Here is a 110,224-nt window from a genome sequence, read left to right as displayed (position 1 = left end):
ACATCTGCGAGCTGTCGCTCTCCAGTTCCACCGTCAAGGCGGCCGCCGGCACTCTGCCCTACGTCGGCGTGCCGGTGTTCCTGTCGCGCGCCTTCCGCCACACCGCGATCTACGTGCGCACCGACCGCATCAAGCGCCCCGAGGACCTGCGCGGCTGCCGCATCGGCCTGCCCGAGTACCAGCTCACCGCCAACGTTTGGGTGCGCTCGATCCTGGAGGACGACTACGGCATCCTGCCGTCCGACGTGACCTGGGTGCGCGGCGGCATCTCGCATGCCGGCCGCCCGGAGAAGATCAAGCTGGCGCTGCCGCCGGACGTGCGCCTGGAAGACGCACCCGAGGGCGAGACCATCTCCAGCCTGCTGGCCAGGGGCGAGATCGACGCCTACGTGGCGCCGCGCGCGCCCGACGTGGAGCCAGGCACGCCGAACATCGGCTGGCTGTTCCCTGACCCGGTGGCCGCCGCCAAGGATTACTTCCGCCGCACCCGCATCTTCCCGATCATGCACATCCTGGGTGTGCGCCGCTCGCTGGCCGAGCAGCATCCGTGGCTGCCGGGCGCCGTGTTCAAGGCCTTCAACCAGTCCAAGCACCTGGCGCTGGAACACCTGGGCGAAACCTCGGCCACCAAGATCACCCTGCCGTTCGCCGAGGAGCGCCTGAAGGAAGCGCGCGAGCTGATGGGCGAGGACTTCTGGTCCTACGGCATCGACGAGAACCGCCACGTGCTGGACAAGTTCTTCGACCACCACCATCGCCAGGGCCTGTCCTCGCGCCGCGTGACGCCGGAGGACCTGTTCCACCCCGGCACCTTCGAATCCTTCAAACTGTGAGGAGCCAGGCATGAGCGAATCCGCCCGCCACCCCTACCCGATCTGGCACGCGGCCCACCTGGCGCCGTTGTGGGACAGCCCGAACGCCCACAAGCCGCCGCCGCCGCCGGCCAGCGCCCATATCTGGCGCTGGAACGAGACCCGTCCGCTGGTCGACCTGGCTTTCCAGGAAACCTCGCCGGCGGCGGTGCAGCGGCGCGTGCTGCAGATGCTCAGCCCGCACGCCGCCTCGCTGGCCGACGAATTCACCTGCGGCAGCGTGCTGGCCGCGCTGCAGTGCCTGCTGCCGGGAGAAACCGCCCGTCCGCACCGCCACACCATGAACGCGCTGCGCTTCCTGCTCGAAGGCGCGGGCGCCGTGACCCTGGTCGACGGCAAGGAATGCCCGATGGCCTTCGGCGACCTGGTGCTCACCCCCGGCATGTGCTGGCACGAGCACCGCCACGACGGCGACGTGCCGGTGGTCTGGCTCGACGTGCTCGACGTGCCGCTGCACCAGCACCTGGGCACCGTGGTGTTCCAGCCCGGCCCGATCGGCGAGGCACCCATCACCATGGTTGACGCCTCCTTCGCCGCGCCCGGCATCGTCCCGGAACAGATCCAGGGACGGCGCGACCACTCGCCGCTGTTCCGCTATCCGTATGCCGACACGGTGCGCGCCCTGCAGCATGCGCCGCGCTCGCCCGACGGCGCGCGCCGGGTGCGCTACGTCAACCCGCTGGACGGCCAGGGGGCCATGCCGATGCTCGACACCGCCATGCTGCAGCTCGACGCCGGCGTGCCGACCCTGCCGGCACGCAGCAACGCCAACCTGGTGTGCACCGTGGTCGAAGGCCATGGCGAGACCCGCATCGGCGAACAGCGCATCGCCTGGGGCCCGCGCGACACCTTCACCCTGCCCCAGCACAACTGGGCGTCGCACCACAGCGAGGGGGGAGCGCGGCTGTTCGTCGTCTCCGACGCCGACGTGCTGCGCCGCCTCGGCCTGCTGAAGGAAGAAATCCAGGCAGCCGCCTGACACGTTTCACTGAAAAGAGATCACCATGAAAATCTGCTGGTACACACAAGAACAACGCGCACAAGCGCAGCTGGGCGCCGTCGTCGACGGCCGTGTCTACGACGTCAGCGCGGCCCTGCAGGCCCTGCCGCCGGCGCGCTACCCGGCGCGACCTGGCGACCTGCTGCTGGCCAACCTCGACCTGGTGCGCGTCGCCATCAACCAGCTGCTCCCTGGCGCCGCCTCGATCCCGGTCGAGCGCGCGCGTTTCCTGAGCCCGGTGGCAAACCCGGGCAAGATCATCGGCGTGCCGGTCAATTATGCCGACCACGTGGCCGAGGCGAACGCCGACCAGGCCACCTTCACCGACCGCTACAAGGGCGAGGTGCGCGAACAGGGCCTGTTCCTGAAGGCGGCCAGCAGCCTGGTCGGTCCCAGCGAGGGCGTGGCCCTGCGCTTCCCGCAGCGCCTGTCGCACCACGAGATGGAGCTCGGGGTCGTGATCGGCAAGACCGCCGCCAATGTCTCCGTCGACGAGGCCCTGGACTACGTGGCCGGCTACGCGATCGCGCTCGACATGACCGTGCGCGGCCCGGAAGACCGCTCGCTGCGCAAGTCGGTCGACAGCTACGCGGTGCTGGGCCCCTGGCTGGTGACCGCCGACGCGGTGGGCGACGCCCAGAAGCTCGACATCCGCCTGGCGGTCAACGGCGAAGTGCGCCAGCAGGCCAACACCGCGGAGATGATCATCGGGATCGCGGAGCAGATCGCCTGGGCGTCCAGCTACTACACCCTGCACCCGGGCGACATCATCATGAGCGGCACCTGCGCCGGCGTCGGCCAGGTCCTGCCGGGCGACGTGATGGAGTGCGAGATCGCCGGCATCGGCGCGATGCGGGTCGACGTACGCGCCGCGCAGGACTGAGCCATGAACGCGGCCCTTCCTTCTTCCGCCGCGACGGGCGCCCGCCTGCAGGTGCGCCTGCAGTCGGTCAGCTACGTCACCCGCGACATCCAGGTGTTCGAGTTCGTATCAACAAGCGGCGCGCTGCCGGCGACCACGCCGGGCGCCCACGTCGACGTCCACCTGGGCAACGGCATCACCCGTTCCTACTCGCTGCTGCAAGCGGATGCTTCTCCCGAGCGCTACCTGGTCGGCGTCAAGCGCGACCCCAACAGCCGCGGCGGCTCGCGCTACATGCACGAGCAGCTGCGCGTCGGCGCCTTGCTGGAACTGTCCGGGCCGCGCAACCACTTCCCGCTGGTGGAGGATGCCGCGCACACGGTCTTGATCGCCGGCGGCATCGGCATCACCCCGATCCTGTGCATGGCCGAGCGCCTGGAAGCACTCGGCGCGTCGTTCGAACTGTGGTACGCCAGCCGCTCGCGCGCCGACCTGGGCTTCCTGCCGGCGCTGGCGCGCTTCGGCGAGCGCGTGCGTCTGCACGTGGACGAGGAAGCGGGCACGGTGCTCGACCTGGTCCCCGTGGTGGCGGCCGCACCGGAGGGCAGCCACTTCTACTGCTGCGGCCCGGCGCCGATGCTGGCCGCCTATGAAGCCGCCACCGCGGACCGTGCGCCGGAAACCGTGCACCTGGAGCGCTTCGGCGCCAGCCAGCCGGTCGCCACTGGCGGTGACGGCTTCGTGGTGCAGCTGGCCAGGAGCGGCGTCGAGCTGCGCGTGCCGGCCGGCGCCACCATCCTGCAGGTGCTGCAGGAGAACGGCGTCGCGGTCGATTCGTCCTGCGAGGCTGGCATCTGCGGCTGCTGCGAGGTCGCCGTGCTGGAAGGCGAAGTGGACCACCGCGACGAAGTCCTGACCGCCTCCCAGCGCGCGTCCAACACCTCGATGATGGTGTGCTGCTCGCGCGCCAGGTGCGAGCGCCTGGTGCTCGACCTGTAGCTCTGCCCGGCCGCAAGCGCGGCCACCAAACTTGCAATTCCTCCTTTACGCCGGGTTCGCCCGGCGTTTTTTTTGGCGTACGCTTCACTTCGCGGCCCGCCACGCTGGCCGCATTCGTAGGGTGGGCGGCTCCACCAAGGACGGCTGCGGCTTGGCACCGCCAGCGCCGCCCACGCGTTCAACCAGCCCATGATCGGCCGCTCCGTCGATTCGCAGCGGCTCGACCGCGTGGGCGGCATCCGCATCGCCACGGAGCCGCGTTCCGGGTGGAGCCGCCCACCCTACGAGCGGCAAGATGATCGGTACAAAAAAAAGGCCCGCTGCAAGCAGCGGGCCATCGTTGACTACACTTCCTTCAGGACGTTCAGCGCACCCCGACCTTGCCGGCCTCGACCGCGGCCAGCGTCGCACGCGCTTCGCGCTCGGCCTCGTTGGCCTCGTCGGTGCCGGCGGTGTACACCGGCAGCTCCTGGTCGAAGCGCTCGGCGCTGAAGAAGTAGGCGATCGCGCTCACCACGCACAGGCCGCCGAAGAACATGGCCACCAGCACCGGATCGGTGCCGCCGCGCATGGCCAGCAGGCCGGAAGCGATCATCGGCGCCAGGCCCGAGCCCAGGGTCGAGGCGATCTGGAAGGTCACCGCGATGCCGCTGTAGCGCACGTCGGCGGCGAACTTCTCGCCCATCCAGGTGTTCACCGGACCGCCCAGCATCGCCTGCACCACCGGCAGCGCCAGCACCAGGGCCAGGGTCAGGGCGCCCAGGCTGCCCTGGTTCACCAAGAGGAAGATCGGCCAGGTCAGCACCGCGCCCAGGATCGCGCCGGTGATCAGGAGCGGACGGCGGCCCAGGCGGTCCGACAGCGCGCCGAAGCACGGCATGGTGAAGATGTGCAGGAAGTTCGCGATCGTCATGGCCAGCAGCGCATCGGTGCGGCTATGGCCCGCCGTGACCGCGTAGTTCAGCAGGAAGGCGGCGCCGAAGGTGGCGAAAGCCAGCGGCGCCAGGCCGCCGATCACCCCCGACAGCACCTGGGCGCGGTTGTGGCGGAACACCGTCACCACCGGCAGCACGCTGACCTTCTTGCCGGAGGCCAGGCGCTTCTTGCGCGCTTCCTCGAACTCCGGGGTTTCGTCCAGCTTCATGCGGATCACGATGCCCAGCACCAGCAGCAGCGCGCTGAGCAGGAATGGAACGCGCCAGCCCCAGGCCAGGAAGTCCTCGTTCGGCAGCTTGGAGAAGCCCATCATCACCATGGTGCCCAGCAGCGCGCCGCTGGGACCGCCCGAGGCGACGATCGAGACCGCCAGACCGCGTCCCTTGGGCTTGGCGTGCTCCATCGACATCAGGGTCGCGCCACCCCACTCGCCGCCGATGGCGAAGCCCTGCACCAGGCGCAGCACCACCAGCAGGATCGGCGCCATCACGCCGATCTGCTGGTAGCTCGGCAGCAGGCCGATGAGCACGCTGGCGCCGCCCATCATCATGAGGGTGATCATCAGGATCTTCTTGCGTCCCAGGCGGTCTCCGTAGTGGCCGAACACCACCGCGCCGAGCGGGCGCGCGAAGTAGCCGGCAGCCAGGGTGGCGAAGGCCGACATCGTGCCCAGCATCGGGTCCATGCTCACGAAGAAGATGTGCGGGAAGACCAGCGCCGCGGCCACGCCGTACAGCAGGAAGTCGTAGTACTCGAGCGTGGTGCCGAGATAGCTCGCGATAACGGCGCGGCGCCGGCTCTTGGCCATGTCGGCCTGGTTGGTGTGGTCAGCCATGATGTATCCGCCTCAGAATGAATCGTATATGAATCGTGCGTTGATCGATGTTGCCGGTAGTCGGGCCACGGCCCGGTTCAGCGGCGGTCCTTGCCGGCTTCCTGTTCCGGCGCCTCGAAGATCGAGGGCAGCATCCGGAAGTCGGACAGCTTGCCCATCGGGGCGCGCATCCTGAGCATCGGCAGGTAGTAGCGGATGTGGGCCAGCAGCAGGATCACGTTCATGTACAGGCACCACACCGCCATGTAGGTGCTGACGATGCGGTCATAGCGCATGTTCAGCGCGATCGAGTTGTGGAACACCATGTACGAGACCGGCAGGGCCACCGCCAGCGCCAGCGGCACGAAGACGTTGAACACCAGGCACAGCCCGACCAGCAGTTCGACCGTCTTGACGAGGTCGAACAGGCCGACCTCGAGCAGCGAGGCGAGCATTACGTTGGAGGGGTGCAGGTTGCCCAGCGGCTGCGGGAAGATCGGCGGATAGCCGAACAGCGACAGCAGGTGGCTGGCGCCGCTGACGATCATCCAGGCGCCGAGCATGATGCGGAAGAAGGTCAATACGAGCTTGCCGACGAACCAGATGTCGAGCTTGTTGGTGGTAGCGGTGTCGGTAGGGACACGGGTTGTGACTGCCATGATGCTTGTCTCCGTTGCGGTTGTTATGGCCGGGCTCAGCCCGGAATCGGCTTGAGCCCGAGGTCGACCTGTTTCGCCAGCGCGCTCGAGGCGCACGACGCGGCGCCGGCGTCCTGGGCGATGGTCTTGCGCCAGACGATGCGCCCGTTCGAGGTGCGGAACATGTCGACCACCTCGCGCGCACCGCCGGCAGCTGCGCCGCCCTCGACGCAGTGGTGCACCACCACGTTCAGGCCCTCGGCCACCACCTGGCGCACGGTCGAGCGCAAGGGCGCCGAGTCGCTGCGGTAAGGCGCTTCCGGCGTCACGTCGACCGTCTTCTTGGTGTAGTACAGCCGCGCCGCTTCGCTCACTTGTCCCTTGCCGTAGGCGGTGTCGAGGTAGCCGGCGACGATTTCGCGCGGCATCTTGCCCACGCCGGGGCCCTTGTCGCCGTACCAGCGCGGATTGAAATGCAGGTCCTGCGCCACGTAGGCGGTCAGGAAGAGTCCGGCCACGATCGAGAGCCGGTTCAGGGTCTTGTCGGTGATCATGCGCCCTGCCTCCCGCGCACGGGCGCCGTCTGTTGGTACATCTGCTGCTTGTTCATGCGTCTGTCTCCTGTCTTGAACATCTTGTTATGGTGGCAAAAATGGGGGACGGCTTGCCGCCAGCACCTAGCGGTCGGCGGCATGCTGCCGGTAAAGCGTCCACAGCGCCGGGCTGTGCTGGCCGAAGCGGCTGCTGCGCAGCGGCGCGGTAAGATCGCGCAGCCGCTCGCGCTCGGCCGGATCCAGCACGTGGACCGCGATGCCCTCGCGCGCCAGCCGGGCCTGGGCCTGGCGTGACTGTTCGCGCACGGCGCGGCGCTGCACGCGCGCGGCCTCGCGCGCCGCTGCCGCCACGATGGCCTGCTGCGCCGGCGTCAGGCTGCGCCAGGCGGCGGGCTTGGCCACCAGCACCAGCGCGCCGTAGGAATGATTGGTCAGGGTGAGCGAGGACTGCAGCTCGTGCAGGCCGCCGGCGAGGATCTGGGACATGAAGTTCTCCTGGGCCGTGACGCGGCCGATGCGCAGGGCTGCGTGCAGTTCCGGGTAGGCCAGCGGCACCGGCTCGGCGCCCATGGCGCGCGCACTCTCGATGAAGACCGGTTCATCGATCACCCGCATCCTCAGGCCGCGTAGCTCGTCGGCCCGCTGGATCGGGGCGCCGGCGCTGGTGATCTGGCGAAAGCCGTTTTCCCACCAGCTTAGTGCGACCAGGCCGGCACTTGGCGCCTGCGCCAGCAGGGCGTCGCCGAAGGGGCCGTCGAGCAGGGCGTCGGCCTCGGCCTCGTCGCGCACCAGGTAGGGCAAGTCGAGCAGCCCGAAGTCGGGCGCCAGCGGCGCCAGGCCGGTCGCGGCAACCAGCATCAGGTCCGGGGTGCCGGGCGCGCCGGCGCGCAGCGCCGCGATCTGCTGCGCCGGGGTGCCGGACACGGCGTCGCTACGCACCGTTACGCGCAGGGCGCCGCCGGCAGCGCTCCCTACCTGCTGCGCGAAATGGCGCATACCCTGGCGCACCGGGTGGTCGTCAGGCAGGTAGTCGCGGTAATCGGCGATCGCCAGTTCGCGCACTGGAGCTGGCGCGCCCTCTTCCGCCGCGGCGGCGGCCGGCGCTGCGAGCAGGGCCGACAGCGCGGCCGCTCCCAGCAGGCGGCCGGCACGCTGTTCCAGCGCCCGCGCCGCCGTGGCGGCGCGCTTGAAATGTGTCCCCAGCATGAGTCTTGCCTTAATACTGTTTCTGGAGATTATCATACCTACCCATCCTGCATTCAATGCCGCCGACGAAATGTCAGCTATGTGTCTGACGCATAAAGGCGCGCTGGGCAGGTGCCCGGCGCGCGCCAGCAGCGGCGCTAGCCGATCGCCAGCGCCGCGTTGAGGGCCGCGACGCTCGGTTCCGCTTCCAGCTTCAGGTAGCGTGCCATCAGGCGCTCGGCCTGCGGGCGCGGCATGCGCGCCGCGTCGGTACACTCGAACACCTTCTTCCGGTACTCGCCCGGCGTCATCGGGTTCTTCGGGTCGCCCTTGGCGAACTTGACCAGCTTCTGGTGCGTCTGCCCGGCGCGGGTCGTCAGTTCCAGGCGCACGAAACCGGGGCCGCCGTCGGGCCGCACCAGGCTCTTGTCCTCCACCGTGGTCATGCGCGCCGCCAGCGCCAGCAGGTCGGCGCGCCGCAAGGCGGCCTCGCTGAAGTGGCGCAGGCCGACGTCGCCGTCCTGGATCGCCGCCGCCACCATCCACGGATTGCTGAACTGGGCTTCGACGATGGTCCGCGGCTTGCGCTTCTTCTCGATCGGCGCGCCCAGCAGCATCATCTCGGCCGGCGGGCTGTAGATCGTGACCGCCTCCACGTCACCGGGACGGATGCCGTGGGCCTTGACCAGCTCCAGCGTCCCGTCGATGGCGACGTGGCCGCCGCGGCAGGACGGATAGGGCTTGGGCGCGATGTCGGTTCCTGCAAAACGGGTGCCGAGGCCGCCCAGCAGCGCCTCTTCCGAATACTTGCCGCCGTGGTACTGCTTGAACAGGCCCTTGACGCCCTGCAGCACCCGGTCCGAGCCGATCACGCCTGCCTTCGCCAGGCGCGCCGACATGATCCCCCCATAGGCCGCGAACCCGGAACCGAGGCGCTTGGCATGGGTGCCGTCGACGCTGGCCTGGGCATTGCCCGACAGCTGGTGGTAGGCCAGGCCCACCGCCGACACGGCCTGCGCGTGGTTTGACCCCAGCAGGCGCGCGGCCACCATCGCGGCGGCCAGGTAGCCGTACATCGGGGTCGGGTCCCAGCCCACGATGAAGGGCGAGACGCCGGGCGAGCCGGCGCGCGACAGGCGGCAGGCCGCATCGGTGCCGGCCGCCACCGCGGCGATCAGCTCGCGGCCGTCGATCCGGCGCCCGCCGGCGGCGGCCAGGTCGGCCACCGCCAGCGCCACCGGAATGGTGACGCAGGAGGCATGGAGCAGCGAGGGTTCATAGGTATCGTCGAATTCCAGCGCCGCGGCCATGGCCGCGTTCAGGCGCGCCGCCGCTTCCGCCGGCAAGCGGGTGCGGGTGCCCAGCACCAGGCTCTCGCCCTTGCCGCCGCTGTCGCGGCTCCAGGCGTGCAGCTGGCGGATGCCGTCGGCGTCGAGCGCCGGCAGGGTCACCGCCACGGTGTCCAGGATCTGGGTGCGGGTGGCCGCCACCACCTCCGGCGGCAGCGCCTCGAAGCGCGTGTCCAGGCAGTGCGCGACCAGGGCGTGGATCGCGTCAAGCCCCGGCATCGGGACCGGCGCGGCGCCGGCGCCGGGCGCGCCCGCGGCCTGCCCGGCCTCGAGGAAGGCCCAGGCCGGGGCGGACGCCATCAGGGCCGACAGCCCCACGAATTTCCTGCGGCTCGTTTGCATCATCGTCTCCTTTGTTGTGCTTGTCGATGAAACGGCCGGCTCAGTGCCCGCGCTTGCGGTCACGGATCAGCATCCAGATCAGGCCGCCCCACGAAGTCGCGAAGGCCACCAGGTCATAGTTGCGGATCGGGCGGAACTCGGCGTAGAACAGGCCGGTCGAGCCGATGTAGGCGGCGGCCGTCAGCAGCACGCAGGCGAGGACGGCGATCCATTGGGACTTGTTCATCAGTGCACCTCCTGGGCGATGGGAGCGGAACGGAGTTTCGGTTCGTCGGCGATGCGGCCGCCGACGATCGGACGATAGGCGCGCGCACCGTCCCACAGCCACAGCGGCTCGAGCTTCGGTCGCAGCACGGCGGCCATCCAGCCGCTGTAGGCCAGCAGCAGCACGCCATTCAGGAACAGCTCCTGCGGGCCGGTGAACAGCTGGCGCGGGGTGGCGACGATGAAGGTGTTCAGCCAGAAGATGTTGACCGAGGCCGGCATCTCCAGGATCAGGCCGAGCAGCGTGAAGCGATTCGTCAGGATCAGGGCGCCGGTGATGATCTCCAGATACTTGATCATCTGGTAGAGGTAGATGTTGGCGTTGGCCTGCACCCATTCGCCGCCGACGCCGGGAATCTCGGGTACGTAGCCGGTCACCGCATAGCGGATGCCGGAGAACAGCAAATGGGCGCCGAAATACAGGCGCAGCCAGTGGACGATGTAATACCAGGGGGACTGCTTGGACATGTCGACTCCTCGGTTGTGAACCACGATGGTCCAGGCGCGCGCGGCGCCCGGTGCTGCACTGCGATCAGAAGCGCCAGGTCAGGCCGGCCGTGACGGCATCGACCGACTCGCCGGCGCGCGGGCGCGGGCTCTGGAACACCGGGAAGCGCGCCGCGCCGTCCTGCGACAGGTGGGTCACGGCGGCCATCAGCATCAGGCGGCGGCTCACCTCATAGGTGTAGGCCACGCCGTAGTTCTTGGCGTCGCTGTCGGCGGCGCCGCTCGAGTACAGTCCATAGGTCATGCGCACGGTGCCGCGCGCCGAAACCGGAATCGCCACGCCGAACAGGCGCGCGGTTTCGCTGTTGCCGTTCATGATCCCGCCGCCGGCGCGCCGGGTCGGGTCGGTGGCGTCGCGCCGGATGTAGCTGAAATAAGGGTGCACCGGGCCGGCCTGGTACTTGGCGCCGAAGGCGAGCTCCTGGTTCGACTCGGTGGCCAGCACCGCGCCGCTGCCGCTGGTGGCGCCCGCCTTCACGTACAGCAGGCCGAGCTGCAGCGGGCCGGCGACGTAGTCGAGTCCGGCCTCGACCAGGCTGGCCTGGGTGGCCACACCTTCGTTCGGGCTGTACGACAGGCGCCCCTGCACGCCGGACACGCGCGGCGAGGTGTAGCCGATGGTGTTCTCGGTGCGCGCGGTCGGGTTGATCAGGAAGCCGGTCGGCGCGCCGGTGCCGGAAGCGACGCCCGGCGCCGCCGAGCCGAGGGTGGTGATCACGCCCCAGGCATCCATGGCCGGCAGCAGCATCGGGTCGTAACTCGGGAAGAAGTCATAGGTCGGGCCCTGCTGGCGGCCCAGGCGCAGCGAACCGAAGTCGCGGTGCTCGATCTCGACATAGGCCTGGCGGCCGAACACGCGGTTCGGATTGCCGTTGGTCGAGCTCGGGGTGCCGGTGTCCAGGTTGACGCCGGCCTCGAGGCGGCCGTTCACGGTCCAGCCCCCGCCCAGACTTTCGCTGGCCAGGAAGCCCAGGCGCGAACCGGAACCGCCGGCATGCATCGCGGTCTTCGACTCGCCCGAGGTGCGGTAGCGCGCCAGCGAGATGTCGGCCACGCCGTAGATTTTCAGGCTGCTTCCGGCTGCCTGCGGTTGCGCCGCCGGGGCTTCCTGCGCCAGGGATACGGCCGATGCGCACAGGGCGGTCATGCCGGCTACAAACTTCTTCATACTGTCTCCATTCTTGTCATGTCGGGGCGGCGTTCCGGCGGCGCAATGCCGGCCGGGGTGCCGCCCCTGCGGGTTGTCGCGCCCATCGGCGTGGGCTTTCGGGTGCGACCAAACGTGAAGCGAAAGCGGGTAGGTCGAAAGCTGCACGATGCGGACAGCCTGGCGCCGCATCGGTATTTACCAGAAATTAATTCTGGAAGTTACGTTCTAGAGTTTTCCATATTGTACTGCCGTGACGCAAGTTGAAACCCTGCATCGCTGCTATACGCTTTTTGCATCGTTCGCCGCGCGGGCGCCCTGCCCCGGCGCGGCGAACGAATTCAGGCCGCGGCCTGCGCCGGAGCGCGCGCCTTGAGCATGTCGAGCGCGACGTCCACGATCATGTCTTCCTGGCCACCCACCATGCGGCGCTTGCCCAGTTCGACCAGGATGTCGAAGGCCGGGATGCCGTACTTGTTCGAGGCCGCTTCCGCATGGCGCAGGAAGCTCGAGTACACGCCGGCATAGCCCAGCGCCAGGGTTTCGCGGTCGACCCGCACCGGACGCTCCTGCAGCGGACGCACGATGTCCTCGGCGGCGTCGATCAGGCCCTTGACGTCGCAGCCGTGCTTCAGGCCCATGCGGTCGGCGGCGGCGATGAACACTTCCAGCGGCGCATTGCCGGCGCCGGCGCCCATGCCGGTCAGGCTGGCGTCGATGCGGTCGCAGCCGTTCTCCAGCGCCACCAGCGAGTTGGCCACGCCCAGGCTCAGGTTGTGGTGGGCGTGCATGCCGGTCTGGGTTTCGGGCTTGAGCACCTCCTTGAAGGCCCTGAAGCGCGCCGCGATGTCCCACATGTTCATCGCCCCGCCCGAATCCACCACGTAGACGCACTGGGCGCCGTAGCTTTCCATCAGCTTGGCCTGCTGTGCCAGTCCTTCGGGGCTGTTCATGTGGCTCATCATCAGGAAGCCCACCGTGTCCATGCCCAGTTCGCGCGCATACTCGATGTGCTGGCGCGAGATGTCGGCCTCGGTGCAGTGGGTGGCCACGCGCACCACGCGCGCGCCGGCGTCGTAGGCGTTCTTCAGGTCGTGGATGGTGCCGATGCCCGGCAACAGCAGGGTGGCCACCTTGGCGTGGCTGAGGTTTTCCGCCACCGCGGCGATCCATTCCAGGTCGGTATGGGCGCCGAAGCCGTAGTTGAAGCTGGAGCCGCGCAGGCCGTCGCCGTGCGCGACCTCGATCGAATCCACCTTGGCGGCGTCGAGGGCGCGCGCGATGCGCACCGCATCTTCGATCGAATACTGGTGGCGCACCGCATGCATGCCGTCGCGCAGGGTGACGTCGGAGACGTAGATTTTCTTGTCGTGCTCAAACATGGTGATCTCCTTCAGGCTGCCAGCGCGGGCGCCGACATGCCGGCGGCGATGCGCTCGGCGGTCGCCATCGCGGCGCTGGTCATGATGTCGAGGTTGCCCGCATAGGCCGGCAGGTAGTGGGCGGCGCCTTCGACCTCGAGGAAGATCGAGACCTTCAGGCCGGCCTGGCGGCCGATGCCCGGCACGTTCGGCGCATTCTCCGGGCCGAAGCGCTCGAACTGCACCTCCTGCTTGAGGCGGTAGCCGGGCACGTAGGCGGCGACGTCGTCCGCCATCCGGCGCACCGAGGCGCGGATCGCTTCCTGGTCGGCGTCCAGCGCCGCCAGGCAGTACACGGTGTCGCGCATGATCAGCGGCGGCTCAGCCGGGTTCATGATGATGATCGCCTTGCCCTGGCCTGCGCCACCCACTTCGACGATGGCGCGCGAGGTGGTCTCGGTGAACTCGTCGATGTTGGCGCGGGTGCCGGGGCCGGCCGACTTGCTGGCGATCGAGGCGACGATCTCGGCATAGTGAACCGGGGCGACGCGGGCCACCGCCGCCACCATCGGGATGGTGGCCTGGCCGCCGCAGGTGACCATGTTGACGTTCGGCGCCGCCAGGCAGTTTTCCGCGTTCACCACCGGGATGCAGTACGGCCCGATCGCGGCCGGGGTCAGGTCGACCATGCGCAGGCCGGGTTTCAGGCCGCGCAGGAAGGCGTCGTTCTTCACGTGGGCGCCGGCCGAGGTGGCGTCGAACACGATGTCGATCTCGCCGAACACCGGCAGGCGCGCCAGGCCCTCCACGCCTTCGTGGGTGACCGCCACGCCCATGCGCGCGGCGCGCGCCAGGCCGTCCGAGGCCGGGTCGATGCCGACCATGGCGCCCATCTCGATGTGCTTGCCGTGGCGCAGGATCTTGATCATCAGGTCGGTGCCGATGTTGCCGGGGCCGATGATGGCTACCTTTTTCTTCGCTTGTGTCATGCTGCTTTCCTTATTGTCCGAACACCGCGCGCACCTCGCCGAGGCCGCCGATCTGGGCGACGAAGCGGTCGCCCGGGCTGACTGCCACCATCGGGCCGAGCGCGCCCGTGAGCAGCACTTCGCCGGCGCGCAGCGGCGTGCCGACCCGTACCATCATGTCGGCCAGCCACACGGCCGCGTTGAGCGGATTGGCCAGGCAGGCCGCGCCGCTGCCGCTCGACACCATCTCGCCGCGCCGTTCCATGGTCATGGCGCAGCCGGCCAGGTCGAACTGGCCCAGGGTCACCGGACGCGAGCCGAGCACGAACAGGCTCGAGGACGCGTTGTCGGCCACCGTGTCGAGCAGGCGGATGTTCCAGTTCTCGATGCGGCTGCCCACCACCTCGATCGCCGGCAAGGCATAGGCCACCGCCGAAATCAGGTCGGCGAAGGTATGGCGCTCGTGGGTCAGGTCGCGCTCGAGCACCAGCGCGATTTCCGCCTCCACCTTGGGCTGCAGGGTGCGCGCCAGGGGAATCTCCTCGCCGTCGCCGTAGGCCATGTCGGCGAACAGCATGCCGAAGTCGGGCGAATCGACGCCGAGCTGCTGCTGCACGGCGTGCGAGGTCAGGCCGATCTTGCGGCCGACGATGCGCGCGCCCTGGTTGATCCGGCGCTGGGCATTGAGTTGCTGGATGGCGTAGGCGCAGGCCACCGGGTCGGCGTCGCCCGCGGCTTCCAGGATGCGCTCGCGCAGCGGTGCGATAGGCGCGCCCTGCTCTTCGGCCGTGCGCAGCAGGCCGGCGATCTCGCTGATGTGTTGCTGGTTCATGCTGTGTCTCCAGTTGTAGGGTGGGCGGGTTTCCCGCCCACGCGGTGATAGTTAGAAGCAAGATCATCCGGAACGAAGCCGGAGCCGATAACGATCACCGCGTGGGCGGACAAGCCGCCCACCCTACGGGTTAAAGTGGCAGGCCGCACTGTCGGTCCCTCGGTGTCTAGCCGAGGCCGAATTCGGCGCGGATCGCCGCATCGTGCTCGCCGAGGACCGGCGCCGGGCGCGTGGTCGGCCCGCGCGCGCCGTCGATGGTGAGCGGACGGTGGATCGCCGTCAGGGGCCCGTGCTCGGGATGCGCCGTCTGGTAGAAGGTGCCGGCCTGACGCACCTGGGGATCCTCCATCACTTCGGGAATGGTGTTGACCGGCGCGAAGGGCACGTCGCTCCCCTGCAGTCGCGCGCACCACTCGTCCCGGGTGCGGGTGCGGAAGGTGGCGGCCACCTCGCCGTTCAGCGCCGCGTAATTACGGGTGCGCAGCTCCGGGCTCGCGAAGCGCGCGTCATCCAGCAGGTCGGGGCGCTCGATGACGGCCACGAAGGCCTGCCAGAACTTCTCGACCGAGGACAGGTGCACCGTCACCAGGCGCTCGTCGGCGCAGGCAAAGGCGTGCGACTGCGAGATCGCGACCCGGGTCTGCGGGCCGGGCGCCGCGCCCAGGCGGGTGTACTGGGCGAAGCCCTCGGGCGAGAACGCGATCGAGGCTTCCAGCATGCTGACTTCCACGCGCGCGCCCTTGCCGCTCTTTTCCCGCCCCATCAGGGCGCCCAGGATGCCGTAGGCGGCGTACATGCCGGTGACATTGTCGGAGATGGTTGGGCCGTTCATGCCTGGCTGGGCCGGGTCCAGCATCAGGCTGGCCAGGCCCGACAGGCCGAGCGCCACCGCGTCGTAGCAGGGCCGGTCGCGGTAGGGTCCCTCGGCGCCGAAGCCGGTGATCGAGCACCACACCAGGCGCGGGTTGATCTCGTCCAGCGCCGCTTGGGTGAGGCCCAGGCGCGCCATCACGCCGGGACGGTAGTTTTCCAGCAGCACGTCGGCGCGCGCCAGCAGCAGCTGCAGGTCGGTTTTGCCCGCCTCGGTCTGCAGGTCGAGCTGGATGCTTTCCTTGTTGCGGTTGTAGGAGGCGAAGTGGGGGCTGTACAGCTTGCCCGCGTGGCGGCGGAACGGGTCGCCGCCGTTCGGGTGCTCGACCTTGATGACGCGCGCGCCGAGGTCGGCCAGCATCATGCCTGCCAGCGGCGCGGTCAGGACCGTGCCCAGTTCGATGACGAGGATGCCCTCGAGTGGATGCTTCATGGGGGCTCCTTCAGGCGTATTGTTTCAGGATCTGGCGCGCCAGCGTGGTGCGCAGCACCTCGGTCGGGCCTTCGGTGATGCGGTAGCTGCGCAGGTCGCGCCAGAAGCGCTCGATCGGGGTGTCCTCGGTCAGGCCCATGCCGCCGTGCAGCTGCATGCAGGCGTCGATGATGCGCCAGCCGGCCTCCACGCCGAAGGTCTTGATCATGAAGGTCTCCATGCGGGCATCGATGCCGGCGTCGGTCTTGCGCGCCGCGTCGTACACCAGCATGCGGGTGCAATACAGCTCGGTGAAGGCGTCGGCGATCATCCACTGCACGCCCTGGCGCTCGGCCAGCACCTGGCCGAAGGTCTTGCGCTGGTGCGCGTATTCGGCGGTCAGGTCGAGGCAGCGCGCCGCGGCGCCGCAGGCGTGCGCGCCCTGGCGCACGCGCCCGTAGTTGATGTAGCCCTGGGCCAGCGCGAAGCCGCGCCCCTCCTCGCCCACCAGGTTCTCGAACGGCACCAGCACGTCTTCGAAACTGAGTTCGCTGGGCGCGTCGCCCATGAGGGTCTTCTCGGAACTGGCCAGGGTCACGCCGGGAGCGTCGAGGTCGACCAGGAAGCAGGAAATGCCGCCGCGCGCGCCCTTCTCCGGATCGGTCACCGCCATCACGATGGCGAAGTCGGCCACCGCCGCGCGCGTGATGTAGCGCTTGACGCCGTTCAGGCGCCAGCCTGACTCAAGGCGCACGGCGCGGGTGCGCATCATCGACGGGTCGGAGCCGGCGTCCGGCTCGGTCTGGGCGAAGCAGGACCGCTTGCTGCCATCGAGCACCGGGTCGAGGTAGCGCTTGCGCTGCTCCGGGTCCAGGCCGAGCAGGATCGGGCCGACCATCGGGCCGAAGATGCCGTGGTCGCGCACCCAGGAGGCGACCGTGCTGCGGCCGACCTCTTCCCAGAACACCGCCAGCGCCAGCAGCGGCAGGCCCTGGCCGCCGAATTCCTCGGGGATGTCCATCAGCCAGAAGCCGGCCTGCCTGGCGCGTTCGCGCAGGCTTGCTGCCTGCTCCGGCGGCAGCATGCCGTTGGCGCCGACGGCGTGTTCGAGCGGGATCAGTTCGCGCTCGACGAAACGGCGGATCGAGTCGCGGAACTGGAGCAGCTCCTCGGGGAGCGATTCGTGAGGGATCAGGTCGAGCATATCAGGCCGCTTCCTGTCCCGGCTGCACCGGCAGCGCGTCAGCGTCCTGCAGCGAACGCCAGGCCTTGGTCGGCTGGCCGGCTTCGATCAGTTCCAGCTCGCGGAAGAACAGCTTGCGCAGGGTGACGATGCCGAGGTCCGAACGGCCCAGGATCTCGTCCTCGCGCGCGGTGACGCGGGCCTGGCCGCGGATCGACAGGTAGTCCTGGGCGGCGGTCAGGCCGACAAAGATGTCGTCCGGGTTCTTCCATTCGCGCGAGGCGAACAGCTCGTCGTGGTGCTCGGCCGGGTCGTACTTGCCGTACTTGGCAAAGTAATCGGTGAAGCGCTGGCGCGCTTCTTCGCTGGCGCCCGGCGCCTGGCCGTAGATCATGAAGCGGGTGGTGTTCAGGTCGTCGTTCGGGATCATCCACACGAACACGTCGATCCACGGGTCGTCCGGGGTCAGGCCGGGCACCGTCACGTGGTTGTTGTTCGGGAAGGTCCAGTCGCTGACGCGCACGTTGCTCTCGGAGCGCTTGGCGGTCTGGCGGATGCCGGCCGAGGTCTCCTCGTAGGACAGCTCGGGGATCGCGCCGGTGACGGCCGCGCCGAAGGGGCCGACGGTGAGCGCCATGTGGACGAAGCTCACGTGCACGGCGTCGAGCGAGTTCTCGACCTGCTGGAACCAGTTATTGTCCCAGCGCTCGCGGCCGTTGGCAACCAGGGTGCCTTCGCGCTCGAGGCGCAGTTTGCGCGGCAGGTCGAATTCGGGCGCCTCTCCCTCGCCCATGTAGGCGAACACCAGGCCCATGTACTCGCGCACCGGGTAGCCGGGAATTTTCGTGCGCGGCATGCCGTTGTTGGCTTCGGCCGGACGCTTGGTGCAGCCGCCGCTGCCGTCGAACTGCCAGCCGTGGTAGATGCAGCGGATTTCCTCGCCGACCACCCAGCCGGTGTGCAGCAGGGTGCGGCGGTGCGCGCAGCGTCCTCCCACCAGGTGCAGGGCGCCGCTCTCGCCGCGGTACAGGGTCAGTTCCTCGCCCATGATCAGGAGCGGAATGGCGGCGCCGGCGGCGACGTCCTCGGCCAGCGCGACCGGCTGCCAGAACTGGCGCAGCAGGCGGCCCATCGGCTTGCAGCGGCTGGTTTCGGTGAGTTTCCTGAATTGTTGGGCGCGCTCTTCGCGACGCTGGTCCTGGATGGTGTCCATGTGGGTCTCCGGAGGTTTTCTTAAGAACGGTCGATCGGTTGGCCGAGCAGCTCGGTCAGGAGTTCCTGCTCTTCGCCATAGCGGGTCACGCGGGTGGCGCGGGCGTAGTCGTTGATGTCGAGCGGGTCGTGTTTGCCCGGGGTCCAGGTCGGGTACTTGTGGCGCAGGCCGGCGTCCACCGCCATGTCGGAACCGGTCATGCAGGACGATTCGTCCGAGGCCAGGAACACGGCGGCCCAGGCCAGGTCGGCCGCGCGCGGGAAGCGCCGCAGCGGCAGCTGGTCCAGGTATTCCTGGCGCGAGTAGAAGCCGCGCCGCTCGGGCTGGACCCAGTTCGGGTCGAACATCTCGTCGCGCATGGTGGTCCAGAGCTGGTGCTCCATCGAGCACGGCGTGATGGTATTGACGCGGATGCCGTGGTGGGCCAGGTCCATCGCCGCGGAACGGGCGAAGTTCAGGAGGCCCGCCTTGGCCGCGCAGTACGAGGCGCCGTCGGCCTCGCCGAAATGGGCGGCGGTAGACATCACGTGGATGATGCTGCCGCGGGCGCCGCAGGCCAGCATGGCGCGCGCGCCGTGCTGGGTGGCGAGCAGGCCGGCGGTGGCGAAGCTGGCGACCGAGTCGTCCCAGTCGTCGCGCTTCATGTTCAGCACGTCGTCCCAGTGCACCCGGCCGGCCATGTTGACCACGATGTCGAGGCGCCCGTAGCGTTCGACGGTGGCGGCGACGATGCGCCCGACGTCTTCGTCGCGGCGCGCGTCGCCGGCCATGCCGAAGGCTTCCCAGCCGCGTTCGCGGATGAAGTCGGCAGCCGCGGCGGCCGCTTCTTCCTTGACGTCGGTGACGCAGACCCGGGCGCCTTCGCGCGCCAGGAAGTGGGCGATGGTGCCGCCGATGTTCGGCCCGGCGCCGAACACGATCGCGACCTTGTTCTTCAATCTGTCCATGGTTTCTACTTGTCTCCAGGTGGTGCGCAGCATTTTTCCGGCTGCCAACGTCGACCATTGTTAGCCCTGCGCCAGCCCGGTACAAGTCGAAACCCTTCAAGGCTACTATGCAGAATCTGCAACGCTCGCTGGCTGCCGCGCACATCGTGCAATTAATTTCTTGAATAATCGTTCTAGAACGATATAATCAGGAAAACGGTCGACCGTCCCGCATGGGCGGCGCCGGCAGAATCTTCCACAAAGACAGCGAGACATTTATGCAAGCCCCAACTTCCGCACGGCAGATCGACGGCGCCCGCTTCCGCGAGGTGCTCGGCAGCTATCCGACCGGCGTCGCCATCGTCACCTGCATCGACGACACCGGCGTCCCCGCCGCCATGGTGATCGGCACCTTCACCTCGGTGTCGCTCGAGCCGCCGCTGATCGGCTACCTGCCGATGAAGACCTCGCGCACCTTCGCGCGCATGCGCGGCGCGGCCACCTTCTGCGTGAATATCCTGGCGGCCGACCAGGAAGCCGTGTGCCAGCACTTCGCTTCCAGCGCGGAAGACAAGTTCGCCGGCCTGGCCTGGCACTCGAGCCCGGCCGGCAATCCGGTGATCGACGGCGTGGTGGCCTGGATCGACTGCGACTACGCCAGCGTGACCGAGGTGGGCGACCATTACATGGTGCTGGGCGGGGTGCTCGACATGGCCCTGGTGCGCGACACCGCCCCGCTGCTGTTCTTCCAGCGCGGCTACGGGCGCTTTTCGCCGGGACCGCTGGTGGCGCAGGCCGAGCGCGAGACCATCGAGGCGGTGCAGTTGGCCGAGATCGGCCGCGACGAGATGGAGGCGGTGGCCGCCGAGCTGGGCGCCGAATGCAGCCTGGTGGCGGCGGTCGGCGGCGACGTCGTCTACGTCGCGACCGAGAACCGCTCGCCGCAGTTCCGCCTGCGCAGTCGGCTCGGCCTGCGGGTGCCCTGCGCGCCGCCGCTCGGGCCGCTGTTCGTGGGCAGCCACGGCGCGCCCGGCGAAGGCGAGTGGATCCGCCGCCTCGGACGTCCGGACCAGGAAACGGTGGACGCCGCCCTGAGCCAGCTGGAGCGGGTGCGCGCGCGCGGCTGGTCGATCGCCCTACAGGGACCCGACGACGGCGACAGCCTGGAAGAACTGGTGGCCCTGTACTCGGACCGCCACCGCACCCCCGGTCAGGAGCGGCGCCTGCTGGCTGCGGCCAAGGCGCGCGCCGGCCTGCACGAGCCGGCCGAACTGCCGCCGGACGCCAGCTATGACCTGCGCCACCTGTCGGTGCCGGTGCGCGACGGCGCCGGTCAGGTGCTCCTGGTGCTGCGCCTGAGCGCCCTGCCGCCCGGCGCCAGCCTGCAGCAGGTACAGGGCTGGCTCGGACGCCTGCAGGAATCGGCGGCGCGCCTCGAGCAGTCCATCGCCGCGCGCCGCGCCCGCTGCGCATTCGACCGCGCGGCCTGAGTCCACCCACATCGAGACTGCCGAGACAGCATGGAAATCACGCAAATACGCCATTTCGTCCGCATCGCGGAAACCGGCAGCTACATCAAGGCCGCCGACCTGCTCGACATGGGCCAGTCGACCCTGAGCCGCCAGGTGCGCGCGCTCGAGGTCGAGCTGCGCGCCAGCCTGTTCTACCGGCACGGGCGCGGCGTCATGCTCACCGAGGCCGGCAAGAAGTTCCTGGAGTACGCGCGCGGCGTGCTGCACCTGATGGACTCGGCCGCGATCGCGGTGCGCGATTCGGAGTCGGCGTTTTCGGGCCAGCTCACGATCGGCATGACGCCCAGCATCGGGCGGGCCTGCATCCCCACTCTGCTGCCGCGCCTGGCCGAGCTGTACCCGCGCGCGGCGATCAGCGTGGTCGAAGGCCTGTCCGGCGCGCTCTACGATGCCGTGCTGCTGGGGCAGCTCGACTTCGCCCTGCTGTACAACCCGGCCGCCTCGCCCAACATCCGGATCTCGCCGATCGTGTCCGAGCCCCTGTACCTGATCGGCGCGGCGCCGGTGGGCGAGGCCCAGGACCAGGTCACCCTGGCCGCCGTCGCGGCGCTGCCGCTGATCCTGCCGCACGGGAACCACTCGGTGCGGGTGGCGGTCGAATCGGCCGCCGCGCGCCTGGGCCTCGGCGTGAACCTGGCCCTGCAGGTCGACTCCACCTATTCGACAATGGAGCTGGTGGCGCAGGGCATGGGGTATTCGATCATGCCGCGCCTGGTGGGACGGGGCGCCGGCCTGCCGGCCCTGTCCTGGCAGAAGATCGAGCAGCCGGCCCTGGACACCACGCTGTGCATGGTGCAGCTGGCGCAGCAGCCGAGCAATCCGCTGGTGAGCGCGGCGGCCGAGGTGGTGCGCGGCAGCCTGGGAGGGCTGCTCGCCACCTGAACGTCCGGCGCGGGCCGCTAGCCGGCCCAGTCGGAAAACAGCGAGGCGATGGTCTGGCGCAGCCAGCGGTTCGAAACGTCGGCATGGTAGCGCTCATGCCAGTGCTGCTTGACCTGGAAGCGCGGCAGCTCGACCGGCACCGGCAGCGCGCGCACCGCTTCGCTTCCCGCCACCTCGGCCGCGTAGCGGTAAGGCACGATCGCCAGCAGCTCGGTCTGCGCCACGATGCGCGCCACCCCCAGGAAGCTGGGCAGCTTGAGCGCGATGCGGCGCTCGATCCCCTCCTCCGCCAGCACCTTGTCGACGATCGCATGGCCGGTGCCCGAGGTCAGCACGCGCACGTGCGCTTCCTCGCGTAGTGCATCACGGGTGAGCGCCTCCTTGACGCGCGGGTGCGCGGCCGCCGCCAGGCACACGAAATGCTGGTCGAACAGCACCTGCTGGTAGAAGCCGGCCTCCAGGTGCGGCATGAAGCCGACCGCCAGGTCGACGCTGCCGTCGGCCAGCTCGGCCGGGCTGTCCGGTGAAATCTTGGCGATCTGCAGGCGGATGCCGGGGCCGACTTCGCGCAGGTGGTTCAGCAGGCGCGGCAACAGCACCACCTCGCTGATGTCGGTCATGCAGATGCGGAACTCGCGCGTGCTGGCGGCCGGGTCGAAGGCCGGCTGGTCGGCCAGCGCATGCTGCAGCGCCTGCAGCGCCTGGCGCACGTCGGCAATCGCGTTCTGCGCGCGCGGCGTGGGCAGCATGCCTTTCGCAGTCCGGCTGAACAGACGGTCGTTGAAATGCTCGCGCAGGCGCGCCAGCCCGACGCTGACCGTCGACTGCGGCAGGCCGAGGTTGCTTGCTGCCCGGGTCACGTTGCCGGTCTTGTAGATCTCGTCGAAGATCGACAGCAGGTCGAGATCGAATCCCATTCCAACTCCTTCTATTAGAAAACATGATCATCATAATTAAGCTCCATCAGTTTCTCAAATAAAGATCGCAAGGCACACTGGCGGCATCGAAAAAAACACAGGAGACCGCCATGAATCGCAGCGATTCACCCCTGCCTTCCGTCATCGTCGCCGGCGCCGGCATCGGCGGCATCGCCGCCGCGCTGGCACTGTCGCAGCTCGGCCTGCGCGTGACCGTGCTGGAGCAGGCCCCCGAACTGGGCGAGATCGGTGCCGGGCTGCAGCTCGGGCCCAACGCCTTTGCCGCCCTCGACGCCCTCGGCGCCGGCGAAGGCGTGCGCCGCCGCGCCGTGTTCACCGAGCGCCTTGTGATGATGGATGCCGTGGACTGCAGCACCGTCGCCAGCTTCGAAGTCGGCGAAGCCTTCCGCGCCCGCTTCAAGAACCCCTACGCGGTGATCCACCGCGCCGATATCCACACCGCCATCCTGGAACAGGTGCGCACCATCCCCAACATCGAGCTGGTCACCTCGTGCCGGATCGAATCGATCGCCCAGGACGTCGGCGGCGTGAGCGTGAGCGCCGAAAGCGGGCGCGAATTCCGCGCCGACTACCTGATCGGCTGCGACGGCGTGAAGTCGGTGGCACGCGAGGCGGTGGTAGGCGACGGCGTGCGCGTCTCCGGCCACGTGGTCTACCGCGCCGTGGTGCCGGTGGCCGACATGCCCGAGGAGCTGCGCATGAACGCCCCGGTGGTCTGGGCCGGCCCCAACTGTCACCTGGTGCACTACCCGCTGCGCGGCGGCGACCAGTACAACCTGGTGGTCACCTTCCACAGCCGCGAGCAGGAAAGCTGGGGCGTGAGCGACGGCAGCAAGGAGGAAGTGCTGTCCTACTTCACCGGCATCGACGCGCTGCCGCGCAAGCTGCTGCACCTGCCCTCGAGCTGGCGCCGCTGGAGCACCGCCGACCGCGACCCGGTGGACAACTGGACCGACGGCCGCATCACCCTGCTGGGCGACGCCGCCCATCCGATGATGCAGTACCTGGCCCAGGGCGCCTGCATGGCGCTGGAAGACGCGGTCACGCTCGCCGCGGCGGTGCGCCACTGCGACTACGACATGGCGGCCGCGTTCGCCCTCTACCAGCGCTCGCGCATCGCCCGCACCGCGCGGGTGGTGCTGTCGGTGCGCGAGATGGGGCGCCTGTACCACGCCGCCGGCGTCGAACGCCTGGTGCGCAACGAACTGTGGAAGGGCCGCAGCGCCGCCGGCTTCTACGAGGCCCTGGCCTGGCTGTACGACTGGAACGCCGAGAACTGCCTGGCGCCGGACGCTTGACGACATCCCGAGGAGAACAAGACATGAACAAGGAACTGGCCCAGCACGAGCTGCTGGCAGCGCGCCGCGCGCTCTACCAGGACATGCAGGCCCTGCACCTGTCCCCGCTGTGGGAATCCCTGCACACGCTGGTGCCGCGCCAGCCCACGCCCGACTACGAAGCCGCGCTGTGGCGCTATGAAGACGTGCTGCCGCACCTGACCCGCGCCGGAGAAGTGATCTCGGCCGAGGAAGCCGTGCGCCGCGTGCTGATCCTGGAGAACCCGGGCCTGAAGGGAAGCGCCTCGATCACCCGCTCGCTGTACGCCGGCCTGCAGCTGATCCTGCCGGGCGAGATCGCGCCGGCCCACCGCCACACCCAGTCGGCCCTGCGCTTCATCGTCCAGGGCAAGGGCGCCTACACCGCGGTCGACGGCGAGCGCACCATGATGCAGCCGGGCGACTTCATCCTGACCCCGGCCTGGGCCTGGCACGACCACGGCAACCCGGGCATCGATGGAAGCAGCGAACCGGTGGTCTGGCTCGACGGCCTGGACATCCCGACCATCCGCTTCTTCAGCAGCGGCTTCGCCGAAAACGGCGACAGCGCCAGCCAGCCGATCGCGCGCCCCGAGGGACGCAGCTTCGCGGCCTACGGCAACAACATGGCGCCGGTGCGCCACCCGCACAGCGGCGGCAGCTCGCCGATCTTCAACTATCCCTACGAGCGCTCGCGCGAGGCGCTCGAGACCCTGCGCCGCCAGCAGGAGATCGACGCCTGGCTGGGCGTCAAGCTGCGCTACGTGAATCCGCTCAATGGCGGCGCCCCGATGCCCACCATCGGCGCCTGCATGCAGCTGCTGCCGGCGGGCTTTCGCGGCCTGCCCCACCGCAGCACCGACGGCACCGTCTACAGCGTGGTGGAAGGCCGCGGCACCGCCGTCATCGGCGGCCGCCGCTTCGACTTCGCGCCGCGCGACACCTTCGTGGTGCCTTCCTGGGCCACGCTGGCGCTGGAAGCGCTCGAAGACGCGGTGCTGTTCAGCTTCTCGGACCGCCCGGTACTCGAGGCGATCGGCCAGCTGCGCGAAGAATTCCTGCCCGAATAAACCATCAATACGGACTTAAGCACCATGAGCGACAACTTCATCTTCCCTGCACAGGCCATCGTCGGCCTTCCCGTCAACGGCAGCGACGCTGCTTTCCCGGTGCGCCGCATCTACTGCGTCGGCCGCAACTATGCGGCCCATGCGCGCGAGATGGGCTTCGACCCGGACCGCGAGCCGCCTTTCTTCTTCTGCAAGCCGAACGACGCCGAATCGGTGGTGCCGGTTGCGGCCGGCGCCACGGTGGCCCTGCCCTACCCGCCGCGCACCGAGAACTACCATTACGAGATCGAACTGGTGGTGGCGATCGGCAGAAGCGGCCGCGACATCGCCGTCGAGGACGCAGCTGGCCACATCTTCGGCTATGCCGTCGGCCTGGACATGACCCGGCGCGACCTGCAGATGCGCATGCGCGAGCAGGGCCGCCCCTGGGAGATCGGCAAGGCCTTCGACTACTCGGCGCCGATCGGCCCGATCACGCGCATCGCCGACAGCGGCGCGCTCGACGCCGGCGCCATCGCCCTGACGGTGGACGGCAAGACCGTACAGAGCAGCGACCTGGCCAAGCTGATCTGGAACGTGAACGAAACCATCGCCCAGCTCTCGACCCTGTTCGAGCTGCGTCCCGGCGACCTGATCATGACCGGCACACCCGAAGGCGTCGGCGCGGTGACCCCGGGCCAGCGCATGGTCGGCTCAATCGACGGCCTCACGCCGATCACGGTCGACATCGTCAAGAGCGCGTGATGAAGCTGCATACCTTCTTTCGCAGCTCCGCGTCCTACCGGGTGCGCATCGCCCTGAACCTGAAGGGCCTGGCGGCCGAGCAGCTGCACGTGCACCTGTCGAAGAACGGCGGCGAGCAGTTCGCCCCCGCCTTCGATGTCTTGAATCCCCAGCACCTGCTGCCGGTGCTCGAGATTGATGACCTGGTGCTGGCGCAATCGCTGGCCATCATCGAGTACCTCGACGAGACCCGCCCGCAAGCGCCGCTGCTGCCGCTTGATGCGGCCGGGCGCGCGCGCGTGCGCGCCCTGTCGCAGATGATCGCCTGCGACATCCACCCGCTGAACAACCTGCGCGTGCTGAAGTACCTCGGCGGCGAGCTGGGCCTGCCTGAGGAGCGCCGCAACGCCTGGTACCGCCACTGGGTCGCGCTGGGCCTGACGGCCCTCGAACGCGAGCTGGTGCGCAGCCCCGCGACCGGGCTGTTCTGCCATGGCGACACCCCGACCATGGCCGACTGCTGCCTGATCCCGCAGCTGTACAACGCGCGCCGCTTCGAGTGCGATCTGTCGACCTACCCGACCATCGCCGCGATTGCCGCGCGCTGCGAAGCGCTGGAGGCCTTCGCCCAGGCCCGTCCCGAGGCACAGCCCGACGCGCAGTAGCACATTGAGGAGACGCACATGAAAGTCCTGGTACCCGTCAAGCGCGTGGTTGACTACAACGTCAAGATCCGTGTCAAATCCGATGGCAGCGGCGTGGATATCGCCAACGTCAAAATGTCGATGAACCCGTTCGACGAGATCGCGCTGGAAGAAGCGGTGCGCCTGAAGGAAGCCGGGGAGGTTCTAGAGGTGGTGGCGATATCGGTAGGTAGCGCCCAGTGCCAGGAAACCCTGCGTACCGGCATGGCGATCGGCGCCGACCGCGGCATCCTGGTCGAGACGGGCGTCGAGACCGAGCCGCTGGCCGTGGCCAAGATCATGAAGGCGCTGGCCGACAAGGAACAGCCACAGCTGATCATCCTGGGCAAGCAGGCGATCGACGACGATTCAAACCAGACCGGCCAGATGCTGGCTGCGCTGCTGGGCTGGCCGCAAGCCACCTTCGCATCGAAAGTGGTGCTGGAAGACGGCAAGGTTACCGTGACCCGCGAAGTCGACGGCGGCCTGGAAACCGTGGCCTTGACCCTGCCGGCCATTGTCACCACCGACCTGCGCCTGAACGAGCCGCGCTACGTGACACTGCCGAACATCATGAAGGCCAAGAAGAAGCCTTTGGAAACCGTCAAGCCGGAAGACCTGGGCGTCGACGTGAGCCCGCGCCTGAAGACCCTGAAAGTGGTCGAGCCGGCCAAGCGCTCGGCCGGCGTGAAAGTGCCGGACGTGGCGACCCTGGTAAGCAAGCTGCGCATTGAAGCCAAAGTCATCTAGGAGGTAGCGAACATGGTCGCACTCGTCATTGCAGAACACGACAACGGCTCCCTCAAGGGCGCCACCCACCACACCGTGACCGCGGCGCTTCAATGCGGCGAAGGAGGTGCAAATGAGGTCCACATCCTGGTCGCCGGCTCGGGCTGCGGCGCCGCCGCCGAAGCGGCCGCTGGCATCGCGGGCGTCGCCAAGGTGCTGGTCGCCGACGCGCCGCATCTGCTGGCTGGCCTGGCCGAGAACGTCGCCGAGCAGATCCTGGCGATCGCCGGCAGCTATTCGCACATCCTGGCCCCGGCCACCGCCTACGGCAAGAACATCCTGCCGCGCGTCGCCGCCAGGCTGGACGTGGCCCAGATCTCGGAAATCACCAAGGTCGCGTCCCCGGACACCTTCGAGCGGCCGATCTATGCCGGTAACGCCATCGCCACCGTCCAGTCGGGCGACGCGGTGAAGGTCATCACCGTGCGCGGCACCGCCTTCGACGCCGCCGCAAGCGGTGGTTCGGCTGCCGTCGAGCAGATCGCGGCCGTCGGCGACGTGGGCAAGTCGGCTTTCGTCGGCCGCGAGCTGGCCACCTCAAGCCGTCCGGAACTGACCGCCGCCAAGATCATCGTGTCGGGCGGCCGCGGGATCGGCTCGGCCGAGAACTTCACCCTGCTGGAGCCCCTGGCCGACAAGTTGAAAGCCGCGATCGGCGCCTCGCGCGCCGCGGTCGACGCCGGCTTCGTGCCGAACGACTGGCAGGTCGGCCAGACCGGCAAGATCGTCGCCCCGACCCTGTACATCGCGGTCGGCATCTCGGGCGCGATCCAGCACCTGGCCGGCATGAAGGACTCGAAGACAATCGTCGCCATCAACAAGGATCCGGAAGCGCCGATCTTCTCGGTGGCCGACTACGGCCTGGTGGGCGACCTGTTCGAGGTCGTGCCGCAGCTGGTGGAGGAACTGGGCTAGTTGCTAGACCCCGGCTCGCCGTGCGGCGGCGGCAGGATCCGAACCAATAGCTGGTCGATCCGGTAGTGGTCGACGTCCAGCACCTCGAACTTGACCCCCATGTATTCGACGCTGTCGGTCCGCTTGGGGACCTTGCGCAGCATGTACATCATGAAGCCGGCCGCGGTCTCGTAGTTTTCCTCGTCCGGCAGGCTTTCCAGGCCGACGGTGCGCTTGACGTCGCCCACCGGCGTGCTGCCGTCGATCAGCCATGAGCCATCCTCGCGCTGCATGATCTGGTCATCCTGGTCCAGCGGACTGCCCCAGCTGCCCATCACGGTCAGCATGATGTCGCTCAGCGTGATCACGCCCATGACCAGGGCGTATTCGTTGATCACCACCGCGAAGGTTTCCTTGGTGGCGCGGAACTTGTCGAGCAGCTCGGACAGGGTCAGCGTGTCCGGGATGATCAGGACGGTGCGCACGCTCGATTCGTTCAGCTGGAACACCGACTGCTTGTTCAGGAGCCGCACCAGGATGTCGCGCGTATCTACGTAGCCGATCACCCGGTCGATGGTGCCGTCGCAGACCGGGAACTTCGAATGCCCCGCCACCTTCTGGCGGATGCTGGTCTCGTTTTCCGTCAGGGTGAAATACACCACGCTGTCGCGGTTGGTCATGGCCGAGGCCACCGAGCGCGACTCCAGCTCGAACACGTTCTCGATGAAATGCTGTTCCTGCTTCTGCAGCACGCCGGCCTGGGCGCCCGCTTCCACCGCGGCGGAGATCTCGTCGAAGGTGATGCTGTCCTCACGCGTGGTCTCGATCTTGAAGATGCGGAAGATCAGGTTGGCGACCAGGTTCAGCGCCCATGCGAAAGGTTTGCAGATCCGGATGTATAGCTGGACCGGCTTGATCACCGCGATGGCGATGCGCTCGGGTGCGATCATCGCCAGGCGCTTGGGCATCAGGTCCGCGAACAGGATGAACAGGCAGGTGACGAACAGGAAGGACAGCGCGAAGCCGATGTTGTCCAGCGCCGGGCCGACGTACACCGTCGACACCCAGTCGATGAAGAAGGGCCGCAGCGCGCCCTCGCCCAGGATGCCGCCCAGGATCGCGATCGCGTTCAGGCCGATCTGGGAAGCGGCGAAGAACTCCGCCGAGTGCATCTGCAGCGCCATCACCTGCACGGCACGCTCGTCGCCGGCCTCGGCAAGCAGCTTGAGCTTGATCTTGCGCGCGCCGGCAAAGGCGATCTCCGTGAGCGAAAGGAAGCCGGCGGCCAGCACCAGGAGGATCATCAAGACGATATGTTGAAACAAGCTCACGGGACACCTGATTGGAAGACGAGCGAAACGCCGCTACGGTGTCCAGTATACGTTTGACAATTACTTGTGGCAACGCGACCAAGACAAGCACGGGGCGGACGCACAGCCGGAGCGCCGGTGCGCTCTCAGGCGCGCAGGCGCCGACGGATCGCCTGCAATGCCGCGCGCTGGTGGGCGTCCGCCCGTGGATAGCGTAGCTTGAGTTCACGCAGCGCATCGAGGACGATCCTGGAAACGATCAGCCTGGCGTTCTTCTTGTCGTCGGCGGGCACCACGTGCCAGGGCGCGGCAACGGTGCTGGTCCGGTTGATGCATTCCTCGTAGGCCGCCATGTAGGCCGGCCAGAACGCGCGCTCCTGGACATCCGCCAGGCTGAATTTCCAGTTCTTTCTCGGATCGTCGATCCGCTTGAGCAGGCGCTTGCGCTGTTCTTCCTGCGAGATGTGCAGGAAGAACTTGATGATCCGGGTGCCGTTGGAGACCAGGTGTCGCTCCAGGTTGCGGATCGAGCGGTAGCGCTCGCGCCAGACTGCCTCCTCGTCGGCGGCCGCCGCCACCCCTTCGCTGCGCAGGATCTCCGGATGCACGCGCGCGATCAAGACCTCTTCATAATAGGAGCGGTTGAAGATGCCGATGCGCCCGCGCTCTGGCAGGTCGACCGTGGTACGCCAAAGGAAATCGTGCTGCAGTTCCCGCGGGGCCGGATGCTGGTAGCTGTGCACCTGGCAGCCTTGCGGATTCACGCCAGACATCACGTGCCTGATGGCGCCGTCCTTTCCCGCCGCATCCATCGCCTGGAAGATCAGCAGGATCGCGTGGCTGTTCGACGCGAACAGGACCTGCTGCCGGGCGCTGAGCCTGGCAACGTGCCTGGCGAGGATCTCGCGGTAGTGCTGCTTCGAGCGGTACACGGGCGCGACCTGGGTCGGCAGCTCGGCCAGGCGGACCCTGCGTTCGCCGTCGATGCGAAAACGCTGCGCGTCGATGTTCATGGTGCTACCAATCCGCCCCGGGCCGTGCGGCGGCAGCGCTCGGAGCAGTACTTGACCTGGACCCAGTCCCGCGCCCATTTCTTGCGCCACGCAAACGGACGCCCGCACTGCAGGCAATCCTTCACCGGCAATTCCGCTTTCTTGCGCATCCTCATGGCGTGATTCTAGCGCAGCCGTGCGCCCGGCCGGCGCCCGGCAAACGGACTAGAATACTGCTTTGTTTGCATGACGGGGCTGGCAAGGGCAATGGCAACTGGATCAGTGAGGGATTTCGTCGCGTCTTCCGCCTGGGGGCAGTTATTGACCAGAGAGCAGCTGGAGCGGGTCCTGCGGGATGTCTCCGAGTCCGGCGCCGGCCCCGGCGAAGCCATCTGCAGGAACGGGCAGCGCTCCGACTACTGGTACGGCGTGGTCGAAGGCCTGGTCAAGGTGTCCAATGTGGGCCCCGACGGCAAGCCGACCACCCTGATCGGCATCCCGCGCGGCGGCTGGTTCGGCGAGGGCTCGGTGTTCAAGCACGAACGCCGCCCCTACGATGTGGTGGCGCTGCGCGAATGCCGGGTGGCCCAGGTGCCCGCCGATACCTTCCACTGGCTGCTGGCCGAGAGCATCGCGTTCAACCACTACCTGATCGGCCAGCTGAATACCCGGCTGGCGCAGTTCGTGATCCGCTGCGAGCACCTGCGCTCGTATGCGCCGGAGCGCCACGTGGCCCTGTGCCTGGCCGAACTGTTCAATCCGGTGCTGTATCCCGGCACCACCATGACGCTCCAGCTTTCGCAGGAAGAGCTCTCTTTCCTGGCCGGGGTCTCGCGCGGCATCGTCAACCGCGCCCTGCGCCACCTCGAACAGGACGGCATCGTCGAAGCGCGCTACGGCAGCATCGACATTCGCGACCTGGCCGCCTTGCGCGCCTCCGCCTTTCGCTGAGGCCGGCCGTCTCCCTGGATGCAAATCTTTCAGGCAATTGTTGTTGCGTGAACAGTCAGCGCGCCCGATGGCGGCTAAGCTAGAGCGAGCAAGCACATACAATCAGGAGACAACTATGCAGCAATGGAGCTATGTTCATGGGCCCAGCAATATTCCCTTGATCGGCGCATCGATCGGCGCCCACCTGGCGGAGATCGCAGCCCGTCACGGCGGGCGCGAGGCCCTGGTGGTGCCTTTCCAGGGCATCCGCTGGACCTACGCCGAATTCGACGAGCGGGTCTCGCGCGTGGCCGCCAACCTGCTGGCGCTGGGGCTGGCGCCGGGCCAGCGGGTCGGCATCTGGGCGCCGAATTGCGCGGAATGGGTGCTGGTGCAGTTCGCCACCGCGCGCGCCGGGCTGGTCATGGTCAATATCAACCCGGCCTACCGCCGCTCCGAACTCGCCTACGCACTGGACAAGGTCCAGTGCAGCGCCCTGATCCTTGCTCCTGGCTTCAAGACCAGCGACTACCTCGCGATGGTGCGCGACGTCGTGCCCGCGCTGGCCCGCGGCGGCGCCACGCCACTGCAGGACGACAGCCTGCCCCACCTGCGTCACGTGATCCGCCTCGGTTCCGAGGCCACGGCCGGGATGCTGAATTTCGACATGCTGCTGGCCCCGCCGGGCGCCGAGGCGCTGGCGCGTCTGCGCCAGGTGGCGGACGCGGTGCAGTTCGACGATCCGGTGAACATCCAGTTCACCTCGGGCACTACCGGCGCACCCAAAGGGGCGACACTGAGCCACCACAACATCCTGAACAACGGTTTCTTCGTCGGCGAGGCGATGCGCCTGACAAGCGCGGACCGCCTGTGCATCCCGGTGCCGCTCTACCACTGCTTCGGCATGGTGCTCGGGAACATGGCCTGCGTGACGCACGGCGCCACCATGGTATTCCCGAGCGCCGGCTTCGACCCGGAGGCCGTGCTGGAGACCGTCCAGGCCGAGCGCTGCACTGGCCTGCACGGCGTGCCCACCATGTTCATCGCCCTGCTCGAACACCCCGGCTTCGCGCGCTACGACCTGTCGACGCTGCGCACCGGGATCATGGCAGGCTCGCCCTGCCCGGCCGAGGTGATGAACCGGGTCATGCAGACCATGCACATGGCGGAGATCACGATCGCCTACGGCATGACCGAGACCTCGCCGGTGTCGTTCCAGAGTTCGGTGGACGATCCGGTGACGCTGCGCGTGACCACCATTGGCCGCGTCCATCCGCACATCGAGTGCAAGGTGGTGGACGCGAACGGCGCGATCGTCCCGCGCGGCGTCAAGGGCGAACTGCTGACGCGCGGCTATTCGGTCATGCTCGGCTACTGGGACGACGAAGAGAGGACCCGGGCCACCATCGACAGCGCCCGCTGGCTGCATACCGGCGACCTGGCGGTGATCGACGAACACGGCTTCGCCTCGATCGTCGGGCGCTGCAAGGACATGGTGATCCGCGGCGGCGAGAACATCTATCCGCGCGAGATCGAGGAGTTCCTGTACCGCCATCCGAAGGTCCAGGACGTCCAGTGCATCGGCGTGCCCGACACGAAGTACGGCGAGGAACTGTGCGCCTGCATCATCCTGCGTCCCGGCATGCAGGCCAGCGCTGAGGACATCCAGGCTTTCTGCCGCGGCCAGATCGCCCACTACAAGATTCCCCGCTACGTGCGTTTCATGGAGGCCTTCCCGATGACGGTGACCGGCAAGATCCAGAAGTTCGTGCTGCGCGAGCAGATCAGTACCGACCTGGGACTGGGACAGGACACCTGAGGCCGCAAACCGCTCCGCGCGGGATCGATTGATTTCTACTGGGAACTGACTCTTTCTCCTGGATACATGGCTGATGTGCATACGTCAGCCATGCTTCCTTTCGGCGTGCACGCGTTATTACAAATGCTTGCGTTTGAAACGTTTTCGAACTTTCGCGTGCGCACCCTTTGCAAGTAGTCTTATGGGCTCTGCAGTCGACGGCGCCAGTCGCGGCGCATGGAGCGGCATGCCGGCTTTATCTTTTCCTACGGAGTGTTTCTTGTCCGAATCAAATTTCCCCCAACCTGAAACGGTCATCAAGGTGATCGGCGTGGGTGGCGCCGGCGGCAATGCCGTCAGCCACATGGCCTCGTCCGGCCTGGCCTCCTTCGAATTCATCTGCGCCAACACCGACGCCCAGGCGCTGTCCAACACCAGGGTCGAAAAACGGATCCAGCTCGGCGAGGGCGGCCTCGGCGCCGGCAGTGACCCGATCGTCGGGCGCGAAAGCGCGGTGCGCGAGCGCGCCGTCATCGCCGAGGCGCTCAAGGGCGCCGACATGGTCTTCCTCACCGCCGGCATGGGCGGCGGCACCGGCACCGGCGCAGCCCCCGTGGTCGCCGAAGTGGCGCGCGAGCTGGGCATCCTGACCGTCGGCGTGGTGTCCAAACCCTTCGACTTCGAGGGCCCGCGACGCATGCGCGTGGCCGAGGAAGGCATCGCCACCCTGGCGCGCTGCGTAGATTCGCTGGTGATCGTCCTCAACAGCCGTCTCGAGGAAGTCCTGGGCGACGACATCACCCAGAAAAGCGCCTTTGCCGCTGCCGACGAGGTATTGAGCAAGGCGGTCACTGGCATCGCCGAGATCATCACCGTGCCCGGCATGGTCAACGTCGATTTCGAGGACGTGCGCACGGTGATGCGCCAGACCGGCATGGCGATGATGGGCTCGGCCCAGCACGCCGGCGAGGACCGCGCCGTCAAGGCGGCCGAGGAGGCGATCGCCTGCCCCCTACTCGATGGCAACAACCTGCGCGCCGCGCGCGGGGTCCTGGTCAACATCGCCGCCTCCGAAGAGACCTTGCGGCTGCGCGAAACCAAGCTGGTGATGAACACCATCTGCGCCCAGACGGGCGACGATGCGATCATCAAGTTCGGTGCGGTATTCGACGACAGCCTGGGCGACGCCATGCGCGTCACGGTGGTGGCCACCGGCCTGAACCGGCCCGCCGACTTCGCCGCGGGCCGCCGCACCCCGGGGACGCGCGCGACGGCCATGGCGCAGCCGGTCCTGCGCCAGGGCGGGCTCGCCGCGGTGGCCCGGCCCACGCCGTCCCAGCAAGAAGCGCGCACGGGTCCGGCGCCGCGGCAGTCGGCCTCCTAGCGGCGCCCCGGCGGTCCTGCCCTGCCTCAGGCCAGGCCGCCGATCTCCTGCTTCGCGGCGAGCACGCGTGCCAGCGCGGTTTCGGGATCCAGTCCGGCCATCATCTGGTTGATGATCTCCTGCTTGTCCTCGGGGCCAAGCTTCTCGCAGGCTTCCCGGTGCGAACAGTAATAGGCGTACCAGGCCACGTCCGCCGGCCGTTCCTTGCGCGGCTTGAAGCGCGACGGGACCTTGGCGCGCATCGCTTCCACATAGGCCGGCAACTGCGCATCGATAGCGCTCCAGTCGACGCCGGCGACAGCGCGCCGGTCGGATTCCCAGTCCCCCTGGTAGCCGGACCGCGGCCTTGCGCTTTCCCGTTCCACCGCAAGACTCGCCAGGTTCGGATAGCCGTGCGCAGCGCAGAAGCCTTCCACGAACAGCAGCTTGGGCCCGATACCCACCGTTACCGCGCGGCCGAGCACCTCGTCTTTCGGATGCAGGGAGCGCGCCAGCGTGAGCAGGTCGCCATGGGTGATCGGCATGCCCCGCAAGCTGCTCGCCTGGCGCGCCAGCGCCTCGACCAGGCGCGCGCCCACCTCGATGTCGTTGAAGGTGAATGGAATCATGCGGATACGGCGTCCGGTGCGCCGGCTGAGAGCGTATTCGCCATAGAAACGTTTTCCTTGTGTCAATGCCGCATCTTAGCAAAACCTTGAACCAGGCACGCGGTCTCTGTCGGAGCTACCGCTCTCGGGATCGCTGGCAAGGATGCCGCCCGCCCCTCCTGGAGGCCTTGGTGGCGTCGCGTCGGTTCGATCGAAGTCGTTAGCGCTGAACTGATCTTGCTGGCTGAAATGCCTAGTGGGTTAGTTACATTTTTGTGGCGATAAGGTGCTCGGTTGGCCAGGCTGGTGCGCCCGACTGCAAGCGGATTAGACGTGCTCCATTTGCTTTCGGGTCGTCGGGAAAGAAATCCGCCGAATCCTGTCTTCATGACGCCCGGCGTCTGATTGCGCAATCATTTGATTGGTTAAAGATGTTACGCGGCCTCATTTTGCTGCTAGGATCGTGGTAACTTGTTAATTACCAAAGGTTTTGCCCGGTGGAGGTCGCCGAGCAGCATACCTTCCAAACCTCGAGGCCATCCTGTCAAACATGAAACCCATTGCTCTTCTACTCGCCCTCTTCGGCGCCCTGCCCGGCGCCTACGCTGCCAATCCGATCGTGACCGACATCTTCACTACCGACCCGACCGTCCTGGTCGACGGCGGACGCCTGTACATGGTCACCGGCCGCGACGAGACGAAAAAAGGTGGCAAGGGCTACACCATGAACGAGTGGCGCCTCTACTCGACCTGCGATATGCAATCCTGGGTCGACCACGGCGTGGTGGGCGGCTGGCGCACCTTCGCCTGGGCCAAGAGCGACGCCTATGCCCCGGACATCGTCAAGCGCAACGGAAAGTACTACCTGTACGGGCCGGTCCAGCATGATGCGACGAAACCCGGGTTCGCTATCGGGGTGGCGGTGGCCGATTCGCCGCTGGGGCCGTTCAAGGATGCCCGCGGCTCCGCCCTCATCACCGACGACATGACGCGCGAGACGCCCAACGGCTGGGACGATATCGACCCGGGCGTGTTCGTCGACGACGATGGGCAGGCGTACATGTACTTCGGTAACAAGGTGCTCAAGTACGTCAAGCTCAAGCCCAACATGATCGAGCTGGACGGGCCGATCCACACGGTGGGCCTGTTTGAATTCGAGGAAGCGCCTTATCTGCACAAGCGCAATGGCGTGTATTACCTCAGCTACGCGAGCCGCCTGCCGGAGGTGATCGCCTACGCGACCGCGCCCAGCCCGACCGGGCCGTGGACCTACCGCGGGGTGATCATGGAGAAGAACAAGTTCACGCACACGATCCACCAATCGTTTGCCGAGTTCAACGGCAAGTCCTACTTCTTCTATCACAATGACGCGCTGTCTAACGCGGACTTCCGCCGCTCGGCTGCGGTGGAGGAGTTCAGTTATGGGAAGAATGGGGAGATTCCTCTGATTGCCCAGACCAGGAGCGGGCCGAAACCGAATCCGGGACTGGGGTGTGCCAAAGCATCGCCTTGAGTGGAACCCGGGCAGTAAAAAGCCCCTGAGGTCAGGGGCTTGGGCTTACTTCGTGAAATTCACCGCTGAGCTGTGAATTATTCCCACTCAATCGTCGCCGGCGGCTTCCCCGAAATGTCATACACAACGCGATTGAGGCCGCGTACTTCATTGATGATCCGATTCGACACCTTCCCCAACAACGCATGCGGCAAATGCGCCCACTGCGCCGTCATGAAGTCCAGCGTCTGCACCGCGCGCAGCGCCACCACGTATTCGTAGGTGCGGCCGTCGCCCATCACCCCCACCGACTTCACCGGCAGGAACACGGCAAACGCCTGGCTGGTCGCCTCGTACCAGTTGGTCGGCGCCTTGCCCGGATCGATGCCCGCCACTGCCGGCAGCTCGAACGGCGTATTGCGCAGCTCTTCGATGAAGATCGCATCCGCCTCGCGCAGCAGGTCGGCGTACTCCTTCTTCACCTCGCCCAGGATGCGCACACCCAGGCCCGGACCCGGGAACGGGTGACGATACACCATGTCATGCGGCAGACCGAGCGCGACTCCGAGTTTACGCACTTCATCCTTGAACAGCTCGCGCAGCGGCTCGAGCAGTTTCAGATTCAGGGTCTCCGGCAGGCCGCCCACGTTGTGGTGGCTCTTGATGGTCTGGCCTTTCTTGCCTTTACCCGCCGATTCGATCACATCCGGGTAGATGGTGCCTTGCGCCAGCCACTTCGCATTGGTCAGCTTGCCGGCTTCCTGCTGGAACACCTCGACGAATTCGCGTCCAATGATTTTGCGTTTCTGTTCGGGGTCGGTGACGCCGGCCAGGTGACCCATGAACTGGTCTTCGGCATCGATGCGCAGCACCTTCACGCCGAGGTTTTTCGAGAACATGTCCATGACCATCTTGCCCTCGTCCTTGCGCAGCAGGCCGTGGTCGACGAACACGCAGGTCAGTTGGTCGCCGATGGCGCGGTGGATCAGGGCTGCGGCCACGCTCGAGTCGACGCCGCCCGACAGGCCGAGGATGACCTCATCGTTGCCGACCTGTTCGCGGATCTTCTGGACCGCTTCGCCGATGTAGTCCGGCATGTTCCAGTCCGACTTGCAGCCGCAGATCTCGTGCACGAAGCGGCCGATGATGGCTTCGCCTTGCGTGGTGTGGGTGACTTCCGGGTGGAACTGCAGCGCGTAGAAGCGGCGGTCTTCGTCGGCCATCGCGGCGATCGGGCAGCTGTCGGTGGAACCCATCAGCTTGAAGCCCGGCGGCATGTCCAGCACCTTGTCGCCGTGGCTCATCCAGACGCGCAGCATGCCGTGGCCTTCGCTTGTTACGAAATCGTTGATGCCGTTCAGGAGGGCCGTATGGCCGCGCGCGCGCACTTCGGCGTAGCCGAATTCGCGCAGCTTGCCGTTCTCGACCTTGCCGCCGAGCTGGGCGGCCATGGTCTGCATGCCGTAGCAGATGCCCAACACCGGCACGCCGGCTTCGAACACGGCCTGCGGGGCGCGCGGCGAATCGCCCTCTAACGTGGAGTTGTGGCTGCCCGAGAGGATGATGCCGGATGCGCCGTAGTTGCGCACGAACTCGTCGCTGACGTCATACGGGAAGACTTCGGAGAACACGCCGGCATCGCGCACGCGGCGCGCGATCAGCTGGGTAACCTGGGAACCGAAATCGAGGATGAGGATTTTCGAATGCATGTAGAGGGCAACGATAGAAGATGAATGGGTAATGCAAAAACGCGGCCCTCGGGCCGCGTCTCATGGATGTTCATTCCGAACGGTAGTTCGGCGCTTCCTTGGTGATCTGCACGTCGTGCACGTGCGATTCGCGCATGCCGGCCGAGGTGATCTCGACGAACTCCGCTTTCTCGCGCAGTTCGTCGATGGTGGCGCAGCCGCAGTAGCCCATCGACTGGCGAATGCCGCCGACCAGCTGGAAGATGATCGCCAGCACGCTGCCCTTGTAGGCGACGCGGCCCTCGATGCCTTCCGGGACGAACTTGTCGGCCTTGCTCGAGGCTTCCTGGAAGTAGCGGTCGGCCGAACCTTCGGCCATCGCGCCCAGGCTGCCCATGCCGCGGTAGGACTTGTAGCTGCGGCCCTGGTACAGGATGGTCTCGCCCGGCGCTTCATCGGTGCCGGCAAACATGCTGCCCATCATGACGGTGTGCGCGCCTGCTGCCAGTGCCTTGGAGATGTCGCCCGAGAAGCGGATGCCGCCGTCGGCGATGCAGGGCACGCCGGTGCCTTCCAGCGCCTTGGCCACGTTCGAGATCGCGGTGATCTGCGGCACGCCGACGCCGGCCACGATGCGGGTGGTGCAGATCGAGCCGGGGCCGATGCCGACCTTGACCGCGTCCGCGCCGTACTCGACCAGCGCTTTCGCCGCGGCCGCGGTGGCGATGTTGCCGCCGATGACGTCCACGTGCGGGAAGCGGTCCTTGATCCACTTGACGCGGTCCAGGATGCCCTGCGAGTGGCCGTGCGCGGTGTCGACCACCAGCACGTCCACGCCGGCGGCGACCAGCAGTTCGATGCGCTCTTCGTCGCGCGCGCCCACGCCCACGGCCGCGCCGACCAGCAGCTTGCCCTGCGAGTCTTTCGATGCCAGCGGGTGTTCGTGCGACTTCTGGATGTCCTTGACGGTAATGAGGCCGCGCAGCTCGAAGGCTTCGTTGACGACCAGCACGCGCTCGAGGCGGTGCTTGTTCATCAGGCGCTTGGCTTCTTCGGTGTCGGCGTCTTCGTTGACGTAGACGAGCTTTTCGCGCGGGGTCATCTTGGCGCGCGCTTCCGCGTCCAGGTCTTCCTCGAAACGCAGGTCGCGGTTGGTGATGATGCCGACCACCTGCTTGCCCTCGACCACCGGGAAGCCGCTAATGCCGTGCTGTTGCGACAGCGCCAGCACTTCACGGATCTTCATGGTGGGAGGAATGGTGATCGGGTCGCGCAGCACGCCGGATTCGTAGCGCTTGACGCGCGTCACTTCACGGGCCTGGTCGGCCGGGCGCAGGTTCTTGTGAATGATACCGATGCCCCCCTCCTGTGCCATCGCAATCGCCAGGCGCGCTTCGGTCACGGTGTCCATCGCAGCCGACAGCAGCGGGATATTCAGCGTGATATTCCTGGTCAGTTTGGTGCGAAGGCAAGTGTTGGCCGGAAGAACGTTGGAGTAGGCCGGGACGAGCAGCACGTCATCGAAGGTGAGTGCTTTTTGGAGGAGACGCATAACGATTTTCCTATAGGCGCAAAAGTGAATTATACAGAAACGGCGAAAAACTGTCGCAGCCATGCCTAAATTTGCCGGGGAAATCGCGCTATCGCGCACCTGCGATTGACAGCGCCAAGGAAGCATGGCGAAATCGCTTTGTTACCCAAGGAAAACTTTTATGCCGTTTCCGTCCTCCCCCCTCCGCCTGCTTGCCGCCTGCGCCCTGCTGCTGGGCAGCAACTTGGCACACGCCCAGTATTCCTGGATCGACGCGAACGGCGTACGCCATTTCTCCGACCGCCCTCCTCCGCCATCGACACCGCCGCACAAGATCCTGAAGGCGCCGGGCCGGGCGGCAGCGGCCGTGCCGCCGGCGCCTGCCGAGCCTGCGTCGCCCGCAGAGGCCCCCACCCCGGCCAAAGGTCCAAAGACCCTGGCACAGCGCGAGGAGGAATTCCTTGCACGCAGCAAGCTACGCGAAGAACAGGAAAAGAAGGATGCCGCGGCAGCGCAGCGCCGCCGTGACCTGGCCGAGCATTGCCAGGATGCGCGCCAGATGCGCGCGCAGGTGGAATCGGGTGTGCGCATCGCGAAGTTCGATGCGAAAGGCGAGCGCAGCTTCATGACGGACGAGGAACGGGCCGCCCAGCTGGCGCGGGTCAACAAGGCACTGGCGCAGTGCCGTCAGTAGGCATTCAAGGCCGCAGTCGAATGACCTTAGCGCTGCCCGGCTGGCGCGCCGGCTCGGGGTTGATGCGCGGCGCCACCTCGACCCGGTTGCGTCCGCCGGCCTTGGCCGCATACAGGGCCGCATCCGCACGGCGCATCAGGCCGGCGAAATCCTCGCCCTTCTCCAGCATCGCCAGGCCGATACTGACCGTATAGGCAGGCCCGGGCGCCGCCGGCGCGCCCGTCGCCGGGCGGTCGAGGGCGGCGCGCAGGCGCTCGGCGACGGCGCGGGTGGTGTCGAAGGACGCGTCCGGCAACAGCACCCCGAACTCCTCGCCGCCGAGACGGGCGAAATAGTCGATCTTGCGGATTTCCTCGCGGGTGCGCGCCACCAGGTCGCGCAGGACCTCGTCGCCGACCCCGTGCCCATAGGTATCGTTGATGCGCTTGAAATGGTCGGCATCCAGCAGCAGCAGGCCCAGTCCGCTGCCATGGCGCCGCGCCCGCGCCAGCTCGCGTTCGGCCATGTCGAAAAAGGCGCGGCGCGAGGGTGCGCCGGTCAGGTGGTCATGCTCGGCCGCGTAGGCGGTGTCGGTCAGCACCCGAGCATTGGCCAGCATGACCGCGCCCAGGCTCAGGGCCGGCAGCGCCAGCGTACCGATCGCAAAGAACACCAGGTTGGCGATGGCCGGGTCGAGCAGCGAGGGCTGTGCGTAGGCCTCGAAGGCATAGAAGGCGCCGCGGCCGAAATGCCCCAGCCCCAGCAGCAAAGCCGCGGTCCGGCTGAAGGCGTTCGGGTAGCGCAGGCGGCCATCCGCAACCCTGGGCAGGCTGGCGTAGATGCCGAAACAGATGGCCATGTGGAAGGCCGACATCGCCACTACCCGTAGCGGCAGCGAATTGTGGACATAGTGGAATACGACGACGCCGGCGAAGGCGGCAAGGCCGCCGCCTGCCAGCAGGCGCCAGGGCACCGGCAGGCCGAGGTAGCGCCGGTAGCCGGCCAGCATCAGGCTGGCGGTCAGCAGCAGCAGTGCGTTGGCGACTTCGATGCTGAGGACGTCGGGAATCACGTCGCGCGCCGCGAACAGCAGCAGCGCGATCACCGCCACGCCATTGGCCTGCGCCCATTCGCGAATGCCTGCCACCCTGCTGTCGGCGAGCGACGTCAGGACGAGCAACATCACGGCGGACATCGCGGTGGTGACCAACAACAGGCTTACGGTAATCAGCATGGGCGGAACGGGCAACGGAGGACGGCTTCGAGGCGGGCTCTATGATACCCTGAAGAATGCCCAAGAATTTGCCCGGTCGGAATTTTACAACTGAGCAAAACGCCAAGGCGGACCTGCCCCCTACCTCAGGCGGCCGGCGCTGCGGCGTCCCCCAGCTTCTTGGCCGCGCGCTTGCGCCGCGAATCCTTGGGATCGGCCACCAGCGGCCGGTAGATTTCGATGCGGTCGCGCTCGCGCAGCACGGTGTCGAGCGTCTTCTTCTTGGCGTAGATGCCTACCGCTTGCGTGGTCAGGTTAATGTCGGGATACGCTTCCAGCACACCGCTCATCTCGATGGCCTGGCCGATCGTGGTGCCGGGCGCGACCGTCATGGGGCGCAGGAATTCCTCGCGCGCGGTCGCGTAGCAGACAACCACCTGTACACCCTCATCCATAGACGGCCTCGGCGCGCTTGCTGAAGGAATCGACCATGGTATTGGCGATCATGCCGAACACCGGGCCGATGATCTGTTCCAGGATGATGCTCGAGAACTCGTAATGCATGTCGAGCTCGACCTTGCAGGCGTCGGCGCGCAGCGGCTTGAAGGTCCAGGTGCCTTCCAGCATCTTGAACGGGCCGTCGACCAGGTGCATCTTCATCTGGGTCGGGCGGTTGTTGTGGTTCGAGGTGGTGAAGCTTTGCTTAACGCCATGGAAATTGATTTGGAGGCTGGCCACCAGCTTGTCCTCGCTCCGCTCCAGCACTTTCACGCCACCGCACCAGGGGAGGAATTTCGGATAGTCTTCGACCTTGGCCACCAGGTCGAACATTTGCTCGGTGCTGTAGCCGAGAAAAACTGATTTGTGCACTACTGCCATTGGTCAACCGTTTGTTATGATGTTGGACGAGTTGCATTTTGCGCCATGCAATCTTTGCATTGGCGCCACAGCAGTAGTTTAACCGAGACGCGGATTTTCGCTATTTCATGAGTATTGTTGACAATAAAAAAGCTTTTTTCGACTACTTCATCGAGGACCGGTATGAAGCCGGCATCGTACTGGAGGGGTGGGAAGTCAAGGCCATCCGCGAAGGCAAGGTACAGATCAAGGAGGCCTATGTCGTCGTGCGCAACGGCGAACTGTTCCTGTTCGGCGCCCACATCAGCGCGCTGACCACGGCATCCGCCTTCAGCCATCCCGAGGCCTTGCGCACCCGCAAGCTGCTGCTGCACCGCGCCGAGCTGGACAAGCTGGTCGGCAAGGTCGAGCGCGCCGGCTATACCCTGGTGCCGCTGAACCTGCACTTCAAGGGCGGGCGCGTGAAGTGCGAGATCGGCCTGGCCAAGGGCAAGAAGCAGCACGACAAGCGCGCCACCGAGAAGGACCGCGACGCCAAGCGCGAAGTCGCCTCGGCGATGAAGCAGCACAAGCGCTAGGCCCGCCTCTTACGGCGCCGCGAAACGCCGGCTCAGGCGCCACATCAGGAAGCTCAGCAGCACGCCGACGGCCGCGCCGCAGGCCAGCTTGAACGCGCTGCCGAACAGCAGCGGCGCCACCAGGCCGGACACCAGCGCGAAGGACATCATCTGGATGAAGCCGACCATCGAGGCCGCCAGGCCGCGGTTGTGCGGGAACAGTCCCATCGCGGTCAGCTGGATGCCCGGCATGGCCACGGCCAGGCCGAAGGTGAACACGGCCAGCGGCAGCACCGCCCAGGGCACGCTGGCCGGGAACAGCGCGTTGTAGCCGACGTTCAGGATTGATGCCACCGCCATCACGGCGTAACCGGTCCACAGCAGTCGTCCCGGCGGCGCCTTGTGGGCGCGCTTGCCGCCCCAGGCCGAACCCACCACCATGCCGCCGATCAGCGGGATGAACATCCAGGCGAAGGCCGTCTCCGGCAGGCCCAGGATCTCCATCACGAAGTTGGCCGCCGCGCCGATGTACAGCGACAGGCCGCCGAACACCAGGCCGAGCGCCAGCGACAGCATCACGAACTGCGGGTTGCGCAGCACCATGAAATAGTTGCGCGAGATCGTCACCGGATGGAAGACCTGGCGTTTCTCACGCGGCAGGCTTTCCGGCAGCATGCGCAGCACCAGCAGGATCATCGCGGCGCCGAACAGCGCCAGGAAGATGAAGCTCGAGCGCCAGCCGAAGCTCACGTGCAGCCAGCCGCCCAGCACCGGCGCAATGGCCGGCGCCAGGCCGAACACCATCATGATGTGCGACATCATCTTCTGCGCCTGCGCGCCTTCGAAGCGGTCCTGCACGATGGCCTGGCCGATCACCGAACCGGCGCCGGCCGACAGGCCCTGCAGCGCGCGGAAGGCCAGCAGCCAGCCGAAGGTCGGGGCAAACGCCGCGCCGACCGAGGCCAGCGTGTACACCGCCAGCGCACCCAGGATCACCGGGCGGCGCCCGAAGGAATCCGACAGCGTCCCGTAGAACAGCATCATCAGCGCAAAGGTGAACAGGAACACGCTCAGGGTCTGCTGCACCGCCACCGGCCCGACGCCGAAATCGACCCCGATGGCGGGCATCGAAGGCAGATAGGTGTCGATCGCGAGGGCCCCCGTCATGCCGAGGCAGGCGAGGATGGTGGTGAGGAGTCGTTGCATGGGAGTGCCTTGTGAAAGACCGGCACTGCGGGAGCAAGCGTCCGGAGGGGACGCAATTGTACTGGGTTTCTATAAAACAAATCGGCGCCCCTCCAAAACTGGAAGAGGCGCCGACGACAGCACCAGGGGTCAGGTCTGACATCGAGACACGGACTCGTGCGTAGCACTGTGGTAGCGCTCAGTCCGTGTCCGAGTGTCAGACCTGACCCCGGTTTGTTGACCCCGGTTTGTTGGGCGATCAGCGCAGCGACTGGCCGAAGCGCTCGGTGCGCGGCATCCAGTTGCCCTGGTAGTCGGCCGAGACCAGGATGCGCTCGGCGCGCCCGATCAGCAGGTGGCGCGGGACGAAGCCGATGTAGCGCGAATCGGCGCTGTTGTCGCGGTTATCGCCCAGCATCAGGTAGGCGTCCTGCGGCACGGTGACCGGCCCGAAATCGCGCATCACCATGCGCTGCGGCAGCACCTGGATGCGGTGGCGGCGCCCGTCGACCACTTCCTCCATGCGCAGCGCATCCATGACGCGGCCCTCGTCAGTCGTTTCCTGCACCACTTCCTCGAGCGCGTACTGCGACTGGACGCCGTTGATGACCAGGCGCTCGTTGCGCATCTCGACGCGGTCGCCCGGCAGCGCCAGGACGCGCTTGATCAGGCGGGTGCCGTCCGCCGGCGATGAGAAAGTGACCACGTCGCCGCGCTGCGGCTCGCCGGTGCGCGCGATCACGAGGTCGGTCAGCGGGAGCTTGACGTTATAGGCCAGCCGGTTCACGAACACCACGTCCCCTTCCAGCAGGTTGGGCCGCATGGAAGCGGAGGGAATCGGGTTCCAGTCGGCCACCGCGGTGCGGAACACGCCGAACAAAAGCATGAACAACAGGAAACCCTTGTTGGCGCGCACGAACGCTTTCATCTCGCAATGCTCCTCTTGTTATGATGAACGATGAGAAGCTTTATACGCGCTCAGCCTTTAAGCATGCTTAAACGTCAAGCGCCGCCAGGCCGAGGTGCGCGTGTAACAACATTGTCATATTCGCCAACTACACTGCCTGCGCCGAGACTACGACGCAGACCCATGGATATGAAACACAAGGCCCAGGAAGCCGAGGCCAGGAGCATTCCCGAAGGCGGCGCCTTCCTGAACCGCGAACTGTCGCTGCTCGAGTTCAACCGTCGGGTATTGGCCCAGGCCGAGGACCCCACCATTCCGCTGCTCGAGCGGCTGCGCTTTCTGACCATTGTGTCGGGCAACCTCGACGAATTCTTCGAGGTGCGCGTGGCCAGTCTGCTGGCCCAGCACCAGATGGAGGCCGGCCACAACGGCATTCCCCATGCGCTGGCCAGCACCCTGGAGCGCGCCAGCCTCGAGTGCCGTTCGTTGATCGAGCGCCAGTACAAGCTGTTCAACCACGAGATCCTGCCGCTCCTGTCCGAGAACGGCATCCACATGCTGCGGCGGGGCGAGCGCAATGCCGCCCAGCGCGCCTGGGTCAAGCAATTCTTCGACCGCGAGGTGCGCCCGCTGCTGACCCCGATCGGGCTCGACCCGGCCCACCCTTTCCCGCGCGTGGTCAATAAGAGCCTGAACTTCATCGTCGAACTGGCGGGCAAGGACGCGTTCGGGCGCGGCACCGGCATCGCCATCATGAAGGCGCCGCGCGTGCTGCCGCGCGTGATCCGCCTGCCGGCCGAACTGTCGGACAAGAAGGGCGAGTCCTACTGCCTGCTGTCCTCGGTGATCCAGGCCCACCTGGCCGACCTGTTCACCGGCCGCGAGGTGCTCTCGTATTCGCAGTTCCGCGTGACCCGCAACAGCGACCTGTGGGTCGACGAGGACGAGGTCAAGAACCTGCGCCAGGCCTTGCAGAGCGAACTGCACAGCCGCAACTACGGCTTCGCGGTGCGCCTGGAAGTGGGCCGCGCCTGCCCGCCGCACCTGTCGAACTTCCTGCTGGACCAGTTCGGGATCGACCCCTCGCGCCTGTTCGCGGTGGACGGCCCGGTGAACCTCGGGCGCATGCTGGAAATCGCCAACACGCACGACAAGTCGGAACTGAAGTTCACCCCCTTCACGCCGGGTTTTCCGGCCAAGCTGGTGGGTCCCGACATCTTCGCCGTGCTGCGCAAGGGAGACGTGCTGCTGCACCATCCCTTCGAATCCTTCCAGCCGGTGATCGAATTCATCCAGTCGGCCGCGAACGACCCCTGCGTGGCGGCGATCAAGCAGACCATCTACCGCGCCGGCATGAATTCCGACCTGATGGAAGCCCTGATCGCCGCCGCGCGGCGCGGCAAGGAAGTCACCGTCATCGTCGAACTGATGGCGCGCTTCGACGAGGAGGCCAACATCAACTGGGCCGAGCGCCTGGAGCAGGCCGGCGCCCAGGTGGTGTACGGCGTGGTCGGCCTGAAGACCCACGCCAAACTGGCGCTGGTGCTGCGCCGCGAAGACAATAGCCTGCGGCGCTACGCCCACCTGGGCACCGGCAACTACAACTCGACCACCGCCAAGTTCTACACCGACTTCGGCCTGCTCACCTGCGACGACGAGATCACCGCCGACGTCAACGAGGTCTTCATCCACCTCACCAGCCTGACGCGCCCGAAGCAGCTCACCAGCCTGTGGCTGGCGCCCTTCTCGCTGCAGAAGGAAATCGTGCGCGCCATCCGCGACGAGGCCGCGATCGCACGCGCCGGCAAGCCGGCGCGCATCATCGCCAAGATGAACTCGCTCACCGACGAGTCGGTCATCCGGGCGCTGTACGAAGCCTCGCAGGCCGGCGTGCGCATCGACCTGATCGTGCGCGGCGCGTGCTCGCTGCGGCCCGGCGTGAAGGGCTTGAGCGAGACCATCCGGGTGCGCTCGATCGTCGGCCGCTTCCTCGAGCACACGCGCATCTTCTACTTCCGCAACAACCTCAAGCACGACATCTACCTGTCGAGCGCCGACTGGATGAACCGCAACCTGTTCCGGCGCGTGGAAGTGGCCTTCCCGATCCGTTCGCCCGCGCTCAAGCGCCGCGTGCTGCGCGAAGGCCTGCATCCCTACCTGAAGGACAATGTCAACGCCTGGGAACTGGGCAGCGACGGGCGTTATCGCCGCAAGAAGGCACGCGGCGGCCAGAAGGCGCTCAGCGCACAGCAAGACCTGATGGAGACGCTCGGCGCGGGCCTTCATTCCAACAAGGAGAACGAGCATGGACCTGATCCTGTGGCGCCACGCCGAGGCTGAAGCGCACGTCGCCGAGGGCGATGCCGAGGGCGACTTGCGGCGCGCACTGACGCCGAAGGGCAAGCGCCACGCCGCGCGCGTCGGCGCCTGGCTGCACCGCCAGCTGCCGGAGGACCTGCGGGTGCTGAGCAGCCCGGCCAGGCGCTGCGTGCAGACGGTGGAAGCGCTGGGGCGCAACTACAAGCTGGTGGATACCCTCGCGCCGGATTCGGACGCGGAAGCGATCATCGAAGCGGCCGGCTGGCCCGAGCACCGCCAGCCAGTGCTGATCGTCGGCCACCAGCCGCTGCTGGGACAGGTGGCCTCATTGGTGCTGTGCGGCGGGAAGCAGGACTGGCGCATCCGCAAGGCGGGGGTGTTCTGGATCACCCACAAGAACAGCGATGGGATTCCTTACGTGAAGCTGGTCGTCGGACCGGATTTCATAGGCCAGCTGCGCTGACCACGGTTTTTCGTAGGGTGGGCGGGTCTCCCGCCCACGCGTTCAAATCACGGTACCGCAGCCTGCGCGACTATTCAAATTTCAGCTATCGCCGCGTGGGCGGGGAACCCGCCCACCCTACGGTGTCAGGTAACAGTCAAACTACCCTTGCCTGGAACGGGATTCCGACCTCGTTCCACGCCCCCTCTTCCTTCTGCAGCCACGGCCCCAGCGTCGGATGCTTCTCCAGCAGCGCAGCCGGCAGTTCCAGCTCGATGCGCTGCCGCATGCGCATGTTCAGGCCCGCCAGGTCCTCGTCCGCGCGCGCATGCATGAATACCACCGCCATGCGCAGCGCCAGCACCGCCTTGGCCACGTCGGCCTCGCCCAGGGCCTCGCGGATCTTGCGCAGGTTGCCCTTCTGCCCCAGGATCAGCCTGGCCATCAGGCGCTGCTCGCGCGTGGTAAAGCCCGGCAGGTCGGCGTGTTCGACGATGTAGGCGCCGTGCTTGTGCGCCCCCGTCATCGAGATCTGCAGGCCGACTTCGTGCAGCATGGCGCTCCAGCACAGGTAGTGCTGCGCGTCCGTGGGGCTCAGCTTTTCGTACAGTAGCGAGGCGATCTTCGCGGTGCGCAGCGCGCGCTGGCTGTCCACGCCGAAGCGGCGCATGCAGGCGCGGATGGCGGCGTCGCGGCGGTCGCGCCGGTTGGCGCGCAGCTCCAGGTCGGACAGCACGCCCAGGCGCAGGCCGGCGTTGATCGCGGTGAGCTGCTGCACGCCGAGTTCCTGCATCACCCCGATCAGGACCGTGAGGCCGCCCACCATCACCGGCACCCTCTCCTTCTTGACGCCCGGCAAAGTGAAATCGTCGACGTGGCCCAGCGCTAGCAGGATGTCACGCAGCGCGTGCAGGCTGGCCTGCGACATGGATCCGTCGCCGATGCCGTTCCTGCTGATGACCTCGTTGATGGCGCGCATGGTGCCGGACGAGCCATAGGCCGCATCCCAGCCCTGCGCCTTGTACAGGTCGGCGGCATCCTCGAAGCGGGCGCGCGCCTCGGTGACGGCGGCGTCGAAGGCCTGCGGCGTGATGCGGCCGTCCGCGAAGAAGGCGGCGGTCTGCGGGTGGGTGCCGATGCCGAAGGATTCGACCAGGCTGATCTCGGGGCCGATGGCGGCGATGACTTCGGTCGAGCCGCCGCCGATGTCGATCACCAGCCGGCGCTCGTCCGGCTTGTCGATGGCGCGCGCCACGCCCATGTAGATCAGGCGCCCTTCTTCCTCGCCCGAAATCACTTCGATCGGATAACCGATGGCCGCCTCCAGCTGGGGCAGCAGCTGCTCGGCGTTGCGCGCCACGCGCAGGGTGTTGGTGGCGACCACGCGCACCGCGTCCAGCGTGTATTCGTCCAGGATGGCGCGAAAGTCCTGCAGGGTCTTCACCGCGCTGCGGATGGCGGGTTCAAGGAGCATGTTGTCCTGGTCCAGGCCCGCGGCCAGGCGGATCGGGTCGCGCGCGGTGCGCACGATGTGCATGCGCCCGCCCGCGGGCTCGCCGATGTGGAGCCGGAAGCTGTTGGACCCCAGGTCCACTGCTGCAAACATAGGCGCTCTTTCGCTGTGGTTGTTGGCGAAGTATACAGCCTTGGCGCGCTTGAGGCAGCCCTAGCGGCGCGCGCGCGGGCGGCGCAGCGCGTACCAGGCGCCCACTGCGACCGGCGTGCCCAGGCTCACTGCCGAAACCAGGTCCCAGATGCCGTCGCCCAGCAGGGCCGGGACCAGGCCGATGACGGTCAGGATGGCCAGCAGGACCGGCATGGCCCAGATCTGGGTACGGGTACGGATCATGACGCCTCCGTCGAGCGCGCCAGTGCCGGCTCGGCCACGCTGGCCTTGCCCGCTTGGGCGACCCGGGTCTTGCGGCTGCGCTTGAGCCACAGGTAGAGGCCACTGCCCAGGATGATGATGGTGGCGATGTCGAGCAAGGCCCACAGCAGCTTCATGGCCTGGCCGCCGTAGTCGCCGAAGTGCAGCGGCTGCGACAGCAGCAGCGCCGTCAGGTACCAGGGCAGCTCGCGGCGGTCGGTGATCTCGCCGGTGGCGGCGTCGATCAGCACCGGCTTGTACAGGCGCGAGCTGAAGGCCTCTTCGCCACGCATGAAGATACCGTAGTGGTGCGGGCTGCTGAAGGGCGTACCCGGGAAGGCCACGAACGCGACCTTCATGCCCGGCTCGGCGGTTTCCGCACGCACGATGGCCTCGTGGATCGAGGACATCTTCGTGACCTGCGGCTGGCCCTCGTAGGGCTTGAGCATCACGGCCAGTTCGTTGTTCTGCCAGTACTTGAGCAGCAGGTCGGCCCAGGTGTTGACCATGCCGGTGGCGCCCACCACGAAGACCCAGACCATGGTGACGATGCCGAGCAGGTTGTGCAGGTCGAGCCACTTGATGACGCGGCTGCGCTCGCGGCGCACCTCGCCGAAATCGAGCTTGCGCATGAAGGGCGCGTACAGCACCACGCCGCTGACGACGGCGACGATCAGGAGGAAGCCCATGAAACCGAGGAACAGCTGGCCATACAGGCCGGCGAACAGGTCGACGTGCAGGCGCAGCATGGTCGACATGAAGGCGCCGCCTTCGAAGGCCGGTTCGGTAATGACCTTGGTGGTACGGGCGTCGACCGCGATCGGCTTGTAGTGCTCGTCGTTCGGATGGTCGCCCAGGGTGACGTTCCAAATCGCCGGTTCGTCGATTTCCTGCGACATGTACATCGCAATCTTGTTGGGGTAGAGCTCCTTGGCCGAGGCCAGTACGGCGTCGATGTTGCCGCGTGGGGTGTCGACGGGCATGGCGGGCGCCTCGACGTCGGTGCCGAGCAGGTGGCCGATCTCGTGGTGGTAGATCAGCGGCAGGCCCGTCAGGCAGAGCAGCAGCATGAAGACGGTACAAACCAGGCTGCTCCATTTATGGATCCAGCTCCAGAGGCGCAGCTTATTTGGCGACATAGGTGGGTGATATCGGACGTCGGAATCGACAAGTTCGGCAAATAATAATCGTTCTCATTTACACGCGCAAGCCAAAACGGATAGAATGACAATCATTCTCATTAAGAAAACCGAGCCCCACCGATGAAACTGTTCCGCCTGACTCCGATCGCCCTCGCCGCTGCGGCCTTTGCCGCGCAAGCACAAGACACCAGCTCCGAACCTGTCGCCACCGTCGTCGTCACCGCCTCGGCCGACGCATCCAGCCAGGGCTTGAGCTCCGCCTACGCCGGCGGCCAGGTCGCGCGCGGGGGGCGCCTGGGCCTGCTGGGCAACGTCGACATCATGGACACCCCCTTCAATTCCATGAACTACACCCAGGCGCTGATCCAGGACCAGCAGGCGCGCAGCGTGGCCGACGTGGTGCAGAACGACCCCTCGGTGCGGGTGGCGCGCGGCTTCGGCAACTACCAGGAGCTGTACGTGATCCGCGGCTTCGCCGTCAACTCGGACGACCTGGCCTACAACGGCCTGTACGGCCTGCTGCCGCGCCAGTTCGTGGCCTCGGAACTGCTCGAACGCGTCGAAGTGCTGCGCGGCGCGAACAGCTTCGTGAACGGCGCCGCGCCGGGCGGCGGCGGCATCGGCGGCGCCATCAACCTGCTGCCCAAGCGCGCGCCGAACGCGCCGCTGACCCAGCTGACGGTGGGCGTCGAGACCGGCGGCCAGGCCTATGTGGCGACCGACTTCGCGAACCGCTTCGGCCTTGACGGCCGCCTGGGCGTGCGCGTGAATGCGGTGCGCCGCGAGGGCGACACCGCGATCGACCGCGAGAACCGCGAACTGAGCCTGTACTCGGTGGGCGTGGATTACCGCGGACGCGGCTACCGCCTGTCGGCCGACGTCGGCCACCAGGACCACCAGCTGCGCGGCGCGCGCCCGAGCGTGACGATGGCGGCCGGCGTGCCGATCATCGCGGCGCCAAGCAGCGACAGCAACTACGCCCAGCCCTGGACCTATTCCGGGGAACGCGACACCTTCGGCACCCTGCGCGGCGAAGTCGACCTGCCGGGCGGCGCGGTGGCCTGGGCCGCGCTCGGCATGCGCAGCGGCATTGAGTCCAACATCATCTCCTCGCCGACCGTCACCAACGCGGGCGGCGACGCCACCATGACCCGCTTCGACAACGCGCGCGAAGACAAGGTGCGTACCGGCGAAATCGGCGCGCGCACCGAGCTGAAAACCGGTGCGGTCTCGCACAAGCTGAGCGCCTCGCTGTCGGGCTTCCATTCGGAGTCGAAGAACGCCTACGGCATGAGCGACTTCGCGGGCTTCGCCTCGAACATCTATCGTCCGCTCGACGCGCAAGCACCGTCGAGCGGCTTCTTCACCGGCGGGAACATGAACAACCCGCTCCTGACCAGCAAGGCGATCCTGTCGAGCTTTGCCGTGGCCGATACCCTGGGCTTCATGGACGAGCGCCTGCTCGTGACCGTGGGTGCGCGCCACCAGACCATCAAGTCCTTCGGCTACGACTACGACACCGGCGCACCGAACGCGCGCTACGACGAAAGCGACGTGACGCCGGTGGCGGGCATCGTCTACAAGCCCATGAAAGGCGTGTCGGTCTACGCCAACTACAGCGAGGCGCTGCAGCAGGGCCCGGTGGCGGCGGGCACCGACATCGTCAACCAGGGCGAGGTGTTCGCTCCCTTCGTCTCGCGCCAGAAGGAAGTCGGCGTCAAATACGACAGCGGCAAATTCGGCATGACGGCGGCCGTGTTCGCAACCTCCCAGCCGAGCGCCTACGTCCAGGACCGCCGCTTCGGCGTGTTCGGCGAGCAGCGCAACCGCGGCCTGGAGCTGAGCGTGTTCGGCACCCCGGCACGCGGCCTGCGCCTGCTGGGCGGTCTCACCCTGCTGGAAGCCGAGCAGCGCCAGACCGCCGGCGGCGTCAACGAGGGCAAGGATGCGATCGGCGTGCCGGGCACCCAGCTGAACCTCGGCGCCGAATGGGAAGTGCCTGGCGTGCAGGGCCTGTCGCTCAATGCGCGCGCCCTGTACACCGCGACCCAGTACGCGGATGCGGCCAACACCCAGAAGCTGCCTTCGTGGTCGCGCCTGGACATCGGGGCGAACTACCTGATGCGCTTCATGGACCGCGACGTGACCCTGCGTGCGCGCATCGACAACGTCACGGACAAGAACTACTGGGCGTCGGCGGGCGGCTATCCGGGCTTCGGCTACTTGGTGCAGGGCGCGCCGCGCAGCGTGGTGGTGTCGGCGACGGTCGATTTCTGAGCGCCGCCGAACGGCCCGTCAGAAGCGGACCTTGAGGTAGGCGGAAGGTCCGGTCAGTTTCAGGTCGAGGTCGGCGCTGCGTTCGCCGTTGCGATGCAGGTCGATCTTCTGGATGCCGTAGTCGAGCACCAGGCCGACGTTCTTCGCCGCCATCCATTCGATGCCCGCGGCAGCGTTGACCACATGGCCCTCGACGCTGCCGCCATTGCGCTTGACCCCGCCCGCCTCGGCATACAGGCGCACCCTGTCGTTCAGTGCGTGGCGCCATGCCAGCTCGATGGTCGGCGCCCACACGCTGTCGCTGGCGGAACCGGACCCGCTCCAGCTGTAGGTTTCGAGCGGCGCTTCGGCGCGCAGGTCGGCCTCGGCCGTCGCCGAGATCTTGGCGCGCAGGTGGGCGGCGCCCAGGCCGATCCCGAAGGCATTCCTGTCCGAACCGAACCAGTATTTGTAGGCCAGGCGCGCCATCTCGATGCGCAGCTTGGCATCCGCGCGGATGCTGCCGCTGACCGGGCGGCCTTCGTAGACCGTGGCGCCGCTCGGCGCGGCCGCGTAGTCCTCGTTGAAGCGCCAGTAGTCGAACGATGCGCCATGGCGCTCGCCAAACAGCAGTTCGGCTTTCACGCGCGGCAGGGTGCCGTCGCCGAGCTTCTCGTCAGGCGTGTCGACGCGGCCGTAGCGGGTGTCGCCGCCGAGGCGGATCTCGGGTTCGGCATGGAAGGCGCCGACCGACAGGCTCATGCGATCGAGCGCCGGCGACTGCTGCGCCTGGGCCATGCCGGCGGCGGCCGCGCCGAGCAGGATGGCGCCTTTCAGGAAGTTGACGGATACGACGGACGTGCGTAATGCAGGGCGAGACATGGATACTCCGATCATCAAGGGTGTGTTCAGAAATGTCCGCCAGACCATGTCTAGCGCGACAACACCTTGATTATCGCAGTTATCAAAATATTATCCCGCACGATTGACGAATCTTGATTCTATAAATACACGGCGCCGCTAGTGCGGCAGCTTCCGGCCACGGGCAGCGAGACCTCGGCGACGGTGCCCTGCCCGTCAGGCTTGCGATGCAGGCTGATCGACGCGCCATGCTGGCCGGCGATTTCCTTGACGATCGCGAGACCCAGCCCATGTCCACCGGGCGCCGCTCCTGGCGAACGGTAGTATGGCGTGAACAGTTTGTTCATTTCCCCGGCCGGAATCGGGCGTCCGTCGTTCGCCACCGAGACCAGCGCGCGGTCGGCCCGCCGCGCCAGCCGCACCTCGATCTCGCCGTCCGGCGCGCCGTGGACCGAGGCGTTGTCGATCAGGTTCTGCAGCAGGCGCCGCAGCTGCGAGGGCTCGCCCCACACATGCACGTCCTGCTCCGCGTCCAGGCTGATGCCCTGCCCGCGTCGCTCGAGCAGCGGATCGAGCGTTCCGATCACATCATGGCAGACCTCCAGCAGGGAGACCTGCTGCGGCGCGTAGTCGTCGCTGCGGGCGCTGATGCGGCTCAGGGTCAGGAGCTGCTCGGCCAGCTTGCTGGTGCGGCGCGCCGCGGCAAGGGCCTGATCGAGCGCTTCGGCGCGCTCGGAATCGGCGGGCGCTCGCACGGCATTCTCGACGTGCAGCTGGACCGCCGCGATCGGCGTGCGGATCTCGTGCGCCGCGGCGTCGATGAACCGTTGTTCGCGTTCGAAAGCGGCCTTGATTCGGTCGAGCAGGCTGTTGAGCTCCTCGATGATCGGCGCCAGCTCGGTCGGCGTCTCCGGCAGGCGCACAGGGTCGAGCGAATCGGGGGTGCGCGCCGCGATGCGCGCGGCGAGCTCCTTGAGGGGGCGCATGCTGCGCACCAGGATCAGGTTCACCGCAATTAGCAACAACAGGCCGCCGCCGATCAGCGGCGCGGTGATCGACATGCCGATGTACTCGGCCAGCTCGCCGCGCACCTCCTCCTTCTCCGCCGTCATCACCCAGATCGCTCCGGAGCGCAGGGCGAAGACTTCCCACAGGGTGTCACCGACCTGGTGAACGCTGAAACCGGCAGCCAGCGGCGCCAGTGCGTCATTCGGCGCCGAGGCGGATTTTGCGAGCAGCACGCCATCGGCGCGCCACACCTGGAAGGCGATCTTGGTCTCGTAGCGGTGTCCGGCGGCCCCGGGGGCGTTGCTGATCGAGGTTTCCAGTTCGGGAGGCAGCGGGATGACGAGCGGCTGCGACAGGGTCGCCGTCGACAATTGCTGCGCCACCAGCGCCTCCAGCACCCGCGCCGAGGTGGCCAGGCGCGCGCTGAACAGCTCTTCGGATTCGTGTCGCGCCACCAGCTGGGCGGCCACGCCGATGCCGCCGAACACCAGCACGATGCAGACCAGCGTGGCGACGACCAGGCGGCGCCGGCCGGAATAGGTGCGCGTCCTCATGCGCCGACGTCGCCCAGGCGGTAGCCCACCCCGCGGATGGTCTTGATCGCCGCCGGGGCGAGCTTCTTGCGCAGGTGGTGGACGTGCACGTCGATGGTGTTGCTCTCGGCGCCCTCACCCCAGCCATACAGGGACTCTTCCAGCTGCGCCCGATTGAATACGCGCAGCGGGTTCTCGGCGAGCTGCTTGAGCAGCATGAACTCGAGGCGCTGCAGCTCGACCGGCTGGCCGTGCCATGACGCGCGCAGGCTGTCCTCTTCCAGCACCAGGGCGCCGCGCTCGATCCGGTTCACCGGTCGTCCGCCGTGGCGTCGCAGCAGCACGCGCAGGCGCGCCAGCAGCTCGTCCAGCTCGAAGGGCTTGACCAGGTAGTCGTCGGCCCCGAGGTCCAGGCCATGGACCCGGTCGCGCATCGCGTCGCGCGCCGACAGGATCAGGACCGGCACGCCGTTGCCGCTGGCACGCACCCGCTCCAGCACCCGGGTGCCGTCGAGGTCGGGCAGGCCGAGGTCGAGCACCGCCAGGTCGAAGGCATTGTCGCGCAGCGCCGCCACCGCGGAAGCGCCGTCGCGCACGTGTTCGACCGTGTAATGCGCGCGGCGCAGCGCCACCAGCAGCCCGTTGGCGAGCAGCGCATCGTCTTCGACCAGCAGCAACCTCAAGATAGCCGTCCTTCCCGTGTATCAGTCACTTCTTCCCTTCCGCAATCTTGTTCAACAACTCCCTGATTTCCCCGCGCCGGCCCTCGTCGGCCACCTTGCGGCCCGGGCGCGCCGGCGCCTGCAAGGCCTTGCGTAGGTACCGCTCGGCGCCGCTGTAGTCGCCCTGGCGCAGCAGGTAGTCGCCGTAAAAATAGTTCGGATCGATCCCGTCCGGATTCACCGCCAGGCCTTTCTTGAGGAACTCCTCCGCCTTGGTCTTGTCGCCGAAGCCGATCGGCCAGCCCGGCACCTGGTAATACAGCGAACCGAGGCTGGTGTAGGCCGAGCCGTTGAGCGCGTTCGGATCGAGCGCCAGCGCCTGTTCCAGCGACTTCCTCGCGTTCTTGACGTACTTTAACGCGCCGAGGCCGCCCTTGGCGCCGGCATAGGTGGACTCGACGATCGCGTACCAGATCAGCACGTCGGCATTGCCGAGATTGCGCGCCGCCATCTGCTCGCTGTCGGCCAGCAGGCGCGCGAACTCGGCTTCCTGGCGCGTTGCGGGCGTTCCATACTTGATCTGTTCCCAGCCCTGCTGCATGCGCGCGACATCCTCGGCCGGTCCGGCCCAGGCACTGCCGGCCAGCAGCGCGGCGGCCGCGAAGGCCGCGATCCATCGATATACGGTGTTCATCATCTTCTCCTTTGTACTTCGCTTATGTTATCGGGGCAAGTATTTTCGAATCTGGACCAGCTGCTTGCGGATCGCCTTGTCGGGTATGCCGGGCAGCAGCTTGTTAACCAGGACGAAGAAGCGTTCCGCCGCGCCCAGGGTACGGGTCGCGGCACTGCCCGCGAGGAAGGCCATGAAGGCATCCGCCACCGCTTCGGGCGAATCCTGCGCGGTGCGCAAGGCCTGGTTCATGTCGTTGACAGCGGCGCTGTTGATCGCGGTGCGGGTGGCGCGCGGCGAGAAATGGCGCACCGTGACCGTCGAATCGGCGTACTCGCGCCGCAGCGCTTGCGAAAAGCCGGCCAGGCCGGCCTTGGCGGCGCCGTAGGCGGCGAAGCCCGGAAAGCCGAGCGCGCCGAACACCGAACCGATGTTGATCACCTGGGCCCGCGGCGCCGCACCCAGCAGCGGCAACAGTTCGCGCGTGAGCAGCATCGGCGCCAGCAGGTTGGTCTCGACCTGGGCGCGGATGGCGGCGGGATCCTGGGTCTCGAAGGCGTGGAAGCCGCTCACGCCGGCGTTGTTGATCAACAGGTCGATCCCGCCGCTGGCGCGCGCGGTGGCGACGATGGCGCTCGCGGTATGGGGATCGCACAGGTCGCCGCAGACGATCTGGACGTCGCAGCCGCGCAGCTGCGCCGCCAGGGTCTCGAGCGCCTGGCGCTGGCGTCCCACCAGGATCAGGAGCGCGCACTGCGGTGCCAGGCGGGCAGCGATCGCGGCGCCGATGCCGCCGCTGGCGCCGGTGAGGACGGCGCGGTAGCGCCCGGGTTGCGGTGACCGCGCCATCTCAGGCCGCCTTCCCGAACAGCGCCTCGCCGCGCGGCAGGCTGCGGAACACGTTGCCGTACAGCGCGTACATCATGCGCGCCATGTGGACCACCGCCGCACGGTCGGCCTTGTCCTCGAGCCGGTTCATCAACGTTTCGAAGAAGGCCACGTGCTCGAGGTCCAGGCTACCGTGCGAACTCAGGTAACTGAAGGCTTCCGGCGGCAGCGACAGCGCGGTCTGGATCGTGCCCGCTGCGTGGGTGGCCAGCGCGGTGCTGGTTCCTTCCAGCACGTGCACCATCCCGAAGAAGCCGACCGGGTTGCCGCGGTCCACCTGGTGGTAGGCATAGGCCACCATCAGCTCGGTGCTCGGGTGCGGACGGGCGCGGCGCACCGCCTCGGCGTCGCCGCCGCAGGCGCGGATGTCGGACAGGATCCATTCCTGGTGGCCGACTTCCTCCTCGATATATTCGGCGATTGCCTCGCGCAGCCATTCATGGCGCTCGCCGAGGCGGCTGCCGCAGGCCATCAGGAGCGGCACCGTGTGCTTCACGTGGTGGTAGGCCTGCGACAGGAAGGCGATGTACTGGGAGATCACCACCTGGCCCTGGAGCGCGTCCTGGATGATCGGGATGGAAAACATCTCCTGGCGCTCGGCCAGGGTGGCGGATTGCAGTTGGTCGAAAAAGTTCACGTTGAATACTCCGGTTGATCGAACAGGGATGCGATGTCGTGCGCGTGGGCGGCGCGGATCGCGGCGCGGCGCAGGCGCCCGTTGGGGGTAAGCAGGCCCGCCGCCGGCGAAAATGGCGGCACGAGGCGCCAGCGCCGGACCTGCGCGTAGTCCGGCAGCTGCGCGTTGGCGCGGTCGACGGCCTCCTGCAGCTGCGCCGGGCTCAAGCCGGGGCGGGCAGGCACCAGCAGCGCGCCCAAATAAGGCTGGGCCTCGCCGAGCACCATGGCCTGGGCGAACAGGCCGGTGCCGAGCAGCACCGCCTCCGGCCACTCGGGGGAGACGTTACGGCCGTAGCCGGTGATCAGGATGTCCTTCTTGCGGCCGTCGACGAACAGGAAGCCGTCCGCGTCGAGGTGCCCCAGGTCCCCGGTCGCCAGCCAGGGATCGACCTGCACCGGCTGGCCCAGGTAGCGCGCGGCGCAATCCTCGACCAGGATCTCGCCGTCGGCGGCGATGGCGACGCGCCGGTGCGCCAGCGGGCGGCCGACGCTGCCGTCGCGCTGCGCACCCGGCAGGTTCAGCGCCACTACCGACGCGCACTCCGACAGCCCGTAGCCCTCGAACACCGGGAAGCCGCGCGCACGGGCGGCCTCGATCAGCTGCGGCGGCATCTTGCCGCCGCCGACCGCGACGAAACGCAGGCTGGCGATGCGCCGGTCGCCGGGCTCGCTGGCGGCCACCAGCGCCCCCAGCATCTGCGGCACCAGCGTGATGCTGTGCGGCGCATGGCGCGCGATCGCATCGAGGCAGGCGCCGGCATCGAAGCCGCTGGCGCCGCGCATCCCGGTCTCCCGCAAGGGCGGACAGATCGTGGTGGCGCCGCTGAGCAAGGCGGTATACGGGCCGGCCAGGTTCTCCAGCAGCACCGCAAACGGCAGCAGGCACAGGTGGCGTTCCAGTCCCAGCGGCGCGACGCCGTCGCGCAGGGCGCGCGCCACCTCCCATTGCTGCCCGGCGGACAGGCACACGCCCTTCGGCGCCGAGGTGGTGCCGGAGGTGAAGGTCAGCTTCTGCACGCCGTCGAGCGGCGCGGCGCGCGGCGCGCGGCTGCTTTCGCACAGCACCAGCGGGCCGCCGGTATCGCGCACCGTGTCGAAGCCAAGCGCCGCGCCCTGCCCTGGATCGGCGCAGAACAGCGCGCCGATGCCGCTCTCGGCCACGACGTGCGTCCACTGCTGCGGGGTGAAGAACAGGGGCAGCGGCACCAGGGTGAGGCCAAGCGCCTGCGTGGCAAGGTCGACCATCAGCCACTCGGGCGAATTGTCGGCCAGGATGCCCACCGGGGCCCGGGGCCGGGCGCGCGCGCCGAGCGCGGCGCCGATGCGCGCGATGCCCTGCGCAAGCGCGGCGCGGTCGAGCCCGCGCTCGCCGTCACTCAGCAGGATCGCGTGGTCGGGTAGCGAGTCGAGCAAGTTCTGAATATCCATATTGAATGTCGCCAAACATGACTTGTGGGTGGGTGTCGTAGTAGCTGCCCCACTGGCTGCCGCCGTCGGGCAGGCGCGCCGGATCGGCGCAAGCCAGCACCTGCGGGCGCAGCTGGAGGCGGCTGAAGGAGTTGAGCAGGCTGGTGGTGGCGGTGAAGGCCACCACGCGCAGGCCGAGCCCGTGCAGCAGGCTGGTGGTGCCGACGATCAGGGCGCGCGCCGCGCCCGGATGCAGCGCCGCCAGGTTCCCGACCTCGACGATGTCGGTGCGCGCGACCGGACGGCCGAGGCGCGCGCCGATCTCCGCTTCGATCGGACCGTCCAGGTAATGCTCGAGGAAGAGCGGATGGGGTCCGGCCAGCGAATAGCCCAGCGCGGCCGTCCAGGCGCCCTCGGCATCGCGGCAGCCCACCAGGGTGTCGCTGAAGTGGGCGATATGCGCGCCGTAGTTCTTCAGGAAGGCGGCAGCGATGAAGGCCTCGAGCTGCGCGCGTCCCGGATCGCCCCGTTCGTAGCATGCGAGGCTCGTTCGGGGCCGGCGCGGCAGGCGCGGCGGCAGGGCATTGCCTGCCGGTGGTTCAAGGATGTTCATCATGCGTGGCCTGCTTGCTGCTGTTTCAATGGTGCAAGCCTATGCAGCGAACATTAAACCCAGATTAAGCGAACTGCAGTGCAGGAAAGTTCGCTGCAATCATGACAAACAGCAACAAATACTCGCATGGCGATCATGCGGTTCAGTCAAGCGTCGGGAGGTGCTCTTCGTAGGGTGGACGGGTCCCCCGTCCGCGCGTTCAACTACACGTTGATCGGTCTGGAGCGGGGTTTCGACCGTGATTTGGACGCGCGGAAGGCAAAGCCGTCCACCCTACGAACCTTTAACTGAACAGCATTACCTCCTTGGCGATGTCTTCAAGGATGGGAGGCTGCGGCGCGTCGCCCTTGTGCCCAGACGAGCGCCAGGCCCATCGCCAGCATCGCGAAGTGCGCAGGCTCCGGCACCCCGGGCACCGGCGTCAGCAGCGTGGAGCCGTAGCAGAACACGCCTGCCCGGTCGCAGGAGTGGGCCAGGATCTGGCCACGATCGTTGATTTCGTCGGCCGAGACCAGCAACAGGTCGGCGTCGGGGTCGATGAGGGTGTTCGGGTCGATCAGTTCGCCATCGGCATACAGGAAGGGGCGACCGTCCGTGACGCCGACGACCTGGCCGCGGTTGTTGATGTCGTAGCCGAAGCTGTTCGCCGCCCAGGGCGTCAGGTTGGTGAAGGTGTCGCCATCCCACAGGAAAGCGTGGGTGCGGCCGTTGGCGCCCGTGACGGAGCCGGTCACCCAGCCGGCGTCGTTGATGGCCTGGCCGATCACCGGCTTTCCTCCGAAGAGCGGCAGCTCGGACAGGACCCCGTCGCTGTACACCGCCGTGCGCGGGACGTAGCCGTAGTCGTAATCGTAGTAGCCGACCAGCAGCTCGCCGCGCTCGTTCAAGTCGCCGGCCCCGCTGTTGTCGGGCTCCAGGACGTGCACCACGCCGTCCCTGAGTATGGCGGCGCGGAAGTCCGCGCTGCGGGCGGCGATCTCACCCCGGTTGTTGATGTCGCGCACATCCTGCAGGCCATAGCGGGTCGTCAGGTCCACCATCCGCCCGTCGGAATAGAAGAAAGAGTGAACTTCGCCCGTGGCCGTGGTCGAGATCCCGACCGCCTCGTCGAGGTCGTTCAGGGCGCGGACCTGCGTGACGTAGCCGCCGAGGCCGCCGACCGATTCCCCGAAAGGCCAGCGGATAATTCCGGCGCCCTGGTACGGGGTCTCGGGTCCGTAGCTGTTGACCGCGAAATGTCCCTGGTTGTTGAGCGCAAGCGCACGCGCATACTTGCTGCCCGCCGGCGACGTCGAGAAATATTCCGGGACCGCAGCGGCAATCGGCGCCAGCATGGCCAGCAGCGCCGCCAAGCCGGCGCGACACACGTGCCTGTTCATCCTCGCCCCCTGGCGGCGGTCTTCACGCCGCAGTCGAATCCATTCTGACATCGGCGGACCCTGGAGCGCCGCACGCGCCTGCGTGCCGCATCCAGTTCCATTCAGGGCACGATCGCCACCTTCAGCACGCCGTCGCGCTGGTTGGCGAACAGCTCATATGCTTCCTCGATACGCTCGAGGGGGAAGCGGTGCGTGACCAGCGGCCGCAAATCGACCCGGCCCGAGGCCACGATGTTCATCAGCCGCCGCATGCGGTGCTTGCCGCCCGGGCACAGCGTCGTGATCAGCTTGTGGTCGCCCAGGCCGGCGGCGAAGCCGTCGACCGGCAGCCCCAGCTTGCCTGAATACACACCCAGGCTCGACAGGGTGCCGCCGGGGCGCAGTGCGCGCAGGCAGCTTTCGAAGGTCTGCTGGGTGCCCAGGGCCTCGATCGTGACGTCCGCGCCCTGGCCGTCGGTGAGTTCGAGGATGGTCTGGACCGGATCGGTCTGCCGGTAATCGATGACATGGTCCGCGCCCAGCCGTTTGGCCATCTCGAGCCGCGCCGGCACGGTGTCGACCGCGATGATGCGGCTGGCGCCGCGCAGCCGCGCGCCGGCGGTGGCGCACAGGCCGATCGGTCCCTGGGCGAACACCGCCACCGTATCGCCGATGCGGATCGCGCCGTTCTCGGCACCGCCGAAGCCGGTGCTCATGATATCGGGGCACATCAGCACCTGCTCGTCGCTGAGCCCATCCGGGACCGGGGCCAGGTTCGCTGCCGCGAACGGCACCCGCACGTACTCGGCCTGGCAACCGTCGATGGTGTTGCCAAAGCGCCAGCCACCCATTGCACGCCCCCCGCACTGCGACTGGTGCGCTTCCAGGCAGGCGTGGCACTGGCCGCAGGGTGTGATCGCGCCGACCACGACACGTTGCCCGAGCGTATAGCCCTCGACACCCGCGCCGAGCTCGGCGATGACGCCAACGGGTTCGTGTCCAATGGTCAGACCGGGCTCGACCGGATACTCGCCTTTCAGGATATGCACGTCGGTCCCGCAAATGGTCGTCATCGTCACCTTGACGATGGCTTCGCCGGGCCCGGCCTGCGGCACCGGCTTGCGCTCGAGCGCGATCCGACCGGGGCCGGTAAATACTGCCGCTTTCATCGTTTCCATGGAAGCTCCTGTTGGTAGGAAGAGACGCTCAGCGCGCCATCAGCACGGCCATGGTCGCCTCCTGCAGCACCTTCCTGGTGACGCCGCCGAGGAACAGTTCGCGAAACTGCGAGTGTCCGTAGCATCCGATGACGAGCACATCGTAGGCCTCCTGGTTGGCCAGCGTGAGCAGGGCCTGCCCGCCATCGATATGGCGGTTGAAGGCAATGATCTCGGCCTGGACCTCGTGGCGCGCAAGGAAAGCGGTCAGGTCGGCCCTCTGCTGTGCGTCTTCCAGGTCGGTGTTGCCGGGCGAGCGGAAGGAAACGACCGTCACGCGCACCGCGCGCCGCATCAGCGGCACCGCGGCCAGCAGTGCGGCCGATGCTTCCTTGCTGCCATTCCAGGCGGCCAGGACATGCCGCCCCATGAAATGCGTCACCGGCGCGCAGGGAACGACCAGCACCGGGCGGGCGCAAGTGAAGGCCACGTACTCGGGAATACGCCCGACGGTTTCGGCCAGGGCCTCCGTCAGGTCGTCCTGGTTGACGACGACCAGGTCGGCAAAGCGTCCCATCCGCGCCAGGGCCTCGCTGGCGAGGTCGCAGACCAGGCGCTTCTCGAACGCGACGCCGGCCTCGCCGGCGAGCACGCCGAATCTGTCGAGCGCACGCGCTGCTGACTCGTTCAGGGGGCCGAAATAGCTGGCTTCGAGGCTGCCCGGCGCCGCAGGGTAGCCGTGCGGGAAGACCTCGCGCGAGACGCCGATGGCGGCGACGCCGATCAGGTGCGCCTCGTGCTCCGCAGCCAGCCTGGCCGCGAGCCGGATGCGCTGCGCGGCATGGCGCGACTCGTCGGCATGTACGAGAATGGTCCTGTAGCTCATCGGTCTTCTCCCGTTGGCAGTGACATCGGAAACTCGGCCTGGCGCTGGCGGCGTGCCGCCAGACGCGCCGCGGCGCGTCCCGCGAGCGGGACCGGAGCACGTCCCCGGCGCAGGGCCAGCACCGCGCCGCGCGCCGTGGCCAGCACGCGCAGGCCGCAGAAGCGGTGCAGCGACAGCAAATCCGGCAAGGCAGCCACGACCGCCCGGCCGACGCAAAGGTCGCCGGCTTCCACCAGGGGCACCGCGTGATGCAGGGCGTTGAGCAGCAGGGCATTGTCGCGGCGCTGCTCGTGCACCCCGGAGAACCCGGTCGCGTCCATCAGCGCCTCCTCGCGACGGAAGGCGGCTTCGACGGCAGCGCTCAGGTGCACGAACGCGGCAGGAAAACGTTCGTCGGACTCGCCCGCAACGGTGCGGACCTGCGCCAGCAGCAGCTTGCGCGCATGCGCCAGTGCGCGCACGATGGTGTGGGCGCCCGGCGCGGGCGCTGACGAGGCAAGCATGATGACACCTTCGATGTTGACCGGGGTAGAGGTGGCAGTCTCGCTCTTTCCCCCCTGCCCTGTATTTGATGCAGATCAAATGGGCTAAAATCGCTGCAAGGCCGCATGCGTTCGACGGTCAAAGAAGGGGTCATCCAGCCTCGACAGGCTTGGGGCGCTTGGCGGCAACCGGCAGGAGCATCCATGAGCATCCGCAACCTGAATCACCTGTTCGCGCCCGCGTCCGTGGCCGTGCTCGGCGCTTCCGACCGTGCGGGCAGCGTCGGCGCCACTGTGTGGAACAACCTCGTCGCCGGCGGTTTCCGCGGGCCGCTGTGGCCCGTGAACCGGCGCCATGCCCGGGTTGGCGGGCAGCAGGCATGGCGCAGCGTCGCCGACCTGCCGGCCGTACCGGAGCTGGCCGTGATCTGCACACCGGCCGCTACCGTACCCGGCCTGATACGCGAACTCGGCGCGGCCGGCTGCCGCGCCGTCATCGTCATCAGCGCCGGCCTGGACGCCCCCGCAACCGAAGGCGATCCGGGGCGAAGCTTGCGCCAGGCCATGCTCGACGCCGCCCGACCGTGGCTGCTGCGCATCCTCGGGCCGAACTGCGTCGGCCTGCTGGTGCCGGGCATCGGCCTGAACGCCAGCTTCGCGCCCGCCGCGGCGCTCCCCGGGCGGCTGGCCTTCGTGGCGCAGTCCGGCGCCCTGGTCACCGCCGTGCTCGACTGGGCGGCGGTCCGCCGCATCGGCTTTTCCTGTTTCGTCTCGCTGGGAGACGGCAGCGACATCGATTTCGGCGACCTGCTCGACTGGCTGGCCGGCGATGCGGGCACCGATGCCATCCTGCTGTACGCCGAGAGCGTGCGCCAGGCCCGCAAGTTCATGAGCGCGGCGCGCGGAGCGGCGCGCGCCAAGCCCACCCTGATCGTCAAGTCGGGCCGCGGCGCCGACGCGGCGCGCGCCGCCTTCAGTCATACCGGCGCGCTGGCCGGATCCGACCTGGTATACGACGCAGCCATCCGCCGCGCCGGCATGCTGAGGGTCTACACGACGGCCGAGCTGTTCGACGCGGTCGCGACCCTGGCCCGCACCCGGCCTCCACGTGGCGAACGGCTGGCCATCCTCACCAACGGCGGCGGGCCGGGCGTGATGGCGACCGACGCCCTGCTGGACGAGGGCGGCGTGCCGGCCCGGCTCGCACCAGATACCGTGGCACGCCTGGACGAAGGCCTGCCCCCGCTGTGGTCGCACGGCAACCCGGTCGACATCGTCGGCGATGCCCCTGCCGAACGATATCGCCACGCGCTGTCCGCGCTGCTGGATGCGCCAGAGGTCGACGGGGTGCTGCTGATCCATGCGCCGACCGCCATCGTGTCTAGCAGCGAGATCGCCGCCGCCGTGCTGCCGCTCATCAACGGCAGCCGCCGTCCGGTGCTGTGCTGCTGGCTGGGCGGGCCGAGCGTGGCCGGTGCGCGCCACCTGTGCATCGAGGCGGGCGTGCCTGTGTTCGACACGCCGGAGGAAGCGGTCAAGGGCTTCCAGCAACTGGTCGACTACCGGCGCAACAGCGAAGTCCTGGTGCAGGCGCCGGGCCCGGGGGGGCTGACGGTACCGGACCGCGATGCGGCAAGGTCCCAGGTCGAGGCCCTGCTGGCCGGTGGAGCAAGGGAGATCGGCGAGACCGACACCAAACGCCTGCTGGCTGCGTACGGCATTCTCGTGGTGCCCACGGAGAGCGTCGCGGACCGGGACGCTGCGCTGGCGGCGGCGCGCCGCATCGGCTTTCCCGTCGCGCTCAAGATCCAGTCCCCGGACCTGGCGCATAAGACCGAGGTCGGCGGCGTCGTCCTGGACCTGGACGACGAAGACGCCTTGTCCGCGGCGCTCGATGCGATGCTCCTGCGTGTAGCCGGCCTGCGCCCGCAGGCGCGGCTGGCCGGCTTTACGGTGCAGGCCATGGCGCGCAGGCCGCAGGCCTTGGAACTGATCGTCGGCATCACCACCGATCCGGTATTCGGTCCGGTGGTGTTGTTCGGCCATGGCGGCATCGCGGTCGAGGTCACGGCCGACCAGGCGGTCGGGCTGCCGCCGCTGAACCGGGTACTGGCCGCCGACCTCGTCAAGCGCACCCGGGTGGCGCGGCTGCTGGCCGGCTACCGCAACCTGCCCCCGGCCGACCTGGACGCCCTGTGCGACGTGCTGGTGCGCGTCGGACAGATGGCGGCCGACCTGCCCGAGCTCGTCGAGCTCGACATCAATCCACTGCTGGCGGACGCCGGCGGCGTGGTGGCGCTCGACGCCCGCATGCGGCTGGAACCGGTGCCGCCGGGCCGCGACGGCCATGCACGGCTGGCGATCCTGCCCTACCCGGAACACCTCGAACGCCAGGTCACCAGCAGCATCGGGCCGCTGACGATCCGCCCGATCCGGCCCGAGGACGCGGCTGCGCATGTGGACTTCTTCAAGGCCTTGAGCCCCGAGGACGTGCACATGCGCATGTTCGGCATGATGCGCGAACTCTCGCCGCAACAGCTGGCGCGCTTCACGCAGATCGACTACGCACGCGAAATGGCCTTGATCGCCACCCGCGCCGGGCCGGCCGGCAGCGAGACGCTGGGCGTGGCGCGCGTCGTATTCGACCCGGACGACCTGCGCGGCGAATTCGCCGTGACAGTGCGATCGGACCTGCAAGGATGCGGGCTGGGGCTGATCCTGTTGTCCAGCCTGCTCGATTACTGCGACGCGCGCGGCGTGCCGCTCCTCGAAGGCCTCGCGCTCCCGGAAAACACGCGGATGCACAGGCTTGCCGCCGGCCTCGGCTTCGCGCTGGAGGGCGCCGCCGACGGCATGGTGCGCATGCGGCGGCCTCGTGAGCACGGGCATCCTTCGCCCTCCCCGCGGGAACACCCGCTATCGGAGAACGTGGGCGCGGACTCCCGCTGCCCCACGCTGCACCGGCGCCCCTAGTCGGGATCCCTGGCTGGCCAGGCCCTCGCCAGCGCCTGCGCATACGCCGGGGCCCGGACGTCGCCAGCCACCGGGCGCAGCACCATCACCGGGACCGGCGCATAGGCGAGCACCGCCTGCGTGACGCTGCCGGCCAGCAAGCGGCTGATCCCGCGCCGCCCGTGCGATCCCATCGCGATCAGGTCGCAACCGTGCTGGCGCGCCGCGTCGGCGATCGCCTCGGCCACGTCGAGCGCATTGGTCGTCACTTTCGTGCAAGGCACGCCGGCCGCTTGTGCGCGCGCGGCGATGGCATCGACATAGTGGGTGGCATGCTCCAGCAGCACGTCGGCCCGCGCGCCCGGATCGTAGGTCATCGAACCTTCGAGCGCCTGCAGGACCGGCTCGGGAAGGGCGACGCACAGCGCGACGATCTCGCTGCCGCACGCACGCGCAAGATCGATGGCGGTGTCGGCGGCCGCCTCGGCGACCGCCGAGCCGTCGGTCGGCACCAGGATGCGTTTGTACATGAATGCCATTCTCCCGCGCGCCTAGCGGTGCACCAGCACCGGAATCAGGCTGTGGACCAGCACTTTCTGTGTTTCGCTGCCCAGCAGCAGTCCCTTGATGCCCTTGTGCCCATGCGATGCCATCACGATCAGGTCGCAGAGCCGTTCGCGCGCCGTGGCGATAATGGCTTCGTACGGCTCGTCGGAGACGACTTGCACGCAGCTGCAGGGCACACCCGCATCGCGCGCCAGCGCCGCCACCTCGTCCAGGAGGCGCTGCCCGTGCGCCCTGCTGGATGCGAGATACTGGTCGCGGGTTTGCTCCATCATCTCGGCATTGGCGGTGAAGGTATGGAATTCGGGCGTGGCGGTCATGCCGACCACCTCGGCGCCCAGACTCTTGGCGAAGTCGACGCCGGCCCGGATAGCACGCTGGGATGCCTCCGAACCGTCGGTCGGGAGCAGGATACGCTGGTACATGGCAACCTCCATCACTAAGCCCTACAGGTCTGTACCGGTCAGGACATTCGGCACCAATCAGGCGCTTGCCGTTTGAGAGAATCGGTGCCAGTCTGCTCTCCCGGGCTCGCAGTTTCTTTGACGCAGATCAAGAACTTCCGGGTTCAGTACTGCGGCGCTATCGATCCTTCCTACGCGCAGATCGTCCGGCACTGGTACTGCGGAACGCGCTCGCCATATCGGACAATGGCGCGATCGTGGCGCAGGCGCTGTCGAGCTTTTCCGCCGCCTTCAAGGAAGCCAAGCTGGGTGACATCCACAAGGCGACGTGGACATGGGGCGATGGAAGCAAGGATGCCGCTGTCGTAAGCGAGCGCAATGGCGCGGGGAATGCGAGCGGCTAGCATGCCTATAGCGCGCCAGGGAGATACCTCGTCAGCTTGACCGTCACCGACAGTCGTGGCGCAAGCACGACGGTACATCGACAGCTCACCATCCGACGCGCCGGGCCGCATGTGGCCGGCGAAGACGACTAAGATGCTTCAACGGGGCCGGACGTCCTCCTTGAGGGCGGCCAGCGCCATCTTTTCCACCAGGCCGGGCGCGATCAGCTTGAGGAAGCGCCCGAGCCTGCCCTTGGCCGTCATGACAACTTCGCGCCGGCGCGCCTCCATCCCGTCGATGATGAGGCGCGCGCATTCTTCCACGCTCATCGCGCCCTCCTCATTCAATGCGCTCGCGCCCATCGGCTCGCCTTGCGCATTGAAGCCGCGGTAGCGGATCCTGGTCGCCACCACGCCCGGATAGGCGGTGGTCACGGACACGCCATGGCCCTTGACTTCGGCGCGCAGCGCTTCAAAGAAGCCGGTCATGGCGAACTTGGTGGCGCTGTAGGCGGTGCGCCCCGGCACGCCGACCAGGCCGGCCAGCGAGGACACCGCAACGATGCGGCCCCTCGAGGCCTTCAGCGCCGGCAGCGCGGCCTGGGTGCACCAGACCGCGCCCCACAGGTTCACGCGCATCAGCTCCTCGTACCAGGACAGGTCCTCGACTTCCTCGAACAGCGCATGGGCCGAGCGGCCGGCGTTGTTGACCAGGACGTCGATGCGCCCGAAGTGCTCGACGGCGCTGACCACCAGCCGCCGGCACTGGATCTGCACGCCGACGTCGGTCAGCACCACCAGCGTCTGCGCGCCCAGCGCGGCGCATTCTCCCGCCACCGTGTCGAGCTGGGCCGCGTTTCGCGCCGCCAGCACCAAGGCCACGCTCGCGCCTTCTTTTGCCGCCAGCTGGCGCGCGATCTCGGCGCCGATGCCATCCGAGGCGCCGGTGATGACCACCACGCGCGTCATCGGAGGATGTCCGGTTGCTGCGACTTCACGATCTGCAGCGCGCTGGCGATCACGCTGCTCATGTCGCCCATGTTAGCCGGGACGATCAGCGAATTGTTGGTCTTCGCGAGCTTGCCGAAGGCGTCGACGTAGTGCTCGGCCACGCGCAGGTTGACCGCGTCCATGCCGCCCGGTTCGCGGATCGCGGCGCCCACCTGGCGCAGCGCGGCGGCGCTCGCTTCGGCGAGGGCGACGATGGCGCTGGCTTCGCCCTGGGCGCGGTTGATCGCGGCCTGGCGCTCGCCCTCGGAACGGGCAATCGCCGCTTCGCGCTCGCCGCTGGCGATGTTGATCTGTTCCTGGCGGCGGCCTTCGGAGGCGGCGATCAGGGCGCGCTTCTCGCGCTCGGCGGTGATCTGGCGCTGCATCGCGTGCAGGATCTCGGCCGGCGGGGTCAGGTCCTTGATCTCGTAGCGCAGCACCTTGACGCCCCAGTTGGCCGCCGACTCGTCGATCGCGTTGACGATGGTGGTGTTGATGTGATCGCGCTCTTCAAAAGTCTTGTCGAGCTCCATCTTGCCGATCACGGAGCGCAGCGTGGTCTGGGCCAGCTGGGTGATGGCCTGGATGTAGTTCGAGGAGCCGTAGGAGGCGCGCATGGCGTCGGTCACCTGGAAGTACAGGATGCCGTCGACCTGCAGCTGGGTGTTGTCCTTGGTGATGCAGACCTGCGGCGGCACGTCCAGCGGAATCTCCTTGAGGCTGTGCTTGTAGGCGATGCGGTCGATGAAGGGCACCACGATGTTCAGGCCGGGCGCCAGCACGGCGTGGAACTTGCCGAGGCGTTCGACCACCACCGCGTGCTGCTGCGGCACCACGTTGATGGTCTTGAAGATGAATACCAGCGCAATGATGAAGAACACCAGCGCCACAGTGCCGAACGTGAATTCCATGAGCATCCCTTATAGATGAGTATAAATTATTAGTTGGTCTTATGAATTAGCGAGGATCAGGCGACTGCCACGCACTTCGACGATGCGGTAATCCCCTGCTTCAGGCTGCGCGCCGGGGCCGAGTTCGACGTCCCACAGCGCGCCACGGTACATTACGCGGGCGCGGCCATCCACCCAATGCGCTACGGCGACGCGCTGCCCGATGTCGAGGTTGACGTTGCGGTCGCGTGTCGCTTCAAGCTTGGCCGGCTTGCCGAAGCGGCTGCGGTGCAGGAGCGCGGTTGCGGCCAGGCCGACCAATGCGGCCGCCAGGGTCTGCATCGGGCCGCTGGCGCCCGCCAGGGCGGCCAGCGCGCCGGCGCTCAGGCCGATCGCGATCATCAAGAGATAAAAGGTGCCGGTGAACAGTTCGGCGATCACGAGGATGCCGGCCACTACCAGCCAGCTCATCCAGTCCGTCATTGGCGTGTCTCCTTGAAGTGGTGGATCAGAAAAGTAAAAAACCCCCGCGGCCTGCGACAGGCGGCGAGGGCTCAACGATGTCGATGCGCTTGATTATTGTGTGCTTTCTAGCAAAGAGTTATCAATGCCAGTGTAGCAGGTCTGTCCTGGAAAGGAAGCTTCCCGCCCGAGCTTTATCGCCTGCGCATAAGACTGCCTTCGACCTCACGAACGAGCGCATCCAGCGCCCCTTATGCGATGCTTAAACCGGCGCCGCGACCCACGGCGTCCGTCAACTCCGCATCCGGTCCGGCGTTAAGACGGTGAGCGACTTGCTCACCCCTGAACAGAACCGGAGATAGCCATGAAATCGACATTCAAGTTCGCAAGCGCCATGCTGCTGATGGCGTCCAGCGCCGCGTTCGCGGCTCCCCAGACCACCGCGCATCCGGCCGCCCAGCCCACCGCCGCCGCCCATGCGACGGCCCCGGCCCCGGCGACAGCCAAGGCCGACATGAAGGCCGAAAAGCAGCGGATCGCGGCCGATGAAAAAGCCGCGCTGGCATCGTGCAAGACCATGAAGGGCGCGGAAAAATCGGCATGCAAGAAGGACGCGATCGCCAAGGCCTCGGCTGCCCGCGCCCACCTGAAGGCCGGCAAGCACGCCTGAGCGGGCGTGTGGCCAGCCCGTGCGAAGGCAGCGGAATGAAAAAACCCCACTGCCTGCGCGGCGAGCGGGGTTGTGGCTACTGCCCTGGCCTGCTTACTTCGCGGCCAGCTTCTGCCAGGTCTCGATCACCGAGTCCGGATTGAGCGACATCGACTCGATGCCCTCGCCCACCAGCCACTCGGCGAAGTCCGGGTTATCCGACGGCCCCTGGCCGCAGATGCCGATGTACTTGCCCTGGGCGCGGCAGGCCTTGATGGCGAGGCTCAGCATGGCTTTCACGGCCGGGTCGCGCTCGTCGAAGTCCTTGGCCAGCAGCTCCATGCCGGAGTCGCGGTCCAGGCCCAGGGTGAGCTGGGTCAGGTCGTTCGAGCCGATCGAGAAGCCGTCGAAATACTGCAGGAACTGTTCGGCCAGGATGGCGTTGGACGGCACTTCGCACATCATGATGACGCGCAGGCCGTTCTCGCCGCGCTTCAGGCCATACTTGGCCAGCAGCTCGATGACCTTCTCGGCCTGGCCCAGGGTGCGCACGAACGGGATCATGATCTCGACGTTGGTCAGGCCCATGTCTTCGCGCACGCGCTTCATGGCCATGCATTCCATCTCGAAGGACTCGGCGAAGTCCTCGGCCAGATAGCGCGCGGCGCCGCGGAAGCCCAGCATCGGGTTCTCTTCGTCCGGCTCGTAGCGCGAACCGCCGATCAGCTTCTTGTACTCGTTCGATTTGAAGTCGGACAGGCGCACGATCACCGGCTTGGGCCAGAAGGCCGCGGCGATGGTCGCAACACCCTCCGCCAGCTTGTCGACATAGAAGGCGCGCGGCGAGGCGTGGCCGCGCGCCACCGATTCGACCGCCTTTTTCAGGTCGACGTCGATGTTCGGGTACTCGAGGATGGCCTTCGGGTGCACGCCGATGTTGTTGTTGATGATGAACTCGAGGCGCGCGAGGCCGACGCCGCCGTTCGGCACCGACTGGAAGTCGAAGGCCAGCTGCGGGTTGCCGACGTTGAGCATGATCTTGGTCGGGATCGGCGGCAGCTCGCCGCGCGAGACTTCGGTAATCTCGGTTTCCAGCAGGCCGTCGTAGATCTTGCCCTCGTCGCCTTCGGCGCACGAGACGGTGACAAAGGTGCCGTCCTTCAGCGCCTCGGTGGCGTCGCCGCAGCCGACCACGGCCGGCACGCCCAGCTCGCGCGCGATGATCGCCGCGTGGCAGGTACGCCCGCCGCGGTTGGTGACGATGGCCGAGGCGCGCTTCATGACCGGTTCCCAGTTCGGGTCGGTCATGTCGGCCACCAGGACGTCGCCCGGCTGCACGCGTTCCATCTCGCTCGGGTCGTGGATCACGCGCACCGGACCGGCGCCGATCTTCTGGCCGATCGCACGGCCGCTCGTCAAGACGGTGCCGGTGCCCTTCAGGCTGAAGCGCTGCTGGGCGTCGGTGGCCTTCTGCTGCGACTTCACGGTCTCGGGACGCGCCTGCAGGATGTACAGCTTGCCGTCACGGCCATCCTTGCCCCACTCGATGTCCATCGGACGGCCGTAGTGGTTCTCGATGATGACGGCGTACTTGGCCAGCTCGACCACTTCGGCATCGGTCAGCGAATAGCGGTTGCGCATCTCGATCGGCACGTCGACGGTGCGCACCGAGCGGCCGGCCTTGGCTTCGCTGGTGAACTCCATCTTGATGAGCTTCGAGCCGATGTTGCGGCGGATGACCGGCAGCTTGCCCTGGGCCAGCATCGGCTTGTGGACATAGAACTCATCCGGATTCACGGCGCCCTGCACCACCGTCTCGCCCAGGCCGTAGCTCGAGGTGACGAAGACCACGTCCTTGAAGCCGGATTCGGTATCGATGGTGAACATCACGCCTGCCGCGCCCGTGTCCGAACGGACCATGCGCTGCACGCCGGCCGACAGCGCGACTTCGGCGTGGGTGAAGCCCTTGTGGACGCGGTAGGAGATCGCGCGGTCGTTGTAGAGGGAGGCGAAGACATGCTTCATGGCTTCGAGCACGTTGTCGATGCCGACCACGTTCAGGAAGGTCTCCTGCTGGCCCGCGAAGGACGCGTCCGGCAAGTCTTCGGCGGTGGCCGAGGAACGCACGGCGAAGGAGACTTCGGTATCGGAATCGGCGACCAGGCGCTCGTAGAAGGCGCGGATTTCCTGCTCCAGGCGCGGCTGGAACGGGGTATCGACGATCCACTGGCGGATCTCGGCGCCGGCGCTGGCCAGGGCACGGACGTCGTCGATGTCCAGGCCTTCCAGGCGCGTGGCGATGCGTTGCGCCAGTGACGGGCCACCGTCGCTGTGCTCGAGGAAGTCGCGGAAGGCGTCGGCCGTGGTGGCGAAGCCGCCCGGCACGCGCACGCCGGCGCTGGCCAGCTGCGAGATCATCTCGCCCAGCGAGGCGTTCTTGCCGCCGACCGACTCGACGTCGGTCATGCGCAGGTTCTCGAACGATGCTACATAGACCCGTGATGCTTGCTCAGGCTCCTTCAATGCTGCTACAGACAGGTTAGTCATGGTGATGCACCCTTACTTGAGATAGAAACCTTGTGGCTGCCTAAAGCGCCTAACAAAACCTCCATGGCTGCGTTTCACCGTCTCGCCGTACAGGCGTACTGTCTTCGACGGTGCGCCTTGCCCTGAAGGTTTTGTTAGACGCTTTGGTGCATCGTGCGGGACGACGGGGTGTTCTTGTTATTCTGGCCGTCGTGCAGCACAATGCAGAACCGTTGCCGAGCATTTTACCGCGTGAGCGGCAAACCTCGCTGCAACTTTGTCAGAATGACTTAGTATTTCGACACCATGATCGTAGAAACCACCGCTTCGCCCACCCCGGGTTCCGCCCCTTCCTCGCGCACCGTCTTCTTCGTCTCGGACGGGACCGGCATCACGGCGGAGACCTTCGGCCACGCAGTGCTGAGCCAGTTCGAGATGCGTTTCCGCCAGATTCGCCTGCCCTTCATCGACTCGGTCGAGAAGGCCCACGAGGCCGCGCGCCGCATCAACGACAGCTTCGCGCGCGACGGCCAGCGGCCGATCGTGTTCTCGACCCTGGTGAAGCATGACCTGTCGAGCATCATCCGGGCCGCGCGCGGCATGCACATGGACCTGTTCCAGACCTTCGTGTCGCCGCTCGAGCAGGAACTGGGCGTCAAGTCGACGCACACGATCGGACGCATCCACAATGCAGTGGACACCGAGGAGTACAAGAACAGGATCGAAGCGATCAACTTTTCGCTGGCCCATGACGACGGTCAGTCGCACAAGAACCTGGCCGAGGCGGATGTGATCCTGGTCGGGGTGTCGCGCTCGGGCAAGACGCCGACCAGCCTCTACCTGGCGATGCAATATGGCCTGAAGGCAGCGAACTACCCGCTGATCCCCGACGACTTCGAGCGCGGCAAGTTGCCCTCTTCGCTGCCGCCGTTCAAGGCCAAGCTGTTCGGGCTGACCATCACCCCGGAACGCCTCTCGCAGATCCGCAACGAACGCCGCGCCGGCAGCAAGTATGCGTCGATCGAGAATTGCCGCTATGAAGTGAACGAGGCGGAAGCGATGATGCGCCGCGAGGGTATCCGCTGGCTGTCCTCGACCACCAAATCGATCGAGGAAATCGCTACGACCATTCTGCAAGAGATCAAGCCGGACCGGCGCGAGTATTAAAGGTCTGGGAAAACGGTGGAGCCAAGCCAAGGTGACGTCCGCTTCTGGCCGTTCTCGATCATTTAATGGAAGCCAGTCCTTCCGTCCAATACGGGACTCAATTGTCAGTCAACGCGGTCGGCGGCGTTTGACAATCCAGCCAACTAGCGTCAGGGCGCCGAAATAGATAGCGATGTTAGCCAACAGTGCACCGATGTATAACTTGTCTTCGATGAACGCGAGCTTTCCCTCGACGGAAATGCCTGGCTGATCATACAGATACCCGATGGGGAACCCGCCCTTTAGTGCAGGCTTATAGCAAGGCTCGAAGCGTGGAGCTCCACAAAGATTTCCATGCTGGACCTGCTCCGGACCGACGCGTTCAACACTGACCGAGAGTAGTGCAAGCGTAGTTGCTGCGGCTAACGCAAGGCTAGTAAAGGTAAGTCGCGAAAGAGTTCTTTTCATCTTTCGAGCCGCCTGTTCAGTAAGTTCAATGGTCTGCTAATAGTAGGCAGACGACCTACCTGGTCAGTCTGCTTGCGACCCAGAGCGGACCGTGACAACGGGCGGACGATCAGCTCTTTGTGCTTTCAAGCGGAGGCCAGCAATGCACGGCGCCACCGGTCTCCCCCATTGCACGGCGCCAAACCTCTTCGGGAAAATAGCCGCGCTCCGTCAACGCTCCAAAGAAATCAGAGCGGCCCTTGGCCTCGCTCGGCACTACAACGGGTATCTCTCGTCCGTGGAGTTGGATGATGATCGAGTCTGAAGAGTACAGGCCTTCATCCTTGAAACAAACGCGCGAGATGTCGTCCCACAGGAATTCTTGATTCCAAGCAGGATCAAGTCTCCCAATGACGAGCACCTTGACTCGTGCGTCATCAAACTCAACGGCCAGTATTTCACGCGACGGCTTTGGTCGTCTAGAAAGAAACCATGCCTGAATGCTCTGCAGACTGAACATGTCTTTCCTCAGATACGGGTGTTACGGCTCTTGGCAGAACCCGGCTGTTGAGCTCAGCATAGCAGGTTGCCAAGCACGGAAAATCGCCAACTGTTACGAAGGACCATACCGACCCATTACAGACATATGATCATTGTGCTAGTCGAGGAGCTCGATACCGTTCACTGCACACCTTTTTCAGCTCAAAATCGTCACCAAATCGGTATGCAGTCACAACGCCGTAGAACTTGGTAACGAGGAGCGGCTCGCCGATCGCTTTGAGCGTTATCCCGACATCGCCACAGTTTCCTGCTTCAGCGGATAGGCCTTCCAGTGAAGGACTATCAATTAAGCGGTAACTGTCTTTTTGGTACAGAAAATACGTATCGCGCACGCAGTAGGCATTTCCTACGAACCTCTCTACGCGGACAATCTTTCCGCCTTTACTCGGTATATCCACTTCGAATACTCGCCCTGTATAGTCGGCGTATTCCAGCAAAACGCTCTTCACCTGCTCAGGATTATTTGCGCTCTTCCATATATTTTCTGCTGCGACCCCTCCACGATCTAAACAGTCTTGATCGCCAGGAAAACATAATTCTCGCTCCTGTGGCTTAGCGTGCAATGGACTGCCGGCTTCATCCGCAACAGCATCTTGAACCAACGGCTTGCACGACACAACTTGGTCAGCCTGTGCAAAAGTTGAAGCGCATGCCGTCGCAAGGCACAGCGCCAGAGTAGCTTTTACTAGCATGTCTGTCATAAATTCGAGATGTGGATCGTCCGCTGTTGGCCGATTGCCGTCCTTTGGCCGAGCCGCTCCGTTGCAGTCGTGCACGCGGGGGGGACGATAACGTCCCTTGTCGAGCTCAGGAAGTTCACCTTATCGCCGGCTGGCCGCACAGCCAAGCGAGGTGCCATCGATACTCCCGAGTGCGCTTCGCTCCCGGAGTTCATCCAGGACTGAATTGGGCAGTTGCGAAACCTTGTCAAACGCTGACGAAAAACATTGTGGCTCTGCATCTTTGATTCGACCACGGTCGTTATCAAAGACAATAAACAAGGCCGCACCGTCAGCGACACGAACTGTCGCCGCATAATTCTTGTCCGGACAGAAATGTGGCTTACATGCGCTGACAACCAGATATCCGTCTACAAGTGCATTTGGTGTTTCGACGACTAGCTCATTCATCATCGCCCGTCGCCAATCCCGCGGAACCGCTGTGGCCAGAGCCTCTTGCACGACAGGAACTGTAAAGAACTTGGGTCCGCCATACTTGCCCTTCTCCGAAACATAACGTTTATCCAGTTGGGACAAGTGGTCCCTTGGAGCAGCTGCGTGGGCTGAAGTGATGCCAGCGACAACTGCGAAGATGGAAATCAATTTGACGTGCATAAAAGATAGCCTGCGCTGCTGGTTGAGTACGCTATGGTCAATCTTACTCGCTTGAAGAGGAAAGTCGACCGCGAGCCAGCGCGAATGCCGTTCGAAACACACAATCTTCACAGCAGGTCGAAACGGCTGCTCCTGGCCGATAGCGAGCAGTCATATGCCTCCGTGTACAAGCATGTCACCGTTAGAGCCAGCAACAGCGTTTGTCCTGGCGTCCTACAAGCCGAATCAGAAGAAGTGCCGCCAGTCCTCGAGCCAGCCGGGGAAGGCCCCCGCTTCCATCGGATTGGCAATGTGGTAGCCCTGGGCATAGGTGCAGCCGAGGTTCTGCAAGAAGTCCCAGTCCTGGCGCGTTTCCACGCCGACCGCGACCGACATGCGGTCCAGGCTGTGCGCGAGGCCGAGACAGGAGCGCAGCACGGTGCCCAGCGGACGGCGCTTGGAGGCGCCGTCGACGAAACTGCGGTCGATCTTCAGTTCGGTGAACGGGATGCGTGCCAGCAGCTGCAGGTTCGAGCGGCCGGTGCCGTAGTCGTCGATCGCCAGGCCGAAGCCCATCATCCGCAGGCGCACCAGGCGCTCGATGAATTCCGGGTCGGTATTCAGCACCGAGGATTCGGGCATCTCGAAGGTCAGGTATTCGGGCAGGATACGGTGGCGCTGCACGCAAGCGGTGACCTGCCGCACGAATGCCGGGTGCGCCAGGGTCTCGGGCGCCAGGTTCAGGCTGATCGGCACCGGAATACCCTGGTCCTGGAACCAGCGGCAACGCTCGCTGGAGAGCTCGATCATGCTCCAGTCGAGGAAATCGACCCGGTTGTTCTGCTCCAGCGCATCGATGAAGGATCCCGGACCCAGCACGCCGTGCTCGGGATGGCGCCAGCGCGCGAAGGCTTCCAGGCCCTTCACCTGCCCGGTGGCGAGCTCGATCTTGGGCTGGAAGAAGGGCTCGAACTGGCGTTTCTGCAGGCCGATGCCGATCTCCTGGAAGGAAAAGCTCGGGCCCTTGGGCGCTGCATTGCTGCGCGCCAGCGGGGTGTAGTTGTCGAGCAGGGGCTTGAGCTTGGCGGAGGTGATCGGCTTGGCCGTGGTGCCCAGCAGGTCGACGCCATAAGCCTGGGCCAGGGTCTCGACCGAGAACAGCAGCCCGGCCGGCTGGGCGCCGGTGACGATCAGGCGCAGGCCTTCTGCGGCCGCGCCCAGCGCACCAAGATGGCGGATCAGTTCCAGGCCATCCATGCCGGGCAGCGCCAGGTCGACGATCGCGACGTCCACTTTCGGCGAGAAGCCGGCTTCCAGCCGTTGCAGGGCCAGGTGCCCATCCGGCACGTCGGTCACGCGGCGCGCGCCGAGTTGGCCGAGCAGCTCGACCAGCGTCCTGCGCTGGGCAGCGTCGGCTTCCGCCACCAGGAAGTGCAAATGCGCGATGTCCATCTCTGCTCCAGTTAATCAGCCGCCAGATTACCCTGAAGGCCGAGCCGCCGTCTACGCCTGCGTTTGCCGCAGCTGCTCGAAAAAGCACACCGCGGCGCAGGCGGCCACGTTCAGCGACTCCACCTTGCCGGCATGGGGGACGGCGACGCGATGGGTCGCCAGCTCGAGCAGCTCCTGCGAGACGCCCTGCCCTTCGTGGCCCAGGATCCAGGCGACCGGGCGGCGCAGGTCGAGCGCATACAGGCGTTCGGCGGCGTAGCCGCTGGTGGCCAGCACCGGAACGCTGGCCGCCCGCACCAGCGGCGCGAGCTCGATGTTCTCGAAGATGTCGAGCACGAAGTGGGCGCCCATCGCGGCGCGCAGCACCTTGGGCGACCAGCAGAAGGCGGTGCCCGGGCTGCAGTAGACCTGCTTGATGCCGGACGCGGCGGCGCTGCGCAGGATCGAGCCGACGTTGCCCGGGTCCTGCACGCCATCGAGCAGCACGCTCGATTCCACCAGGCCGGGCGCTTTGGAGGGCGTGGGCGAAGCGACCACGAACACGATATGCACGCCGTGCTCGACCTGGCTGATGGCGCCGAACAGCGCATCCGGCAGCGCCGTGACGTGCGCGTGCAGTGCTTCGACGCGGGCGACGATGGCGGCGACCTCGGGATTGCCGAGGGCGCCTTCCGACACCACGCAATGTTCGGGCGCGCCGCGCAGCTCGAGCCAGCTCTGGCACAGGTGGACGCCGTCGAGCAGGCTGCGGCCAGCCTTGCGACGCGCCTGCGAGCTGGTGGCGAGCGCCTTCAGTTCCTTATAAAACGCGTTGTCGCGCGAGCTGACGTGCTTCATGCGCCGAACCTCATGCGGCGGCGAACAGGTCGGGCTGCAGCAGCCCGCGCACCGGCGCGAACGAGCGGCGGTGCACCGGCGACGGGCCGTGCAGGCGCAGGCGTTCCAGGTGCAGCGGCGTCGAATAGCCCTTGTGCTGGTCGAAGCAGTACTGCGGGTATTGCGCGTGCAGCTGCACCAGCGCGGCGTCGCGCGCGGTCTTGGCCAGGATCGAGGCGGCCGAAATCGCATTCACCTTGTCGTCGCCTTCCACCACCGCGTGGGCGCGGATCTCCATCGGCGGGCAGCGGTTGCCGTCGATCAGGGCGATCGTCGGCACGGTTTGCAAGGCTTCCACCGCGCGGCGCATGGCCAGCATGGTGGCGTGCAGGATGTTCAGGGTGTCGATCTCTTCGCAGGAGCACTCGGCGATGGCCCAGGCCAGCGCATGTTCCTTGATCAAGGGGGCCAGTTCGTCGCGCCGCGCCTCGGTTAGCTTCTTGGAGTCGCGCAGGCCCTCAATCGGCCGCTTCGGGTCGAGGATCACGGCGGCCGCGAACACGGGCCCGGCCAGCGGACCGCGGCCGGCCTCGTCCACGCCGCACACGATATCGGCGTCGGTAAACGGCCGCAGCCGGGGCGGCAGGCCTGGGTAGAGGTTGATTCGCTTCTTGCTCACTGTATGCTCACTTCTTACGTCCAATCACGCGGAGCACTGCGTCCGCGCTCGCCTCGGCGCTGTTGCGCAGCAGGCTGTGGTGCATGTCGGTGAAACGGCGCGCCAGCGCCTCGCTCCCGGCCGGGTCGTCCAGCTGGCGCCAGATCGCGTCCGCCAGTGCCTGCGGCGTGGCCGCATGCTGAAGATACTCCGGAACGACGAATTCGCGCGCCAGGATGTTCGGCAGGCCGATCCAGGGCTGGTAGCCCATGTGGCGCATGATCTGCCACGAGGCGCCCATCACCTTGTAGGCGATCACCATCGGCTTCTTGAACAGCGCCACTTCCAGCGTCGCCGTTCCCGAAGCGACCAGCACCGCGTCGGCGGCGGCGATGGCGGCATGCGACTGGCCGTCGACCAGGCGCACCGGCACGTCGCTCAGGCCGGCCTTGTCCAGGATCTCGGTGTAATAGGCGCGCTGGCGCTCGCCCGCCATCGGCGCGATGAACACCAGGCCCGGGTCGCGCTGGGCCAACAGCTTCGCCGCCGCCACGAAAGGTTCGGCCAGGTACTTCAGCTCGCCCATGCGACTGCCCGGCATGATCGTCACCACGCGCGCGCCCTTGTCGATACCGAGCGCCTCGCGCGCGGCCGCCACGTCGGGTTTCATCGGAATCATCTCGGCCAGCGGATGCCCGATATAGGTCACCGGCACGCCGGCGGCGCGGTAGATCGCTTCCTCGAACGGGAAGATCACCAGCATGTGCGAGACGGCGCGCTTGATCTTCTTGATGCGTCCGCCGCGCCAGGCCCAGATCTGGGGGCTGACGAAGTGGACCGTCGGGATGCCTTCCGCGCGCAGCTGCTCCTCCAGGCCCAGGTTGAAGCCCGGGTAGTCGGCGCCGATGAAGGCGGCCGGACGCTCGCGCAGCAGGCGGTCGCGCAGCGCGTTCTGGATGCCCTTGATCTCGCGGTAGCGCGGGATGATCTCGAACAGGCCGCGCACCGTGAGCGTCTCGATCGGGACGTCGCTGAGCATGCCCTGCTCGATCATGCGTGGGCCGCCGATGCCGTGGAAACGCACGTTCGGCAGCTGCGGACGCAGGCCCGCCATGAGGCGCGCGGCGAGCATGTCGCCGGACACCTCGCCGGCGACCATCGCTAGCGAGACCTCAGCGGACGATGCCACGGGTGGCGCTGTCGAGGAATTCGCGCATGGCGCGGATATCGGCCGCGGCGGCGGCCTGTTCGGACTCGAGCGCCAGCAGTGCGGTCTTGGCTTCCTCGAGGGTCAGGTTCGAGCGGTATACCAGCTTGTGGGCGCTGCGGATGCCGTCGATCTGCTCGCGGCTGAAACCGCGGCGCTTCAGGCCTTCGATGTTGACGCCGCGCTGGCCGGCCGGGTTGCCCGAGACCAGCACGAAGGGCGGCACGTCCTGGGTCAGGCTGGTGTACATGCCAACAAAAGCATGGGCGCCGATCTTGCAGAACTGGTGCACGCCGGCATAGCCGGACAGGATGGCGTGGTCGCCCACGTGGACGTGACCGGCCAGCTGGGCATTGTTCGAGAAGATCGTGTGGCTGCCCACCTGGCAGTCGTGCGCCAGGTGCACGTAGGCCGAGATCCAGTTGTCGTCGCCCAGGCGGGTGACGCCGACGTCCTGGGCGGTGCCCAGGTTCATGGTGACGAATTCGCGAATGGTATTGCCGTCGCCGATTTCCAGGCGGGTCGGCTCGCCCTTCCACTTCTTGTCCTGCGGCGCGGCGCCGATCGAACAGAACTGGAAGAATTTGTTGTCCTTGCCGATCGTCGTGTTGCCTTCGATGACCACGTGCGGGCCCACCACGGTCCCGGCGCCGATGCGCACGTCGGGGCCGATGATCGAATACGGGCCGACCTCGACCGAGCTGTCCAGCTCGGCCTTGGGGTCGACGATCGCTGTCGGATGAATCTTGCTCAAGGACTGAGTCACTGCGGCCCCGCTCCTTCGTTGGCGCGGATGGTGCACATCAGTTCACCCTCGACCGCGACCTTGCCGTCGACGCTGGCGACGGCCTTGTACTTCCAGATACCGCGCGACACGCGCAGGATCTCGACTTCCATCTTGAGCTGGTCGCCCGGCTCGACCGGACGCTTGAAGCGCGCATTGTCGATCCCGACGAAATACACCACCGAATTCTCGTCCGGCTTGACGTTCATGGTCATGAAGGACAGGATCGCGGCGGTCTGCGCCATCGCTTCGATCATCAGGACGCCCGGCATCACCGGCTTGTGCGGGAAGTGGCCGTTGAAGAATTCTTCATTGACGGTGACGTTCTTGATGGCGGTGATGCGCTTGCCCAGTTCGACGTCCAGCACGCGGTCGACCAGCAGCAGCGGATAGCGGTGCGGCAGGTATTCCTTGATCGCGTTGATGTCGAGGGTCTTGATTTCAGCGGTGGTCTGGACTTCGGTGGTCATTTTTGTTCTGTCAGTGTTTTGATGGTTTTTTCAAGCGTACGGATCTTCTCGCGCATCGAGGCCAGGTTGCGCACGATGGCGGCGCTGCGCTCCCATTCGGCGTTCTTGGCCAGTGGGTAGAAGCCGGTGTACTGGCCCGGCTCGAGCACCGAGCGCGACACCATGCTGCCCGAGGAAATATGGACGTTGTCGGCAATCTCAAGGTGGCCCAGCACCATGGCCGCGCCGCCGAAGGTGCAGCCCTTGCCGATTTTCGCGCTGCCGGCCACGCCGACGCAGCCGGCCATGGCGGTATTGGCGCCGATGTGGCAATTGTGGCCGATCTGGATCTGGTTATCCAGTTTGACGCCGTCTTCGATGACGGTGTCGGCCAGGGCGCCGCGGTCGATGCAGGTGTTGGCGCCGATGTCGACGTCGTCGCCGATCACCACGCGGCCGGTCTGCGGGATCTTGATGTACTTGCCGCCCTCGACCGCGAAGCCGAAGCCGTCGCCGCCGATCACGGCGCCGGAATGGATCACGCCGCGCGCGCCGATCACGCAGCGCGCGTGGAAGGTGGCGTTCGCGAACAGGTGGGTGCCCTCGCCAATGCGCGCGTCAGAACCGATGAAGCAGCCGGCGTCGATCACAACGTGGGCGCCGATCACGGCGCCGGCTTCGATGGTCACGTGCGGGCCGACGTGGGCGGTCGGGTCGACCGTCGCATCCGGCGATACCACGGCGCTCGGGTCGATGCCGGGCGCTTTCGGCGTCTCGGACAGCGACACGAAGTACTGCGCGGCGCGGGCGAAATAGGCGTAGGGATTGGTCGTGACGATGCGCGCGCCCTCGTAGGTCGCGGCAACGCTCGGGTCGTCCAGCGGAGAGAGGATCAGTGCGGCGGCCTGGCTTTGCGCCGCCAGGGCGCGCAGCTTGCTGTTGCTGAGGAAGCTGATGTGGGAGGCGCCCGCGCTGTCGAGCGGCGCGATGGCCGAGACGATCAGGTCCGGGTCGCCGACGAGCTGTCCGCCGAAGCGCTCGACCAGGTCTTGGAGTCGAATGCCCATGTTGGAATGTCGGGTGTCAGTCAAAATGTGCTGCGTCTTTACTTGTGCTGCCGCCGGAGCGGATTACTTGTCCAGCAGCTTCAGGATCTTGTCGGTGATATCGATGCGCGGGCTCGACCAGGCAGCTTCGGCCAGCACGGCGTCCAGGCGCTCCTGCTCGGCGACCTGCTCGATGATCTTGTAGGCACGCGTTGCGATGGCGGCGCGCTCTTCGTTCTTGCGCTGCATGAGGTCTTCCTGGAACTCGCGCTGCATGCGCTGCACGTCCTTTTCCATGTTCAGCAGCTCGCGCGCGCGGCGGGTGCGTTCCACGTCGTTCAGGCCGGCCGCCTCGCCGTCGAATTTCTCCGACATTTGCTTGAGCTTGGTGACCGTTTCCTCGACCACCTTCTGGCGTTTCGAGAACTCGGCCTGGATGCGGGCATCGGCCGTCTTCGCCATCTTCGATTCGCTCATCAGGCGCTCGGTGGCGACGAATCCGATCCGGCCGGTGCTCTGGGCCTGGGCCAGCGGCGCTGCGCACAGCGCGGCCAGCAGCAGTGTCCGGAGCAGAGGCCGGGGCAACGTGGCTTTCAGCATTTTCAACATCTTTCTCCGTATAACGGTGGGGCCTGACTGAACGGCCCCATTCCGGCCGGTCAGAAGCCGGTACCCATCTGGAACTGGAAGCGTTCGAGTCGGTCGCCCGGCAAGGCGTTCAAAGGCTTAGCATAACTCAACTTCAGTGGACCGACCGGGGAAATCCACGACAGGCCGATACCCGCCGAGAAACGCATCCGGTTCAGGCGGATCTTCTCTTCCTCCTGGTAGACCTGGCCGCCATCCACGAAGGTGAACCAGCGCAGGCTGCGGTCGGTGCCGCCGCCCGGGAACGGGAACTGCAATTCGGCGTTGGCGATCAGGCGCTTGGAGCCGCCCACCGCGTCGTAGTAGTTCGGGTCGACCACGCCCAGCGAGGAGCTCTCGTAGCCGCGCACCGAACCGATGCCGCCGGCGTAGAAGTTCTTGAACACCGGATAGTTGCTGCCGCCGATGCCCTTGCCGTAGTCGAATTCGCCGCGCAGCGCCAGGGTCATCCAGCGCGTCAGCGGACGCCACCACTGGTGTTCGTACACCAGGCGGTAGTACTTGGCATCGCCCAGCGCATCGATTTCGAGGTTGGCGCGCTGGTAGCGGCCGCGGGTCGGCGTCACCGCGCTGTCGCGGGTGTCGCGGCCCCATGCGGCGGTCAGCGGGATGGCATTGGTCTGGGCCTTGCCGATACCGTCGGCCGGGCCGCCGTTGTCCGCGACGAAGGTCTTGTACAGGGTCGGCGAGGTGATGTCGGTCTCGATCTGGGTGCGCTCCAGGCCGGCGCCGAAGAACACGGTGTCGTTTTCCGAGAACGGCACGCCGAAGGTCATGGTGCCGCCGGTCTGGCGCACCGTGTACAGGCCGAGGTTGAGCGCCGGCGGGCGCATCGTGCGCAGGTAGAGCTGGAACGAGCGCGAGATGCCGTCGTCGGTGAAGTACGGATTGGTCTGCGAGAACGCGATCGTCCGGTTGTACTTGCTGGTATTCAGTTCCAGGCCGATGGTGTTGCCGCTGCCGGCGAAGTTGGCCTGCGAGATCGAGGCGGTGAAGGTGAACTTCTCCGACTGCGAGAACGCGCCGCCGATCATGAAGTTACCGGTCGGCTTCTCTTCGACCACCAGGTTCACGTCCACCTGGTCGGTGGTGCCCGGCGACTCCGGGGTTTCGACCTTCACGTCCTTGAAGTAGCCGAGGCGGTCGACGCGGTCGCGCGAGAGCTTGACGCGGTTGGCGTCGTACCAGGAGCTTTCGAACTGGCGGAACTCGCGGCGGATGACTTCGTCGCGGGTCACGGTATTGCCCGAGATGTTCATGTGGCGCACGTAGGCGCGCTTGCCCGGATCGATGAAGAAGGTGAACTTGGCTTCGCGCTTCTCGCGGTCGATCTCCGGGTTGGCGGTGACGTTGGCGAAGGCGTAGCCGAAGGAGCCGAGGCGGTCCGAGATCAGCTTGTTGGTCGCTTCCATCAGCTCGCCCGAGTAGGTCTTGCCCGGCTGGAGCAGGATCAGCTTGCTCAGTTCTTCTTCGCGGCCGAACATCTCGCCTTCCAGCTTCACGCCGGAGACGGTGTACTTCTCGCCTTCGGTGACATTGATGGTCAGGTAGATGTCGCGCTTGTCCGGGGTGATCGAGACCTGGGTCGATTCGACGTTCGCTTCCAGGTAGCCATTGTTCAGGTACAGGGACTTGATCGCCTCGAGGTCGCCGGTCAGCTTCTGCTTGGAGTACTGGTCGGCCTTCGAGTACCAGGTGAACCAGCCCGACTTGGACAGCTGCAGCACTTCGCGCAGCTGCTTGTCGCTGAAGGCCTTGTTGCCGACAAAGTTGATCTGGCGGATCTTCGCCACGTCGCCCTCGTCGACGTTGAACATGATCGTCACGCGGTTGCGCTCGATCGGGGTGACTGTGGTGGTGATCTTCACGCCGTACAGGCCGTGCGACAGGTACTGGCGCTTGAGTTCCTGCTCGGCGCGGTCCACGGCCGCCTTGTCGAAGATCTTGGTCTCGCCGACGCCGATCTCGCCCAGCGCCTTGACCAGCATGTCCTTCTCGAATTCCTTGGTGCCGGTGAAGTCCACCGACGAAATGGCGGGACGTTCCTCGACCAGCACCACCAGCACGCCGTTTTCCTCTTCCAGGCGGACGTCCTTGAAGAAGCCGGTCGCGAACAGCGCCTTGATGGCGGTGGTCGCGCGGGCATCGTCCATGGTTTCACCCACGCGCACCGGCAGGTAGCTGAACACGGTGCCTGCTTCCGTACGCTGGATGCCTTCGACCCGGATGTCCTTGACCACGAACGGGTTGGCGGCAAGGGCATTGCCGGCGCACAGAGCCAGCACGGCTGCGCCAATCATGCTGCGACGGATGAACGGCAGGGCGAAACGATCAGGTTGTGAATTCATTGGCTGGATTTCTGGTCAGTCATTGGACAACATACATATTCTTTTGCCGGTGCGCGGTCCCTGCTTGGGCACCGCTAGAGCAACCGCACCAGGTCATTGAAGACGGCGAGCGCCATCAGCATGAACAGCAGGCCGACCCCGAAGCGCTGCGCATATTCTCCAACGCGCGCAGGGAGGGGACGCCCGGTCAAAACTTCCAGCGAATAATACAGTAAATGGCCACCATCCAGAACCGGAATTGGTAACAAATTCATTACGCCTAAGCTAATACTAATAAATGCGATGAACTGCAAATAGGTGGCCAGGCCGATGCGTGCCGTCTGTCCCGCGTAATCGGCGATGGTGATCGGGCCGGTGACGTTCTTCCACGAGGCTTCGCCGGTGATCATCCTGCCGATCATCTTGATCGTCATGACGCTGGTCTCCCAGGTCCGCTCAGCGCCCTTGGCAATTGCCTCGAAGGGACCCGAGCTCACGGTCACCATCTCGACCGGCTGCGACAGCATTACCTTGGCGACACCGCGCCCGCTGGCCGCGTCCTTCTCGGGCGTGACCGCGACGCCCAGGACGCGCCCTGCCCGCTCGACGTCGAGCTGCACGGTGCGGCCGGCCGCTGCACGCATGGTCTCGGTGAAGGCAAGGCCGTCCTCGACCGCCTTGCCGTCGGCGCGCAGCACCAGGTCGCCAGCCTGCAGGCCGGCGCGTTCCCCTGCCCCACCCGGCAGCACCTTCTCGATGCGGGCGCGCGCGCGCCACAGGTCCAGGCCCAGCGCTTGCGTCACGTCGCCTTCGACATCGAGCTGCGCGATGCGCTGCGCAGGGATGGTGGCGTTGTAGCTGCCGCCGCCCTGGGCGCGCAGCTCGAGGCGCGCATCAAGCTTGTCCACGGTGGCGTGGATGATCTGCCAGCGCAGCTCGGCCCAGGACTGGACCGGGTTGCCGTTCACCGCCACCACGGTGTCGCCGCCGCGCACGCCGGCCAGCTGCGCCGCTGTGCCCTGGGGCGCGGCGCGCAGGCGCGCCGAGGGTTCCTCGACGCCGTGCATGAAGAGCACCGCCATCAAGCCGATCGCCACCAGGAAGTTGGCGAGCGGGCCGGCCGCCACGATGGCGATGCGGCGCCATACGCTTTGGCGGGTGAACTCGCGGTGCAGTTCGGATTCGTCCTTCGGCGCCGTTTCCGGATCGCGGCTATCGAGCATCTTGACGTAGCCACCCAGGGGCAAGGCCGAGATCGCCCACTCGGTCTGGTCCGGCCCGAAGCGGCGCGACCACACCACGCGGCCCATGCCGATCGAGAAGCGCAGCACCTTCACGCCGCAGGCACGGGCCACCAGGTAGTGCCCGAGTTCGTGCAGGACGATCAGCGGTCCGAGGGCCAGGGCAAAAGCCAGGATGGTATAGAGCAGGCTCATGGTTTCAAGCCCGCAGGCGAGCGATCACGTCCTGCGCCGCGGCGCGGGCGCGCGCATCCTGGGCCAGCACCGCCTCGATCGAGGGCGCGGGACCATGCGGCACGGCGTCCATCACCTGGGCGATGACGCGGTCGATGTCGCGGAAACCGATCTCGCGCTCGAGGAAGGATTGCACCGCCACTTCGTTGGCGGCATTGAGCAGGGCCGGCGCAGTGCCGCCCGCGCGCAGCGCGTCGAACGCCAGCGCCAGGCAAGGGAAGCGCTCGAAGTCGGGCTGGTGGAACTGCAGCGCGGCCATCGCGGTCAGGTCGAGCTGGGGCACGCCGGAAGCGATCCGCTCAGGGAAGGCCAGGGCGTGGGCGATCGGGGTGCGCATGTCGGGGTTGCCCAGCTGGGCCAGCACCGAGCCGTCGGTGTAGGAGACCATCGAGTGGATCACGCTCTGCGGATGGATCACCACTTCGATCAGGTCGGCCGGCGCACCGAACAGCCAGTGGGCCTCGATCACTTCCAGGCCCTTGTTCATCATGGTGGCCGAGTCGACCGAGATCTTGCGGCCCATGACCCAGTTCGGGTGCTTGCAGGCTTCGTCGGGCGTCACCGCCTCCAGGGTCTCGACGGCGCGCTGCAGGAAGGGGCCGCCGGACGCGGTGAGCAGGATCTTGGCCACGCCGGCCGCCTGCGGGTCGCGGGCGTACGTAGCGGGCAGCGACTGGAAGATCGCATTGTGCTCGCTGTCGATCGGCAGCAGGGTCGCACGGTGCTCGCGCACCGCGTCCATGAACAGCTGGCCGGACATGACCAGGGCTTCCTTGTTGGCCAGCAGGACCTTCTTGCCGGCGCGCGCGGCCGCCAGGGTCGGCGCCAGGCCGGCGGCGCCGACGATGGCCGCCATCACGGTGTCGGTGTCCGGGCTGGAGGCGATCTCGCACAAGGCCTGCTCGCCATGGTCGACCTGGATGTCCAGGCCCGCCAGGAGCTGCGACAGGCGCTCCGCCCCTTCCGCCGTGCCGACCACGGCGCGCGCCGGCTTGACGCGGCGGCAGGCGTCGGCCAGTTCTTCCACGCGCCCGTGCGCGCTCAGCGCGTACACGCGGTAGCGGTCGGGGTGGCGGGCGAGAACGTCGAGGGTCGAGGCGCCGATCGAGCCGGTGGCGCCCAGGATGGTAATGCGCTGCATTGCGGGATTCCTTTATTGCTGGCAGCTTGCTGCTAGAGCCGGGAGCCGATCAGGGCTGCCAGGGGCAGGACCGGGACAAGCGCGTCCACGCGGTCCAGCACTCCGCCGTGGCCAGGCAGCAAGTTGCTGCTGTCCTTCATGCCGGCGCGGCGCTTGAGCTGGGATTCGAACAGGTCGCCGACCACGCTGGCCGCGACGATGAGGATGAGCACTACGTACAGTGCGGCCCAGCCGAGGCTGGCCTGCACCTGCGCGGCAAAGGTGCCGGCCATCGCGTCGCCGCCCAGCGCGATGCTGAGGGTGGCCAGGACCAGCACGGCGATGCAGCCGCCGATGGCGCCTTCCCAGGACTTGCCCGGCGAGATCGAGGGCGCCAGCTTGCGCTTGCCGAAGGCCTTGCCCGAGAAGTAGGCGAAGATGTCGGCGGCCCAGACGATGGCCATCACCGACAGCAGGTAGAGCGGCGACAGGCGGTACATCTCGACGATGGCCGCGAAGCAGCCGACCACGGCGACGGCGTAGACCAGGCTGAGGAAGGTGTTGGCGCTGCTGTTCAGCGGCGGCAGGCCGAGCTTCAGGGACGGCGCGAAGCGCAGCGCCCACACCAGCACGCTGATCGCGAACCAGAAGGTCGGGTTCGGGCTCGGCGCGATGAAGAAGGCGTAGACGAAGGCCGCGGTCCAGAAGGCGGCGATCAGCGGCGCCTTGGCGGTCTCCGGGTTGAACAGGCGGAAGCACTCCCAGATCGCCGCCCCGAAGAAGATCGAGGCGACCACCGCGAACGCCGTGTAGTTGTTGAAGTACAGGACCGGCAGCAGGACTGCCAGCAGTGCGAGCGCGGTGAGGATCCGGGTTTTCAGCATTGTCGATATGGGCTTCGGGTCTTAAACCTTGGACTTCTTCGCGACCTGGTCACCGGTCTGGCCGAAACGGCGCTCGCGCTGCTGGAAGGAGTCGATCGCTTCGTCCAGCGAGGCTTTGGAAAAGTCCGGCCAGAAGGTCTTGGTGAAATACAGCTCGGAATACGCGAGCTGCCACAACAGGAAGTTCGAGATGCGTTCCTCGCCGCCGGTACGGATGAACAGGTCGGGCTCGGGCGCGTAGGCCATGGCCAGGTGCGGGGCCAGCATCTCTTCGGTGAAGTCAAGCACGCCAGGATTGGCCGCGACCATCTTGCCCGTTGCCTGCATGATATCCCAGCGGCCGCCATAGTTGGCGCACACGCTGACCGTGAGGCGGGTGTTGTTGGCGGTGCGGCGCTCGGCCGCGGTGATCATTTCCTGCAGCTTGGCGTCGAAACGGCTCAGGTCCCCCACAACCTTCAGGCGGATGTTATTGGCATGCATTTTCGCCACTTCGCGCTCGAGCGCGGTGACGAACAGGCGCATCAGGAGCGAGACTTCCTCGGCCGGACGGCGCCAGTTTTCGGACGAAAAGGCGAACAGCGTCAGGTATTCCACGCCGCGCTCGACGCAGTGCTCGACGACACCGCGCACCGCCTCCACGCCCTTGACGTGGCCGGCCACGCGCGGCAGCAGGCGTTTGGTCGCCCAGCGCCCATTGCCATCCATGATGATGGCGATATGGCGCGGCACCTTCGGCGCTTCGGGAATGACAGTGGTCGAACTTTTGAACATCTTTGCTTCCAGCTGGGTCTTAAAGGGAGTCGGACCGGCCGCGACTTAAGCCGGGGCCGGTCCGCCTGGGTGCGGAGCGCGACGCGCTGCGCAAGGCCCAGTATTACACCGTCATGATGTCTTTTTCTTTTTCGGCCAGCAGCTTGTCGATTTCGGCAACGAACTTGTCGGTCAGCTTCTGGATCTCGTCGGCCGAGCGGCGCTCGTCGTCTTCCGACGCGGTCTTGTCCTTGACCATCTTCTTGACGGCTTCGTTGGCGTCGCGGCGGATGTTGCGCACGGCAATCTTGGCGTCCTCGCCTTCCGATTTGGTCAGCTTGACCATTTCCTTGCGGCGCTCTTCGGTCAGCGGCGGGGTCGGCACGCGGATCATGTCGCCCTGCGACGACGGGTTCAGGCCCAGGTCGGAGTCGCGGATCGCCTTTTCGATGGTGCTCGCCATTTTCTTTTCGAACGGCGCCACGCCGATGGTGCGGGCGTCGATCAGGGTCAGGTTGGCCACCTGCGACAGCGGGACCGGCGAACCGTAGTATTCGACCATCACGGAATCGAGGATGCCGGCGTGGGCGCGGCCGGTACGGACCTTGGCCAGGTTGGCCCGCAGGGTCTCGATGGACTTGGTCATGCGCTCCTGCGCGTTCTTCTTGACGTCAGCTAAGGACATGCTGCACTCCTATATTTTAATTTTTGAAACGAAACTCAAACGTGTACCAGTGTACCCTCGTCTTCACCCATGATCACGGCTTTCATTGCGCCGGGCTTGACGATGGAGAAGACCTTGATCGGCAGTTTCTGGTCACGGCACAGGGCGAACGCGGTAGCGTCCATCACCTGCAGGTTCTTGGCGATCGCCTCGTCGAAGGAGATCGAATTGTAGCGGGTGGCGTTCGGGTCCTTCTTCGGGTCGGCGGTATAGACGCCGTCGACCTTGGTTGCCTTCAGGACGATCTCGGCCGAGATCTCGGCGCCGCGCAGGGCGGCGGCAGTGTCGGTGGTGAAGAAGGGATTGCCGGTGCCGGCGGCGAACACCACGACCTTGCCCTCTTCCAGGTACTGCAGGGCCTTCGGGCGCACGTAGGGCTCGACCACCTGCTCGATGCTGATCGCCGACATCACGCGCGCGGTGATGCCCACGTGGCGCATCGAATCGGCCAGGGCCAGGGCGTTCATGACGGTGGCGAGCATGCCCATGTAGTCCGCGGTGGCGCGGTCCATGCCCTGGGCGCCCGGGGCCACGCCGCGGAAGATGTTGCCGCCGCCGATCACGACCGCCACCTGCACGCCCAGCTTCGCCACTTCCGCCACGTCGGCGACCATGCGGTCGATGGTTGCGCGGTTGATGCCGAACTGGTCGTCACCCATCAGCGCTTCGCCAGACAGTTTGAGGAGGACTCGTTGGTAGGCTGGTTTTGTCATGATGAAGCGGCTCCTATGTTGTGTTTCGAATTCGGGTCCGACCGCCGGCTCGTGGCTGGCGATCTCATCTGCTATACAGATGGCTGTTCGGGCTGCCGCTGCGCGCGCCTACCGACGCACGCGGCAGCACCCTACAAAAACGGGCCTTACGGCCCGCTTTGTTGATTACTGCTTGTTGGCAGCCATCTGGGCTGCGACTTCTGCTGCGAAGTCGTCGACCTTCTTCTCGATGCCTTCGCCGACGACGTACATCGTGAATGCCTTCACGCTGGCGTTCGAGGCCTTCAGGTACTGCTCGATCGACTGCTTGTCGTTCTTCACGAATGCCTGGTTCAGCAGCGAGACTTCCTTCAGGTACTTCTGCACCGAACCGTCGATACGCTTGGCGACGATCTCGGCCGACTGCGGCTGCTTGCCTTCGGCGACGGCCTTGTCGGCGTCTTCCTGGGCTTTCAGCTGAGCAACCGAACGCTCTTTCTCGATCAGTTCAGCAGGCACTTGCTCTGCCGACAGGGAAACCGGCTTCATTGCAGCGATGTGCATCGCCACGTCCTTGCCGACCTGGTCGTCGCCTTCGAACTCGACCATGACGCCGATACGGGCGCCGTGCAGGTACGAAGCCAGCTTGGCGGTGGTTTCGAAGCGCTGGAAGCGGCGAACGGTCATATTCTCGCCGATTTTACCGATCAGTGCCGTACGCACGTCATCGAAGGTCTTGCCTTCGTGCGGCAGGGCTGCCAGGGCGGCGACGTCGGCCGGGTTCTGCTCGGCGACCAAGCGGGCTGCCAGGTTGGCCATGGCCAGGAAGTCGTCGTTCTTGGCGACGAAGTCGGTTTCGCTGTTGATTTCAACCAGCGCGCCGATGTTGCCCGAGATGTAAGCGGCGACCACGCCTTCGGCGGTGATACGCGATGCTGCCTTCGATGCCTTGCCGCCCAGTTTGACGCGCAGGATCTCTTCGGCGCGGCCCATGTCGCCTTCGGCTTCGGTCAGTGCCTTCTTGCATTCCATCATCGGCGCGTCGGTCTTCGCGCGCAGTTCACCAACCATCGCTGCGGTAATAGCTGCCATGTTGAATTCTCCCAAATATTTGATGTAGAGGCCCACATGTCCCACGGACATCCGGACGATAATTTATTGCTAAGCGTCGTGCTTAAAAAAAGGGGCGCTCGTGCTATGGCTCGGCGCCCCTTCAATACTCAGGCAGGTCTCACCTGCCCTGCATTATGCCTGCTCGGAAACTTCGACGAAGTCGTCGCCAGCGGCCTTGACCATCTCAACGACTTCGTTGGTGGCGTTGGCGCGGCCTTCCAGGATCGCATCGGCGACGCCGCGTGCGTACAGGGTGATCGCCTTCGACGAGTCGTCGTTACCCGGGATCACGTGGGTGACGCCTTCCGGCGAGTGGTTGGTATCGACCACGCCGATGACCGGGATGCCCAGCTTGCCGGCTTCGGTGATGGCGCCCTTGTGGTAGCCGACGTCGACGACGAAGATCGCGTCCGGCACGCCGCCCAGGTCCTTGATGCCGCCGATCGACTTCTGCAGCTTGACCAGTTCGCGCGAGAACATCAGCGCTTCTTTCTTCGACAGCTTCTCGACTTCGCCCGATTCGATCTGGGCTTCCATGTCCTTCAGGCGCTTGATCGAGGTCTTGATGGTCTTGAAGTTGGTCAGCATGCCGCCCAGCCAGCGCTGGTCGACGTAAGGCACGCCTGCGCGCTGTGCTTCAGCGGCGATGATGTCGCGGGCCTGGCGCTTGGTGCCGACCATCAGGATGGTGCCGCGGTTTGCCGAGATCTGCTTGATGGTCTTCATCGCATCCTGGTACATCGCCATGGTCTTTTCCAGGTTGATGATGTGGATCTTGTTGCGATGACCGAAGATGAACGGTGCCATTTTCGGGTTCCAGAAACGGGTCTGGTGGCCGAAGTGGATACCGGCTTCCAGCATTTCACGCATAGTAACGGACATGTAATTCTCCAGGGTTGGGTCTTGAACGTAGCCAGTCACCTAGCAGGCACCCTTTGGCGGCCACGTTCGCGATTTCATTTAAAAGATGATTTTTACAACATTGCTCGATGCGAATACGAGCAACCCGAGATTCTAGCGGGATTTGGTCCGCTTTTCAAGGTGTGCGTGCGGGATCGACACCGGATCCCCGGCTTCGGCGGGACGACCGGCCCACCTACGGGGACCCGCCATCCCTTATAATGGCGCAATATCACCACATTTTTGCAGGAAAAGAACATGGCCTCCATCCCCAAGACTCCGGAAGAAATCGAAGGCATGCGCGTCGCCTGCCGGCTCGGCTCGGAAGTGCTCGACTACATCACGCCTTTCGTCAAGCCCGGCGTCACTACCGGCGAACTGGACCGCCTGGCCAAGGACTACATGATCAACGTGCAGGGCACCGTCCCGGCCACCCTGAACTACGCGCCGCCGGGCTACCCGCCCTTCCCCGGCTCGATCTGCGCCTCGGTCAACGACGTCATCTGCCACGGCATCCCGGGCGAGCGCGTGCTCAAGAGCGGCGATGCGCTGAACATCGACATCACCCCGATCACCAAGGAAGGTTTCCACGGCGACAACAGCCGCATGTTCCTGGTCGGCGAGCCGTCGATCCTGGCCAAGCGCCTGTCCGAAGTCACCTTCGAATGCATGTGGCTGGGCATCGCCAAGGTCAAGCCGGGCAACCGCCTGGGCGACATCGGCTTCGCGATCCAGCAGCACGCCGAGAAGCACGGCTACAGCGTGGTGCGCGAGTTCTGCGGCCATGGCGTGGGCCGCGTGTTCCACGAAGAGCCGCAGGTGCTGCACTACGGCCGCCCCGGCACCGGCGAAGAGCTGGTGCCCGGCATGATCTTCACCATCGAGCCGATGATCAATGCCGGCCGCCGCGAGATCCGCGAGATGCCGGACGGCTGGACCATCAAGACCAAGGACCGCAGCCTGTCGGCGCAGTGGGAGCACACCGTGCTGGTCACCGAGACCGGCGTCGAGGTGCTGACCATGTCGGCCGGCAGCCCGCCGCCCCCAAGCATCGTGCTGCCGCTGCTGGACCAGGGCGCCGCCGTCGCGGCCTGAGCGAAGGAATCGACATGGGCCAGCCCGCGCTCCTCGACAGTTCGCGTGCCGAATTGCGGCAACGGCTCAAGGCCGAGCGCCAGGCCCTGATCGACGCCTTCTACCAGGACGGCAAGCCGGAAAAGCTGCTGCGCGGACTGCGCAATTGCGTCGACGGCATCCTGCTCGATGCCTGGCGCGCGGCCGGCCTGCCCGCCAATACGGCGCTGGTGGGCGTGGGCGGCTACGGCCGCGGCGAACTCTTCCCCTATTCCGACGTCGACCTGCTGGTCCTGCTGGGCCAGCCGGCCGACGCCCTCACCCAGGCCAAGCTGGAAAGCCTGGTGCAGCTGTTCTGGGACCTGGGCCTGGAAATCGGTCACAGCATCCGCACCGTGGACGAGTGCCTGGTCGAGTCGCGCGCCGACATCACGGTGCAGACCAGCCTGCTGGAAGCGCGCCTGGTGGCCGGCGACGAACTCCTGTTCGACGAGCTGCGCCGGCGCTACCGCGAGGCCCTCGACCCGCAAGCCTTCTTCCAGGCCAAGACCGCCGAGATGCGGCTGCGCCACGCCAAGTACGAGTACACCGCCTTCGCCCTCGAGCCCAACGTCAAGGAAAGCCCGGGCGCGCTGCGCGACCTGCAGGTGATCATGTGGGTGGCCAAGGCGGCCGGCCTGGCCGAATCCTGGAGCCAGATGGCGCGCGCCAAGCTGATCACCCGCGCCGAGGCGCGCCAGCTGATGGAAAAGGAGTACGCCTTCAAGGACATCCGGGTGCGCCTGCACCTGCACACCAAGCGGCGCGAAGACCGGCTGGTGTTCGACGTCCAGACCGCGATCGCCAAGACCTTCGGCCTGGAGAATGCCGAAGGACGCCGTGCCAGCGAATTCCTGATGCAGCGCTATTACTGGGCGGCCAAGGTGGTCACCCAGATGAACACCATCATGCTGCAGAACATCGAGGCGCAGCTGTTCCCGCGTCCGGCGGCGAAGCTGCCCATCGGCGGCGACTTCGGGGCGCACTTCAACGAGGTCAACGGCTTCATCGACATCGCCCACGACGACACCTTCGAGCGCCATCCCTCGACCGTGCTGGGCGTGTTCGTGGCCATGACCGAACGGCCCGACATCAAGGGCATGACGGCGCGCACCATCCGCGCCCTGTGGCATGCGCGGAACGTGATCGACGCTGAGTTCCGCGCGAATCCGGCCAACAAGGCCCTGTTCCTGCGCATCCTGAAGGCCCCGGTGGGCCTGCTGCACGCGCTGCGGCGCATGAACGACATGGGCGTGCTGGGACGCTACCTGCCGGCCTTCCGCAGCATCATCGGCCAGATGCAGCACGACCTGTTCCACGTCTACACGGTGGACCAGCACATCATGATGGTGGTGCGCAACCTGCGCCGCTTCACGATGCCCGAGCACGCCCACGAATACCCGTTCTGCAGCGGGCTGATCGCCAATTTCCGCGACCGCTGGCTGCTCTACGTGGCCGCCCTGTTCCACGACATCGCCAAGGGCCGCGGCGGCGACCATTCGGAGCTGGGCATGCAGGACGCGGCCGACTTCTGCCGCGGCCACGGCATCGGCGAAGAAGATACCGAACTGGTGGTGTTCCTGGTGCAGCAGCACCTGACCATGTCGACGGCGGCCCAGAAGCAGGACCTGTCGGACCCGGACGTGATCCAAGCCTTCGCCAACCTGGTGAAGGACGAACGCCACCTGACCGCGCTCTACCTGCTCACGGTCGCCGACATCCGCGGCACCAGCCCGAAAGTCTGGAATGCCTGGAAGGCCAAGCTGTTAGAGGACCTGTACAAGGTGACCCTGCGCGTGCTGGGTGGCGAGCCGCACAGCGCCGACCGCGAACTGCGCGCGCGCCAGAAAGAGGCGCTGGCCACCCTGCGCCTGTTCGGCCTGTCCGCCACCGCCCACGAGCCCCTGTGGAAGCAGCTCGACGTGGTCTATTTCCTGCGCCACGATGCCTCCGACATCGCCTGGCAGACGCGCGCCCTGCACGACAAGGTCGACAGCGACAAGCCTGTGGTGAAGGCGCGCCTGGCGCCGATCGGCGAAGGCCTGCAGGTGGCGGTGTACGTGAAGGACCAGCCGGACCTGTTCGCGCGCATCTGCAGCTACTTCGACCGCAAGAACTTCAGCATCCTCGACGCCAAGATCCACACCACGCGCCACGGCTACGCGCTCGACTCCTTCCTCGTCACCGAGGACAACTTCGCCGGCAGCTACCGCGACATCATCAGCCTGATCGAGCACGAGCTGTGCGCGCAGCTGCTGGCCCAGGAAGCCCTGCCGCCGCCGACGCGCGGGCGCCTGTCGCGCCTGTCGCGCACGTTCCCGGTCACGCCGACCGTCGACCTTCGACCCGACGAGCGTGGCCAGTTCCATGTGCTGTCGGTGGCCGCCAACGACCGCCCGGGCCTGCTGTACGCGATCGCCAGCGTGCTGACGCGCTACCGCATCAACCTGCACACCGCCAAGATCATGACCCTGGGCGAGCGTGTCGAGGACGTGTTCCTGATCGACGGCGCCGCGCTCAACAACCCGCGCAGCCAGGTGCAGCTCGAGACCGACCTGCTCGACGCCCTCAAGATTTAACCTTCTTTTTCCTTGTTTTTCCGATGACCGAACCTGTCCGCCTTTCCAAACGTATGTCCGAACTCGGCCTGTCCTCGCGCCGCGAAGCCGATGACTGGATCGCCAAAGGCTGGGTGCGGGTAGACGGCAAGGTCGTCTCCGAGCTGGGCAGCAAGGTGCTGCCGCACCAGAAGATCACCGTCGAGCGCCAGGCCGCGGCCGAGCAGTCCAAGCGCGTCACGGTCCTGATCAACAAGCCGGTCGGCTACGTCAGCGGCCAGGCCGAGGACGGCTACAAGCCGGCCGTCACCCTGATCAAGCCGGAGAACCGCTGGCCGGACGACCCTTCGCCCGAACAGTTCCACCCGACCCAGCTGCGCAGCCTGGTTCCGGCCGGGCGCCTGGACATCGACTCGGTAGGCCTCCTGGTGCTGACCCAGGATGGCCGCATCGCCAAGCAGCTCATTGGCGAGAACAGCGCTGTCGACAAGGAATACCTGGTGCGGGTGCAGTACACCAAGCCGGGCACGCTGCCGGACGCCGACCTGAAAAAGCTCAACCACGGCCTGTGGATGGACGGCAAGCCGCTGCTGCCGGCCAAGGTGCGCTGGCAGAACGAGGACCAGCTCAGCTTTACCTTGAAGGAAGGCCGCAAGCGCCAGATCCGCCGTATGTGCGACATGGTGGGCTTGAAGGTGCTCGGCCTGAAACGCGTGCGCATCGGTAAGGTCAAGCTGGGCGATCTGCCGCCGGGGCAGTGGCGTTACCTGCGCCCCGACGAGCAGTTCTGAGATTGATGCCGCCGTCAGTGCGAGCGGCCATCGTAGTGGTGGATCGGGACGCTGTCCAGATCGAGATTGTCGACGCAGCGTAGATTGACCGCGGCCATCGCATTCCCCTTCGGATCGACGCCTTCCCCGTACGGATGGATACCGCAGTTCGGGCAGAAGCGGTGCTTGATCACGTGCTGGTTGAAGGTGTAGGTGCTGGCCGCCTCTTCCGGCGTCTTGAGGCGCAGCTTGTCGCGCGCGATAAACCATAGCAGCGAACCCTTGCGCCTGCAGATCGAGCAGTTGCAGGCCAGGGCGCCATCGATTTCCCCTTCCGCTTCGAATGCCACCTGCCCGCAGTGGCAGCTTCCTTCGTAAATCATCCCGGTCTCCTCGTTGTCGTTGTCGAACCGGCATAACGCTATCACATCCGCAGTTGCGCGCCGCAAAACGGGCCGGCGGGCGACAATGGCCGCGACACAGTCGAGGAGGACTCAGGCATGGAAGCGGTCTACACGATCGGCCACTCGAACCGCCCGATCGAGGAATTCATCGGCTTGCTGCGCGAGCACGGCATCGAGCGTGTGCTCGACATCAGGACCGTGCCGAAGTCGCGCCACAACCCGCAGTTCGGGCAGGACCAGTTGCCGGATTCGCTGGCCAAGGCGGGCATCGGCTACGAATACATCCGCGAACTGGGCGGCCTGCGCAAGGCGCGCAAGGACACACCGAATGGCGCCTGGCGCAATGCCTCGTTTCGCGGCTATGCGGACCACATGCAGTCGCCGGAATTCAACGAGCACGTCGACATCGTGGCGCGCATGGCGCAGTCGACACGCTGCGCGCTGATGTGCGCCGAGGCCGTGCCCTGGCGCTGCCACCGCTCGATGGTGGCGGACGCGCTGGCGGTGCGCGGCGTGCCGGCCGAGCACATCATCAACAAGGGCAAGACCAAGCCGCATACGCTCACGCCTTTCGCCCGGGTCAGCGGAACCCAGATCCTGTATCCGCCCGAAGCGCCGACGGAATAAGGCCGCTCAGGCGCGCCGGCGGTCCGCCAGGAACTGCTGCGCGCGCGGGTGCTGCGGATGGGTGAAGAAGTCTTCCGGTTTGGCGCGCTCGAGGATCTGCCCTTCGCTCATGAAGATGACCCGGTCCGCGACCTCGCGCGCGAAGCCCATCTCGTGGGTCACGCACACCATGGTCATGCCCTGCCCCGCCAGCGAACGCATCACCCCCAGCACCTCGCCCACCATCTCCGGATCGAGCGCGCTGGTCGGTTCGTCGAACAGCATGATCGGCGGGCGCATTGCCAGCGCGCGGGCGATCGCCACGCGCTGCTGCTGGCCGCCCGAGAGCGCGTTCGGGTAGGCGTCACGCTTGTGCGCCAGGCCGACCTGCTCCAGCAGTTGCATCGCGTATTCGCGTGCTTCCTTCGGCGTGGATCGTTTGAGGTTGACCGGCGCCAGCGTGCAGTTCTCCAGCACCGTCAGGTGCGGGAACAAATTGAAGTGCTGGAATACGAAGCCGATGCCGGTGCGGAGAGAATTGACGTCGAGCCCCTTGGCATGGATGTCGCGGCCATCGATCGCGATGCTGCCGCCATCGATTTCTTCCAGCCGGTTGAGCGTGCGGATCAGGGTCGACTTGCCGGAACCGGAAGGACCGCACACGACCACGACTTCGTTCTTCTCCACGCGTTCGCTGACATCGCGAAGTGCATGGTAATCGCCGTACCACTTGTTGACTTTATCGAGAACGATCATCGTTCACACCCTTTTTATTGAAGCTGAACGGCACGCTTGCTGGACAAGCGGCGCTCGAGCAGGAAGGCCAGGCGGGACAGGCCGAAACAGAGGATGAAATAGGTCAGCGCCAGGATCAGGTAGACCTCGACCGCCTGCGTGAACACCAGGGTATTCACTTGGGTGGCGATGAAGGACACTTCCGACAGGCCGATGATGTAGCCGAGCGAGGTCGCCTTGATGGTCGAGACCAGCTGGCTGACGATCGAGGGCAGGCCGTTGCGCAAGGTCTGCGGCAGCACCACCAGACGCAGCGCCTGCGGGTAGGACAGGCCCAACGAACGGGCGCTTTCCAGCTGGCCTTTCGGCAGCGCGCGAATGCCGCTTGCGACGATCTCGGCCAGGTAGATGCCGTCGAACAGCACCAGCACCATCAGCATGGTGGTCGCCTGTCCGGTCTTGACGCCGGTGACGGCCGGCAGGAAGAAGTAAACCCAGAACACCACCAGCAGCAGCGGCACGGCGCGCACCAGCTGCACCAGCGCGGCGGTCGGCCAGCGGATCGCGCGCTGGCTGCTCACGCGCGCCACGCCCAGCAGCAGGCCGAGCGGCATCGCCAGCAGCAGCGCGCCAAGCGACAGCAGCACGGTCAGCGCCAGGCCGCCCAGCGGGCCTTCCGGATACTGGCCGACCAGGAAGTACAGCCAGTAGGTGTCGATGAGTTCAATCATTGCGTTCAGCACGGGCGCCTCATGCCGGACGGACCGGGTAGCGCCGCTGGAACAGCCAGGCGGCGAAGGAAATCAGGAGCGACACGCTCAGGTAGGCCAGGGTCGCGAAGCTGAAGGCTTCCAGGCTGCGGAAGCTGCTGGTTTCCACGCGCGCGGCCTGGTACATCAGTTCGGCGGCGCCGATGACGGTGGCCACGCTGGTGTCCTTCCACAGGTTGACGGTCTGCGACAGCAGCGGCGGGGTCGCGGCGCGGAAGGCCTGCGGCAGCAACACCAGGCGCACGCTGGCAAAGCGGCCCAGGCCCAGCGAACGGGCGGCTTCCAGCTGGCTGGGCGGCACGGCGCGGATGCCGCTGCGGATGTCTTCGGCCATGTGCACCCCGCTGTACAGCGACAGCGCGATCACGACGCACACGGCTTCCGGGTTGTGCGCGTACAGGAACTCGCGCGCCCCCTCGGGCAGCAGCTCGGGGAAGGCGAAATACCAGAACAGCAGGTGCGCCAGCAGCGGCACGTTGCGGATCGCTTCGATAACTGTCGAAGCGATTGCGCTCGCCAACGCGAAGCCGGAGGTGCGCATCACGGCGAGGATGGCGCCGAACGGCAGGGCAATCACGAAACTGGCTGCCGTCAGCTGGAGCGACAGGATGAGACCCTGCACCAGCCAGTCGTGGTACTGGCCGGATTGCAGGATGCTGGGGTCGAAAAACTGCAAGGCTCGGACTTAGATCTTGTCGGTGCTGATCTTGAAGCTGCGCTTGGCGATGTTGGGGCGGGTGCCCGGGCCGTACCACTTGTTGAACAGCTTCTCGGCTTCGCCGCTCGCTTCCAGGCCGCGCAGGGTCTCGTCGACCACCGCCTTCAGGTTCTTCTCGCCCTTGCGCAGGCCGAGCGCGATCGACTCGACGCCGATGCTGGTCGGCAGGATGGTGAAGCCCTTGGCGGCCGCGCCCAGCTTGCCGTAATCGGCCAGCAGCGAGGACTCGTCGTTGACGTAGGCAACGCCCTTGCCCTGGCGCAGGGCCTGGAAGGCCTGCTGGGTGTTCTCGAAGGTGACCACCTCCACGTTCGGCACGGCCTTGCGGATATTGGTTTCCTGGGTGCCGCCGCGCACCGTGACGACCTTCTTGCCGGCCAGCTGGGGCAGCGCGGTGATGCCGCTACCCGCGCGCACCATGACCTTCGAGCCGGTCACGAAGTGGGTCAGCGCGAAGTCCACCTGCGATTCGCGTTCCTTGTTGTGGGTGAGCGTGGCGGCCAGCACGTCGACGTGGCCCTGCTGCAGCTCGGGGATGCGGGCCGACACCGACATCTGCTTGAACCTGGGCGTGACGCCGATCTTCTTCGCGACCGCGGTGGCGATGTCGATCTCGTAACCCACCAGCTGGCGGGTCTTGGGGTCGATGAAGCTGTTCGGCTCGTCGGTGCCCAGCACGCCGAACACGATCTCGCCTTTCTTCTTGATGTCCGCGAGCTGGTCGGCCTGCGCGGCGGACGCAAACATGGTGGCGGACAGGGCGACTGCGCCAATGAGGATGTGACGGCGGGTGAACATGTTCTTCTCCAACTGCAAAAAATTTCGATCACAGCAGTATAGAGCATGATCTTGCATGGCCGAACGATCAATTAGCCATAAGAAAATGCGTTCTCGACTATAAGCACCGAGAAATCTTCAGTCGTCCATGTTGATGCTCCGGCATGCTAGAGTGGCAAGGAATGAAGAATGCTACGGAGGCAAGATGCTGGTCGTGACCTACAACGTGAATGGAATTGGCGCCCGTCTGAGCGCCCTGCTCGAGTACCTCGAAGAACGCCGCCCGGACGTGGTCTGCCTGCAGGAGCTGAAGGCGCCGCAGGAGAAATTCCCGGAGGCGGCGATCCTTGAGGCCGGCTACCACGCGATCTGGCACGGCCAGAAGAGCTGGAACGGCGTCGCCATCCTGACCCGCGACGGCCCGGCCCAGGAGCTGCAGCGCGGCCTGCCGGGCGACCCGACGGACGAGCAGAGCCGCTACATCGAGGCGGTCTACCAGGGCCTGGTCGTCTGCGGCCTGTACCTGCCGAACGGGAATCCGGCGCCCGGCCCCAAGTTCGACTACAAGCTGGCCTGGTTCGAGCGGCTGATCGCGCGCGGCGCCGAGCTGCTCGAAGCCAAGGTGCCGGTCGTGATGTGCGGCGACTTCAACGTGATCCCGACCGAGCTCGACGTCTATAAGCCGGAGCGCTGGGTGGACGACGCCCTGTTTCGCCCCGAATCGCGCGCCGCCTTCGAACGCCTGATGTCGCAGGGCTGGACCGACTCGCTGCGCGCGCTGTACCCGGACCAGGTGATCTACACCTTCTGGGATTACTTCCGCAATGCCTTCGGGCGCGATGCCGGCATCCGCATCGACCACCTGCTGCTCAGCCCTGCCCTGGCGCCGGCGCTGCGCGCCGCAGGGGTCGACAAGTTCCAGCGTGCGAAAGAAAAGCCCAGCGACCACGCGCCGACCTGGGTCGAGCTGGACATGGATGCGGTGGTGCAGCCAAAGGCTTGAGCGTTATCGAGTTGCAAAGTTTGGGGTAACATGCTGGTCCGTTTCATGACCAGCCCGTTCCACCATGCTCACGCCCGAACAATTCTTCGGCTTCCTCACCGCCGCCATCCTGATCACGCTCTCGCCTGGCCCCGACAACATGATGGTGCTGGGCGCCGGCATCGCCAAGGGACGCGCGCGCGGCATCGCCTTCGGCCTGGGCTGCGCGCTCGGCTGCCTGAACCACACGCTGCTGGCGGTGATCGGCGTGAGCGCCCTGATCGCGGCCTCGCCCATCGCCTTCACGGCGCTCAAGATCGCCGGTGGGCTGTACCTGATCTGGATGGGCATCGGGGCATTGCGCAGCCGCGGCGCGGCGCAAGTAGCGGGAAGCGTCCCGGACGAGTCGGCGCGCCAGCTGTTCTTCAAGGGACTGCTGGCCAATGCGATCAACCCGAAGGTGGTGCTGTTCTTCCTCTCCTTTTTACCGCAGTTCGTGGTGGCTTCGCGCGGGGATGCGAACTGGCAGATCGCCTGGCTGGGACTGATCTTTACCGCGCAGGCGGCCGTGCTGTTCGGGCTGCTGGGCTACTTTTCCGGCGCGATCGGACAATGGCTGAACCGCACGCCGCGCGCCGGGATGTGGCTGGATCGGATTGCCGGGGCCATTTTCGTGGGCCTGGGCCTGCGCCTGATCGTGGCGCGTTGAGCACAGTCCGGCGATCCGATCCACGCTAGCGCTTACAGCGTAATCGCCACCTTGCTTGCCGGCTGCTTGCGCGCCGCCAGCGGCACTTCCAGCAGCTTGTGGCGGCTGTTCCAGGTGAAGGCCACGGCACGACCGTCCACCGTCACAGCACGCGGCTTCTTCTCCACGTTGTGCACCTTGAGCGCGAAACCGCGCTCGGCAGGCAGCAGCGCCTTGCCGGTTTCGGTCTGCAGGCCGATCTCGAGCTTGCCGTTCGCATAGCTGCTGGCAAAGCGCACGATCTCGTACTTGCCCTTGGCGTAGGCGTCGGCTGTTTCGCCGTCGTCGTCGTACATCTTGCCCTCGCCGCTGGCGACGCTGGCGTCATGGTAGTAGTGCAGGTCGATGTGGCGCGTCGAGTAGTCGCGCGTGGTCTGCACCACCTTCGCCATCGGGATGAAGGCGCCGGCGCGGACGTACACCGGGATGTGCGCCTCTTCGGGCTTGACCACCTCGGTGATGCCGCCCCGGTGCTTCTCGCCGGTGTGGAAATCGAACCAGACACTGTCCTTGACCGGGAAGTGGACTTCCTTGCGGGTCGCGCCCGGCTCCACGATCGGCGCCACCAGGAAGTCCCGGCCCCACAGGTAGGTCGAGGACATCGTGGTCGCCTCGTCTTCCTCGAACAGCACCGGGCGCATCAAGGGCATGCCGGTCTGGCTGTTCTCGAAACCGAGCGTGTAGTTATACGGCAGCATCGCGTAGCGCAGCCAGACCGCTTCGCGCGCCAGCACCTTGGTGCGCTCGGAGCGGAAGACCGGCTCCGGCGCCACCTCGGACTGCGCGTGCGGGCGGAAGATCGGCTGGAACACGCCGTACTGCAGCCAGCGCACGTACAGTTCGTCGTCCAGCACGGGACCCGCAAATCCGCCCAGGTCCGAGTGCATGTAGCCCAGGCCCTGCATGCCCATCTGGAGCGAGATCTCCATCTGCGATTGCAGGCCGCCCCAGCCGCGGCTGACGTCGCCCGACCACGGGATCATGCCGAAGCGCTGCGAGCCCGAGTAGCCGGCGCGCATCAGGATGAAGGGGCGCTCGTTGGGGAAGTCCTTCTGGTAGCCCTCCGCGATCAGGCGCGCCCAGTCGTGTCCGTAGACGTTGTGGACCTGGTCGGCCGTCTTTCCGCCGCCGTGCCGCACCCAGGACGGATGCACCTCCGGCTCGCCCAGGTCGCCCCACCAGCCGCCCACGCCGCCGTTCTTGAGCTCCTTGTAGATGTTCCAGAACCAGTCGCGACCCTGCTGGGTGTACAGGTCGACCAGGCCGGTGTTCCCGAAGTAGAAGTCGTAGGTGGCCGGCTTGCCGGCGGAATCAAGCGCCAGCACCTTGTGCTGCACCGCTTCCTGCCAGCGCGACGAGGTCGTCAGCACGAAAGGCTCGGTGATGACGATGGTCCTGACACCCTTCTGCTTAAAATCGGCCATCATCTTCTCGGCGGTCGGGAAGGTGTCGCGGTCCCAGGCCAGGTTGCCCATCGTGCCCTTGACCTCCTTGCCGAACCAGTACAGGTCGAGCACGACGGCGTCGAGCGGGATCTTCTCGGCCGCGAAACGGTCGACCACGGCGCGGGTCTCGGCCTCGCTCTTGTAGCCGAAGCGGCTCGCGAAGTTGCCGAAGGCCCAGCGCGGCGGCAGCGGCTGGCGTCCGGTCAGGCTCGTATAGTTGGCCATGACGTCCGCCCAGCTGTCGCCGGCCACCACCTGGTAGGTCTTGCGCCCGCCGATCACTTCGTAGCGCAGCGTGCCGTCCTTGCGGCTGTCGAAGTCGAGGAAGCCGACCTGCGGGTTGTCGAAGTGGATTGCATACTTTTTCGAGGACAGCGCGACCGGGATCGTGTAGTTGAGCAGTTGTGAGGTCTTGCCGTAGCCGTAGTCGGCCTTGTTGTACAGCTGGAAGCGGTTGCCGCGGCGGTTCATGCCGACCGCCCGCGCGCCGGCGCCATACAGGGCCTCGCCGTCGTCCAGTGCGAACTCGATGGTCTCGAACTTGTCGCCCTTGGCGTAACCGCCCTTCTCCGCCACCAGCGGCTTGCCCTGGTACAGGTAGCTGATGCGGAAGGGCTTGCGGTCGACCACGACCGTGATGCCCGGGGTGGCGAATTCGATCCGGTTCGCTTCGGCCTTGAGGCTGGCCTGGATCCCGGCGGGCGGCAGCACCACCGCATGCGAGGCCGGGTCGTGCTGCTGGCCCTTCGGGATAAATGTAGTCTCGACTACATGGGCCGAATAGGGCTTGATCAGGTAGCGGCCGTCACTGGTGGCCAGCTCCAGCGTGTTCTGGTTGAGGGTATGGCCTTGCAGCTGGCGCTCGGCATTCTGAGCATAAGCGAGGGGGCTGGCCATCAGGCACAGGAGAAGCCGGGCGATCGTGGTTTTCGTCATGGGGTCTCGGTTGTTGTCGTTGGTTGCAGCCGAGAGCATGACAGAAATTCGCCAGCTAACAAAGTGGCAATGTAACTAAAGTACAGACGGGCCGACCAGAATCAGGGAATGCTGCGCCGCGGTACCGTGGCGCGCACCAGCCCCGCGAGGTCGTCGTACATGCGTGCTTCGATCGCGAAACGGGCCCGAATACCGCGTTCCTCGAGCCTCTGCTCGGCCGCGATGTAGCCGGACTTCGTCGCGCCCTCCATCGTGCACGGCATCACTCCTCCGATCACCGCTACCTGAGTCATCCGTTTCCTTCCCCGTGGCGGCACAAGCCGCTTTTGCGTGTGCGGCCAGTGTTGGGGAAGCAGGCACGTCCTTCGGTCAGGGCGCGCACACAAGACGGCGAAAAGCCTAGCGCAGGTAGGACATCACGTTGTTCGCCACCCGCGCTGCTTCGGCATCGGTGAGCGGCAGGCTGCGGAAGGCCGCCCAGGCATCGCGCGGGCGCACGTCCATGCCGATCTCGGTGTCGGAGCCGTACAGCACCCGCTCCATGCCGACCTGGCGCAGGCGCCGCACCAGGCGGCGCGCGTCGGCGGCCGACAGGCCGGGGCGGGCGAAGGCCGTGACGTCCACCCAGACGTGGCGCATGCGCGGATCCCGGCGCGCGGCGGCATCGGCCAGCACCGCCAGCGCGGCCAGCTGCGCGGAAGCGTCGCGCGCGCCGGGTTTGTCGCCCGTGTACGCCACCTGGACCGGAACGTCGGGCGCATGCGGCAACAGTTGCTCGAGCAGCAGGCGCGCCTCGCGCACACCGGTCTCTTGCAGCTGCAGGACGATCGCCATGCCGCGCGCATTGGCCGAGCGGAACACGCGACGCAAACGCTCGACCTGCTGCGGGTCGTCCAGCAGGGCGTCGCCTGAAGCCGGCTGCAGCTTGATGCCGCGCCCGAACTCCGGGCTGGCGGCGCAGCGCGCCAGTTCGGCCAGCGCATAGTCCCTGAGCGGATCGACGCTGCACAGCGCCACCAGGCGCTCGGGATATTCGGCGGCCTGGCGCGCGGCCCAGTCGTTCTCGGCGCGCACCCGCGCATACTCTTCCGCGAGCGAGCGCGCCGGCTGTCCGTAGACATAGGCGACCGACAGCACGGCGGCGCGTTCGATGCCGGCCGCATCGAGCTGCGGGATCAGGTCCTGCGCCGACACCGGATGCATGGCGCTGGTGGCCGACATGAAGGCCGCTGCCGCCGGGCTGTAGACATACTGGTGGTGGTCGGCCACCGGCATCGCCGCCGGCGCCGCGCCGCCTGGCGCCGCGGGAGCAGCGCTCGCCACGCCGCTCCAGGCCAGCGCCGCAGCGGCGCACCACAGGACGGGAAGACGCTTCATACATATACCTCGCGCGAATAACGCCGGCTCGTTTGAGCCAGGCAAAACGCCATGTTATCGCATCGGCAGCAACGCCTGTCAAGATTGCATCTTCCATGCGCCTGGCGTAGCATCGCCCGATCCGTGCCGGCATTTCCGCCGCCCGTCCTTACAAGGGAGAGACATGAAGAACGACATGCCGCCACAAGCGGCCCACCCCGTGAGCCAGACCCGCTCCTTCCTCACGATCGCGCTGATCGAACTGTGGGAGCGCTTCGGCTACTACGGCATGCAGGCGCTGATCGTGTATTTCATGGTCCAGCGCCTCGGCTTCGAGGACAGCCGCGCCAACCTGGTCTGGGGCGCGGCCGCCGCCCTGATCTACGTGGCCCCGGCCATCGGCGGCTGGATCGGCGACAAGGTGCTCGGCACCCGCCGCTGCATGATCCTGGGCGCGCTCATCCTCACCCTCGGCTACGCCCTGATGGCGGTGCCGACCACCAACACCTGGATGACCTTTTCCGCGCTGGGCGTGATCGTGGTCGGCAACGGCCTGTTCAAGCCCAATACCGCCAACCTGGTGCGCAAGATCTACGAGGGCGACGATTCCAAGATCGACAGCGCCTTCACCATCTATTACATGGCGGTGAACGTCGGCTCGACCTTCTCGATGCTGGCCACGCCCTGGATCAAGGACTACGTCAACGCGGCCTATGGCGGCAACCTGGGCTGGCACGTGGCCTTCGCAGTGTGCAGCGTCGGCCTGACGGTCGGCCTGTTGACGGTCGGCCTGCTGCGCAAGACCATCGGCCACATCGGCTCGCCGCCGGACGCGGAGCCGCTGCGCGTGAACCGCCTGCTGGCGGTGCTGGCGGGCGGCGTGGTGGCTGTTGCCGCCTCGGCCGTCATCCTTGAGTACCGCGACCTGGCGCGCGCCTTCGTGTACGTGGCCGGCTTCGTCGTGCTCGGCATCTTCGTCCACCTGATCCGCAGCAGCCAGCCGAACGAGCGCGCCGGCCTGATCGCGGCCCTGGTATTGACCTTGCAGACCGTGTTCTTCTTCATCTTCTACCAACAGATGTCGACCTCGCTGTCGCTGTTCGCCCTGCGTAACGTCGACCTGGAGTTCACCGTGTTCGGCGCCCACCTGTGGACCTGGTCACCGGCCCAGTTCCAGGCGCTCAACGCGATCTGGATCATGGTCCTGAGCCCGGTGCTGGCCCTGCTCTACACCCGCGCCGGCAACAGCGGCAAGGACCTGTCGATCGCCGCCAAGTTCGCGCTCGGCTTCGCCGTCGTGGCGGCCGGCTTCTTCACCTACGGCGTGGCCGGCGCGTTTGCCGTGAACGGCCTGACCTCGTCGTGGATCATGATCGCCGGCTACGGCCTGTACTCCCTGGGCGAGCTCCTGGTGAGCGGCCTGGGCCTGGCCATGATCGCCCGCTACGTGCCGGCGCGCATGGGAGGCTTCATGATGGGCGCCTACTTCGTCGCCGTCGGCATTTCGCAGTACCTGGGCGGCGTGGTGGCGAACCTGGCCGCGGTGCCGCAAGGCATGACCGATCCGCTGCAG

General features: G+C 66.5%; 108 protein-coding genes and 1 pseudogene (2 of these 109 only partly in view). 33 read left to right on the top strand and 76 right to left on the bottom strand.

Features of this window, described 5'->3' with window-relative positions; all coding sequences use genetic code 11:
• The 4 genes in view from ACK6C6_RS09550 to ACK6C6_RS09535 are tightly spaced (at most 25 nt apart) and all read left to right on the top strand, a layout consistent with a single transcriptional unit that may run on beyond the window.
• On the top strand, positions 1-833 hold the 3' portion of the coding sequence (locus tag ACK6C6_RS09550) for an ABC transporter substrate-binding protein (protein WP_409267087.1). It extends 154 nt beyond the left edge of the window; the window shows 833 of its 987 coding nt (coding positions 155-987); its start codon lies beyond the left edge, outside the window; its stop codon occupies positions 831-833.
• A gap of 10 nt (positions 834-843) precedes the next feature.
• Complete coding sequence (locus ACK6C6_RS09545; RefSeq protein ID WP_409267086.1) at positions 844-1,851, top strand: cupin domain-containing protein; 1,008 nt, start codon at positions 844-846, stop codon at positions 1,849-1,851.
• A gap of 25 nt (positions 1,852-1,876) precedes the next feature.
• Positions 1,877-2,755 (top strand): fumarylacetoacetate hydrolase family protein, encoded by an 879-nt coding sequence (locus ACK6C6_RS09540; protein ID WP_409267085.1) that lies wholly within the window; start codon positions 1,877-1,879, stop codon positions 2,753-2,755.
• A gap of 3 nt (positions 2,756-2,758) precedes the next feature.
• The gene (locus tag ACK6C6_RS09535; RefSeq protein WP_409267084.1) at positions 2,759-3,733 is read left to right on the top strand and encodes a PDR/VanB family oxidoreductase; all 975 of its coding nucleotides are present in this window, start codon (positions 2,759-2,761) and stop codon (positions 3,731-3,733) included.
• Positions 3,734-4,097: 364 nt separating this feature from the next.
• Here ACK6C6_RS09535 and ACK6C6_RS09530 read toward each other — a convergent pair whose 3' ends face one another.
• From ACK6C6_RS09530 to ACK6C6_RS09460, 15 genes are all read right to left on the bottom strand, one after another.
• Positions 4,098-5,504, bottom strand: coding sequence for an MFS transporter (locus ACK6C6_RS09530; protein WP_409267083.1), 1,407 nt, complete (start codon positions 5,502-5,504; stop codon positions 4,098-4,100).
• Positions 5,505-5,581: 77 nt separating this feature from the next.
• Positions 5,582-6,142 carry a DoxX family protein gene (locus ACK6C6_RS09525; protein WP_409267082.1) on the bottom strand — a complete coding sequence of 187 codons (561 nt, stop codon included), beginning with the start codon at positions 6,140-6,142 and terminating at the stop codon, positions 5,582-5,584.
• A 35-nt stretch (positions 6,143-6,177) separates the two neighbouring features.
• On the bottom strand, positions 6,178-6,675 hold the full coding sequence (locus ACK6C6_RS09520; RefSeq protein ID WP_409267081.1) for a hypothetical protein: 498 nt from the start codon (positions 6,673-6,675) through the stop codon (positions 6,178-6,180).
• A 123-nt stretch (positions 6,676-6,798) separates the two neighbouring features.
• A complete protein-coding gene (gene dctP / locus ACK6C6_RS09515; protein ID WP_409267080.1) occupies positions 6,799-7,881 on the bottom strand; it encodes a TRAP transporter substrate-binding protein DctP in 1,083 nt (360 codons plus the stop codon).
• Between the two features lie 137 nt (positions 7,882-8,018).
• Positions 8,019-9,554, bottom strand: coding sequence for an MmgE/PrpD family protein (locus tag ACK6C6_RS09510; protein ID WP_409267079.1), 1,536 nt, complete (start codon positions 9,552-9,554; stop codon positions 8,019-8,021).
• Between the two features lie 37 nt (positions 9,555-9,591).
• Positions 9,592-9,777, bottom strand: a complete 186-nt coding sequence (locus tag ACK6C6_RS09505; protein WP_409267078.1) for a hypothetical protein — start codon at positions 9,775-9,777, stop codon at positions 9,592-9,594.
• A complete protein-coding gene (locus ACK6C6_RS09500; protein WP_051306317.1) occupies positions 9,777-10,283 on the bottom strand; it encodes a hypothetical protein in 507 nt (168 codons plus the stop codon). Before ACK6C6_RS09500 ends, ACK6C6_RS09505 begins: the two co-directional genes overlap by 1 nt.
• A gap of 64 nt (positions 10,284-10,347) precedes the next feature.
• Entirely contained in the window at positions 10,348-11,490 is a 1,143-nt protein-coding gene (locus tag ACK6C6_RS09495) for a porin (protein WP_409267077.1), read from the bottom strand.
• 320 nt (positions 11,491-11,810) lie between these two features.
• On the bottom strand, positions 11,811-12,851 hold the full coding sequence (dmpG, locus tag ACK6C6_RS09490) for a 4-hydroxy-2-oxovalerate aldolase (protein ID WP_409267076.1): 1,041 nt from the start codon (positions 12,849-12,851) through the stop codon (positions 11,811-11,813).
• Between the two features lie 11 nt (positions 12,852-12,862).
• Complete coding sequence (locus ACK6C6_RS09485; RefSeq protein WP_409267075.1) at positions 12,863-13,819, bottom strand: acetaldehyde dehydrogenase (acetylating); 957 nt, start codon at positions 13,817-13,819, stop codon at positions 12,863-12,865.
• A gap of 10 nt (positions 13,820-13,829) precedes the next feature.
• Complete coding sequence (mhpD, locus tag ACK6C6_RS09480) at positions 13,830-14,630, bottom strand: 2-keto-4-pentenoate hydratase (protein WP_409267074.1); 801 nt, start codon at positions 14,628-14,630, stop codon at positions 13,830-13,832.
• A 166-nt stretch (positions 14,631-14,796) separates the two neighbouring features.
• A complete protein-coding gene (locus ACK6C6_RS09475) occupies positions 14,797-15,933 on the bottom strand; it encodes a CaiB/BaiF CoA transferase family protein (RefSeq protein ID WP_409267073.1) in 1,137 nt (378 codons plus the stop codon).
• 10 nt (positions 15,934-15,943) lie between these two features.
• Positions 15,944-17,116 carry an acyl-CoA dehydrogenase family protein gene (locus tag ACK6C6_RS09470; protein WP_409267072.1) on the bottom strand — a complete coding sequence of 391 codons (1,173 nt, stop codon included), beginning with the start codon at positions 17,114-17,116 and terminating at the stop codon, positions 15,944-15,946.
• A 1-nt stretch (position 17,117) separates the two neighbouring features.
• Positions 17,118-18,308: a Rieske 2Fe-2S domain-containing protein gene (locus ACK6C6_RS09465; protein WP_409267071.1), complete on the bottom strand. Its 1,191-nt coding sequence runs from the start codon at positions 18,306-18,308 to the stop codon at positions 17,118-17,120.
• A 20-nt stretch (positions 18,309-18,328) separates the two neighbouring features.
• Positions 18,329-19,255 (bottom strand): SDR family NAD(P)-dependent oxidoreductase, encoded by a 927-nt coding sequence (locus tag ACK6C6_RS09460; RefSeq protein ID WP_409267070.1) that lies wholly within the window; start codon positions 19,253-19,255, stop codon positions 18,329-18,331.
• A 257-nt stretch (positions 19,256-19,512) separates the two neighbouring features.
• On the opposite strand from ACK6C6_RS09460, the gene ACK6C6_RS09455 reads away from it, so the two are divergent.
• Both ACK6C6_RS09455 and ACK6C6_RS09450 read left to right on the top strand, forming a co-directional pair.
• Entirely contained in the window at positions 19,513-20,724 is a 1,212-nt protein-coding gene (locus tag ACK6C6_RS09455; protein ID WP_409267069.1) for a flavin reductase, read from the top strand.
• Between the two features lie 30 nt (positions 20,725-20,754).
• Entirely contained in the window at positions 20,755-21,648 is an 894-nt protein-coding gene (locus ACK6C6_RS09450) for a LysR family transcriptional regulator (RefSeq protein WP_409267068.1), read from the top strand.
• Between the two features lie 17 nt (positions 21,649-21,665).
• Here the strand turns inward: ACK6C6_RS09450 and ACK6C6_RS09445 are convergent, their stop codons facing one another.
• Positions 21,666-22,565, bottom strand: coding sequence for a LysR family transcriptional regulator (locus tag ACK6C6_RS09445; RefSeq protein ID WP_409267067.1), 900 nt, complete (start codon positions 22,563-22,565; stop codon positions 21,666-21,668).
• 110 nt (positions 22,566-22,675) lie between these two features.
• Here ACK6C6_RS09445 and ACK6C6_RS09440 point away from each other — a divergent pair, with 110 nt between their 5' ends.
• The 6 genes from ACK6C6_RS09440 to ACK6C6_RS09415 are packed head-to-tail and all read left to right on the top strand — an operon-like array spanning position 22,676 to position 28,082.
• Positions 22,676-23,884, top strand: a complete 1,209-nt coding sequence (locus tag ACK6C6_RS09440; RefSeq protein WP_409267066.1) for a 3-hydroxybenzoate 6-monooxygenase — start codon at positions 22,676-22,678, stop codon at positions 23,882-23,884.
• A 23-nt stretch (positions 23,885-23,907) separates the two neighbouring features.
• Positions 23,908-24,972, top strand: a complete 1,065-nt coding sequence (gene gtdA, locus ACK6C6_RS09435; RefSeq protein WP_409267065.1) for a gentisate 1,2-dioxygenase — start codon at positions 23,908-23,910, stop codon at positions 24,970-24,972.
• Between the two features lie 24 nt (positions 24,973-24,996).
• Complete coding sequence (locus ACK6C6_RS09430; RefSeq protein ID WP_292038980.1) at positions 24,997-25,716, top strand: fumarylacetoacetate hydrolase family protein; 720 nt, start codon at positions 24,997-24,999, stop codon at positions 25,714-25,716.
• Complete coding sequence (gene maiA, locus ACK6C6_RS09425) at positions 25,716-26,360, top strand: maleylacetoacetate isomerase (protein WP_409267064.1); 645 nt, start codon at positions 25,716-25,718, stop codon at positions 26,358-26,360. The genes ACK6C6_RS09430 and maiA overlap by 1 nt, the downstream gene beginning before the upstream one ends.
• Before the next feature lie 18 nt (positions 26,361-26,378).
• Positions 26,379-27,128 carry an electron transfer flavoprotein subunit beta/FixA family protein gene (locus ACK6C6_RS09420; RefSeq protein WP_409267063.1) on the top strand — a complete coding sequence of 250 codons (750 nt, stop codon included), beginning with the start codon at positions 26,379-26,381 and terminating at the stop codon, positions 27,126-27,128.
• Between the two features lie 12 nt (positions 27,129-27,140).
• Positions 27,141-28,082, top strand: coding sequence for an electron transfer flavoprotein subunit alpha/FixB family protein (locus tag ACK6C6_RS09415; RefSeq protein ID WP_409267062.1), 942 nt, complete (start codon positions 27,141-27,143; stop codon positions 28,080-28,082).
• Here ACK6C6_RS09415 and ACK6C6_RS09410 read toward each other — a convergent pair.
• From ACK6C6_RS09410 to ACK6C6_RS09400, 3 genes are all read right to left on the bottom strand, one after another.
• Positions 28,079-29,392: a hemolysin family protein gene (locus ACK6C6_RS09410; RefSeq protein ID WP_292038989.1), complete on the bottom strand. Its 1,314-nt coding sequence runs from the start codon at positions 29,390-29,392 to the stop codon at positions 28,079-28,081. The genes ACK6C6_RS09415 and ACK6C6_RS09410 overlap by 4 nt on opposite strands.
• A gap of 125 nt (positions 29,393-29,517) precedes the next feature.
• Positions 29,518-30,384, bottom strand: a complete 867-nt coding sequence (locus tag ACK6C6_RS09405; RefSeq protein WP_209586425.1) for an ADP-polyphosphate phosphotransferase — start codon at positions 30,382-30,384, stop codon at positions 29,518-29,520.
• Entirely contained in the window at positions 30,381-30,533 is a 153-nt protein-coding gene (locus tag ACK6C6_RS09400) for a DUF2256 domain-containing protein (protein ID WP_409267318.1), read from the bottom strand. Before ACK6C6_RS09400 ends, ACK6C6_RS09405 begins: the two co-directional genes overlap by 4 nt.
• A gap of 97 nt (positions 30,534-30,630) precedes the next feature.
• Here ACK6C6_RS09400 and ACK6C6_RS09395 point away from each other — a divergent pair, with 97 nt between their 5' ends.
• The 3 genes from ACK6C6_RS09395 to ftsZ all read left to right on the top strand — a co-directional run bounded on the left by ACK6C6_RS09395 (position 30,631) and on the right by ftsZ (position 34,475).
• Entirely contained in the window at positions 30,631-31,314 is a 684-nt protein-coding gene (locus ACK6C6_RS09395) for a Crp/Fnr family transcriptional regulator (RefSeq protein WP_409267061.1), read from the top strand.
• Positions 31,315-31,429: 115 nt separating this feature from the next.
• Entirely contained in the window at positions 31,430-33,112 is a 1,683-nt protein-coding gene (locus ACK6C6_RS09390; RefSeq protein WP_409267060.1) for an AMP-binding protein, read from the top strand.
• Between the two features lie 259 nt (positions 33,113-33,371).
• Positions 33,372-34,475 carry a cell division protein FtsZ gene (gene ftsZ / locus ACK6C6_RS09385; protein ID WP_409267059.1) on the top strand — a complete coding sequence of 368 codons (1,104 nt, stop codon included), beginning with the start codon at positions 33,372-33,374 and terminating at the stop codon, positions 34,473-34,475.
• 26 nt (positions 34,476-34,501) lie between these two features.
• Here the strand turns inward: ftsZ and ACK6C6_RS09380 are convergent, their stop codons facing one another.
• A complete protein-coding gene (locus ACK6C6_RS09380; RefSeq protein ID WP_409267058.1) occupies positions 34,502-35,083 on the bottom strand; it encodes a hypothetical protein in 582 nt (193 codons plus the stop codon).
• A 529-nt stretch (positions 35,084-35,612) separates the two neighbouring features.
• Here ACK6C6_RS09380 and ACK6C6_RS09375 point away from each other — a divergent pair.
• On the top strand, positions 35,613-36,575 hold the full coding sequence (locus ACK6C6_RS09375) for a glycoside hydrolase family 43 protein (protein WP_409267057.1): 963 nt from the start codon (positions 35,613-35,615) through the stop codon (positions 36,573-36,575).
• A gap of 77 nt (positions 36,576-36,652) precedes the next feature.
• Here the strand turns inward: ACK6C6_RS09375 and guaA are convergent, their stop codons facing one another.
• Both guaA and guaB read right to left on the bottom strand, forming a co-directional pair.
• Positions 36,653-38,263, bottom strand: coding sequence for a glutamine-hydrolyzing GMP synthase (gene guaA / locus ACK6C6_RS09370; protein WP_409267056.1), 1,611 nt, complete (start codon positions 38,261-38,263; stop codon positions 36,653-36,655).
• Between the two features lie 70 nt (positions 38,264-38,333).
• Positions 38,334-39,794, bottom strand: coding sequence for an IMP dehydrogenase (guaB, locus tag ACK6C6_RS09365; protein WP_409267055.1), 1,461 nt, complete (start codon positions 39,792-39,794; stop codon positions 38,334-38,336).
• 160 nt (positions 39,795-39,954) lie between these two features.
• Here guaB and ACK6C6_RS09360 point away from each other — a divergent pair, with 160 nt between their 5' ends.
• Entirely contained in the window at positions 39,955-40,467 is a 513-nt protein-coding gene (locus ACK6C6_RS09360) for a DUF4124 domain-containing protein (protein WP_409267054.1), read from the top strand.
• A gap of 4 nt (positions 40,468-40,471) precedes the next feature.
• Here the strand turns inward: ACK6C6_RS09360 and ACK6C6_RS09355 are convergent, their stop codons facing one another.
• The 3 genes from ACK6C6_RS09355 to ACK6C6_RS09345 all read right to left on the bottom strand — a co-directional run bounded on the left by ACK6C6_RS09355 (position 40,472) and on the right by ACK6C6_RS09345 (position 42,538).
• Positions 40,472-41,680, bottom strand: coding sequence for a GGDEF domain-containing protein (locus ACK6C6_RS09355; RefSeq protein ID WP_409267053.1), 1,209 nt, complete (start codon positions 41,678-41,680; stop codon positions 40,472-40,474).
• Between the two features lie 125 nt (positions 41,681-41,805).
• Positions 41,806-42,114 (bottom strand): RnfH family protein, encoded by a 309-nt coding sequence (locus ACK6C6_RS09350; RefSeq protein WP_409267052.1) that lies wholly within the window; start codon positions 42,112-42,114, stop codon positions 41,806-41,808.
• The gene (locus tag ACK6C6_RS09345) at positions 42,107-42,538 is read right to left on the bottom strand and encodes a type II toxin-antitoxin system RatA family toxin (protein ID WP_285377212.1); all 432 of its coding nucleotides are present in this window, start codon (positions 42,536-42,538) and stop codon (positions 42,107-42,109) included. The genes ACK6C6_RS09350 and ACK6C6_RS09345 overlap by 8 nt, the downstream gene beginning before the upstream one ends.
• A gap of 107 nt (positions 42,539-42,645) precedes the next feature.
• Between ACK6C6_RS09345 and smpB the strand changes: the two genes are divergently transcribed.
• Entirely contained in the window at positions 42,646-43,095 is a 450-nt protein-coding gene (gene smpB / locus ACK6C6_RS09340) for an SsrA-binding protein SmpB (RefSeq protein ID WP_036217379.1), read from the top strand.
• A 9-nt stretch (positions 43,096-43,104) separates the two neighbouring features.
• Here smpB and ACK6C6_RS09335 read toward each other — a convergent pair whose 3' ends face one another.
• Positions 43,105-44,280 carry a multidrug effflux MFS transporter gene (locus ACK6C6_RS09335; RefSeq protein ID WP_409267051.1) on the bottom strand — a complete coding sequence of 392 codons (1,176 nt, stop codon included), beginning with the start codon at positions 44,278-44,280 and terminating at the stop codon, positions 43,105-43,107.
• A 238-nt stretch (positions 44,281-44,518) separates the two neighbouring features.
• The gene (gene lepB, locus ACK6C6_RS09330) at positions 44,519-45,187 is read right to left on the bottom strand and encodes a signal peptidase I (RefSeq protein WP_409267050.1); all 669 of its coding nucleotides are present in this window, start codon (positions 45,185-45,187) and stop codon (positions 44,519-44,521) included.
• Between the two features lie 162 nt (positions 45,188-45,349).
• Here lepB and ppk1 point away from each other — a divergent pair, with 162 nt between their 5' ends.
• Complete coding sequence (gene ppk1, locus ACK6C6_RS09325; protein WP_409267049.1) at positions 45,350-47,506, top strand: polyphosphate kinase 1; 2,157 nt, start codon at positions 45,350-45,352, stop codon at positions 47,504-47,506.
• On the top strand, positions 47,472-47,948 hold the full coding sequence (locus ACK6C6_RS09320; RefSeq protein WP_409267048.1) for a SixA phosphatase family protein: 477 nt from the start codon (positions 47,472-47,474) through the stop codon (positions 47,946-47,948). The genes ppk1 and ACK6C6_RS09320 overlap by 35 nt, the downstream gene beginning before the upstream one ends.
• A gap of 136 nt (positions 47,949-48,084) precedes the next feature.
• Here ACK6C6_RS09320 and ACK6C6_RS09315 read toward each other — a convergent pair whose 3' ends face one another.
• Genes ACK6C6_RS09315 through ACK6C6_RS09305 form a run of 3 tightly spaced genes read right to left on the bottom strand, consistent with a single transcriptional unit; the run spans position 48,085 to position 50,933 of the window.
• Positions 48,085-49,533, bottom strand: coding sequence for a Ppx/GppA family phosphatase (locus tag ACK6C6_RS09315; RefSeq protein ID WP_409267047.1), 1,449 nt, complete (start codon positions 49,531-49,533; stop codon positions 48,085-48,087).
• 60 nt (positions 49,534-49,593) lie between these two features.
• Positions 49,594-49,776 (bottom strand): hypothetical protein, encoded by a 183-nt coding sequence (locus ACK6C6_RS09310; protein WP_036217364.1) that lies wholly within the window; start codon positions 49,774-49,776, stop codon positions 49,594-49,596.
• The gene (locus ACK6C6_RS09305; protein WP_409267046.1) at positions 49,773-50,933 is read right to left on the bottom strand and encodes a PepSY-associated TM helix domain-containing protein; all 1,161 of its coding nucleotides are present in this window, start codon (positions 50,931-50,933) and stop codon (positions 49,773-49,775) included. The genes ACK6C6_RS09310 and ACK6C6_RS09305 overlap by 4 nt, the downstream gene beginning before the upstream one ends.
• 123 nt (positions 50,934-51,056) lie before the next feature.
• Here ACK6C6_RS09305 and ACK6C6_RS09300 point away from each other — a divergent pair, with 123 nt between their 5' ends.
• Positions 51,057-53,213, top strand: coding sequence for a TonB-dependent receptor (locus ACK6C6_RS09300; RefSeq protein WP_409267045.1), 2,157 nt, complete (start codon positions 51,057-51,059; stop codon positions 53,211-53,213).
• 18 nt (positions 53,214-53,231) lie between these two features.
• On the opposite strand, the gene ACK6C6_RS09295 is transcribed toward ACK6C6_RS09300, so the two are convergent.
• From ACK6C6_RS09295 to ACK6C6_RS09240, 12 genes are all read right to left on the bottom strand, one after another.
• Positions 53,232-54,074 carry a hypothetical protein gene (locus ACK6C6_RS09295; protein WP_409267044.1) on the bottom strand — a complete coding sequence of 281 codons (843 nt, stop codon included), beginning with the start codon at positions 54,072-54,074 and terminating at the stop codon, positions 53,232-53,234.
• 119 nt (positions 54,075-54,193) lie between these two features.
• Positions 54,194-55,615, bottom strand: coding sequence for a HAMP domain-containing sensor histidine kinase (locus ACK6C6_RS09290; protein WP_209586406.1), 1,422 nt, complete (start codon positions 55,613-55,615; stop codon positions 54,194-54,196).
• Positions 55,612-56,277, bottom strand: coding sequence for a response regulator transcription factor (locus tag ACK6C6_RS09285; RefSeq protein ID WP_209586405.1), 666 nt, complete (start codon positions 56,275-56,277; stop codon positions 55,612-55,614). Before ACK6C6_RS09285 ends, ACK6C6_RS09290 begins: the two co-directional genes overlap by 4 nt.
• Positions 56,278-56,302: 25 nt before the next feature.
• Positions 56,303-56,953 carry a tetratricopeptide repeat protein gene (locus tag ACK6C6_RS09280; protein WP_409267043.1) on the bottom strand — a complete coding sequence of 217 codons (651 nt, stop codon included), beginning with the start codon at positions 56,951-56,953 and terminating at the stop codon, positions 56,303-56,305.
• 24 nt (positions 56,954-56,977) lie between these two features.
• Positions 56,978-57,778 (bottom strand): SDR family oxidoreductase, encoded by an 801-nt coding sequence (locus ACK6C6_RS09275; protein ID WP_409267042.1) that lies wholly within the window; start codon positions 57,776-57,778, stop codon positions 56,978-56,980.
• Position 57,779: 1 nt separating this feature from the next.
• Positions 57,780-58,454, bottom strand: a complete 675-nt coding sequence (locus ACK6C6_RS09270; protein WP_409267041.1) for a TenA family transcriptional regulator — start codon at positions 58,452-58,454, stop codon at positions 57,780-57,782.
• A complete protein-coding gene (locus ACK6C6_RS09265; RefSeq protein ID WP_409267040.1) occupies positions 58,451-59,923 on the bottom strand; it encodes an AMP-binding protein in 1,473 nt (490 codons plus the stop codon). The genes ACK6C6_RS09270 and ACK6C6_RS09265 overlap by 4 nt, the downstream gene beginning before the upstream one ends.
• Positions 59,868-60,518 (bottom strand): thermostable hemolysin, encoded by a 651-nt coding sequence (locus ACK6C6_RS09260; RefSeq protein ID WP_209586400.1) that lies wholly within the window; start codon positions 60,516-60,518, stop codon positions 59,868-59,870. Before ACK6C6_RS09260 ends, ACK6C6_RS09265 begins: the two co-directional genes overlap by 56 nt.
• A gap of 314 nt (positions 60,519-60,832) precedes the next feature.
• Entirely contained in the window at positions 60,833-61,894 is a 1,062-nt protein-coding gene (locus ACK6C6_RS09255) for a hypothetical protein (RefSeq protein WP_409267039.1), read from the bottom strand.
• A 101-nt stretch (positions 61,895-61,995) separates the two neighbouring features.
• Positions 61,996-63,051 carry an NAD(P)-dependent alcohol dehydrogenase gene (locus ACK6C6_RS09250; protein WP_409267037.1) on the bottom strand — a complete coding sequence of 352 codons (1,056 nt, stop codon included), beginning with the start codon at positions 63,049-63,051 and terminating at the stop codon, positions 61,996-61,998.
• 28 nt (positions 63,052-63,079) lie between these two features.
• Positions 63,080-63,916 carry a universal stress protein gene (locus ACK6C6_RS09245; protein WP_209586397.1) on the bottom strand — a complete coding sequence of 279 codons (837 nt, stop codon included), beginning with the start codon at positions 63,914-63,916 and terminating at the stop codon, positions 63,080-63,082.
• Positions 63,913-64,419: a hypothetical protein gene (locus tag ACK6C6_RS09240; RefSeq protein ID WP_209586396.1), complete on the bottom strand. Its 507-nt coding sequence runs from the start codon at positions 64,417-64,419 to the stop codon at positions 63,913-63,915. Before ACK6C6_RS09240 ends, ACK6C6_RS09245 begins: the two co-directional genes overlap by 4 nt.
• Before the next feature lie 183 nt (positions 64,420-64,602).
• On the opposite strand from ACK6C6_RS09240, the gene ACK6C6_RS09235 reads away from it, so the two are divergent.
• Positions 64,603-67,371 (top strand): bifunctional acetate--CoA ligase family protein/GNAT family N-acetyltransferase, encoded by a 2,769-nt coding sequence (locus ACK6C6_RS09235; RefSeq protein ID WP_409267035.1) that lies wholly within the window; start codon positions 64,603-64,605, stop codon positions 67,369-67,371.
• Here the strand turns inward: ACK6C6_RS09235 and ACK6C6_RS09230 are convergent.
• Entirely contained in the window at positions 67,368-67,889 is a 522-nt protein-coding gene (locus tag ACK6C6_RS09230; protein ID WP_409267033.1) for a universal stress protein, read from the bottom strand. The genes ACK6C6_RS09235 and ACK6C6_RS09230 overlap by 4 nt on opposite strands.
• A 12-nt stretch (positions 67,890-67,901) precedes the next feature.
• Positions 67,902-68,339: a universal stress protein gene (locus ACK6C6_RS09225; protein ID WP_209586393.1), complete on the bottom strand. Its 438-nt coding sequence runs from the start codon at positions 68,337-68,339 to the stop codon at positions 67,902-67,904.
• Positions 68,340-68,575: 236 nt separating this feature from the next.
• Here ACK6C6_RS09225 and ACK6C6_RS09220 point away from each other — a divergent pair, with 236 nt between their 5' ends.
• Both ACK6C6_RS09220 and ACK6C6_RS09215 read left to right on the top strand, forming a co-directional pair.
• Complete coding sequence (locus ACK6C6_RS09220) at positions 68,576-68,722, top strand: hypothetical protein (protein ID WP_409267031.1); 147 nt, start codon at positions 68,576-68,578, stop codon at positions 68,720-68,722.
• 12 nt (positions 68,723-68,734) lie between these two features.
• A pseudogene (locus ACK6C6_RS09215) lies at positions 68,735-68,854 on the top strand (hypothetical protein); the annotation flags it as partial.
• Between the two features lie 6 nt (positions 68,855-68,860).
• Here ACK6C6_RS09215 and ACK6C6_RS09210 read toward each other — a convergent pair.
• Genes ACK6C6_RS09210 through ACK6C6_RS09200 form a run of 3 tightly spaced genes read right to left on the bottom strand, consistent with a single transcriptional unit; the run spans position 68,861 to position 71,064 of the window.
• On the bottom strand, positions 68,861-69,670 hold the full coding sequence (locus ACK6C6_RS09210) for an SDR family oxidoreductase (protein ID WP_409267029.1): 810 nt from the start codon (positions 69,668-69,670) through the stop codon (positions 68,861-68,863).
• The gene (locus ACK6C6_RS09205; protein WP_409267028.1) at positions 69,667-70,602 is read right to left on the bottom strand and encodes an SPFH domain-containing protein; all 936 of its coding nucleotides are present in this window, start codon (positions 70,600-70,602) and stop codon (positions 69,667-69,669) included. The genes ACK6C6_RS09210 and ACK6C6_RS09205 overlap by 4 nt, the downstream gene beginning before the upstream one ends.
• 39 nt (positions 70,603-70,641) lie before the next feature.
• Positions 70,642-71,064, bottom strand: a complete 423-nt coding sequence (locus ACK6C6_RS09200; RefSeq protein ID WP_409267026.1) for an NfeD family protein — start codon at positions 71,062-71,064, stop codon at positions 70,642-70,644.
• A 343-nt stretch (positions 71,065-71,407) separates the two neighbouring features.
• Between ACK6C6_RS09200 and ACK6C6_RS09195 the strand changes: the two genes are divergently transcribed.
• The gene (locus ACK6C6_RS09195; RefSeq protein WP_409267024.1) at positions 71,408-71,713 is read left to right on the top strand and encodes a hypothetical protein; all 306 of its coding nucleotides are present in this window, start codon (positions 71,408-71,410) and stop codon (positions 71,711-71,713) included.
• 93 nt (positions 71,714-71,806) lie between these two features.
• Here the strand turns inward: ACK6C6_RS09195 and ppsA are convergent, their stop codons facing one another.
• Positions 71,807-74,239 (bottom strand): phosphoenolpyruvate synthase, encoded by a 2,433-nt coding sequence (gene ppsA, locus ACK6C6_RS09190; RefSeq protein ID WP_409267022.1) that lies wholly within the window; start codon positions 74,237-74,239, stop codon positions 71,807-71,809.
• 285 nt (positions 74,240-74,524) lie between these two features.
• On the opposite strand from ppsA, the gene ACK6C6_RS09185 reads away from it, so the two are divergent.
• Positions 74,525-75,385 (top strand): pyruvate, water dikinase regulatory protein, encoded by an 861-nt coding sequence (locus ACK6C6_RS09185; protein WP_209586386.1) that lies wholly within the window; start codon positions 74,525-74,527, stop codon positions 75,383-75,385.
• Between the two features lie 556 nt (positions 75,386-75,941).
• Here ACK6C6_RS09185 and ACK6C6_RS09180 read toward each other — a convergent pair.
• The 20 genes from ACK6C6_RS09180 to rpsB all read right to left on the bottom strand — a co-directional run bounded on the left by ACK6C6_RS09180 (position 75,942) and on the right by rpsB (position 94,715).
• Positions 75,942-76,331, bottom strand: coding sequence for a hypothetical protein (locus tag ACK6C6_RS09180; RefSeq protein ID WP_409267020.1), 390 nt, complete (start codon positions 76,329-76,331; stop codon positions 75,942-75,944).
• 130 nt (positions 76,332-76,461) lie between these two features.
• Positions 76,462-77,064, bottom strand: coding sequence for a hypothetical protein (locus tag ACK6C6_RS09175; protein ID WP_409267018.1), 603 nt, complete (start codon positions 77,062-77,064; stop codon positions 76,462-76,464).
• Positions 77,065-77,193: 129 nt separating this feature from the next.
• Positions 77,194-77,706, bottom strand: coding sequence for a hypothetical protein (locus ACK6C6_RS09170; protein WP_409267016.1), 513 nt, complete (start codon positions 77,704-77,706; stop codon positions 77,194-77,196).
• 225 nt (positions 77,707-77,931) lie between these two features.
• Positions 77,932-79,137 (bottom strand): EAL domain-containing protein, encoded by a 1,206-nt coding sequence (locus ACK6C6_RS09165; protein ID WP_409267014.1) that lies wholly within the window; start codon positions 79,135-79,137, stop codon positions 77,932-77,934.
• Between the two features lie 51 nt (positions 79,138-79,188).
• Positions 79,189-79,974, bottom strand: a complete 786-nt coding sequence (locus tag ACK6C6_RS09160; RefSeq protein ID WP_209586382.1) for an RNA methyltransferase — start codon at positions 79,972-79,974, stop codon at positions 79,189-79,191.
• 10 nt (positions 79,975-79,984) lie between these two features.
• On the bottom strand, positions 79,985-80,632 hold the full coding sequence (rnhB, locus tag ACK6C6_RS09155; RefSeq protein WP_209586381.1) for a ribonuclease HII: 648 nt from the start codon (positions 80,630-80,632) through the stop codon (positions 79,985-79,987).
• A gap of 7 nt (positions 80,633-80,639) precedes the next feature.
• Positions 80,640-81,800, bottom strand: coding sequence for a lipid-A-disaccharide synthase (lpxB, locus tag ACK6C6_RS09150; protein ID WP_409267012.1), 1,161 nt, complete (start codon positions 81,798-81,800; stop codon positions 80,640-80,642).
• Positions 81,784-82,572, bottom strand: coding sequence for an acyl-ACP--UDP-N-acetylglucosamine O-acyltransferase (gene lpxA, locus ACK6C6_RS09145; protein ID WP_409267011.1), 789 nt, complete (start codon positions 82,570-82,572; stop codon positions 81,784-81,786). Before lpxA ends, lpxB begins: the two co-directional genes overlap by 17 nt.
• 8 nt (positions 82,573-82,580) lie before the next feature.
• Positions 82,581-83,072 carry a 3-hydroxyacyl-ACP dehydratase FabZ gene (gene fabZ / locus ACK6C6_RS09140; protein WP_209586379.1) on the bottom strand — a complete coding sequence of 164 codons (492 nt, stop codon included), beginning with the start codon at positions 83,070-83,072 and terminating at the stop codon, positions 82,581-82,583.
• A complete protein-coding gene (gene lpxD / locus ACK6C6_RS09135; protein WP_209586378.1) occupies positions 83,069-84,118 on the bottom strand; it encodes a UDP-3-O-(3-hydroxymyristoyl)glucosamine N-acyltransferase in 1,050 nt (349 codons plus the stop codon). The genes fabZ and lpxD overlap by 4 nt, the downstream gene beginning before the upstream one ends.
• Positions 84,119-84,181: 63 nt before the next feature.
• Positions 84,182-84,697: an OmpH family outer membrane protein gene (locus ACK6C6_RS09130; protein ID WP_292042651.1), complete on the bottom strand. Its 516-nt coding sequence runs from the start codon at positions 84,695-84,697 to the stop codon at positions 84,182-84,184.
• A gap of 59 nt (positions 84,698-84,756) precedes the next feature.
• Positions 84,757-87,093, bottom strand: a complete 2,337-nt coding sequence (gene bamA, locus ACK6C6_RS09125) for an outer membrane protein assembly factor BamA (protein ID WP_409267009.1) — start codon at positions 87,091-87,093, stop codon at positions 84,757-84,759.
• Positions 87,094-87,167: 74 nt separating this feature from the next.
• On the bottom strand, positions 87,168-88,508 hold the full coding sequence (rseP, locus tag ACK6C6_RS09120) for an RIP metalloprotease RseP (RefSeq protein WP_409267007.1): 1,341 nt from the start codon (positions 88,506-88,508) through the stop codon (positions 87,168-87,170).
• Between the two features lie 4 nt (positions 88,509-88,512).
• The gene (gene ispC, locus ACK6C6_RS09115; protein ID WP_409267006.1) at positions 88,513-89,688 is read right to left on the bottom strand and encodes a 1-deoxy-D-xylulose-5-phosphate reductoisomerase; all 1,176 of its coding nucleotides are present in this window, start codon (positions 89,686-89,688) and stop codon (positions 88,513-88,515) included.
• Positions 89,689-89,720: 32 nt separating this feature from the next.
• The gene (locus ACK6C6_RS09110; RefSeq protein WP_285377257.1) at positions 89,721-90,551 is read right to left on the bottom strand and encodes a phosphatidate cytidylyltransferase; all 831 of its coding nucleotides are present in this window, start codon (positions 90,549-90,551) and stop codon (positions 89,721-89,723) included.
• Positions 90,552-90,572: 21 nt separating this feature from the next.
• On the bottom strand, positions 90,573-91,325 hold the full coding sequence (gene uppS, locus ACK6C6_RS09105; RefSeq protein ID WP_285377260.1) for a polyprenyl diphosphate synthase: 753 nt from the start codon (positions 91,323-91,325) through the stop codon (positions 90,573-90,575).
• Positions 91,326-91,428: 103 nt separating this feature from the next.
• Positions 91,429-91,989, bottom strand: coding sequence for a ribosome recycling factor (gene frr, locus ACK6C6_RS09100; protein WP_036207006.1), 561 nt, complete (start codon positions 91,987-91,989; stop codon positions 91,429-91,431).
• 35 nt (positions 91,990-92,024) lie between these two features.
• Positions 92,025-92,741 (bottom strand): UMP kinase, encoded by a 717-nt coding sequence (pyrH, locus tag ACK6C6_RS09095; protein ID WP_036207004.1) that lies wholly within the window; start codon positions 92,739-92,741, stop codon positions 92,025-92,027.
• Between the two features lie 165 nt (positions 92,742-92,906).
• Entirely contained in the window at positions 92,907-93,812 is a 906-nt protein-coding gene (gene tsf / locus ACK6C6_RS09090; protein ID WP_036207088.1) for a translation elongation factor Ts, read from the bottom strand.
• 153 nt (positions 93,813-93,965) lie between these two features.
• Positions 93,966-94,715 (bottom strand): 30S ribosomal protein S2, encoded by a 750-nt coding sequence (rpsB, locus tag ACK6C6_RS09085; protein WP_027865308.1) that lies wholly within the window; start codon positions 94,713-94,715, stop codon positions 93,966-93,968.
• A gap of 276 nt (positions 94,716-94,991) precedes the next feature.
• Here rpsB and map point away from each other — a divergent pair, with 276 nt between their 5' ends.
• Genes map through ACK6C6_RS09070 form a run of 3 tightly spaced genes read left to right on the top strand, consistent with a single transcriptional unit; the run spans position 94,992 to position 99,195 of the window.
• Positions 94,992-95,828, top strand: coding sequence for a type I methionyl aminopeptidase (map, locus tag ACK6C6_RS09080; RefSeq protein WP_209586372.1), 837 nt, complete (start codon positions 94,992-94,994; stop codon positions 95,826-95,828).
• Positions 95,829-95,842: 14 nt separating this feature from the next.
• The gene (locus ACK6C6_RS09075) at positions 95,843-98,425 is read left to right on the top strand and encodes a [protein-PII] uridylyltransferase (RefSeq protein WP_409267004.1); all 2,583 of its coding nucleotides are present in this window, start codon (positions 95,843-95,845) and stop codon (positions 98,423-98,425) included.
• 23 nt (positions 98,426-98,448) lie between these two features.
• On the top strand, positions 98,449-99,195 hold the full coding sequence (locus ACK6C6_RS09070; RefSeq protein WP_409267002.1) for a pseudouridine synthase: 747 nt from the start codon (positions 98,449-98,451) through the stop codon (positions 99,193-99,195).
• Positions 99,196-99,209: 14 nt separating this feature from the next.
• Here the strand turns inward: ACK6C6_RS09070 and ACK6C6_RS09065 are convergent, their stop codons facing one another.
• Positions 99,210-99,557, bottom strand: coding sequence for a GFA family protein (locus ACK6C6_RS09065; RefSeq protein WP_409267001.1), 348 nt, complete (start codon positions 99,555-99,557; stop codon positions 99,210-99,212).
• Between the two features lie 117 nt (positions 99,558-99,674).
• On the opposite strand from ACK6C6_RS09065, the gene ACK6C6_RS09060 reads away from it, so the two are divergent.
• Positions 99,675-100,205, top strand: a complete 531-nt coding sequence (locus tag ACK6C6_RS09060; protein WP_036206987.1) for a DUF488 family protein — start codon at positions 99,675-99,677, stop codon at positions 100,203-100,205.
• Positions 100,206-100,211: 6 nt separating this feature from the next.
• Here ACK6C6_RS09060 and ACK6C6_RS09055 read toward each other — a convergent pair whose 3' ends face one another.
• From ACK6C6_RS09055 to ACK6C6_RS09040, 4 genes are read right to left on the bottom strand one after another with little or no spacing between them, the layout of a single operon-like run.
• A complete protein-coding gene (locus tag ACK6C6_RS09055; RefSeq protein ID WP_409266999.1) occupies positions 100,212-100,940 on the bottom strand; it encodes an amino acid ABC transporter ATP-binding protein in 729 nt (242 codons plus the stop codon).
• Positions 100,941-100,954: 14 nt separating this feature from the next.
• A complete protein-coding gene (locus ACK6C6_RS09050) occupies positions 100,955-101,650 on the bottom strand; it encodes an amino acid ABC transporter permease (protein ID WP_209586367.1) in 696 nt (231 codons plus the stop codon).
• Between the two features lie 19 nt (positions 101,651-101,669).
• Positions 101,670-102,365: an amino acid ABC transporter permease gene (locus ACK6C6_RS09045; RefSeq protein WP_409266997.1), complete on the bottom strand. Its 696-nt coding sequence runs from the start codon at positions 102,363-102,365 to the stop codon at positions 101,670-101,672.
• A gap of 9 nt (positions 102,366-102,374) precedes the next feature.
• Positions 102,375-103,205 carry an ABC transporter substrate-binding protein gene (locus ACK6C6_RS09040; protein WP_027865318.1) on the bottom strand — a complete coding sequence of 277 codons (831 nt, stop codon included), beginning with the start codon at positions 103,203-103,205 and terminating at the stop codon, positions 102,375-102,377.
• A gap of 184 nt (positions 103,206-103,389) precedes the next feature.
• On the opposite strand from ACK6C6_RS09040, the gene xth reads away from it, so the two are divergent.
• Positions 103,390-104,187, top strand: coding sequence for an exodeoxyribonuclease III (gene xth / locus ACK6C6_RS09035; RefSeq protein WP_409266995.1), 798 nt, complete (start codon positions 103,390-103,392; stop codon positions 104,185-104,187).
• Positions 104,188-104,251: 64 nt separating this feature from the next.
• Complete coding sequence (locus ACK6C6_RS09030; RefSeq protein WP_409266993.1) at positions 104,252-104,875, top strand: LysE family translocator; 624 nt, start codon at positions 104,252-104,254, stop codon at positions 104,873-104,875.
• Between the two features lie 32 nt (positions 104,876-104,907).
• Here ACK6C6_RS09030 and ACK6C6_RS09025 read toward each other — a convergent pair whose 3' ends face one another.
• The 3 genes from ACK6C6_RS09025 to ACK6C6_RS09015 form a co-directional block, all read right to left on the bottom strand.
• A complete protein-coding gene (locus tag ACK6C6_RS09025) occupies positions 104,908-107,295 on the bottom strand; it encodes a TIM-barrel domain-containing protein (protein ID WP_409266992.1) in 2,388 nt (795 codons plus the stop codon).
• Positions 107,296-107,396: 101 nt separating this feature from the next.
• Positions 107,397-107,588 (bottom strand): hypothetical protein, encoded by a 192-nt coding sequence (locus ACK6C6_RS09020; RefSeq protein ID WP_409266990.1) that lies wholly within the window; start codon positions 107,586-107,588, stop codon positions 107,397-107,399.
• A gap of 106 nt (positions 107,589-107,694) precedes the next feature.
• Positions 107,695-108,672, bottom strand: a complete 978-nt coding sequence (locus ACK6C6_RS09015) for an amidohydrolase family protein (RefSeq protein ID WP_409266988.1) — start codon at positions 108,670-108,672, stop codon at positions 107,695-107,697.
• Between the two features lie 163 nt (positions 108,673-108,835).
• On the opposite strand from ACK6C6_RS09015, the gene ACK6C6_RS09010 reads away from it, so the two are divergent.
• Positions 108,836-110,224 carry the 5' portion of a peptide MFS transporter gene (locus ACK6C6_RS09010; protein WP_409266987.1) on the top strand. It continues 126 nt past the right edge of the window, so the window shows 1,389 of its 1,515 coding nt (coding positions 1-1,389); its start codon is at positions 108,836-108,838; its stop codon lies beyond the right edge, outside the window.

The sequence above is a fragment of the Massilia sp. BHUDP2 genome (genome assembly GCF_046236355.1).
In the GTDB taxonomy this organism is placed as follows: domain Bacteria; phylum Pseudomonadota; class Gammaproteobacteria; order Burkholderiales; family Burkholderiaceae_D; genus Telluria; species Telluria varians.
This window is presented reverse-complemented; position numbering and strand designations above follow the sequence as displayed.

Excerpts from the sequence above, each read along its gene's own strand:
- ACK6C6_RS09050 (WP_209586367.1), bottom strand. The coding sequence starts at position 101,650 with ATGATTGAACTCATCGACACCTACTGGCTGTACTTCCTGGTCGGCCAG.
- ACK6C6_RS09360 (WP_409267054.1), top strand. The coding sequence starts at position 39,955 with ATGCCGTTTCCGTCCTCCCCCCTCCGCCTGCTTGCCGCCTGCGCCCTG.
- ACK6C6_RS09310 (WP_036217364.1), bottom strand. The coding sequence starts at position 49,776 with ATGATCCGTACCCGTACCCAGATCTGGGCCATGCCGGTCCTGCTGGCC.
- ACK6C6_RS09025 (WP_409266992.1), bottom strand. The coding sequence starts at position 107,295 with ATGACGAAAACCACGATCGCCCGGCTTCTCCTGTGCCTGATGGCCAGC.
- ispC (WP_409267006.1), bottom strand. The coding sequence starts at position 89,688 with ATGCAGCGCATTACCATCCTGGGCGCCACCGGCTCGATCGGCGCCTCG.
- ACK6C6_RS09545 (WP_409267086.1), top strand. The coding sequence starts at position 844 with ATGAGCGAATCCGCCCGCCACCCCTACCCGATCTGGCACGCGGCCCAC.
- ACK6C6_RS09405 (WP_209586425.1), bottom strand. The coding sequence starts at position 30,384 with ATGAACATCGACGCGCAGCGTTTTCGCATCGACGGCGAACGCAGGGTC.
- gtdA (WP_409267065.1), top strand. The coding sequence starts at position 23,908 with ATGAACAAGGAACTGGCCCAGCACGAGCTGCTGGCAGCGCGCCGCGCG.
- ACK6C6_RS09530 (WP_409267083.1), bottom strand. The coding sequence starts at position 5,504 with ATGGCTGACCACACCAACCAGGCCGACATGGCCAAGAGCCGGCGCCGC.
- ACK6C6_RS09335 (WP_409267051.1), bottom strand. The coding sequence starts at position 44,280 with ATGCAACGACTCCTCACCACCATCCTCGCCTGCCTCGGCATGACGGGG.
- ACK6C6_RS09510 (WP_409267079.1), bottom strand. The coding sequence starts at position 9,554 with ATGATGCAAACGAGCCGCAGGAAATTCGTGGGGCTGTCGGCCCTGATG.
- lpxD (WP_209586378.1), bottom strand. The coding sequence starts at position 84,118 with ATGGGCATTCGACTCCAAGACCTGGTCGAGCGCTTCGGCGGACAGCTC.
- guaB (WP_409267055.1), bottom strand. The coding sequence starts at position 39,794 with ATGCGTCTCCTCCAAAAAGCACTCACCTTCGATGACGTGCTGCTCGTC.
- ACK6C6_RS09170 (WP_409267016.1), bottom strand. The coding sequence starts at position 77,706 with ATGCACGTCAAATTGATTTCCATCTTCGCAGTTGTCGCTGGCATCACT.
- ACK6C6_RS09070 (WP_409267002.1), top strand. The coding sequence starts at position 98,449 with ATGACCGAACCTGTCCGCCTTTCCAAACGTATGTCCGAACTCGGCCTG.
- ACK6C6_RS09465 (WP_409267071.1), bottom strand. The coding sequence starts at position 18,308 with ATGGACACCATCCAGGACCAGCGTCGCGAAGAGCGCGCCCAACAATTC.
- ACK6C6_RS09290 (WP_209586406.1), bottom strand. The coding sequence starts at position 55,615 with ATGAGGACGCGCACCTATTCCGGCCGGCGCCGCCTGGTCGTCGCCACG.
- ACK6C6_RS09540 (WP_409267085.1), top strand. The coding sequence starts at position 1,877 with ATGAAAATCTGCTGGTACACACAAGAACAACGCGCACAAGCGCAGCTG.
- ACK6C6_RS09030 (WP_409266993.1), top strand. The coding sequence starts at position 104,252 with ATGCTCACGCCCGAACAATTCTTCGGCTTCCTCACCGCCGCCATCCTG.
- uppS (WP_285377260.1), bottom strand. The coding sequence starts at position 91,325 with ATGTTCAAAAGTTCGACCACTGTCATTCCCGAAGCGCCGAAGGTGCCG.
- ppk1 (WP_409267049.1), top strand. The coding sequence starts at position 45,350 with ATGGATATGAAACACAAGGCCCAGGAAGCCGAGGCCAGGAGCATTCCC.
- lepB (WP_409267050.1), bottom strand. The coding sequence starts at position 45,187 with ATGAAAGCGTTCGTGCGCGCCAACAAGGGTTTCCTGTTGTTCATGCTT.
- smpB (WP_036217379.1), top strand. The coding sequence starts at position 42,646 with ATGAGTATTGTTGACAATAAAAAAGCTTTTTTCGACTACTTCATCGAG.
- ACK6C6_RS09130 (WP_292042651.1), bottom strand. The coding sequence starts at position 84,697 with ATGCTGAAAGCCACGTTGCCCCGGCCTCTGCTCCGGACACTGCTGCTG.
- ACK6C6_RS09485 (WP_409267075.1), bottom strand. The coding sequence starts at position 13,819 with ATGACACAAGCGAAGAAAAAGGTAGCCATCATCGGCCCCGGCAACATC.
- ACK6C6_RS09040 (WP_027865318.1), bottom strand. The coding sequence starts at position 103,205 with ATGTTCACCCGCCGTCACATCCTCATTGGCGCAGTCGCCCTGTCCGCC.
- ACK6C6_RS09195 (WP_409267024.1), top strand. The coding sequence starts at position 71,408 with ATGAAATCGACATTCAAGTTCGCAAGCGCCATGCTGCTGATGGCGTCC.
- ACK6C6_RS09110 (WP_285377257.1), bottom strand. The coding sequence starts at position 90,551 with ATGCTGAAAACCCGGATCCTCACCGCGCTCGCACTGCTGGCAGTCCTG.
- ACK6C6_RS09375 (WP_409267057.1), top strand. The coding sequence starts at position 35,613 with ATGAAACCCATTGCTCTTCTACTCGCCCTCTTCGGCGCCCTGCCCGGC.
- ACK6C6_RS09450 (WP_409267068.1), top strand. The coding sequence starts at position 20,755 with ATGGAAATCACGCAAATACGCCATTTCGTCCGCATCGCGGAAACCGGC.
- ACK6C6_RS09445 (WP_409267067.1), bottom strand. The coding sequence starts at position 22,565 with ATGGGATTCGATCTCGACCTGCTGTCGATCTTCGACGAGATCTACAAG.
- ACK6C6_RS09160 (WP_209586382.1), bottom strand. The coding sequence starts at position 79,974 with ATGAAGCACGTCAGCTCGCGCGACAACGCGTTTTATAAGGAACTGAAG.
- ACK6C6_RS09230 (WP_409267033.1), bottom strand. The coding sequence starts at position 67,889 with ATGGCATTCATGTACAAACGCATCCTGGTGCCGACCGACGGCTCGGCG.
- ACK6C6_RS09260 (WP_209586400.1), bottom strand. The coding sequence starts at position 60,518 with ATGATGAACATCCTTGAACCACCGGCAGGCAATGCCCTGCCGCCGCGC.
- ACK6C6_RS09240 (WP_209586396.1), bottom strand. The coding sequence starts at position 64,419 with ATGCTTGCCTCGTCAGCGCCCGCGCCGGGCGCCCACACCATCGTGCGC.
- ACK6C6_RS09455 (WP_409267069.1), top strand. The coding sequence starts at position 19,513 with ATGCAAGCCCCAACTTCCGCACGGCAGATCGACGGCGCCCGCTTCCGC.
- ACK6C6_RS09245 (WP_209586397.1), bottom strand. The coding sequence starts at position 63,916 with ATGAGCTACAGGACCATTCTCGTACATGCCGACGAGTCGCGCCATGCC.
- ACK6C6_RS09440 (WP_409267066.1), top strand. The coding sequence starts at position 22,676 with ATGAATCGCAGCGATTCACCCCTGCCTTCCGTCATCGTCGCCGGCGCC.
- ACK6C6_RS09475 (WP_409267073.1), bottom strand. The coding sequence starts at position 15,933 with ATGAAGCATCCACTCGAGGGCATCCTCGTCATCGAACTGGGCACGGTC.
- ACK6C6_RS09055 (WP_409266999.1), bottom strand. The coding sequence starts at position 100,940 with ATGATCGTTCTCGATAAAGTCAACAAGTGGTACGGCGATTACCATGCA.
- dmpG (WP_409267076.1), bottom strand. The coding sequence starts at position 12,851 with ATGTTTGAGCACGACAAGAAAATCTACGTCTCCGACGTCACCCTGCGC.
- ACK6C6_RS09395 (WP_409267061.1), top strand. The coding sequence starts at position 30,631 with ATGGCAACTGGATCAGTGAGGGATTTCGTCGCGTCTTCCGCCTGGGGG.
- ACK6C6_RS09500 (WP_051306317.1), bottom strand. The coding sequence starts at position 10,283 with ATGTCCAAGCAGTCCCCCTGGTATTACATCGTCCACTGGCTGCGCCTG.
- tsf (WP_036207088.1), bottom strand. The coding sequence starts at position 93,812 with ATGGCAGCTATTACCGCAGCGATGGTTGGTGAACTGCGCGCGAAGACC.
- ACK6C6_RS09460 (WP_409267070.1), bottom strand. The coding sequence starts at position 19,255 with ATGGACAGATTGAAGAACAAGGTCGCGATCGTGTTCGGCGCCGGGCCG.
- ACK6C6_RS09235 (WP_409267035.1), top strand. The coding sequence starts at position 64,603 with ATGAGCATCCGCAACCTGAATCACCTGTTCGCGCCCGCGTCCGTGGCC.
- ACK6C6_RS09205 (WP_409267028.1), bottom strand. The coding sequence starts at position 70,602 with ATGGAATTCACGTTCGGCACTGTGGCGCTGGTGTTCTTCATCATTGCG.
- ACK6C6_RS09430 (WP_292038980.1), top strand. The coding sequence starts at position 24,997 with ATGAGCGACAACTTCATCTTCCCTGCACAGGCCATCGTCGGCCTTCCC.
- ACK6C6_RS09495 (WP_409267077.1), bottom strand. The coding sequence starts at position 11,490 with ATGAAGAAGTTTGTAGCCGGCATGACCGCCCTGTGCGCATCGGCCGTA.
- frr (WP_036207006.1), bottom strand. The coding sequence starts at position 91,989 with ATGTCCTTAGCTGACGTCAAGAAGAACGCGCAGGAGCGCATGACCAAG.
- bamA (WP_409267009.1), bottom strand. The coding sequence starts at position 87,093 with ATGAATTCACAACCTGATCGTTTCGCCCTGCCGTTCATCCGTCGCAGC.
- ppsA (WP_409267022.1), bottom strand. The coding sequence starts at position 74,239 with ATGACTAACCTGTCTGTAGCAGCATTGAAGGAGCCTGAGCAAGCATCA.
- dctP (WP_409267080.1), bottom strand. The coding sequence starts at position 7,881 with ATGCTGGGGACACATTTCAAGCGCGCCGCCACGGCGGCGCGGGCGCTG.
- ACK6C6_RS09415 (WP_409267062.1), top strand. The coding sequence starts at position 27,141 with ATGGTCGCACTCGTCATTGCAGAACACGACAACGGCTCCCTCAAGGGC.
- ACK6C6_RS09320 (WP_409267048.1), top strand. The coding sequence starts at position 47,472 with ATGGACCTGATCCTGTGGCGCCACGCCGAGGCTGAAGCGCACGTCGCC.
- ACK6C6_RS09060 (WP_036206987.1), top strand. The coding sequence starts at position 99,675 with ATGGAAGCGGTCTACACGATCGGCCACTCGAACCGCCCGATCGAGGAA.
- ACK6C6_RS09305 (WP_409267046.1), bottom strand. The coding sequence starts at position 50,933 with ATGTCGCCAAATAAGCTGCGCCTCTGGAGCTGGATCCATAAATGGAGC.
- ACK6C6_RS09275 (WP_409267042.1), bottom strand. The coding sequence starts at position 57,778 with ATGGCGCGGTCACCGCAACCCGGGCGCTACCGCGCCGTCCTCACCGGC.
- ACK6C6_RS09525 (WP_409267082.1), bottom strand. The coding sequence starts at position 6,142 with ATGGCAGTCACAACCCGTGTCCCTACCGACACCGCTACCACCAACAAG.
- ACK6C6_RS09535 (WP_409267084.1), top strand. The coding sequence starts at position 2,759 with ATGAACGCGGCCCTTCCTTCTTCCGCCGCGACGGGCGCCCGCCTGCAG.
- ACK6C6_RS09185 (WP_209586386.1), top strand. The coding sequence starts at position 74,525 with ATGATCGTAGAAACCACCGCTTCGCCCACCCCGGGTTCCGCCCCTTCC.
- xth (WP_409266995.1), top strand. The coding sequence starts at position 103,390 with ATGCTGGTCGTGACCTACAACGTGAATGGAATTGGCGCCCGTCTGAGC.
- ACK6C6_RS09420 (WP_409267063.1), top strand. The coding sequence starts at position 26,379 with ATGAAAGTCCTGGTACCCGTCAAGCGCGTGGTTGACTACAACGTCAAG.
- ACK6C6_RS09380 (WP_409267058.1), bottom strand. The coding sequence starts at position 35,083 with ATGATTCCATTCACCTTCAACGACATCGAGGTGGGCGCGCGCCTGGTC.
- ACK6C6_RS09255 (WP_409267039.1), bottom strand. The coding sequence starts at position 61,894 with ATGAACAGGCACGTGTGTCGCGCCGGCTTGGCGGCGCTGCTGGCCATG.
- mhpD (WP_409267074.1), bottom strand. The coding sequence starts at position 14,630 with ATGAACCAGCAACACATCAGCGAGATCGCCGGCCTGCTGCGCACGGCC.
- maiA (WP_409267064.1), top strand. The coding sequence starts at position 25,716 with ATGAAGCTGCATACCTTCTTTCGCAGCTCCGCGTCCTACCGGGTGCGC.
- ACK6C6_RS09065 (WP_409267001.1), bottom strand. The coding sequence starts at position 99,557 with ATGATTTACGAAGGAAGCTGCCACTGCGGGCAGGTGGCATTCGAAGCG.
- ACK6C6_RS09020 (WP_409266990.1), bottom strand. The coding sequence starts at position 107,588 with ATGACTCAGGTAGCGGTGATCGGAGGAGTGATGCCGTGCACGATGGAG.
- ACK6C6_RS09280 (WP_409267043.1), bottom strand. The coding sequence starts at position 56,953 with ATGATGAACACCGTATATCGATGGATCGCGGCCTTCGCGGCCGCCGCG.
- ACK6C6_RS09350 (WP_409267052.1), bottom strand. The coding sequence starts at position 42,114 with ATGGATGAGGGTGTACAGGTGGTTGTCTGCTACGCGACCGCGCGCGAG.
- ACK6C6_RS09300 (WP_409267045.1), top strand. The coding sequence starts at position 51,057 with ATGAAACTGTTCCGCCTGACTCCGATCGCCCTCGCCGCTGCGGCCTTT.
- ACK6C6_RS09470 (WP_409267072.1), bottom strand. The coding sequence starts at position 17,116 with ATGCTCGACCTGATCCCTCACGAATCGCTCCCCGAGGAGCTGCTCCAG.
- ACK6C6_RS09180 (WP_409267020.1), bottom strand. The coding sequence starts at position 76,331 with ATGTTCAGTCTGCAGAGCATTCAGGCATGGTTTCTTTCTAGACGACCA.
- ACK6C6_RS09015 (WP_409266988.1), bottom strand. The coding sequence starts at position 108,672 with ATGAAGCGTCTTCCCGTCCTGTGGTGCGCCGCTGCGGCGCTGGCCTGG.
- pyrH (WP_036207004.1), bottom strand. The coding sequence starts at position 92,741 with ATGACAAAACCAGCCTACCAACGAGTCCTCCTCAAACTGTCTGGCGAA.
- rseP (WP_409267007.1), bottom strand. The coding sequence starts at position 88,508 with ATGAGCCTGCTCTATACCATCCTGGCTTTTGCCCTGGCCCTCGGACCG.
- ACK6C6_RS09315 (WP_409267047.1), bottom strand. The coding sequence starts at position 49,533 with ATGTTTGCAGCAGTGGACCTGGGGTCCAACAGCTTCCGGCTCCACATC.
- ACK6C6_RS09345 (WP_285377212.1), bottom strand. The coding sequence starts at position 42,538 with ATGGCAGTAGTGCACAAATCAGTTTTTCTCGGCTACAGCACCGAGCAA.
- ACK6C6_RS09175 (WP_409267018.1), bottom strand. The coding sequence starts at position 77,064 with ATGCTAGTAAAAGCTACTCTGGCGCTGTGCCTTGCGACGGCATGCGCT.
- ACK6C6_RS09390 (WP_409267060.1), top strand. The coding sequence starts at position 31,430 with ATGCAGCAATGGAGCTATGTTCATGGGCCCAGCAATATTCCCTTGATC.
- ACK6C6_RS09265 (WP_409267040.1), bottom strand. The coding sequence starts at position 59,923 with ATGGATATTCAGAACTTGCTCGACTCGCTACCCGACCACGCGATCCTG.
- guaA (WP_409267056.1), bottom strand. The coding sequence starts at position 38,263 with ATGCATTCGAAAATCCTCATCCTCGATTTCGGTTCCCAGGTTACCCAG.
- ACK6C6_RS09505 (WP_409267078.1), bottom strand. The coding sequence starts at position 9,777 with ATGAACAAGTCCCAATGGATCGCCGTCCTCGCCTGCGTGCTGCTGACG.
- ACK6C6_RS09225 (WP_209586393.1), bottom strand. The coding sequence starts at position 68,339 with ATGTACCAGCGTATCCTGCTCCCGACCGACGGTTCGGAGGCATCCCAG.
- ACK6C6_RS09075 (WP_409267004.1), top strand. The coding sequence starts at position 95,843 with ATGGGCCAGCCCGCGCTCCTCGACAGTTCGCGTGCCGAATTGCGGCAA.
- fabZ (WP_209586379.1), bottom strand. The coding sequence starts at position 83,072 with ATGACCACCGAAGTCCAGACCACCGCTGAAATCAAGACCCTCGACATC.
- ACK6C6_RS09400 (WP_409267318.1), bottom strand. The coding sequence starts at position 30,533 with ATGCGCAAGAAAGCGGAATTGCCGGTGAAGGATTGCCTGCAGTGCGGG.
- ACK6C6_RS09520 (WP_409267081.1), bottom strand. The coding sequence starts at position 6,675 with ATGATCACCGACAAGACCCTGAACCGGCTCTCGATCGTGGCCGGACTC.
- ACK6C6_RS09355 (WP_409267053.1), bottom strand. The coding sequence starts at position 41,680 with ATGCTGATTACCGTAAGCCTGTTGTTGGTCACCACCGCGATGTCCGCC.
- ACK6C6_RS09250 (WP_409267037.1), bottom strand. The coding sequence starts at position 63,051 with ATGGAAACGATGAAAGCGGCAGTATTTACCGGCCCCGGTCGGATCGCG.
- ACK6C6_RS09200 (WP_409267026.1), bottom strand. The coding sequence starts at position 71,064 with ATGACGGACTGGATGAGCTGGCTGGTAGTGGCCGGCATCCTCGTGATC.
- rpsB (WP_027865308.1), bottom strand. The coding sequence starts at position 94,715 with ATGTCCGTTACTATGCGTGAAATGCTGGAAGCCGGTATCCACTTCGGC.
- ACK6C6_RS09210 (WP_409267029.1), bottom strand. The coding sequence starts at position 69,670 with ATGACGCGCGTGGTGGTCATCACCGGCGCCTCGGATGGCATCGGCGCC.
- ACK6C6_RS09165 (WP_409267014.1), bottom strand. The coding sequence starts at position 79,137 with ATGGACATCGCGCATTTGCACTTCCTGGTGGCGGAAGCCGACGCTGCC.
- map (WP_209586372.1), top strand. The coding sequence starts at position 94,992 with ATGGCCTCCATCCCCAAGACTCCGGAAGAAATCGAAGGCATGCGCGTC.
- ACK6C6_RS09295 (WP_409267044.1), bottom strand. The coding sequence starts at position 54,074 with ATGTCTCGCCCTGCATTACGCACGTCCGTCGTATCCGTCAACTTCCTG.